Origin of the sequence: Noviherbaspirillum humi, assembly GCF_900188095.1 — a bacterium.
GTDB lineage: Bacteria > Pseudomonadota > Gammaproteobacteria > Burkholderiales > Burkholderiaceae_D > Noviherbaspirillum > Noviherbaspirillum humi.
In genome coordinates this window covers 1-113859 of the sequence record NZ_FZOT01000016.1, presented here as the reverse complement: position 1 = coordinate 113859, position 113859 = coordinate 1, and the positions used below count along the sequence as shown (strand labels likewise).

Genomic DNA, 113859 nt, shown 5'->3' with positions numbered 1-113859 from the left:
CGCTTCCACCGGGCCCCAGGATTTCTCCAGCTGCTTCAATCCGACCTTCACCACCGCCACGCCGAGCGTGCCATGCTCGTCGGACAGCGCCGAGGACAGGTAGTAGCCCGGTTCGCCGCGGGTGGTGCCGATGCCGAAGAAGCGACCGCTGCCGCCATCCATGGCTTGCCGGAAATAAGGACGGAAGGCGAGTTCCTCGCCGAGGAAACTGTCGGCGCGGCGCCAGTTGCTGGTGGCGACCACCCGGCCGGCGCGGTCGAGGATGTAGATCGACAGGCTGCCGGCGCGCTCGTTGAGCTGCTCCAGATAAAGGCTGACCTGTTCGCCGCGCTCCGGCGTCGGCGCGGAAAGCAGCTGCAGCACGTCCCGCTCCAAGCCCAGGGTGGTGGGGAAATAGGCGTACTTGTCGATTTCGCGTTCGAGGCTGGCGGCGTACAGGTCCAGCCGGTGGCGGCCGGTCGCCTGCAGTTCGGCCATGCCGACGGCGAGGCTGTAGCGGAAGGCGAGCAGGCCGGCTCCGCCCGCCAGCGCCGCGAAGCCCAGCACCAGCAGGATCAGGCGCGGCAGTTGACGGTGTTGAAACATGCAGGATGGGTCCATTCGGAATGCCGAATTATGCCGCGCTCCGGCCATTGATGCCCGCCCCAGGGTGACCGCGCGTGGATTTGCCAAGGCGGTCCGGTAACACGGACCGGCGTGGCGGCCGGCGTCGTGAAGCGGGAAACCGCAAACCGGCTCAGCCGGCCAGCATGACGCGCTGCCAGAACAGCAGCAGCGCTGCTGCCGCCGCAGCCCACGCCAGCGAAGCGGCCGCCAGCGTCGCGGCGAGCGTCAGGCGGGTACTCAGTGCGTAGACCGCCAGCAGATAGGCGGCGTAGGGCAGGAGAGCGCCCAGCCCGAACAGCGCGGTGGCGCGCAGTTCGGCCGGTCCGCGTTCGCTGCCGACGATCGCATGGGCGATCAGGGCGAAGGTCGGAAACAGCGGAACCAGCCCGGCGAGGTAATAGCTGCGGCTGCTCGACAGAAGCGCGATGAGCAGCACCGCAAGCGCGCCGAGCAGGCTTCAGAGCCTGATCAGTATCTATTTGGCATGTGCGTTCAAGCAGGAAGGTATGCAGTGCAAGGGCGAAGCAGGGGTTTCGAGCGGCATGCCGCTTGCCTGCGGAGCGGTACCGGCTTATCAGCCGGTACGCGCCCTGCAAGGGCGGCGCGCCGCAACGCCGCAATGCGCCCTTCCTGCTTGAACCCTTCGGGCAGCCACGGGAACCGGCCGCCTGCGTCGTTGCGGCTCCTTGCCGTAGCACCGGCTACGTCGCGTCGCCGCGCCTAGCATTCGACCGGTTCCCGTGGCTGCGCACATGTCAAATAGATACTGATCAGGCTCTCAGCGCCAGGCCGAACATGGCCGACTCGCCCCGATCAGGCCGGCCGCGCCGACTGCCTTTCCTCCGGCAGCGGCAGCACGTCCTCCGATTCGGCCAGTTCCGGGCTGACCGGATCGATCGCGTTTTCCCACTTGGCGACGACGGCGGTGGCAATCGCGTTGCCCAGCACGTTGGTGACGGTGCGGCCCATGTCCAGGAAGTGATCCACGCCCATCACCAGCAGCAGGCCGGCCTCCGGCAGGCCGAACATCGGCAGCACCGCGGCCACCACCACCAGCGAGGCGCGCGGCACGCCGGCGATGCCCTTGGACGACACCATCAGCACCAGCAGCATGGTGATCTGCTGTCCGAGCGTCAGCGGGATGTTGTAGGCCTGGGAGATGAACAGCGCGGCGAAGGCGGTGTACATCATGGAGCCGTCGAGGTTGAAGGAATAGCCGAGCGGCAGGATGAAGCCGGTGATGCGGTCCTTGATGCCGAACTTCTCCAGCTGCTCCATCAGCTTGGGATAAGCGGATTCGCTGCTGGCGGTGGAGAAGCCGAGCAGCATCGGACCGCGGATCAAATGGATCAATCGGAACACTTCCTTGCCCAGCACCAGATAGCCGGCAAAGATCAGCACCAGCCACAGCGCCGCCAGGGCGGCGAAGAAGCTCCCCATGTACTTGCCGTACACCAGCAGGATGCCGAGGCCCTGGGTGGTGATCACCGACGCCACCGCGGCGAACACGCCGATCGGCGCGAAGCGCATCACATAGTCGGTGACCTGCAGCATCACGTGGGCGATGTCCTCGATGGTGCGCACCAGGCTCCTGGCGGTGCTGTCGCGCAGCTTGCTCAGCGCCACGCCGAAGAACAGCGCGAAGATGAGGATCTGCAGCACTTCATTGTTGGCCATGGATTCGAAGATGCTCTTCGGGAACACATGGGCGACGAAGTCCTTCAGGTTCAGCGCCGCCGTCTTCAGGTTGGTCGCGGTGCCCGCCGCCGGCAGCGGCACGTTGACCGCATCGCCCGGGCGCAGCAGGTTTGCCATCACCAGGCCGATCAGCAGGGAACAGAGCGAGGCGGAGATGAACCAGCCGAGGGCCTTGGCGCCGATGCGGCCGACCACCTTCGCGTCACCCATGCCGGCCAGGCCGGCCACCAGGGTGGTCAGCACCAGCGGCGCGATGATCATCTTGATCAGGCGGAGGAAGATGTCGGTGACGAGCGAGAAATAGCTGGCGATTTCCTTGGCCGCTTCGGGCGTGGGCGCGATGCTGTTGCAGAAATAGCCGACGGCGATGCCGGCCGCCAGGGCGATGCCGATCCAGACGGTGAGCTGGTTGCGTTTCATGGAAGAAGTCCTTTGCCGCTAATGCGTGACGAAGTCGATCAGAGAGCAGGAAACGCCAGGCTGCTGCAAGCCCGCTGCGGATCTGCCGAATCGTCTTCCATTTGCATGCTTCATGCCACCTGATGCACTGGCGGGCGCCGAAGCTAAGTGGTTGATAGTTCTAGCATTGAACTCGCGTCGGGCGAGGCGGTGCGTCGGCTTTCCGAATGGAGGAAGGAAAAACGTACGGAAAACCGAATGCGCCGGGCGGTACGGAGTGTGGACTAACGCATGCCTGTCGCATGCGTGGGCTCTCAGGCGCTGGAAGTGATGCGGTAATCAGGCGGCCGGTTCGACGAGATAGGGTTCCACCTTGTCCTGCTCCGCCGGATCGTTGCGCGCCACCACGGCGCGCGCCGGCTCCGTGGCGCTGAGGTTGATCGCCTCGTGCGGCACGCCCGGCGGCACGAAGAGGAAGTCGCCAGCCTCGCTGACGATCTCGTGCTCCAGCGATTCGCCCCAGCGGGTGCAGACCCTGCCTTCGAGCACGTAGATGCCGGTTTCGTAGCCGATGTGGCGATGCGGCGCCGCCCGCGCACCCGGCGGAATCACGACGAGATGCATCGACAGGCCGAGAGAGCCAACGGTGCTGCCGGAGATGCCGATGAAATACGGCAGGCGCTGGCGCGTCATCACTTCGGCCTCGGGACGCACGGCCTGCAAGCCGGGCTGGCGATTTTCCATGGCAACTCCTTTCCGAGATGGGGCGGCAACGCCATGCCGAAAATTTACCAGCTTCCGTCACAACTGAGCGCCGGTGACCATTTCATAGCCCTTGCTGAACCAGCGGTTGGTGAGCGTCATCATGCGTTCGTACAAGGGCAGCCGCACCCGACGCGCCGGCGCCGTGTTGACGGTGGCATGGTCCCATTCATCAAGATGCACCAGCAGATCGGGATAGTTCAGCCCCGCATTCATCGCGTACAGCAGCGACGCCCAGAAGCGCGGGTTCAGTTCCAGCAGCTGGTAGTGGTCGCGCTGCGGATCGTAGCGGGTATCGATGTGGCCGACGCCGGAGTAGTCGGTGGCCGCGACGAAGGCGGCGAGGTAATCCCGCAGGCGCGGGTCCTCGAAGAACACCCGCTCGCCGTCGACCTTGTGATGGAACAGCGAATAGGCCACCAGCCGGCCATGGTTGGCGAGGAACGAGGCGCCTACATCCCAGCCGGGAATGTAGCGCTGCGCGATCAGCGGGAAGTCCGACTTCAGCCGCTGATGCCGAAGGGTTTCCGCCAGCGCCTCCCGCGATTGATGCAGCTCGAAGCCGACGCTGGCCCACTTGTCCAGCGGCTTGGTAATGATCGGAAAGGGAAGCCGCGTGGCCAGCAGCTGCTGCTCCGATTCGATGCGTTCGCTTTCCGGATACGGCAGGCCCAGCCGTTCCAGGAAGCGGGTGAAGGTCCACTTGTCGTTCATCTCGCTGATGACGCCGGCGCTCGGCACCGGCACGCAGGGAAGGCGCGAGTCCTGCGGCCGGCGCGCCAGCAGCAGCGCGGAATCATAGTCGGCCGGCACCACGATGTCGATGCTGCGCGTTTCGCAGATCCTTTCGACCAGGCCGAGCGCCGACAGGTCCAGCATGCCGTCGGTCTTGCGGATGTTGTTCCACATGATGTATCCGCTGCAGTCGCTGCTCATGCGCATCGGCGACAGGCCATGCCATGCAAGGATGGTCGGCGAGCCGCCGGCCCGCTTCAGGCACCGCGCCACCGGCCAGATCAGCGACGGCACCACGCCGACCACCAGGACCGATGGATAAACTTTTCTTGTCATTTCTGCTTGTCCCCTCATTGATTGCGGCCGCGCCTCCGGGCATCGATCAGCCTGCGCAGGCGGGCAGCATGCCGCCCGAATTCGCTGCTCCGCCCTGACATTCGAGCGCTTGCCGTGGCTGCGAAATCCTTGTTTGAATCCATGACACGCCCTCTAGGAGGCGGCTTCCGCCGATAAAGTTCGTGCATGCATGCGCCCGTCCTCCATGGCCTCATGCCAGGGCCCGCCGTGTCCGCCGCGCCGCACTCATGAGCAGCTTCGCCCAGTGCGATCCGTTTCGTTCGCCGCTCTTGAGCAGCGTGGCCAATCGATGGTAGGTCGAGGAGAGCGCGCCCTGAAAGGCGGTCCTGCCTACCACCAGGCCGTCGAGCATGAACGCGGGCCAGGAGCGGTAGAGAACCAGGCGATAGATATCCCGATTGACGGCGCCGAACTGGAACTTGTATTCCTGGCTGCCCCAGCCCAGGTGCACCCGCTTCGCGCCCTGCCGGATGCATTCGCAGATCGTCAGGAAGAAGACCACCGAGCCGAGGCTGAATTCATCGTAAGCCGCTTCATGCGCTATCGAGCGGAAGCAGAAGGTCTCGCCGAGGTGGTAGGCGATCTGGCCGCCGCACAGCTCGCCGCGTATGGTGGCAATGCAAACGAAGCCGCAGGCCTTGACCATCTCGCCGATGCGCCGGGTTTCCCGCGCATCGATATTCGGCGCCTTGCCCAGTCTCGATAGACGCGCCTCGCTGATCCTGATGAGCGAGCGGATGTCCTCCTCGCGGACTTGCGATCCGCCCAGGAAGCGGTAGTCGAAGTCGGGAAAGGTGCGCTTGAGCTTGCTGATGCGGCGCTTGATGTTGTGCCGGGTGCTTTTGCCGAGGCTGGCGACATAGCGCTCGACGCTCTCCGGCAGCGGCAGGACCATGTCTTGCGCGCAGTGGGCGCGCAGAACGGGACGGGCTGGCTTTTTTCCGCCGTCCGGCTCAACCGCGTTGAAGGTCAGGGAAATCGCTTCGGGATAGCGTTCAAACGCCCAGTCGGCGAAGCGGTCGATGTAACGGGTTTCCACCCGCATGCCTTCGTTGAGGATGCGTATGCGCTGCTGCCGGGCTTCGAAGAGGAAGATCGCGACCGGGATGCCATTTCTCTTTAGCACATAGGCGTTCGCCTCGGCCAGGCGGCGATGGATGCGCAGGTGGTGAAGCGAACAGAATCGTGATCCGTACAACCGGTCCAGCTCCGGTCCGATGAAATCCGGCAGATCGCCTTCGTAATGCGAAACAACATACTCGTCAGACACATGCACACCTGATGCAGAAGACTGCTGCCTTGTCGTGGAAAGAAAACATGCTTGCCAAATGAGTCTATTGAGGTGCCGTCCGCGGGCGCCTGATGTATCGCAAAGGCAGCATGGTCAAGCAGGGAAATGTGGTGTCGATGCCAAAGGGTCGGAGGATATGTGAATAGAGAGTAATGCCGTGCTGCATGACAGTTGCAGGAGGCGCTTCCGGCGAGTGAAACAATTCGACATAGGGCGGAAATACGCCGCTTACATCGCATGCGTATGATGCTGCCGTGTTCAACAGGAAAAGCAGCCATGTCTCAAGCCACTCGCGCCATTCAAACCAGCAAGCCCGCCCGCTTCATCGATCAGATCCTGCCGCGCTATGCGACCCAGGCCACCGCCGCGCTGTTCGTGGTGGTCGCCGTCACCGGCGTGATGATGTTCTTCAAGTTCTACAAGGGCGAAGTGGAGGGGGTGCATGAGTGGCTGGGGCTGGGCTTTGCCGCCGTGGTCGCACTGCACCTGGTGCGCAACCGGCGTTCCTTCGCCCAGATGCTGAAGCAGGGACGCATGCGGGTGCTGTTCCTGCTCGCGCTTGCCGGCAGCGCCGGCTTCATCCTGCTTTCGCCGCCGAAGCAGCCGAACCCGACGCGGCAGGCGACCCAGCGCATGCTGTCGGCGCCACTGGCGAACGTGTCGCCGGTGCTGGGCATGTCCGCGGAGCAGGCGGTGGATGAGCTGCAGCGTGCCGGCGTCGGCGATGCGACGCCGGACGCCTCGCTGAACAAGCTGGCGCGGGCGCACGGCAAGGAGCCGGCGGCGCTGCTTAGCGAGCTGATGGCTGCGCCGGCGAGGCAGTAGGCACGGCGATCGCGGTGTTACATCGTGTGCAGGCAGATCAGCAAGTCGTCGCCAACCTCGATTGATAAGCTCGCCCAATGCGCGCCGATCTGTACTGGAATGAACTGCAAACCCCGCCTGTTCATGGTTTGGCGGTGGCGATTGCGAACAGGCAGAGAAGAAGAAAATCAAAACCAAGGATAGATGGCGCATGGCTGATTTCTTTCGCGGTGCATCAGTTTTTACTTCAAGCCTGCGATGCTACCGATCTAACGCGCGTAGAAGATGGTCATTTTTTCCTCGCTAGCATTTCAGCGCGCCAAGCGAAGAACCGGAATTGCGCTTTACAATGGACCGTGCGTGCAACGCCGTCACCAGACAAATAGCGTCGGCGTGCCGTTTCTTTCGAATGAATGTAAGGCCCCGGCCAAACCACTTTATGAGGCGGTGGACGGTTCGGCAACCATGATGCCCGTGATCGATTCGGACGGAGCGCCATGCAAACGAAGACAGCAGCCAAGAAAGTAACAAGGCGCCAGCACAGCAATGCGTCGAAGGCAGAGGTGGTTGCTGCCTGCCGGCAGCCGGGCGCAACCATTGCCAGCTCGGCGCGGCAGCACGACATCAATCCCAGTCTTGTGCGCTGTTGGCTGCAGGAGTGGCTGCGGTGGTCCGGATTGACGCTATCTGGCTGGTGACAGAATCACTGGACATGCGCGCCGGTTGATGAAGATTCGCACCTCTTTCAAACCTCGTAACCCCGCCTTTTGGCAAGGTCTTCCTGTCAGATCCTGTCGGAACTACTACAGCTAAGCGCTTACTAGGACATGTCACCCGGAGGAGGGGTTAGTTGGCTGCGTTCAAAGCCTCAATAAACGCTTTGTAGTCCTCTTGCGCACCAACTGCATGCTTCAGAAACGCGCGTATCGCAGCCGCCTGCCTATTTATCGAATCAGTCGTGGAGTTTCCCGGTCCGACAACCCAGACCGCGAGCGCCCTCTGACCGATAGGCATTGCAACGCTACACAGACCTCGAGCATCTGGACCGCAATCTACGCTTGGATCATCCCTTTTAAAGTTCATTCTTTGCACCGCTACGTTGACAGATTCCCTCTGTCCCGTAATGAAACCCAAACTGTGCCCTGCGAGCGCACTTGCCTCAATGAGGGTGAAGCCGCGAAGGTTGTCTTTGAAGTGGTTTTGATCTGCACACTGCCGCCTCGCCCAACTCTGGGTTAACTTACCGCATAGATGCGGAATCTCGAACCACCTGTCGAGCTTCGTATTTTTAAAACTGCTGTAGCCCTCTAACTCTATCGCAATGCGCGACACGGAGATTGGCGACCTTTGCGTGCTTGAAATTGCTGCGAGATCCCTCAACGGGATAGCGCAAAGCCTCGCAGGCCCCTCCCCCCCGCATAGCCTCTCTACGCGGGAAAACCCTGCCCGTGTCACTGCCACCAATGGGAAGTGATAGGAGTGCCCTCCAAGTTCTACCGCAACCACTTTTGCAAGAGTTTCTACAGGCGGTCGGAAACTCTTTCCGCTGTCGTGTAAGCCGTCTGGGCTACAGGCGATTAGGAGCAAGGTGGCTAGCGTAGCGATAATTACCTTCATTCTCATTGCATCTCTACTTCAAACAGGGTAAGAAATGGGTCTACTGATCTTACCTTGATCTCACCTACATTAGATATTTGTTACTTTATGACTGTAGCCAGGCTGGGGTTGACTGCATAATGCCGTGCCGGCAATGGTGGCGTTCGGTTGCCGGTAGGTAGCATCTGCTTCCGCCATCAATCCATCAATGTGGCGGCGCCGATTCGTTGCTTTCGTTACGGTCTTCGTATCCATGGTGCTCCTTTCAATCCGATCACGGCCATCATGGTTATCCAACGCCTACCGCTGTGCAAGGTGGTTTGGGCGGGGGCTTACGAATGAATCATCCGACGCGGTCTTTCTCAAACATGCAATAAAAAGGGCTTCCCGAAGGAAGCCCTTTGTCGCTTTCCGATGTAGCCCGCGCCCTTCGGCGCGGACGTCAAGCGGCTTAGACCTTGACTGCGTCAGCCACCGAGCGGAACTCGTCCAGCTGGTCGAAGTTCATATAGCGGTAGATGTCGTCGGCGTTCTTGTCGATCACGCCGATGTTCGCCATGTACTCTTCCCTGGTCGGGATCTTGCCGAGGGTGGAGCAGACCGCGGCCAGTTCGGCGGAGCCGAGGTAGACGCGGGTATCCAGGCCGAGGCGGTTCGGGAAGTTCCGGGTCGAGGTCGACATCACGGTCGCGCCCTTGCGCACCTGCGCCTGGTTGCCCATGCACAGCGAGCAGCCCGGCATTTCCATGCGGGCGCCGGTGCGGCCGAGGTTGCCGTAGTGGCCTTCGGCGGTCAGCACCTGCTGGTCCATCTTGGTGGGCGGCGCGATCCACAGGCGGACCGGGATGTCGGTCTTGCCTTCCAGGAGCTTGGAGGCGGCGCGGAAGTGGCCAATGTTGGTCATGCAGGAACCGACGAACACTTCATCGATCTTGTCGCCGGCGACTTCGGACAGGGTCTTGACGTCGTCCGGGTCGTTCGGGCAGGCCACGATGGGCTCGTGGATGTCGGCCAGGTCGATCTCGATGACGGCGGCGTACTCGGCGTCGGCATCGCGCGCCAGCAGCTCGGGCTTGGCGAGCCAGGCTTCCATCGCCTTGATGCGGCGCTCCAGCGTGCGCTTGTCCTGGTAGCCGTTGGCGATCATCCACTTCATCAGGGTGATGTTCGAGGTCATGTACTCGGCGATCGGCTCCTTGTCGAGGTGCACGGTGCAGCCGGCGGCGGAACGCTCGGCGGAGGCGTCCGACAGCTCGAATGCCTGCTCCACCTTCAGCTTCGGCAGGCCTTCGATCTCGAGGATGCGGCCGGAGAAGATGTTCTTCTTGCCCTTCTTCTCGACCGTCAGCAGGCCCTGCTTGATGGCGTACAGCGGAATGGCGTTGACCAGGTCGCGCAGGGTGACGCCGGGCTTCATTTCACCCTTGAAGCGCACCAGCACCGATTCCGGCATGTCGAGCGGCATGACGCCGGTGGCGGCGGCGAAGGCCACCAGGCCGGAGCCGGCCGGGAAGGAGATGCCGATGGGGAAGCGGGTGTGGGAGTCGCCGCCGGTGCCGACGGTATCCGGCATCAGCAGGCGGTTCAGCCAGGAGTGGATCACGCCGTCGCCCGGGCGCAGCGAGACGCCGCCGCGGTTCTCGATAAAGGACGGCAGTTCACGATGCGTCATGACGTCGACAACCTTCGGATAGGCGGCGGTGTGGCAGAAGGACTGCATCACCAGGTCGGCGGAGAAGCCGAGGCAGGCGAGGTCCTTCAGTTCGTCGCGGGTCATCGGGCCGGTGGTGTCCTGGGAACCGACGGTGGTCATCTTCGGCTCGCAGTAGGTGCCCGGGCGCACGCCCTGGCCTTCCGGCAGGCCGCAGGCACGGCCGACCATCTTCTGCGCCAGGGTAAAGCCCTTGCCGGAATCCGACGGGCTCTGCGGCAGGCGGAACAGGGTGGACGGCGGCAGGCCGAGCGCTTCGCGGGCGCGGCGGGTCAGGCCGCGGCCGATGATCAGCTGGATGCGGCCGCCGGCGCGCACTTCGTCGAACAGCACCTCGGACTTGACTTCGAATTCGGCGATGACTTCGCCGTTCTTCAAAGCCTTGCCTTCGAACGGGCGCAGCTCGACCACGTCGCCCATCTCCATCCTGGAGACGTCGAGTTCGATCGGCAGCGCGCCCGAGTCTTCCATGGTGTTGTAGAAGATCGGGGCGATCTTGGTGCCGAGGCAGACGCCGCCGAAGCGCTTGTTCGGAACATAGGGGATGTCCTCGCCGGTGAACCACAGCACCGAATTGGTGGCGGACTTGCGGGAGGAGCCGGTGCCGACCACGTCGCCGACGTAGGCGACCAGGTTGCCCTTGGCTTTCAGCGCCTCGATCTGCTTGATCGGGCCGATCTTGCCGGGCTCGTCCGGGTTGATGCCGGGGCGGGCGTTCTTCAGCATCGCCAGCGCGTGCATCGGGATGTCGGGACGGGTGGTGGCGTCCGGCGCCGGGGACAGGTCGTCGGTATTGGTTTCGCCCGAGACCTTGAACACGGTCACGGTCAGGCTCTGCGGCACTTCCGGACGGGAGGTGAACCACTCGGCGTCGGCCCAGGACTGCAGCACCGCCTTGGCGTTGGCGCTGCCCTTGTCGGCCAGTTCCTTGACGTCGTGGAAGTAGTCGAACATCAGCAGGGTCTTCTTCAGGCCCTCGGCGGCGACGGCGCCGACCACGGCGTCATCCAGCAGCTCGATCATCGGCTTGATGTTGAAGCCGCCGAGCATGGTGCCGAGCAGCTGGGTGGCGAGTTCGCGCGAGATCAGCGGGCTGGTCTCGGTGCCCTTGGCGACCTTCTCCAGGAAGGCGGCCTTGACCTTGGCGGCATCGTCCACGCCGGCGGGCACGCGGTGGGTGATCAGATCGACGAGGAACCGTTCCTCGCCGGCCGGCGGGTTCTTCAGCAGTTCGACCAGGTCCTGGGTCTGGGCCGCGGACAGGGGCAGCGGGGGAATGCCGAGGGACGCGCGTTCGGCGACATGGTTGCGGTACGCAGCTAGCATGACGAAGCTCTTCAAGTGATGGTGAAAAAATAAGCCAGGGTGCTGACTTGCCAATGAGTGGCGTTATTGTACCCGAACAACTCTTATATAAGATATAGGACTAACAATAAAAACCGGGATTTTTTGCTCTGGTGAAGGAAGTCGCTTGCCGGTTTGGCAAGGCCGGGCGGGAAACCCGGGCGGGAAACGGTAAGCGCGGGTGCCGCAGCCGCAGCGCGGCGGCGGATCGGCCGCCGCAAGCGTTCCGGTTTCTCTTCGCCGCGGCTTGCGGCGTTCGGCCTGCGCGGACGCCCTTAATCCGCCACGGCGTCCGTGCGTGACTTCAGGAACGCCGTGGCGACCGCTCGCCGCCGCTGTTACCGCAGCGAGAATTCCGCCTTGGCAAGCGCGGCGCCAGCCGCCTTGTCGCTGCCCGCCGTGCGCGGCGCGACGAGGAAGATGCGATCGCCTGCAACGCCGTGGCGGATCAGCCAGTCGCGCGCCGCCTGGGCGCGCCGATTGGCGAGCGTTTCCAGGTCGTCCTCATCGACCGCCGCATGCTCCAGCATCAGCTGCTCCATCTGCGGCACCGGCAAGCCCTTGGCCAGACCGATCAGATTGCGCGGCTTCTCGAATTTCTCTTCCTTGTAGGCCCGCGCCAGCAACTCCGGATACTCGGCCGGACTCACCGTGACGGCGGCGAAATCCACCGCCTGGCCGCGCGCCTGCATGTCCTTCACCTTCAGCGCGCGCACCTTGCGCTCGATCGATGCCCGCTTCAGCCCGGGCACATCGGCTTCCGGATCGGCCCAGCCGGTGATCTCCAGCTGCAGCTTGGGCCGGTCGTTGAGCGCCTTGGCCAGCGTCTCCATCGACGATTCGCCGGCTGCCGGGACGGCGGACCGGCCGGGCTCGAAGGTCAGGGCCGACATTTCCGGCGCGCCCTTGCCGCCGAACAGGGAACCGAGCATGGCGAACGGCTGGGTAACGGCGCGGGCGATGGCATTGCCGATCACCTTCAGCACGATGCCGCCCACCGAGAATTGCGGATCGTCCAGCGTGCCGTCGACCGGCACGTTGATGTCGATGACGCCGTCCCGGTCCTGCAGCAGGGCGATCGCCAGCTTCACCGGCAGGCGGGTGGCGGCGGAGGAGGCGGCTTTTTCGTTGAGCGTCAACTGATTGAGGATGAGCCGGTTGGAGGCGCTCAGCTGGCGCTGCTCGATGCGGTACGCGACTTCGAACGACAGCTTGCCCTTCTCGATGCCGTAGCCGATGTAGCGGTCGGCATAGGGCGACAGCGCCGCCAGTTCCATCCCGCGCACCTTGGCCTGCAGGTCGAGGAAGAGGTTGCCGGCGAGCGGATTGACGCGGCCCGCCACCGACAGCGGCGCGCCGTTGACTTCGCCGGCGAGCTCGACGCTGGCGCGCGAGGCCGGGTCGGAGGACAGGCCGGTGATGCTGCCGCCGAGCTTCATCAGGCTGGCCGAGTAGCTCGGCTTGATGAAGTTGTCGGTGAAGCGCACCCGTCCGCCTTCCAGCGTCATGCGGCGCACGCGGATCGGCGGCAGCTTTGACTGCGCTTCCTTCCCGGATGCGGCGGTGCGAACGGCTTGCGGCGCCGGGGCAGCCGGCTTCCCGCCGGCGTCGGCAACCGGCGGCCTGGCCGGCTCCGCCGGCGTCGTCTCGGGGCGGCCGCGCAGGAGGTTCTGCAGGTTCAGGCGGCCGCTGGCGTCGATGGCGACGCGGGCGAAGAAATCGCGCAGCGCGACGTTGTCCAGCGCCAGGCCGAAGGGCTGGAATTGCATGTCCATGCCGCCCAGGGCGAGCGATTGCCAGCGCAGGAATTCGCTGCCGCCGGCGGCATCGACGGCGGAGAAGTTGTCCACGCCGACATCGCCGCGGAATCCGCCCTTGATCGCGCCGTCGGCGCTGCTTGCGAACTGCAGCCGGCCCTTGCCCGAAAGCGTGGCGCGTGCCAGCTTGATGTTGCCCAGATTGCCGAAGAAGGGTTGCAGCGGCAGCAGGTCCAGGCCCTTCAGGTCGGTGGCGAGGTCCGCGCGCAGCGGCGACAGGCCGACATCGCCCGTCAGCTTCAGCCGGCCGGCCTTGTTCACGCCGGCGTCCAGCTCCACCGGAAAGACGCCCGTCGCGCCGGGCGTGAAATCCTTCATCGCCACCCGCAGCGGCGCGATGGTGGTCGTTACCGGCTGCGCCTGGCGCTGGTCCTCGACGCGGGCGGACCAGCCGTCGATGGCGATGCGGCCGATGTGTACCGCATAGGGGGATTGTGCATCGGCGCTGGCGGAAGGCGCCTTGCCCGGCTGGGCCGGAGAAGGCGCGGAAGACGCCGCGCCACGCGCATCGCTAGCCTTCAGCTGCTGCACCAGTACATCTGCGCGGGCGGAAGCGATCTCGCCGATGCCGATGCTGCGCTTGCCGGTATCCAGCGCCAGCTCGCGCAACGCGAGATTGAGCTTGCCCGCATCGAGCTTGATAGGTTGCGCCGCCTGCCGGTCGGCATAGCGCAGCGCCGCGTCGCGCAATTCCAGCTTGCCGAGCGCCAGCCGCAGCGGCGCGCCGGACTTGGCGGACGACGCTTTCTCCGGCTTGCCGTGGACCTCGGCCGGCGGCAGCAGGCGCTGCAGGTTGACGCCGCCATCGCGCTCGCGGATCACATCCGCTTCCAGCCCGGTCAGAACGATCTCCGGCAGCGAGATGCGGCCGCCCAGGATGTCGCTCTCGCCCAGCGTCAGCGCCAGTTCCGGCAGCTTGAGCAGCGGCGCGCCGTCGCGCTCGGTGAGGCGCAGCGACTTCAGGCTGGCCTTGCCGCTCAACTTGAGCAGCGGCGCCTGGTCCTTCGCCTGGCTGAAGCTGGCGACGAGGCGGGTATCGAGCCGGCCGCCGGGCATCTTGAAGCGCGCCTGGAACGGCAGGTAATCCACGAAGCGGGTCAGGTCCAGGCCGTCGAGATCCAGTTCCAGCAAGGCTTCCTTGGTATCGGCGAAGGGGCGGGCGCGGCCCTTGAGCTCCAGCGGCGTGCCATCCACCCGGGCGCGCAGCAGCGGCTCGACGAAAATGTTCACCTGCGCGGGCAGCGAGGAAACGAAGGGGATGCCGAGCGCCAGCTCGGTGACGCTGTGGCGCGCCTGTTTCGGCTGGTCGTGGAAGTCGATGCGGCCGCCGTCGATGCGGATGTTGTTGACCGAGAAGCGCGCCGGCTTGTCGGAAGGCGGCGCGGCGAGCGCCATCTCGATCAGGTCGTCGATGTTGTAGCGATGCGCATCCCGGCGCACCAGGCTCACCAGCGGCTTCTCCAGGCGCACCTCCTGCACCACCGGCGCCAGCTTCAGCACGGATTCCGCCGCCAGGTCCACCGCCAGCGTATCGAAGGATGCGAACACCGCCTTGCCATCCGGCTCCATCAGCCTGAAGTCGCGTACGGTGAGCGCCAGCGCGAAGGGCCGGATCTCCACGTTGCCGATGCTCGCCGGCCGATGCAGTTTCTCCGCCAGCAGCTTTTCCGCCTGCCATTTCACCAGCGGCGGCAGGGCCAGGTAGAGGGCAGCCAGCAGAAGGGCGATCACGCCGGCGCTGATCAGCAGGATGCGGGCGAGTCGGGATTGGAACAGGGCGGCAGTTCGCCGTTCGGAGGAAGTGGCCATGGCGCTTCGGTCGGTAACGTCGGAAGCCGGTCTCCGGAGGGAAAGCCGGCGCATGCGCAGGGCGCATGTTCGCAAAGGAACGGCGTTATGTTACGTCAACCGCGGCGTGGCCGGGAGAAAGTGCGGTGTTTGTTACGGTTGGTCCGCTGGGCGCGGCAATAGGCGCCACGCCGCCTTCGGCAGCGGACGGCGTGGCTGTCAGCGGCGTTGCCTGTCTGCCTAGTGGAGCTTGATCTGGTCGCGCAGCTGCTCGGGCCCGAAGCTGGTGTAGTCCTTGTCGATCTCCACGCTGATGGTGGAGCCTACCGGTCCATCGAGTTCCGACCGCAGCGCGCCCAGGAACTTGGGCGAAGCGACGACGGCAAGATGCTTGAAGCGGCCTTCCCGATAACATTCCTGCAGATATTTCGCCACGTCCTTGGCGAAGATTTCCGCCGCCTTCTTGTCCGGCGTGGTGTCGGGTTCATAGGTCTTGTTCGGCAGCGCGCCCCCGGTATTGTGCATGCTCTGGCCTGCGGATGTCGGGCCGAGGCGGTCGGTCTCGCTCTCGTTGGCGTCCAGGCGCGCCGCCTCGTTCACCATGTCGTGAACCTCCTGCAAGGGCGCTGCGTCATTGTCCTGGGAAAAGAACCTTGCCCGGCTTGCATTGGCTGAAACGATCCAAGTTGCGTCCATGTTGTCCTCGTTAATGCATTGGCAAGCAACTTCGATGCGCGAAGCGGATGAACGTTCCACATGGCGGCGGGAAACGCCTGGCCTCGGCAACGCACCGTCTCCAGGCGCCGCCGGAAGAACAGGCTCGTCCTTCAGAAGGTGGCGATTTGGCCGTTCACCAGGTACTTCTCATACTCGGCGGGTTCCGCCGGCGCGCCCGGTGTCGGGTAGACCAGCGGCGGCACTTCGCGCAGCACCGGCCTCGGTTCCGGCACGCTGTAGACGAAGCCGGCTTCCGGCGGCGGCGCTTTCGCGAATTCGGCGCTCGGCGGCAGGTTGGCCGACAGCACGGCCTGCAGCATGCCGTCCGGCACGGCGCCGTTGTATTGCGCGTGCTCCCATCCATAACCGGTGGCCGCGGCTGCGCCCACCAGTCCGGTTGCAATGATGGCTTTCGTGGTGATGATCACGGCGAACTCCTTGTGCTCCGCGACGGGCGCTCGGCGGAATGCGGGCGCATGAAGGCATGCTGGCGTGCCGCTTCTTCACATGAATCAGGCCGGCAACCCGTTGATCGAGCATCCATTCTAGGTGCGGCGACGGGATGCGCCATCATGCAGATGCGCGAGGAAAGGAATTGCCACTGCATAAATTCCTGAATGCATCTCCCCTGTGCCAGATAAGGGCGAGCGCCTGCCAAAGCCGTTCGAAGGCGACGATCCGACTGCCTACCTACGCAGCGGCAGCCGGGTCGGCAGCGCCGGCGCGTTCTCCACTGTCTGGAAGACGGCGGTGCAAAGCGCCGGCTTCGACCGGAGTTCGCCGATGCTGCTCGACGTGTCGACGAATCGAATGCTGATGGTGTCACTGCCAGCCATCCATGCCCGCCAGCTTGGGTTCGAACGGCGCTGCTTCATCTACAGTTCGGCCCTGGTGGTGGCATGTCGGCGCGGCGTCGCAATGGTGCGCAAGCCCGGCAGGCTGCCGACCACAGTCATTTCCGATTCTTGCGGGCTCGAATACGGCACCGACCGGCTAGAGATCGAAGAAAGCCTGCTACCGACAGGCGCGTTGCCGATTCTGGTTTCAACGGCGGCTGCAATCGTACCAAGCGAAGCGGTGGAACGCATGATGTTTCTTGCCCTTTCTTTTCTTGTTCATGCATTCACTTAAACCGCCCTGTCTACGTGGATCGGTTACCTATTTGGTGCGCGACATTGGCACAATGATATATCGGCAGAACACATCATTGCAGTTCGCCAGTAACGTCCCAAAAAGATAAATTGAAGGTGCGTCGGCGGGAACACCCGACAGAGAACATGCCAGCATATATTCGGCGGTCGGGTAATTCAGGTCCCAGCAATTATGGACACTTGGATTGGCCGAAAGTATTGGCCGCAACTGGTTCATGGCTTCAATGGCGTCGGGAGAACGCGGTGTTTGATTTTGGTGGTCGATGGCGTACTTGAGCGCATTCGATGCGAACTGCAAATTCTCGACATTTCGTACCTTATTAAGGTCTTGTCTGTCCGTAAGCACCCTGTCGCCTGATTTCAATACCGACGCAAGTGTGCATTTGGTTTCTTCTTCGCACACCAAGGAGATCTCAACAGTGTTTCCCGGTTTTCCCATTTCCGCTTTATGTGTGCCAATGATACTGTCGGTCGCCGGCGCCCCGTTTGCCGAGGTAAAGGTCACCAAGAAAGCAAAGGCCAGATACATTCGATTCATTTAACCCTCGTGTCTAAAGTTACGTCGAGTTTGCCGGAGCAAGCCTCTGTGTTCATGGATGCAGAAAACGCAAATCGCAATCGCTAACTACGGTGTCTTGATGGGTCTCGATTTCAATCCTCATATCTTGCAGACCTGACGGTCTATGAAGCATGCGGCTGTAAGGGTGAGTCCGAACGAATGAATTGAGCTGGCGGCCTTGAGGGTTTCCTCCGGCTCTTCGGAGGAGAGCGGGCTGCGACGGTTCTCAATTATGTGTTTTTAGCGGCGGCGATTGTACGCGTCGTCGTTAATTGACTTGATGCTGTGGCGGTCCGGCCACGATCAATGCGAGCCATGCGCTCTGAACACCTAACTGTACCGTCAAGGAAGTCGGCGACGGGCTAGCCCGTCACGACAGGAAAACGGAACGATCATTTTCCGTTTCTTTGAAATCTAAATTCGCTTTGACTCGCGAGATTGTAATTTCGCTTTGATGGAGCGTCAGCGTGGCCGACTTATAGATTTTCCTTAATGTCCCTATGGCTCCATGCAGCCGCTTCCAATAAAATCGCGTCCCTCATAAGTTTTCTCCGAGAACCAAAGCGTCGATGGTTCTCTCAAAACCAAGAGACACCCACAACTCAACGAATCCCATGACCAACTTCCTCGACCACCTCACCAGCGTCCCCGACTTCCCCGTGCCGGGCGTCACCTTCCGCGACATCAGTCCGCTGCTGGCCAGCGCGCAAGCCTTCGCCGACGCCATCGGCGCGATGAAGGAACTGTGCAGTCAGCATGCATTCAGCCATCTCGCCGGCATCGAGTCGCGCGGCTTCATCTTCGGCTCGGCCCTGGCGGTGGCATGCGAGCGCGGCTTCGTCATGGTGCGCAAGCCCGGCAAGCTGCCGACCAAAACCATTTCCGAATCCTACGGGCTCGAATATGGTTCCGACCGGCTCGAAATCGAGGAAGGCCTGCTGCCGGCGGGCGCGTCAGTGATTCTGGTGGACGACGTGCTGGCCACCGGTGGCACGCTGATCGCCACCGCCCGCCTCATGGCGCGGGCCGGGGCGACGGTGGCGGGCGCGGTGTGCCTGCTGGACATCGGCGCGCTGGACGGCAAGCGGCGGCTGCAGGAAGCGGGCATCGGGGTGAAGACCCTGCTTACCGTATAGCGGCAATTCGCGCTGGCGGGGGCTCTCCGGCACCGAGGCAACCCTCCGGGGCGGAGACGTCAAGGCGGATTACCTTTCCAATCGAGGCGAAGCAAAGCAGCAGGCTCCGACACACGGCGCCGACCGCTCAGGCAATCAACTTCAGTCCCGGCGGCAGCGAATCCCCGACGAAGCTCTGCCGGCTGGCCTCGTCCAGCTCCTGGGTCTCCGCCACCATTGCCGCCCACGCAGAAGGCGCGCCGCTGGCCTTGAGGCGGACGATGACGCGTTGCCGCAGCGGCTCCGGCAGGTCGCGCGAGCGGTCGCCGGTGAGGCGCGACAGGTGGGCCGCCGCCAGCGACGCGTTGGCCGAGCGCTTCCAGTCGAGGGCCAGGATCTTCTCCACCCAGGCTGCGGCGGTTTCAGGCGGCACCACGTCGTGGGCGCTGCCGTAGAAGGGCTGGCGCGCGCCGAGGCGGGCCAGCGCCCAGAGTACGAGGCCATCTGCCGGTCTCGACGTTCGCCCGCCGGCCGGCTGGTCGAGCAGGCCGAGCAGCCAGTCGCCGATTTCCGCCTTGTAGCTGGCAGGAATGCGCTCCAGCGCGCCGATCAGGCGCAGCATGTCGTCTTGATTGCCCGGCACCAGCTGCGCCGGGCGTTCGATGCCAGCGTCGGCGCCCTGGACGTTGTAGGCGAAGTCATCAAGCACGCGCAGCTGCGCCTCCGACGCCAGGCCGCCGGCCACGCGCCGCCATAAGGTCCACCATTCGGCGCTCACCTGCGCATCGTTGCGGTATTGGGTGCCTTTCTCGAACAGCGGCCAGAGCTGGGCCATGCGCCAGTCGTCGAGTGGATCGCCGAAGCCGGGACGCAGGCACCAGCCGGCCAGGTTGAGCCAGGCCCGTTCATGCTCGGCCGAGCGGCGCCGGCCGCGGGCGCGCTGCCACAGCGCGTCGAACAGGCGGCGCAGCAGCGGCGTGGCCCATTGTTCGCGCACGCCGATGAGCCGCTCCAGCTGGGCACGCAGCTGCCGCACTTCCTTGGGCATCACCTTCTGCGCGCGGGCGCCGAAGATGCGCTCGATCTGGGCGATGGCGTCATCGAAGCGCGGCGGCATCGCGGCCGCTTCCTCCGCCGGCGCAGCCTCGGCATCGCCGCGCAGCTGGAATTCGAGCGACCAGCGCCGTGCCACGTCCTCGGTGCTGACGCATTGCATCTGCAGCGTGCCGACCTCGGTCAGGCTGGCGGCCAGCCGCACCGGCACTTCCTGGCGGGCGGCGCCGGCATCGGCCGGCAGCACGGCGGCGATCGGCGGCAGCGGCGCGAAGCGTGATTCATCGATGTCCACCAGCTCGCCGGGACGGGGCGGGGCATTGCCGTCATCGGCGGTGGCGGAGACGAGATGGAAGCGCACCGGCTGGCCCAGGCGCAGCGCGAAAACGCGGTCCTGCAGCAGCAGTTCCCGTCCTTCCTCGCTGCCGCGCGGCAGTACGCATACCGCCCGCGTCGCCGTCCTGCCCGGCTCGTCCAGCCGCAGGAAATAGCTGCGCGCCGAGCCGCCGCCTATCTTCGGCGCCAGGCCTGCGCCGGCCAGCGCGAAGGCGACCGCGCCGCGTGCCACCGCCACGTCCGGGTTCTCGTTGTGCAGCAAGGTGAGCGGCGTGCCGCGCCAGGCATCCAGCGTGGCGCGCAGACGGCCGGCCAGCGCCGGCGAGCGGAACACGCCGCCGTTGAGCAGAAGGGTATCGGGGATGGCGGGCGTGTCGGTTGCTTGCTGGCCGAGGGCGGTGCGCGAGGCGGCCGCGTGCAGCATCAGGAACCCAGCTAAGTGGCGGGTAATGGCCGGGTCGCTCGCATAAGGCAGGCCGAATTCGACGATGCCGCTGCGCCGCTGCTGCGGTCCGTCCTGGGGGCCGACCTGTGGGAAAAAGCCGTCCACCACCAGGCGCTCCACCTCGCCGCGTTCCAGTTCCACCGATCGGCTGCCGCCGATCAGACGCGCGCCGGCGCCGAGCAGGGTGACGACCGTACGCGCCGGCGCGTCGGTGGCCAGCAGCTGTTCCTTGGCGGCGCGGCAGCGGTCGATCAGTTGCGACAGCTCCGTGGCGCCGAGCTTCCGGTTGCCGCCTTCGCCCGGCGGTGCCAGGCGCGATTCAGCGAGGTGCGCCAGCACCAGGTCCATGTTGTCGCCGCCCAGCATCAGGTGCTTGCCGACGCCGATGCGGGTCAGGCGCGGCTCGCCCTCCTGCAGCTCCACCTGGATCAGGCTGAGGTCGGTGGTGCCGCCGCCGACGTCCACCACCAGGATGAGCCGGCTCTGCGCCAGTTCCGCCTGCAGATTCTCCCGGTGGCGGAACAGCCAGTCGTACAGCGCCGCCTGCGGTTCCTCCAGCAGGCGCAGGCGCGGCAGGCCGGCCAGATGCGCCGCCTGCACGGTGAGGGCGCGGGCGGCTTCGTCGAAGGACGCCGGCACCGTCAGCACGATGTCCTGCCGCTCCAGCGGCTGATCGGGATGGCGCCAGTTCCAGGCGGCCCGCACGTAGGCGAGGTAGCTGGCGCTGGCTTCCATGGGCGAGACCTTCGGCACCTCTGCCGGCGCGCCCCAGGGCAGGATCGGCGCCAGCCGGTCCACTGCCGCATGCGACAGCCAGCTCTTGGCGCTGGCCACCAGCCGGCCCGGCACCTGGGCACCGAGGCGGCGGCCGAGGGCGCCGAACACCACCGGCGCATCGCCCTCGGCCAGCGGTTCGCTCCAGGGCAGCTGCAACTCCGCCGGCGGCAGCGCGCCCGGCGCGGCATGGAAGCGCAGCGACGGCAGCAAAGGCAGCGCCTTCGCCTCGCCCGGCGCCACCAGCTGCTCGACGTCGAACAGGCGGATGTCACTGCCGCCGGCCTCGGCATAGGCCACCACCGTATGGGTGGTGCCGAGGTCGATGCCGACGGTGTAGCGCGTCATCGCTGCATCATTGGCCTTGGCCACGCACGTTGAACTCCACCTTCCAATGCTCGCTGCCGTTGCGCGGCACGGCCGACAACTCCAGCGTGCCGGCCTCGGTCACCCGCGCATGCAGCCTGACCTGCACCACCTCGCCCGGCTGCCGGCCCTCTGCCGGCAGGGTGGACTGGATCTCTTCCAGTTCCTGCAGTTCGTCCGGCGCCCAGTAGTCGAGCAGGGTGCCGATCTGATCCTGGCGCCGGGTGGAGGAGCCGAAGAAGCGGAAGTGCACCGGCTCGCCCACCACCAGGCCGAACTCCTGGGTCTGCAGCTCCGCCTCGGTCCCTTCTTCCATGCCGAAGGGGGCCACGCACAGCGCCTGGATCGGCGGCTCCATGCCGGGGATGGCGGGCATCGACGACTCCACGCCGACGTAGAAGGCGCGCGCCGTGCCGCCGCGGATGCGCACGCCGCGCCCGCGCCGCACATAGCCGTAGTAGGCAGCGCCGCGCGCCACGGCGAGGTCGAGGTCGGCGCCGGTGAGTTGCCGTGCCGGCTCGCCGTTCTCGGCGGCGAGCCAGGCATTGAGCGTGGCCAGGGTGCGCTCGGCCAGGATGCCGGACTTGAACACGCCGCCGTTGAACAGCACCGCCGTCGGATGCAGGAAGCTGGCGTTCGGATCGACGCGTCCCTGGAAGCCTTCCAGTTCCGACAGCGCGGCCACCTGGCGCCCGAGGAAGGCGGCGAGGTGGCGTGTCACCGCCGCATCCTGGGCGAAGGGCAGGCCGAGCTGGGTCAGCGCCGCGCGGGTGCGCACCGCCGGCCGCGCCGCGGCATCCACCTGCGGGAAGAAGCCTTCGAGAATGACGCCGCTCACTTCCTCGCGCGTGAGCTCGGTGCGGATCGAGCCGCCGATCAGCTTCGAGCCGCGGCTCGGCACCACGATCGGCATGCTCGGCACGCCGGAATCCGACAGCAGCGCTTCCTTGGCCGCGCGGCAGGCATAGGTCAGCGCCCGCATCTGCCACGGGTCGAGCTGGGTGCCGCCCGCAGCCAGCTTGCGCGCCACCACGTGGGCCAGCGTCAGGTCCATGTTGTCGCCGCCGAGCAGGATGTGCTCGCCGACCGCGACGCGGTGCAATTCCAGGTTGCCTTCGCGCTCCACCACCGCGATCAGCGAGAAGTCGCTGGTGCCGCCGCCGACGTCCACCACCAGGATGATGTCGCCCGGCTTGACTTCCTTGCGCCAGCGTCCGCCGCTGGCCTGGATCCAGTTGTACAGCGCCGACTGCGGTTCCTCCAGCAGGGTCAGCGATTCATAGCCGGCGGCGCGCGCCGCTTCCGCCGTCAGTTCCCGTGCCGCCGGATCGAAGGAGGCGGGAATGGTGACGGTGATCTCCTGCTGGTTGAAGGGCGCTTCCGGATGCGCATGGTTCCAGGCATCGCGCAGATGCTCCAGGTAACGGATCGAGGCATCGAGCGGCGACACCCGCTGCACCTCCGGCGGCGCATCGGCCGGCAGGATGGCGGCGCGGCGGTCGACGCCGGGATGGCACAGCCAGCTCTTGGCGCTCGACACCAGGCGGATCGGCGTGGTGGCGCCGCGGCTGCGGGCGAACTCGCCGACCACGTAAGGCACGTCGGCGCGCCAGGGCAGCACGCGGTCGCCGGGCGTCAGCTCGTCGGCATGCGGCAGGTAGAGGAAGGAGGGCAGCAGCGGCTGCGCCTCCACCGCGCCCGGCGCGGTCAGCTGCGGCACCGGCAGCACGCCATGGCTGACCTCTTCGCCGTCACTGGCGGCGGTATCGGTGTACGCCAGGGCCGAATGGGTGGTGCCGAGGTCGATGCCGATGGAGTAGCGCGCGCTCATAGCTCCACCTCCGCCGGCGCCAGCACCGTGGCGTCGTGGCTTTCGGCCAGCTTCGGCAGGCGCACCTCGGTCACGCGCCAGCCGCGATGGGTGAGGCTGCCGGAGAAGGGCGGCTTGCCGATGACGTTGCCGGTCAGCCGCACGGCAGCGGCGTCGAAGCCTTCCTGCAGCGTCACCCGGCTGCCTTCGTTCTCGCTGCGCACCGGGGCGACGGTGAAGTGCTCGCTCAATACCTTGCGGCAGCCTTCATGCACCACGCGGGCGGCCGCGCCGATTTCGGCGTCGGAGTACTGTCCCAAGTTTTCCTGGGTGAAATCGATCAGGCGGGCCTCGCGCTGCAGCAGCGCGAGCAGCAGCAGCGCAGCGTCTGCCGGTGCTTCCTTCAGCGGCGGTGGGGCAGCCGGCTGGGATGGTGGGACGGGCTCCGCAGTCTGCACCGGGCTCTCCGGCTCTTGCTGCAGGTTATCGATGCGGGCAGCGAAATTGCTGTCGGAGAAGGTGCGGAAAAAGGTGCCAAACGCAAGGGAAATCCTGCGCAGGAAAGATGGCTTCGACGGGTTCGCCGGGGTCGGTTGGTGATTGCTCATTGAGGCTCCTGCTGTGTTGAGTGTAATGCTGGATCGCGGCGTGCCTGCTTGCCCGAATTGGTCGCGAGTTACCTTGTTGGATTCTGCCCGCGACGCAAAGCATGTTGCAAAAACGGGAATTATGTCAGATGCGATGCAAAAACATTTGGTTCACGATAGTAGGAGATCGAAGTTACCCGAATGAAATTAAGGAGACTTCTAGCAGAAAAACCACAGAATTACGTTGCATTACTGGAAGTGAAAGTGGCCGACATCCAATACATCATGGATGTCACCCAAAAGGGGTAAGAAATGAAGTGGTCAATCACTAGGAAACTTGCCGGTAAGTTTTAAAACGCAGGTCTAGCAATGGTCCATGGCCGTAAGCCAATTGCGGACATCAATTCATATACAAAAATGTCGATCTCGGCGGTGCGACAACGCTAGAACTGTAAAGGCAATTAGAGATGGGCATATAAATTGCTGCATACCAGATTGGTTCTCAGATCGGTTCCAAACGAAAGGAGAACGCTTCACATCGATGCGACCGCAATTTCAATAGGTTCAATTTGAACCAACGGACCATTTCCATTATTAAGAGGTAATAATGAGTAATATAAATTCAGTCAATACTGAACATCACACCTTGTTTGAAACGGCAAGCCAAACTCCCAACATACCCGTATCTCGAGAAATAGCCACAGCGAAGCAAATAGCTTTGACTGATGACCAGAGATCAGATTTAGCTAATAACCCGCCGGAACGCGTTCAAAATGCCATAAAAGCGATCGGTGGAAAAATCGTTGATGTGACGGTTTATAAAGGTGAATTCTATTGGATATTTCAATACCCACCCTCAGTTGATCCGCATTCAAGAAAACCAGCAGCGGATACATACGGTTGCGTTGATAGAAATGGACGATTGCCAACAACCATAAAATTCAAGCAGCGTAGCGCAATCCCGCTGTTTCTTTATCTTTATGAGAAAAATCCGGGTCAATTCCTTGGTAAGCCAATAGAGCTTATTTGAAGCGAACCCTACCTATCAAAACTGAACGCTACTTATTCATCGCGCTGGACTAAATCTAAGGTGTAGTAAACGCGATCTGACCTGACAATTGCCCAGTTTGACAGGGCGATTGTCAGGTCAAGTTCAGCAATTCGATGCGGTAAATTTATCGTGTCACGCCTGCTTTCCGGCCAATAGGGTTTGCATCGGCGTGTGCCCGCAGCACATCTTGCCCTGATACGTGCGCTCGCTGTTGTAATAGACTAGTCATGCATTCAAGTCGGACTGCAACTCCTCGATGCTCCGGTAGATCTTGCGCTGGAATGCGACTTGGTAAGGTAATCCACCTAGAATTAAGGGGTTTGAGAAGTAGAGTTACGCGGCCATGGCCAGCCGCTGTTTTGGCGTTATCCCACCCAAGTTCATATTAGGGCGGTGATGAATGTAATCGATCATCCATTGAGTGGCGTACTGCTGTACTTCTTCCAAGTCTTTCCAGAGGTATTGCGATAGCCATTCGTAGCGCACGGTTCGGTTGGAGCGCTCGACATAGGCGTTCTGCTGCGGCTTGCCCGACTCGATGTGTTCCACGCAAATTGACTTCTTTGCCGCTCAGGCTTGCAGTAATCCGCTGACATTCTCCGGCCCGTTGTCACATCGAATTGCGCTCGGCTTGATGCGCATGTTTTGCTCCAATTATCGGTAGATCCGATACACCCGCTTATGATTCCAGCCAAAGCCCTTGACGTTACGCAGGTACAGAAAGCACAACCCAAAGCCCCAACTGTGATGGTTGTCTGTCAGGCGCAGCAACCAGTTGGCAATCTGGTCATTCTCGGAATCTCGCTTTGCAGCATCGTGGTAGCAGGTCTGACTGACGCTGAAAATCTCGCGCGCCAGTCGGATGAATATGGCGGTCTTTGATGCCGTTTCCCTGATCATCTATCGCCGCTGAGATGCCTGAGCTACTTTTTTCCCAATACTTCCTTCAGGATATCGGCCTTCAGCCGCTCTTCAGCATACATCTTCTTGAGCCCCGCGTTTTCCGCTTCCAACTTCTTCATGCGTGCCATGAGCGAGGCATCCATGCCGCCGTATTTCGAGCCATTTAGAGAATGTCGCTGAACTAATACCCAACTTCGGCACAACCCCGGCACCGCCATGCCGTTCTCTGCCCACTTGAGCGTGTCCATGATCTGGTTGCCGGAAAACTTCGCTATCTTCATGCAGCACCTCCCTTAACGAGAAATCCCACTTCTCATCGCCACTCTCGGCCAGAGGATTACCGCTTGCCGTTCACTCCTTCTCTAGCGGGATTGCAGGTCTCTGCAGCATCCATCAAAGGGTAACAATCCAACCTCAGGTGCGGCTCGTGCCCAACCCGCAAGATTCTTGTGTGGAGAAACCGATTCCGGGGGCAGCATGAGTCAATTCGTTACCTCATGACTTTTGCCATGTATCAAAAGCCGGTGCATGGGGGTAACGTCGGACGGTACATATTTGAGTGTTTATAGTGGCGAGACTTTCCGGACAGGGAGTAAGGCGATGGAAGCATTGGGTGCTGCAGGTGACTGGTTCAGGCAGGCACGCATTGGCGTGTGCTTGGTGTTCTTCATGTGGCTCACCGCTTGTGGAGGCGGCGGTGGAGGAAGTGCGAGCAGCGCTGCCAGTGAACCTCCGCCAGCTGCTCCGTCGCCCACCTTGACCTTGGGCATGAAGGAAGTGCGCCTATCCTGGCCTGCAGTAAGCGGAGCCACGAGCTATCAGCTGCTGGAAAGCCCGGACGGCACATCGCCATTCGTGCCGGTGGGAGAGGCATTCACCGACACCAGCGTGAAGCATTCGATCGCGCTGTACCAGCGCGTGAATGCGAGCTACAAGGTCCAGGCATGCAATGCAGGCGGTTGCACCGAGTCGGCAGTAAAAGGGCTGACCAGCTCTTTGGCCGAAGCGATTGGCTATTTCAAGGGTTCCAACAGCAAAGTAGGTAGGTTTGGAGAGTCAGCCGCTCTATCGGCTGATGGCACGACCCTAGCTGTAGGTGCATCTAGCGAATTCAGTTCGGCGATCGGTATAAATGGCGACCCAACGGGGTCGACGACAGTTTCTAGCAGCGGTGCCGTGTATGTATTTTTGAAAAATAATGGAACATGGAGCCAGCAGGCTTTCATCAAAGCTAGCAATCCAGGGGATTCCGATGCGTTTGGTAGCGCTATTGCGTTGTCTGCCGACGGCAACACGCTCGCAGTTGGCGCAAATAAAGAAGATAGCGTGGCCACAGGCATCAATGGTAACCAGGCAGATAACAGTGCTTCTGATAGTGGTGCGGTCTATGTTTTCAGTCGTCAGAATGGAAATTGGATCCAACAGGCGTATGTAAAGGCTTCGAACACTCCAATGGGTGCGGACCAACTCTTCGGCAATTCAGTAGCTTTGTCGTCCGATGGAGATATCCTCGCTGTCGGCGCTCCAAGAGAATCCAGTCTGGCCACCGGCGTCAATGGTAATCAAAACAATTCCGGCGCCACATTCAGCGGCGCCGTCTATGTCTTCGTTCGTTCTGGTAGCGCTTGGAGCCAGCAAGCCTATATCAAGGCGTCCAACACCCAGGCGAGTGATAGCTTTGGCTATTCAGTCGCACTTTCATCGGATGGCAGTACCTTGGCTGTTGGCGCCAACGGGGAAGATAGCTCTTCAACCGGTATCAATGGAGACCAGGCCAACAATGGTGCTTCCGACAGCGGCGCAGTTTATGTTTTTGTTCGAGCCGGCAGTGCCTGGAGTCAGCAAGCCTATTTGAAAGCATCGAATACGAGCGCCGATGCCCGCTTTGGCGACTCTGTGGCGCTCTCCGCTGACGGCAGCACCTTGGCGGTTGGCGCCAGTCTGGAAAACAGCTCGGCCACCGGCATCAATGGCGACTCCTCCAACAACACTTCGACCTACAGTGGTGCGGTGTACGTCTTCACTCGCAGTGGCGGCGTCTGGAGCCAGCAGGCTTACATCAAAGCCTCTAACACAGGAGCAGGCGACGAATTTGGTGCGTCCATCTCGCTTTCTTCTGACGGAAACACTTTGGCCGTCAGCGCTTATGGCGAGGATAGCTCGGCTACAACACTCAACGGGGAACAATCAAGCAACGCAGCAAGCGCAAGCGGCGCTGCATACGTCTTTACCCGTAGCGGCGTCAACTGGACTCAGCAGGCGTATGTAAAAGCCACCAATACCCAAGCATCTGACGCGTTCGGCTCTTCCGTGGCAATGTCAGGAGATGGCAAGACACTGGCGGTGGGTGCTGTGGGTGAAGATAGTTATTCGACTGGCATCGGCGGCGACCAGAACGATGACCAATCCAATTCGCAAAAAGGTGCAGTGTATCTGTACTGATTTAGTGCTTTGTCGTTGAAGTGCGGCTGATATCAACATTTAAACTACTATGCCATGAACCGAAGAAAACGCTATGCAGGAAGATGAAGTCCTAATTCAACCTGAGATAACCGAATTCGCTTCCGGTCCTCTCGAAGAGGTGACCAATGTGCCAGGCTGGGTGAAGGCACTCGTCGGCGGCGGTTTTGTGTTGTTCGCGATTCAGATGCCCAGTTTTAAAACATCCTTAGCGGATGCCGTAGAGAAAAACCGGGCGGTCAAGGCGTTCCATGGCGAGGATTATGACCGGGCGGCGACGCTATTCAAAGGTCTTCATGCGCGCTTCCCCGATGACCATGACCTAGTGAAGCGCCTCGGCTTCACCTACTATCGGACAGGCAGGTATGCCGAAGCATTGGATGCATTCAACGAGCTTGACGGCGTAAAGATGCGGAAGCGGGACATCAGGGAAATTGAAGAGGCGATTGTCGATATCGAGTCCAAGCTCAGCCATAAAACCAAATAGCGGGAGCGATCATGCTCTTCATCCCAGGCAAAGTCATCGCAGCAGCGACGTTTCCAGGTGTCGTTGTCCACGAGCTCGCTCATCAGCTGTTCTGCCGCCTTTTCAAAGTCCCCGTCTTTGAGGTGTGCTATTTCCAGTTCGGCGATCCCGCCGGCTTCGTCGTTCATGGGGAGCCGAAGAAGTGGCCCCACCATGTCCTGATCGGCGCCGGGCCGTTTTTCATCAACTCTCTCCTTGGCGCGTTCCTCTCCTTCCCTTCGGCGCTGCGCATCGTCGAATTCAATGGCGCGGCATCGGTGCTTGACATCGCTCTCATGTGGTTCGGTGTTTCGATCGCCATGCATGCCATCCCGAGCAAGAGCGACGCGAAGTCCATGTGGCAGTCAGTGTCAGGGAAAAGGGCGTCGTTTCTGGCAAAGATGATCGTTGCCCCGATTGTCGGCCTTATCTATTTGCTCGCTGCCGGTTCGGTGATCTGGCTCGACGCAATCTACGGCATTGGCGTATGCGTTCTGGTTCCGGAAATACTTGTCGCGATGCTTACCTAAGGAATTTTCATCAGAGCGTTTCTCTTCTCCATAGCAGATCGTTTGTGTCAGGGGTATGGAATGCCTTGATCTTAATTCGGCTTGATGAATGTTGAGAAAATCATCCAGATGAAGCTCAATAGCATACGAAAACGAAGACGCTACCTGCGCGTGTCTCATTTCATCTTGTCACTTGCTTTCGTTTTCCCTTTCGGTACGCTAGCAGCAAAAGAAACTGATCTCGATCAGTGGCTCGGCACCGAATTGACTGGGCGTCTCGAGCCTGATCTGCAGAAAATTGATTGGCTTTTCGGTGATGTCGTATCAGCGAGCAAAAAACCCGTCATGCCGGGCAAACTGTTCGGGGTATTTCTGTTCGTAAATTCAAACTTACTGGGACTCCAACAAGGCGTGGAAGGAGATTGCGCCACCGGAGGACGGGGTATCGTCACGATGAACGAGAGTCAGGGTGCCGATGTACTGATTGGAAGATTTGAGCGCTGTACAGCTTCCGACCGGGAGAGGTTGCGCCTGCAGCTTGATGGGACATTGAGTGCGACAAGTTATCGACGTGTGCCGACGGTTCAAGACCCGATAAGGATTCGCGCGACGCTTACCGAGTTTTCACTGCATGTGAGCGAAAGCGGCAATTCCGTCCCTGGCTTTGGATTCACTTCCCTGAGCGGCCAGCTCGTTTGCGGCCCGGAAAAGAACGAAGAGGGAAGCTGACAAGCCATGATACATGCCGATTTTGGGATGGTGAGCGCTTTTGGCTGCAAAATCCGGCTGAAGAGCCTATATACAAATACCGCACCGATATAGCGGGCATCGGTTTGGTCGAAATAGCTTTTGGCAGCGCGGCTGCGCGAGTCGTTGGCCGTGACGGGAACTTTGTCTTGCTGCGGCCCTGCAAAATCCCTGGCACATACCAGGCGCAATGGCGGTCGGGCATTCGGGTGAAAAACGTCACCAAGGGAGAATGCGTTGGAACGCCTGGTTTTGAGGCGCAGTAGGAATCGTAAGAAGCGCCGAGAGCGAAGTTCATTTGAATTGCTTCGGTAACCCAATCGACGGTTTCGCTTCATTTGAAACGCGTTGGGTGGCCGACTGGATGCCTTTACCGCTTGGTGTCTCGCCGCGCAAATATCATTTGCTTGCGATGTTACAGGTTGGAGCGGGGGCGGAACCTGTTTCGACGTCGCGCGAATCTACCGCACGATTTAATGCGAAGCCTTTAGCGACTCCACCTGGATGCGTCGGTAATCTCCGGTAGTGAAATCCAGATACTTTTTCAAAGACACTCTGCCTGCATGACCTTGGCCATATGTTAAGAGTTGGCGCCTATCTATATCCTCGTAAATCTGGCCCTCAGCCGAGCGTGTTTCGGCTCGCCGAAATTCTTCTGGCATAAGGAGTTAAAGATGATCAGGTTGAGCAGTCAAAATATATGGTACGGGCGAGTACGCTTCTGGCTGTGTGCACTCACGATGGCGGTGCTGACCGCTTGCGGCGGTGGCGGAGGAGGGAGCTCAAACTCCGTTGAAAGTGCTTCTCCTCCTGCAGCGGCGCCGGTGCCTACCTTAACACTGGGCCTCAAAGAAGTGCATCTTGCATGGCCGACCGTCAGTGGCGCTACGAGTTACCAACTCCTTGAAAGCCCGGACGGTACGTCTCAGTTTATGCCGGTGGGCGGGGCTATTGCTGAAACAAGCGTAAGCCATTCGATCGCGCTATACCAGCGTATCAATGCGAAATACAAGGTGCAAGCATGCAATTCGGGCGGATGCACCGATTCAGCCGTGCTTGCCCTGGGCGGTTCACTTGCGGAAGGCGTAGGCTACTTCAAGGCATCCAACTCAAGAGCACATGCGATGTTCGGTTATTCCGTGGCGTTGTCAGCTGACGGCACGACGCTAGCGGTCGGGGCAATCGATGAGAGCAGTGCTGCTACTGGTATCAATGGGGACCAAACCAATACTGCTGCGCCTAATAGCGGCGCGGTTTATGTGTTTACCAAAACAAACGGTTCCTGGATCCAGCAAGCTTATCTTAAGGCTTCAAACACGGGCGCCTACGACCAATTCGGGTTTCCCATTGCCTTGTCTGCCGATGGCAATACTTTGGCCGTTGGGGCCTTTTTTGAAGCCAGTGCAGCCACTGGAATAAACGGTGACGAAAGCAGCAATAGTGCCACCGTTAGCGGAGCGGTGTATGTTTTCACCCGAACTGGCGGCACTTGGAGCCAGCAGGCCTACATCAAGGCTTCCAACAGCGAAGCGAACGATGGATTCGGATCGTCCGTCGCGCTTTCGGCCGATGGAAGCACCATGGCAGTTGGCGCAAGTCGGGAAGATGGTGGCACGAATGGGATCAATGGTGATCAAAGCAATAACAGTGCAAGCGGTAGTGGTGCCGTGTACGTTTTTACCCGAACTGGCGGCACTTGGAGTCAACATGCTTACATCAAGGCTTCCAACGGTGAAGCAAATGATGGATTCGGATCGTCCGTCGCGCTTTCGGCCGATGGAAACATCATGGCGGTAGGCGCGACCGGGGAAGACAGCAGCGCCACAGGAGTCAACAGTGATCAAACCAGCAACGGTGAAAGCAGCAGCGGCGCGGTCTATATCTTCACCCGAACTGGCAGCACCTGGAGTCAACAATCTTACATAAAGGCTTCAAATACAGAAACGATGGATAAATTCGGATATTCCCTCGCCCTTTCTGATGACGGGGCCACATTGGCAGTGTCTGCAAGACAGGAGGATAGCGCTGCCACCGGGATCAACGGTGATGAGTTCGATAATAGTGCTAGTGATAGCGGCGCGGTGTATGTTTTCATTCGAACCGGCAGTATCTGGAGCCAGCAAGCGTATATCAAGCCCTCCAACACGCGAACCCAATGGGATTTTGGTTATGCCATTTCCTTGTCAGCCGATGGCAATACATTGGCCGTGAGTGCCGATCGGGAAGGCAGTTCAGCGAGTGCATTGAACGGCGCTCAGGACGACAATTCGTTGACTTCGAGTGGCGCTGTGTATGTCTTTGTCCGAGATGGCGCCATCTGGACACAGCAGGCCTATGTGAAGGCGACCAATCCGGGCCCGTCGAATTATTTTGGTCAATCAGTAGCGCTTTCGGGCGACGGGAAAACATTGGCGGTGGGGGCTTACACTGAAAATAGCGATGCCACCGGCATCGGCGGCGCCCAAAACAATAACAATGCCACGCATAGCGGCGCTGTATACCTTTACTAGATTGCAGCGTGTTCTTCTTTGCTTCCTGCTCCATATGACGCGGGAAGTCAACTTTTCCGAGGCTCTCCGTCTTTGTTGGAGAGCCTCTTTTCCTATTGCTGGAAAGTTGAATATCAAGCAGCGCGAGCAATTTACGTTGAGCTTTCTCGAACGGTGGTGCAAAGCTTTCAGTATCGTCAATCCACCTTGATGTTCCCCGCCTTCACCACCTTCTCCCACTTCACCATCTGCTGATCAAGGAACGCGGCGGTTTCCTGCGGCGTCTTGGCGGCGACTTCACCGCCTAAAGCAGCGATGCGATCGCGGACATCCTTGGCGTTGAGCACCTTGGTCAGCTCTGCGGAAAGCTTGTTCACGATCTCGACTGGCGTGCCGGCCGGCGCGAACAGCACATTCCACTCGTAGACCTCATAGCCGGGCACGCCGGACTCCGACACCGTCGGCAGGTTGGGCATGGCTTGCGCGCGCTTGGCGCCGGTAGCGGCCAGGGGCTTGAGCTTGCCGCCCTTGATGTGACCCATGCTGGAGGCCATGTTGGCGAAGAACACCGGCACCTGGCCAGCCATCACGTCGGTCATCGCCGGGCCGCCGCCCTTGTAGGGAACGTGCTGCATGTCGATGCCGGCCTGCTGCTTGAACAGTTCGGCCGCCAGGTGCTGGGCGGAGCCGTTGCCGGACGAGGCATAGTTGATCTCGCCCGGCTTGGCCTTGGCCATGGCCACCAGCTCCTTCACCGAGTTGGCAGGGAAGGAGGGATGAACCACCAGCACGTTGGGGAACAGCGCCAGCAGCGAAATCGGGGCGAAGGCCTTGCGCGGGTTGTAGGGCAGCTTCGGAAACAGCGCCGGGTTCACCGCATAGGAGGAAGCATCCACCATCAGGGTGTAGCCGTCGGCCGGCGCTTGCAGCACGCTCTGGGCGCCGATCTGGCCGCTGGCCCCGGGCTTGTTCTCGACGACGAAGGTCTGGCCCAGCGAGGCGGTGAGCTTTTCCGCGATGAGGCGCGCCATGACGTCGGCGCCGCCGCCGGGCGGATAGGTGACCACGATGCGCACCGGCTTGGCCGGGTAGGACTGGGCCGACGCGCCGAGGCTGAGGGCGGCCAGCAGGGTGGCGCCGGCGGCGCGGATGAACATGCTCCTCATCGGATTTCCTTTATTTGATCTCGACGTTGTAATAAAACTTTGCCGCATCGCCCTGGGTGATGCGGAATTCGACCGGTTCTCCGGTCAGGCTGAAAGCGGTGCGCTCGATCACGGCCACCGGCGCGCCTTTCGCCATGCCCATCAGCGCCGCGTCGTCCCGGCCGAGGGTGGCGAAGCGTATGGTCTCGCTGGCGCGGGCGATGACCACCCCGCAGCGGCTGCGGTAGAACGGGTACAGCAGGTCAGGCATGTCCTTCGGCTGCAGCTTCAGCAGTTCGCGGAAGGGCGGATAGGGCAGCCAGATACGCTCCAGCAGGCCCGAGCCTTCGGGCAGTTCGCGTGAGCGAAGAATGAAAATGCCGCGCCGCGCGCGGCCCAGCGACAGCCGCTCCGCTACCCTGTCATCCAGCGTGGCTTCCTGCAGGGCGTGGATCACGGTATGCGGCACCACCGGACTGGCGTCGTCTGCATCCCGGCGGAAACGGAAGAAGCGGAACATCGACGCCTGCTGCAGCTCGCCGCGCACGAAGGTGCCCTTGCCATGCAGACGCTCGATCAGGCCGTCGTCCACCATCAGCTCGATCGCCTTGCGCATGGTGCCGAGCGCCACTTCATATTCCTTTGCCAGCTCGGTTTCCGCCGGCAACGCCGCGCCGGGCGCCCACTCGCCGGCGAAGATGCGGCGGCGCAGGTGTTCCCGGATCTGCTCATAGCGCGGCAGGCGTGGATCGGCTGCGGCTTGCATGGTTCTCAATGGTTCATCCCGTGAAGTTTTGCTTTTCGGTCTTATTGAGGTTTAGTCCTCTATAGGACTATAATAGCCGCCGGATCAGTTCGAGGTCAACCGCTGTCATGCCCATTGTCGACACCCACGCCCATGTTTTCCTGAGCAATCTTGCCATGGTCGATGGTGCCCGCTACCGCCCGGATTACGATGCCCGCCTGGAAGAATGGATGGCTGCCTGGTCAGGCGCCGGCGTAACGCATGGCGTCCTGGTGCAGCCGAGCTTCCTGGGCACCGACAACAGCTACATGCTGGCGCAGATGCGGCTGCATTCGCAGCGCCTGCGCGGGGTGATCGTGGTCGATGCCGGTGTGCCCGAGGCGCTGCTGGCGCAGGCCCATGCCGCCGGTGTGCGCGGCATCCGCCTGAACCTGATCGGTGTGCAGTCGTTCTCGCCCTACGCTCAGCCGGCGTGGCAGGGATTGTTCTTCCGGCTGCACGAAATGGGCTGGCACCTGGAAGTGCAGTGCCTGGGCGAGCACTGGCCGCGGCTGCTGGCATCGCTGGGTTCATTGCCGCTGGCGCTGGTGGTCGACCATTTCGGCCTGCCGGACCCCGGTGCCGCCGAGGTCTGTCCCGGTGCCAGAGCCATCGTCGCTGCGGCGGATCGGCGTGCGGTCTACGTCAAGCTCTCGGCGTCGTACCGCTTGCGCGGCGCAGATGCGGCACGCTATGCACGTTACTACCTCGCTCATCTCGGCGCCGAGCGGCTGCTGTGGGGCAGCGACTGGCCCTGGACCAACCATGAGGCGGGAAGGAATTATCCGGCCTGCCTCGAAACGCTGCGACAGCACCTGCCGGAGGCGTCGCCGTCTCAGGTCGACGCCATGCTGCACGAGGCGCCATTCCGGCTGTATGGCTTCGAAGGTTGAAGCCCCGTTTCAAGCTTTCACGCGGCATGCGGTCCAGCTTTGCTCGCATGCGGCATCGCCGCCGGAGTCTGTCCGGCAACATCACAACGCAACACGAATGGAAAGCCCATGAATCACGCTAACTTTACCCGCCGCCGTTTCCTCACCGCTGCCGGTGCCGCCGCCCTGGCCGGACATCCGTTGGCTTCGTTCGCCGACGCCGCCTGGCCGAGCCGCCCGCTGCGCCTGGTGGTGCCGTTCGCTCCCGGCGGCAGCTCCGAAATCGTGGCCCGCTCGGTGGCCGCCGAGCTGGCCAAGACCATCGGCCAGAACGTCTACGTCGAAAACAAGCCCGGCGGCGCTGGCAACATCGCCATGCAGGAAGTGGCCAACAGCACGGACGAACACACTTTCATCCTCGGCCATACCGGCACGCTGGCGGTGAACCCCTTCATCTTCCCGAAGCTGTCGTATGACGCCAACCGCGACTTCGTGCCGGTCACGCTGCTGTCGAAGGTGCCCAGCCTGTACGTGGTGCATCCGGACCTGCCGGTGAAGAACATCAAGGATTGGGTGGCGTATGCAAAGAGCAAGCCGGGCCAGCTCAACTACGGCTCGGCCGGCAATGGCAGCTCGGGCCACCTTGCCTTCGAATACCTGAAGATGGTCAGCGGCACCTTCGTGCTGCACGTGCCTTACCGCGGCACCGGCCCGATGCTCACCGACCTGATGGCCGGCCGGCTGCAGGCGGCGGCAGTGGGCGCGCCTGCCATTCTGCAGTTCATCAAGACCGGCAAGCTGCGCTGCATCGGGACCGGCACCCTGCAGCGCTTGCCGCAGTTGCCCGACGTGCCGACCGTGGCGGAGCAGGGCTTCCCCGGTTTCGAGATGACCCAGTGGTACGGCCTGCTGGCGCCGAGCAAGTGGAACAAGGCCCACGTGGCCAAGCTGGAAGCCGACGCCATCAAGGCGGTGAAGTCGCCGGCGGTGACGGAGCGCCTCGCAGCCGATACAGCGATCCCGGTGGGGAACAGCGCATCGGACTTCGACAAGTTCATCAAGATGGAACAGGCGCGGTGGAAGCCGGTGATCGCGCGCGCGCAGATCAAGCCGGAAGGCGCGTAACGGGATTCGCGACGCCGTTCAGTCTTGCAAGCCTGTCCGTGGGGGCGCAGCAGGGGTTTCGCACCGCATGCGGTGCGCCTGCGAAGCCGGGTGCGCTTGCGAGCGCACCCGTGGGTGAGGTCGCGCCAAAAAGGAAGCTCCCTCCCCTTTCAAGGGGGAGGTTAGGAGGGGGATGGGTTTCTTCCGCACTAAAGGGAAATTCATTAATTGCAAAGAGGTCCCATCTTCGGCTACGAAGGCGCGGTCGCGGCAACCTAGAGTGAAGTCGCGGATGGGTTTCTGATGCGTGTGAAGAACGCCCATTGAATGCAGAAGAAACCCATCCCCCTCCCGGCCTCCCCCTTGAAGGGGGAGGAGTGTCCTTTACTGCGCGACCTCACCGCACGGGTGCGCTTGCAAGCGCACCCGGCTCCGCAGGCGCGACGCATGCGTCGCGAATTCCCTGCTGCACCCCACGGGCAGGCTTGCAAGCCTGCCCGGCTTCGCGAGCGCAGAGCAGTGCTCTGCGAAACCCTCGCTACGCCCCACTGAAAGCAAACTGAAAGCATCACACCGACTGAAAGCGCTACCATCGACCCCGGTCGAATCCTGTTCTCCCGGACGAGTTCGATTCAGAAGAGACCCGTGCACCGCCCAAGTCGCGAACCAGCTCCGATGACGGCTGGTGAACCTGTTGGTGCCGCACAGACAAGAACCATTGAACACGAATGCCCGCCATGTCAAAGACCGTCATCGAAGGCACCGCATCCCTCGACAAGGCGCTCGATATCCTGGATGCCATTTCCGCCGCCCCGGGCGGCGTGAGCCAGGTGGAGCTGTCGGAGCGGCTGTGCCTGCCGCGCACCACGCTGCACCGGATGATGTCGGCGCTGATGGCGCGCGGCATGATCCGGCGCGACTCCCAGCGCCGTGTCTACGAGCTCGGCTTTCGCTGCTTCGAGCTGGGGCGACAGACCTATGACGTCTCCGATCTCGCCCGCGCGGCCGGCGCCGAACTGCGGGCGCTGCGCGACCTCACCGGGGAAAGCGCCTATCTCGCGGTGCTCAAGGGCGCCGAGGTGCTGGCCCTGGAACGCTGCGACGGCGCTCACCGCGACGTGGTTCATTTTCCGCTTGGCGAGCGCAAGCCCCTGCATTGCACCAGTCAGGGAAAGGCGATCCTGGCGGCGATGAATGCGTCGGCGCGGGACGCGCTGCTGCGCAAGCTGTCCCTGCAGGCGCTCACCGCCCGCACCACCACCGACATGCGCCGGCTGCGCGCCGAACTGGACCTCACACGCTGCCGCGGCTACGCCATCGACGACGAGGAAAGCGTCGGCGGCATCCGCTGCGTCGGTGCGCCCATCATCGACAGCGCCGGGCAGGTTCGCGGCGCCATCAGCATTTCCGGGCCGGCCTATCGTCTGCCGCGCGAGCGCCTCGGTCTGCTCGGGCCGGAGCTGGCGGAAGCCGCGGGCCGCATCGGCGCGCAGCTGACCGCTACGCGGGTCCTGCCGGCGGAAACGCCGCAGGCGCTCGACGGGGAGCAGGCCGCGCATGGCGCCTTCCCGCACTGGTGCGGCCGGCGCCGCACGCTGTACTGGGCCGACGCGCTGAAGCCGGCCGTCCGCTGCCGCGACGAGGACGGCGAGCGCGAACTCGCCACGCTGCCGGCGTCCATCCTCGGACTGGTGCCGCATGGCGCCGGCTTGCTGGCGTTGACCGCCGAAGGCTGCTGGCAGATCGATCCCGCCAGCGGCGCCTTGCATGCCGTGGCGACGGCGACCGCGTTGCCGCACAGCCTGTGCGCCGGCGACGCCGGGCTGCTGTGGGCCGCGCGCCGGGAGGAGAGCGGCCGCTGGACCATCGGCAAATGGGTGCCGGAGTCCGGGCTGCACCCGCAATGGCGTCCCGGCGAAGCCATCGGCGCCTTGTGCTGGGACGCGCGCCAGGGACTGTTGTATGCGGCCGCACCGGACAGCGGCGCCATCCTGGTCATGCGGCCGGGCGAAACGGTGGTGCGCAGGCTGACCAGCATTCCACGCGCCTCCGGGATCATCGCCGGCATTGCGGTGGATCCCGAGGGCGGCGTGTGGACCGCCATGCGCGATGGCTGGAGCGTGCTGCGCATCGCGCCGGACGGCAATATCGACAGGGTGGCCGGCCTCAGCGTGCCCCAGCCGACCGACCTCGCCTTCGGCGGCGATGACCTCGACACGCTCTACATCACCACAGCCCGCCACGGCCTGGGCGCCGATGTGCTGGCCAGCGCCATCCACTCTGGCAGCCTGTTCCGGCTTGCGCCCTCCGGCGATGCCGGCGACCCAGCCTGACCGGGCGCCTCATGCCGCCAGGATTGCCAGCGCCAGCAGCGCCAGGTAGACCGCAGCATAGGGCGCCATCCACAGCGACAGCCGGAACGACGGCACCCGGTTGATGGCCTGCACCAGGCCCAGCGTACCGCTGAAGGGGCCGAGCATGTAGGTGACGACCGCGCTGCCTATCATCGCCACGGCGAGCTGGCTAGCGCCGATGCCCAGCGCCTCGGGCCTGAGGGACTCGCCGAGCAGGGCGATGGCCACCAATGGATGCACGCCGACGAAGGAAGCCGCCAGCGCCATCAGCGGCAGCAACAGCAGGAAGGGCGTCGTGCCGACCAGGTCGTGCAGGCGCAGGAACATCAGGTTGGCCTCGTGGTCGGCGCCCGACAGCCGCATCGCGGCGGAAACGAAACCGGCGCCGAGGAAAATGGCGAATTGGTCGGCCATGCGCGGCAGCCGCTGCGCCATCTCCCGCCGCGTTTCATGGATGAATTCGCCCGGCTTGCCCAGCAAGGCGCTCCAGCCGAAGGCGAAGGGCAGCGCCAGCACCGTCACCACCGCCAGCAGGCCGATGCCGGTCCAGCGGTCGACCAGCACGATAGCCGTCACCAGCAGCAGGATCGCCACGCCCATCTGCACCAGCTTGCCCAGCGGCGCAGACGGGCCGTTCGGGGCTGCTTCAAAACCGGTTGCCCGATCCCCGCCGCCTTTCGCTTCGATCAGATGAAACGCCAGCCAATTCGCCGCCAGGCTGGCCAGGCTCAGGCCGAACAGGATGGGGAAGACGTCGAGCCAGTCCACCCGCAGGTTGTGCAGCACTACGCCCACCACGCCCGACACCGGCGTCCACAAAATGGGCAGCACATAGCCCGAGATGGCCGAGACGGCGATGAAGCGCTCGCGGTTCCTGATGGGGTAGGCGGCCACCGCCGGCGCCATGGCCGTCATCATGATCGGCACCGCGGCCAGGCTCATGAAGGAGCCGCAGATGAAGGCCAGCAGGGTGACCAGGCAGTTGAGCTGGAACACGCGGCGCACGCGGCGCTGCAGGGCCGCTTGTATCGCCTGGCTGTAGCCGCCGAGGCGAACCGGCACCGACAGCACCGGCAGCACGGCGAACAGCGCCAGCAGGTAGGCCATTTGCGCGTAGGCGCCGAGATACGCTTGCCAGCCGACGCTGGCCCGCAGCAGCATCCAGTTGCCGGCGACGAGGAAGACCAGACACAGCGCACGCGCCGAGCGGCCGGCTGCCGGCAGCGACACCAGGATGGCGAGTGCCGACAATACCCACAGCAGGGGCTGCAACGAATGCACTCCCAGGATGCCGGCCGCCACATGGCACAGCACCACGGCGGCATAGAGCGCGGTGCGCAGGCTGGCGAAGGCGGTCGGGCGGGAAGCGGGCGGCGCGGCGCGGGAGGAAGCGGTCATCGGAAGGAACACGCGACAGCGTGGTGTGCCTGTTTGGGACGGGCGCCAAGGTTACCGCAAAGCGGATGCCGCCGCCGCCGGCAAGAAACGAAAAGCGGCGCAATGGCCGCTTTCGCACATCAATACCGAAGAGAAGCTTACTGTGGCGGATACATGCGCACCCAAGCGGAACCGCTCACGCCGCCGCCGCTGACCGCCGGCTGGCTGTTGACGGTGATGGACTGGCCGACCAGGTTGCGCTGCGCGACGGTGGCGGTGGCCGGCCGCACCAGCGGCACGGAGGAAAGCGTTGCCTGCATCGAGAAGTGGCCGGCGATGTTTTCCAGGGCGGCCAGCTTCGAGCCTGCCTGCGAGAAGGCGTTTTCCAGATCGACCAGCAGCACGATGCTGGTGGTGTCGCCCTCATGGTCGAGCAGCTGCCACAGCGGCAGCAGACGCACCGATCCGGCTGGCACCGGCAGGGTTTCGCGCACCTCGACGCCGGCTGCGTTGCGGCCGTAGACGTAGAGCTGGGCGCCGTCCAGCGCGCGTGCCGACGTCAGCTCGCCATTGGCATCGCTTTGCAGCTCCACCTTGTCGATCACGAACTTCATGCTTTCCGCCACTTCTCCGGCGCCGATGCCCTGGGAACCGGGCAGCTCGGTCAGTTCGAAGGCAACGCGGCCGACCACCGTCTGGTTGGCTACCGCCTGGCTCGCCGATGTGCGCTGCACCACCTTTTCGACGCGGAACCCGAAAGCGGCCAACGGCGCCGCCGGCGCGATCGCCGATGCCGGCACCGGCGCGGTGGCATCGCCATCCTTGCTGCCGGAGGCGAAATCGTACATGCCGGTCGCGCCTTCGAAGTCGGTCAGGCCAACCGGAAAGTAAATGGAGCGGTCGCGCTTGATGTAAACCAATTGCTCGGCCACCAGCGCCAGGTAGCCGGCGAGCTGCTGGTCGGTGGCGGGGCTGGCAGCAGTGCCCGAGCCGGTGCTGCCGCCGGTGGAGGTGCCGCTGCCGGTTCCGGTGGTCGTAGTGCCGCTGCCGGTGGTATCGGTGGCAGTGCGGTTTCCGGTTGCCGAGGTATTGACGGCAGTCGTGCTTGAGCTGCCATCGCCGCCTCCGCCGCCGCATGCTGCAACCAGCATCGCGGCGGCAACCAGCACCGCGATTTTCTTTTTCTCGAGCATCTCGGGCTCCTTGAGTAATGAAGGTTGTCGGAAAACCGGACGAGCATCGCCGGTTGCAGACGACAGTATTTCGTCGGCGACCATGGCATGCATTGGCAAAAACCAATTGCACAGCCGTGCGGGACGCATCGGGATCAAAGGTTTTGCGTATGGATGGCGGGAGATTGCGATGGGTCAGAAGGTATGCCGCGATTCGCGACGCCGCTGTAACGCAGGGCGGCCTTGAGGAATTACCCCATGTCTTTTCTGCCGCGGCACCGTCTTAAGGCGGAATTTCCGCTCCTGATTTTTTGGGAAGTTTGTCCAGTAGCCTAAAGCGGACCGGCGAAAGACCCTTCTTTCGGATCGTTCATCACCTGTACTGCTTGCCATGAACGTGGAGTGTGCAAATGCGCGGGAGTCGAAAGCTGCTGAACCTATCATCGACTCATCGACAGGAGGATGGCTATGGGTGAGCGGGCAGCGTTATCGACGAGTGTCCAAAGGCGTTGAATCGGCCTTTATGAATCGGGAACGACACATCATCAAGCCGATGAAGTGTGTGTCATTCTCCATGCAAGGAGATGCCGCTTCTTTCGAGGCTTGCTGCCGGCCCGCTTCATCAGGCTGACAAGTATTGCCGGTATTGGCTGGCACGGTATTTCGGGCAGAGACGATTCCACAGTTCGAGCCCGGCAGCGGCGGCCAAGGCCAATACCCACGGCAAACAATGGCCGCCGCTTGCGCTGCGTCGCTCAACCGAAATGACGCAGCCGTGCTGCCAGCACCGGCGACATGACCATGAAGGCGATGCCGACCGCCAGGAAGCCGCCGCGAGCGGGATCGTAATCCGACAGGATGCGCGCCCGGTCGTAGCCGAGCGCCAGGCCAAGCCCGAACTCGAAGGCCAGCATCAAGCCCGCCCAGAGCAGGCCGGTGCCGATCTGCAAGGGAAGGGTGCGGGCGCCGATCCAGCGTATGCACAGGCAGGCGATGAGCAGGATGATGAGCGATCCGGTGGCCACGCTCAACTGGCGCGCCGGCAGGTCGCCCATCATCGGCTCCAGGAAGAGGCGGCGCAGCGTGCCATGCACCGACTCCGCGGCGGCGATCAACAGCCACGCCAGCACCGCCCGGCGCCATCTCATGGCATCAGTCCTCGGTGCCGGCAGGGGCGAGCGTGATCAGCGCCGGCTGCAGGGCGCGGATGCGGCGGTCGACGTAGTAGCCGCCGTATTCGGTATAGCGCAGATAGCAGCGGCTGCACTGGCGGCATTGCCAGATTTCGCTGCGGTTGGCCGGATAGTAGTTGAGGGCGATGGGCGCATCCGGCGACCAGAGGTTGGTGCCGTGCGGATGATGCTCGCGCACCGTCGGCTCTTCGTCGGCCTCGGAAGCCACCCGGCCGAGCGGCTGCAGCAGCTCCTCGGGGAAGCTGGTGGACTGGCTCTCCCAGCTGGCATGCGGCTGCCTCGCGCAGGCGCACGCCACGGAAACGACGGCAGACGCTTCGGCCAGCTGCATGATGGTTTCGGGGGATAGGGGTGGCAAGCTCATCGTCCTTCCTGTCGACTGTGATCGCGCCGGGATGGTACCGCGTCGGCGCCGATAGCGCGAGAAGAGGCTGGCGCAGCGCGTTCCGCCGTTACAGGATGCCGCGCTCCCGATAAGGCTCGTTTTTCATCACGCGCTCATAACCGAGGCGGCCGAGGTCGATGGTTTCGAAGCGTCCGGCATCGATCAGTTCGGCAATGGCGCGGCCGGCCGCCGGCGCATGCATCATGCCGTGGCCGGAGAACCCGGCGGCCACATAAAAGTTCTCATGATTTCCCGTCCACGTGCCGATGATGGGATTGCCGTCCAGCTCGCATTGCTCGTACAGGCCGGACCAGGTGCGGTGGCATTTCACGCCCCCGAAGGCCGTCGGGAAGCGGTGCGCCAGGGCCGGCCACACCACTTCGTCGAAATAGCGGTGGTCGACATCGAAGTTGAATCCGCGCGGCTCATTCGAATTGACCAGGCCGCCCGAGAAGCCGCGGCCCTCGGAGCGGAAGGCGAGGCGCTGCAGGTCCTTCACGTAGGGCAGCGGCTCTATTTGGCGATGGCCGGTGAAGTAATGCTCGAAGCGGCGCAGCGGCGACACCGGCAGCGCCATGCCGGCCATGGCACTCACCTGGGCCGACCAGGCGCCGGCGGCATTGACGAAATGATCGGCTTCGATGACGCCACCCCCGCCCAGGGCGGCGGCGCTGATGCGGCCGTTGTTCAGCACGAAGCCGCTGACGCGGTCCTGGATGAATTCGACGCCGAGCGACTTCACCTTGCGCCGGGTGCCCTGGAGGAAGCCGTTCGGGTCGCACCAGCCATCGCCGGGCGACCAGGCGCCGCCGTCGAGGTCGTCCACATGCATGGATGGCAGCAGGCTGCGCAGTCCGTCGCGGTCCAGCATGCGGACATCGGCGCCGAGCGACTGCTGCACCCGGGCATTTTCCTCGAGCATGCGCATCGCGGCATCGCCCGCCACGATGAAGAGATAGCCCTGTTCCACCCAGTCTATCGGCGCCGGCTCGTTGCCGACCGCCATCTCGGCGGCGAAATGGCGGATGCGCTCGATGCTGAAGTTGGACATCTCGATGTTCTCCGGGCAGGAGAACAGGCGCCGGGCGCCGCCGGAGGCGCGCACCGTGGAGGCGTATTCGTAGGTCGCGTCCGGCTCCACCACCGCGACTTCGATCGCCGGCGCGCGCTGCTTCAGGAAGTAGGCAACATAGCAGCCGACGATGCCGCCGCCGGCGATCAGAACATCGTATTTCCGGCGCTCGCTGCCCATGCCGTCCTCCCGAAACCATCGTCGATGAAGACGATCTTACCAGTCATCCGCCGTGTCGATTCTCCGGCAGGGGCGGCAGCGGGCTGCCTGTTCCAACAGCGCGGTCAGGAGCGTGCTGCCTGCTCCGTCAGCACCGCGCGGGTACGGCGGGCTGGCGTCGATGCCAGCCTGCGTTCGCCCAGCAGCAGCTCCTTCACCAGCGCGACGCAAGCCTGGTCGCGGCCCGCAGGCGTCAGGCTGTCGGCCGGCGCCGCCAGCAGCTCGCCGATGGCGGCAAAGCGTACGCCGGCGGTATGCATGGCCAGGTCGAGCGTGCGCTCGCGCGACACGATCACGTCGCCGATCCAGCCGCTGAAGATCTCGTACCAGTTGTCGTCCAGTGCCTTCTCCTGGGCCGCCGACTTGGCGACCTGGGCGAAGGAGATGCCGCCGTCGCGCGAGTGGCGCAGCAGGGTGGCGAACACGAAGACGAAGGCGTCCAGGGGCAGGAACACGGTCGCGCGCGTCACCGCATGCGCCAGCACCATGCCGTTGGCAATCGCCTGGCCGTTCCATTCGCCTTCCAGCGCCATGGCGGCATGCATCGGGAAGATGCGCAGCAATGAATGCACGTAGGCCCAGCAGGCGGCCTCGCTCTCACAGGCGCCGTTGAGTTCCGGCAGCGTCACCGGCTTGTTGGCGAAGAACTTGTCGACCAGCTTGTTGTAAGGCGTGTCGGGATGGGCTTTTTCCCGGGTCTTGCGGTAGCGCTCGATGTCGAGCGCGCTGCTTAGCATCTTGATATCCGTGGTGCTCAGCTTCATGGTCCTCTTTCGATAGAACCGTTAGTGAGTTACGGCGGGAAATAGTTCCAGTGGAAAAGTCGTTTATCGGAAATCAAATCAGGCGTAGAGCAAGAGGCGCGGACGCGCATGAGCGGGGTCATGCTTCTCGCCGCTCGCGTTGAAGGCGCAAGACCTTGACGATATAGTAAGCGGCATCCCACCTCGCGAGGAGAATGGCGCATGAATGCTGACACCAGGGCGTTGTTGAGCGAAGCCTTCGCCATCATCGATGGCATCCCGGACGACGCCATCCGCTTCGGCGCGCCGCGCAGCATCAAGGGCCCGACGCTGGATGACGGTACGGTCTGTTCACCGGAAGGCTGGCTGGCCCAGCATCCCCGCTTCATCGAACGCGGCCTGAGACTGACGGAGGACGGCAGCGCCATTCTTTACCGCGGCGAAGGCTCGGCCAGCGTGCCGGCCGCTCTGCCGATGGCGCGGGCCCTCGGTCTGCCGCTGGACGAAGCGCGCCGCCTGTTCGGGCAGCGCGAGGAATTCACCGCCAACCCCGACAATCCGCTCACCGACAAGCAGCTCTGGGAGCAACGCGTGCGCGAGGTGCTGGGCAAGGCGCACAGCCCGCGCGCCGAGGTGCAGGAACTGGCGGAGACGGGCAGCCTCGATCCGCATTTCGGACACGATGTGCCGTTGTAGCTCAATGAATCGTCACTTGTGACAAACCGGATTCGACCTGTTAACCGGTCTCGGATTCTGCCGCGATGCGAAGCTGGACATATTTCAGAGCGCGGCCAAAAGCGGCCAGTCCGGCATTCAGCAACCTCGGCAAAGCATCCTCGCTGGCGCTTGTGAGATTACGCGGATCAGCTTTTCCCTTTCAGTTTGCTTTTACTCCGGATCATCAATCCCTCACTCGGAAGTGCAGTTGTAACCCTATCAAGTAAATAAAATTAATCAATTTTCCCCATGCCGTAGAACTGGCTATGCTGGTCGTGTGTCTTAGACATCTTGTGTTTTAGCTAACCGTTTACCTTTTCAGGGGACCCGGGATGCCCAGGTTGACAGTCGGCAAGGAAGCGACCAGTCCAATCGAAATTCATTACGAAGACTATGGCCACGGAAAGGCCGTCGTCATTATTCACGGCTGGCCGTTGAGCGGCCGCTCGTGGGAGGCTCAGGTGCCGGCGCTGATTGCTGCCGGATACCGTGTGATTGCTTTTCCACGTTGATCAAATGTCCACTCAATCAAGGAGCAGAGCGTGAACAAAATCGATTTCAAAACTTTTGAACGGGAAGCACTTGCCAGTGGACACGACGAAGCGCTGGAACGGCGTTGGGAGCCGAATTCGCAGCAGGGTACTCACAGCCATCCTTTCGATGCGGAGGCCGTGGTCGTGCAGGGCGAAATGTGGTTGACATGCAAAGGGACGACACGTCACCTGCTTCCGGGGGACACGTTCACGCTTGAGCGGGGCGAACTCCATGAAGAGCGCTATGGACCCGTGGGGGCGACCTATTGGGTGGCACGCCGCAATGCCGTCAAGCGTGAGCAAGGCGCATCGACGCCAGATGAGAAATCGGTCCTCTGAAACGCGAAGCGCTCGAAGCTGTAAATTTCAAGCTGCAAGAACAAGTTTCGTTTTCCATGGCGCCGATAAGGGATACCGAACCGCGATCGGTTATTTCTGCGTTACAAGGCGTGGCCACCAGGCCTATCATCCGCGGATTTGAATTCGACTCGATGCCATATCGCGTCGGCCATACCGAAACACCCATCAGATTTGGATCTTTCGATCTCATTTTTCAGTGCAGATAATGGATTTCGACTTCGAAATCCATTATCGAACTTTATTCGTCAAAGGAACGCTCATGTCCGAAGAAGCAAAGTGCCCAGTCGCACACCAGAAAAAGCAAACCCGTACCAATGCACATTGGTGGCCCGATCAGCTGAACCTCAGCATGCTGCACCAGCACGGAAAACTGGGCGACCCCATGCTGGAGGATTTTGACTACAAAAAGGAATTTCAGAAGCTGGACCTGAAGGCCGTCGTCGCTGACCTGCATGCGCTGATGACCGATTCTCAGGACTGGTGGCCTGCCGACTATGGCCATTACGGTCCCTTCTTCATCCGCATGGCCTGGCACGCTGCCGGCACTTATCGCATCTTCGACGGCCGGGGCGGTGCTCGTTCCGGTGAGCAGCGCTTTGCGCCGCTTAACAGCTGGCCGGACAACGGCAATCTGGACAAAGCGCGCCGCCTGCTCTGGCCGATCAAGCAAAAGTACGGCAAACAGCTCTCCTGGGCCGACCTGATGATCTTGGCGGGCAACGTCGCGCTGGAATCCATGGGCTTCAAGACGTTCGGCTTCGGCGGTGGCCGCGAAGACGTGTGGGAACCGACCCCTGTGGACTGGGGCCCGGAATCGTCCTGGCTGGGTGACGAACGTTACAGCGGCGACCGTGAACTCGCCAAGCCGCTGGCCGCAGTGCAGATGGGCTTGATCTACGTGAATCCGGAAGGACCGAACGGCAATCCCGATCCCGCCAAATCGGCGCGAGACATCCGCGATACTTTCGGCCGCATGGCGATGGATGATTACGAGACGGTCGCCTTGGTCGCCGGCGGGCATACCTTCGGCAAATGCCACGGCGCTGGTCCGGCCCACCACGTCAGCCACGAACCGGAAGCCGCGAACGTCGAGGAACTGGGTTTCGGATGGAAGAACGCTTATGAAACCGGCATCGGCGCGCACACCATCACAAGTGGATTGGAGGGCGCCTGGACACCGACCCCAACCCGATGGGACATGAGCTATTTCGAAACCCTGTTCGGCCACGATTGGGAGCTGACCAAGAGTCCGGCCGGCGCGCACCAGTGGAAACCCAAGGGCGAGGCAGGACGCAACGTGCCGGACGCGCATATCCCCGGGAAGTTGCACCAGCCGATGATGAGCACGGCTGACATGGCGCTGCGTGTCGATCCGGCGTACGAAAAGATCTCGCGTCACTTCATGGCCAACCCGCAGGAGTTTGCGGATGCCTTCGCCCGCGCCTGGTTCAAGCTGACGCACCGCGACATGGGTCCCAAGGTCCGCTACCTCGGCCCCTTGGTGCCGCAGGAAGATCTGCTCTGGCAGGACCCGGTGCCGCCTGTCGATCATCCCCTGGTCGACGATGCGGACGTCGCGGCGCTGAAAAAGAAAGTGCTCGACTCGGGCTTGACGATTCCGCAGTTGGTCAAGACGGCATGGGCTTCCGCCTCCACCTTCCGGGGCAGCGACCTGCGCGGCGGCGCCAATGGCGCGCGCGTTCGACTGGCCCCGCAGAAAGACTGGGAAGCCAATGAGCCGGCCGAATTGGCAAAGGTGCTGTCCAAGCTGGAAGACATTCAGAAAGACTTCAATGGTTCGGCTGGCGGCGGCAAAAAGATTTCGCTGGCCGACCTGATCGTTCTGGGTGGCTGTGCTGCAGTGGAAGCCGCTGCGCAGAAAGCCGGGCACAAGATCAATGTGCCTTTCAGCCCTGGACGCACCGATGCCTCTCTGGAGCAGACGGACGTCAATTCATTTGAGGTGTTGGAGCCGGCAATCGATGGCTTCCGCAACTATGTGCGGAAAGGCGGAGAAGAGCATGTGGCCAACGGCATGATCGACAAGGCGAGCTTGCTGACCTTGACGGCGCCCGAGATGACCGTGCTCGTTGGCGGCATGCGGGCACTCGGCGCGAATGCCAACCATGTACAGCATGGCATGTTCACGAATCGCCCAGGTACGCTGACGCCGGATTTCTTTGTCAACCTGCTCGACATGCGTACGGCATGGAAGAAGGTGGAAGGCTCGCCCGGCGTGTTCGAAGGCACGGATCGGAAAACGGGAGAACGGCGCTGGACGGCCACCTTGGCTGACCTGATCTTCGGCTCCAACGCACAGCTGCGCGCCCTCTCTGAGGTGTATGCGGCGCGCGATGGTGAAGCCCACTTCGTGCAGGACTTCGTCGCGGCCTGGACCAAGGTGATGAACCTGGATCGCTTCGATTTGAAAAACGCCACGGCTGCTTGAACCGGCACTACGATGAAAAGGGGTTACCCATGCACTGGGCAGCCCCTTTTCAAATTCTTGAATGGATCCTGTGTCTTCGATGGCGCTCCGCATCGTGTCCCGAGGTCCGCTTCGCATTTGTCGATGAGCAGCTCGCTATTGCGAGCTTTCTTATGCTTCGGATTGAAAAGAAGTTTTCGGCGGCAGGCCCTGTCTCAATTGGGCTTCCCTTGTATTGATATCCGGAGCAAGCGAGTCAAGTTTTCCTGGCTTACCGGCTGAGGAAGCCAGTCGGCTCGTTGAGACGACGCATGGTACTTGCCCCTACTCGAACGCCATCAAGGCAAGCGTTGACGTCAAAACGACAACGAGATCTTGATGCTGCCAAGCGCGGGTTGGTGAATGATCGTCGCCTGCGCGACGTGTCGTTCCAATGCGGGCGCGCAGGAGGCAGGATGGTGATGTCGTCGACCAGGTTCAGACACCGAATGCGCATGCCATCGGCCAGAGCATCATGCACGAAGTCCATGCACCAGGCATGATTGGGGTGATCTGGCAGCAGCAAGGACAACCGTTCGTCTGCCAGAAGAGACTGGGCAGGTCACTTCCATAAGCTTGATAGTGCGCATCTGGCAGCCAAGGGGAAGCAACGGGCAATTCAGCACGGCATAAGAAAGCATCCCCGCACAGCCGGCTGCAACCGGCAACGAACCATAGATGCAAAGCAAAATGCCAGCATTCAAGCTGGCATTTCAGTGTTACCGCGGATGTCCGCGTCGAGCGCGGCGAGGCTTAGATGGCATCGGCGATCGCGCGAACCTTGTCGAGCTGCTCGCGGCTGACGCTGTGGCCAACGGAGACGGCATGCTTCATGGCTAAGGTGCTAGCCAGGACATCAACCAGGCCGCTCACAGACAGGCCGGTGGAACGCTTGGCGTTGGAGGTGGTGGTCATGGCACTTTCCTTTCCTTGAATTGTGCTGCTGTGTATTCAAGATATGCCTTGCCAGCCATGATTCCCAATTTCAATTGGTGTTATGAGTAATCATTCCTGTGAATGTCTACGACAGCCCTCATGAAAGACAGGACGTGATACAGACGCGTGCTGCTGGAGGATCAATTGGAGTCATTACGGATGAAGCCGTTGGTAAAAAATTATGCTTACGCTACGTACCTAATACATCGCCCCTAGCTACATGTTAAATTGCATTTGTTAAGGAAGTAAGGACCGTATCGGATCGCTGAAGAAAGCGATTGCAGAAAAGTAGAAGCGCCAACCTTGTACGAATATGAACCTGCCTGTCGAGCGGTTCAGCTGAGTGGCAAAACCCGTTTCGTTATTGCGTCCGCGCCTGCCATTATGACCACCCCCTACATCGCAATCATTGAGAGCAGCGGTCCGCATCCATCAGACCGGAAAGCCAAAGTCTTGGACCCGGAAATCAGTTACCCATCCTTGATTGAGGAAATCCTGCTCATGGCGCCGGGTTTCGCTGCCGACTGCGAGGTGGTCGTCAAGATATTCCCGGCCGAGGACTTTGCAAGGTACTTCGATCCAGAAATGAAGCAGATTTTGGATGAGGAAGTTTATCCGGACTATCAGTCGACTTGCTTGACCTATACCGGGGTCGATGAAGACATGCGTCATATGGTCAAGGAGCACGACATAGGCGGGTTCGAGATCAAGTCTTACCAGTTGGGCGGCAAGCTATACCTGTATCCTGAGGACATCCCGGAGGCGAAGCGCTCCAGCGCGAAAGAAGTCTGGGTCTATGCGCCTTATCGGAAAGGCGATCCGATGTTTGATACGGTCGATGAAATTCGATGACATCTAACCAGGCAGGATCTCAATGGCGATATTCAGGAAGTCTGGGCAATGCTACGGGAGTATGGTCTTTAAAACGCCGCTCCATAGGCAATCAGACGCCGACTAAGGCACCCGCCGATCCCCTTCCCGCAGGCTCCCCCGCTTCTCTCCCACGCGCCCCTGCCCATGCGGGCACATGTCGAGCAGCAGGCATTGCCTGCATTTCGGCTCGCGCCAGGTGCAGGTGTCTTTCCCGTGCCGCATCAGCACCTGGTGATTGTCATACACCTGCTGCGCATCCCAGTCCGGCGGCAATTGCGCTTCCAGCACGTCGTGCGACGCGCCGACCGGCAGGCTTTCCGGAATCAGGCCGAGCCGCGCCGCTACCCGGTGATGGTGGCTGTCCACCGGCAGGGCCTTGCCGCGCAGCGAGCTGAAGGAGATAACCGCCGCGCTGGTCTTGGGGCCGACGCCGGGAATCGTTTCCAGCCAGGCGCGCGCCTGTGCCACCGGCCAGTCGCGCAGGAAGTCGAGCGACAGCTCGCCGTTGAGGCGGCGGCCGACTTCCGTCAGCACCGACTGTATGCGCGGGGCCTTCTGTTCCGGCCAGGTGCAGGTGGAAATCGCCTCCTGTACTTCCTGCACCGGCGCATCGCGCACCGCCGCCCAGTCGGGGAAGCGCTCGCGCAGCGCGCGAAAGGCGGCGGCCGAATCCCGGTTGCGGGTGCGGTGCGACAGCAGGGCGGACACCAGCTCGCTCAAAGGGTCGATCGAGTGGAAGTAATGAAGCGGGCAGCCGTAGTGGGCGCACAACCGCTGGTGCGCCTCCAGCGCGCGCGACTTGAGGTCCGGCTCGGGCGCGCGCTCCCAGTCGGCGCTGAAGCCGGGAAACATCTGCTGCTGCATGGCTGCTCCTCGGGACGACGCCATGCCGGCGGCCGGCTGTCCCATCGTGTTGGCATGAAAGCCTTTAGAACCGGTGCAGGCTGCTTGGTTTCTGCAGCGTCATAAGGCTGCGTTTAACCCAGCGACGATCCATGGACAAGCCGCCTAACACGCTCTTTCAAAGCTGACAATTTGTTACCAGGCACGCCGGAACCGCGTGAGATGGCAAGTTGTCAATAAGCCACATCCTGCAAACAGGAGACGCAGCGGCTGCTTGAAGCCATCCGCAAAGCCGTCCCGGCAACGATGTATTTCTCGGTTACTTAAGGAGTACGGAATGAGACGCACAAAAGTTGGCCTTTCCCTTCTCGCCGCCGCCCTGATCGCGGCAGGTCCGATCGCCGCCCAGGCGCAATCCAGCAGCACGCTCGGCACCGGCGGCAGCTCGGCCGGCGGCGGTTCGACCAGTTCCACGCTTGGTACGGGCGGCAGCGCCGCGGGCAGCGACAAAAGCTCCGGCAGCTCCAGCACCCTGGGCACCGGCGGCAGCTCAGCAGGGTCGGGCAGCGGCTCCGGTTCTTCCAGCACACTGGGCACGGGCGGCAGTTCCGCCGGGGGCAGCTCGGGCAGCTCCAGTACGCTTGGCACCGGCGGCAGTTCGGCCGGATCCGGAAGCGGTTCGGGCTCGGCCAGCACGCTGGGTACGGGCGGCAGCTCCGCAGGCGGCGCCTCCGGCAGCTCCAGCACCTTGGGTACCGGCGGCAGTTCTGCGGGTTCTGGCAGCGGCTCCGGTTCTTCGAGCACGCTAGGCACGGGCGGAAGCTCTGCCGGCAGCGACAGGAGTTCCGGCAGCTCCAGCACATTAGGCACCGGCGGCAGCTCGGCCGGCTCGGGCACAGGCTCGGGTTCTTCCAGCTCGCTAGGCACCGGCGGCAGCGCCTCAGGCTCCGGCACTTCCTCCACCATGGGCGCAGGCGGCAGCAGCGCCGGCAGCAGCGCCAGCGGGGCGTCCTCCGGCATGTCCACCGGCGCAGCTGGCCGTGGCAGCGATGACAGCGCCGGCAAGCGCGGCGGCCATGGCGCCGGCAAGAGCGGGCATTGCCCGCCGGGCCTGGAGAAGCAGGGACGCTGCTAAGCAGGCGATGATCACCGGGCGCTGAAGCTTGGAATCGACGGCAGCATCCTCTGCCCGGGAACGCGGCTTTCCGGGCAGGCGCGCATTCGCGCTTCGATGAAACGAAGGAGATTTCCATGAAACGTACACGCATGTCGCGCCTGCTGATCGGCGCATTCATTCTTGGCGCCGCCATGACTGGCGCGGCCCAGGCCCAAACCTCCGGTACCAGCGGCACCAGCACCAGCGAGAGCCGCGCCATGGCGGCCGGCCGTCATGCCGACGGCAGCACCGGCGTGCGCAAGGCGCAGAGCTCCACCACCACTGGCACATCCGGCAGCAGCTCGGGCAGCTCGAGCGGGACCGGTAGCACGGGCAGCGCCAGCACGGTCGGCACCGGCGGCAGCGCCACCACGGGCAGCGGGGTCGGCGCCTCCACGCTGGGCACCGGCGGCTCCTCGGCCGGCACCCGGAACAGCAGCGGCGGCACCGCCACCAGCAGCAGCGGCCCGGGGGCCAGCGCCAGCGCCAGCGGACCGAGCGGATCGAGCAGCTCCGATGCCTCGGGCAGCAGCGCCAATCCCGCTCGCGGCGCGTCCGGCTATGCGCGTGGCCACACCGGCGGCGAATCGGCCGGCCACGGCGGCGCGAAGCCCGGCCAGGCGAAGAAACAGGACATCGACAAGTAAGCGTCTGTCACTGTCGGGCCAACGATTGCAGCGTCCCTCCGAAGGGGGACGCTGCCGCTGCGCACGCTCGCAGCCGGCGGACGCTCCATGCCGGCTGCGGATGCGCTCTGCTCAGCTCACCTGAATCTTGAAGTAATCGGGATTGGGCGGCGGGTAGGCGAGCTTCATGTCCTGCAGCACCTCCACCATGATGGCGGCGATGGCGAGGTTGCGGTGGGTCTTGCTGTCGGCCGGGATGACATACCAGGGCGCTTCATCGCTGTCGGTCTCGGCGATCGCCTTCTCGTACAGCCGCTGGTAATCGTCCCAGTACTTCCGCTCCTCCAGATCGCCCAGGTCCACCTTCCAGTGCTTGTCGCCCTCGATCAGGCGCGCCTGCAGGCGCTTCTGCTGTTCTTCCTTCGAGATATGCAGGAAGAACTTAACCATCACCGTGCCGGTCTCGCACAGCATGCGCTCGAATTCCCGGATGTGTCGGTAGCGGCGCTTGCATTCTTCCGCATCGATCTTCCCATGTACCGCCGGCACCAGCACGTCCTCGTAATGGCTGCGGTTGAAGATCACCGTCTGGCCTTGCGCCGGCACCTGCGCATGCACACGCCACAGGAAGTCGTGCTCGCGCTCGTCGATGCTCGGCGCGCGGAAGGCGATGCTGCGCACGCCGAGCGGATCCAGCTTGCCGAACACGCCGCGCACCGTGCCATCCTTGCCGCTGGTGTCCATGCCCTGCAAAAGGACCAGCAGCTTGCGCCCGTGCTCGGCGTAGAAGATGTCCTGGTAGGCGGCAATCTGCTCCGCCAGGTCGGCCACCCGCGCCTGGTCCTTGACCTTGTCGCCGGAAGACAGCGGCTTCTCGCCCGCGGCGTTTTCCTTGAGCTTCAATCCCTGCGGGGCGCGGAACTGTTTTCTCGCATTCATGGCGTGCCTTCCTCTGTGGCGGATGTCGAAGCGGTACGAGCGGCTGCAATGTCAGTATCGCCGCTTTGGCCGCGGCGGGTGGCGGCATAAATCAATAGCGGGCGGCGCACGCCGCATCAATCGTCGCGGCCCGGCTCCCGAGCCTGCGGCATGTGGCCCAGCATGCGCGACAACTGCGCCGCGCTCGCCATGACTGCCGCTTCGATGGCTTCGCGCCGCTTGCGGTCCCGGTCGAGATGATGCTCGGGGCCGGCGGCACTGAGCGCCGCCACCGCCATGCCGCTGGCATCGAACACCGGCGCGGCGCAGGCAGCAATGCCGGACTCGTAACCGGAGAAATTCCAGGCGCAGCCTTGCTTGCGGTCCTGCTTCAGTTGCCGCTCCAGCGTCGCGTAGCCAAGCTTCCTGCGGGCATGCTGCTGCGTCGCCTCGAAGGCTTCGCGCCACCGTTCCCGCGGCTGGTGCGCCAGCAGGATGCGGCCGGGCGCCACTTCCCAGGCCGGAATCCGGCTGCCGGGCTGAATGTTGCTCACCAGCGGCGTGGCCGGCATCTCGCGCAGCACGTACAGCACCCAGGCGCCGTCCGGCACCACCATATAAGCAGACCATTGCAGCCTGGCGCTGAGCTGGGCCAGCAGGTAGCGGCCATGGCCGAACATGTCGCCGCTGGCAAGCGCGGCGGCGGCCACCGACAGGAAGCCGATGCCGATGCGGTGGCCGCCCTGCGGCAGGCGCTCCAGGATGGCTTCCTGCTCCAGCGCCGCCAGCAGCCGCGTCGCGGTGATGCGATTGAGGCCGGTCTGGCGCGCCACTTCGCTCAAATTGGCGGTGCTGCCGCCGTCGGCGATATGGCGCACCAGGCGCAGCGCGCGGCCGATCTGGCCTTCCTTGCCGCTGTCCTGTGCGATGTCGGTCTTGCGGCTGGAAGAAGTCAATCGACGTTCCTTTCCGGATGGTTGCATTAACTCGATGCCGCGCAGCCATGCTGCATCGGCAACGTGGTTTCCCTGCGGCAGGAGACGCTGCGCCAAACTGTTCATATTTGAACATACAGTTCATATTTTATACAAAGCTGAAAAATCGCTGCTATATTTTTTCCATCTCCCTGCACAAACCGTTGCCGCTCCAGGCGCGGCATTTCTCAGACGAAAAGGAAGGTGGACCATGCACAAGCTCAAGATCGGCATCGTCGGCGCCGGCATCGGCGGACTCACCGCAGCCATCGCGCTGCGCCGCTTCGGCCACGACGTGGTGGTGTTCGAACACGCGAAGAAATTCATGCGCGTCGGCGCCGACATCAATCTCACCCCGAACGCGGTGCGGGCGCTCGACGGCCTCGGCATCGGCGAGGCAATCCGCCGCACGGCAGCGCGGCCCACGCATCGCATCAGCCGCACCTGGGACAGCGGCGAGGAAACCTCGCGCCTGGAAATGGCCGACAGCGCCGAGCAGAAGTATGGCGCGCCTCAGCTCACCATCCACCGCGCCGACCTGCTGGCGGCGCTGGCGGAGCAGTTCCCGCTGGAACAGGTGCTGTTCGACAAGCATGCCTCGGCCGTGCGCGAAGATGACGCCGGCGTCACTGTCGATTTCACCGATGGCAGGACCCATCGGGTCGATGTGCTGATCGGCGCCGACGGCATCCATTCCGCCGTGCGCACCGCCATCTTCGGCGCGGAAAAGCCGCGTTTCACCGGCATCGTCGCCTTCCGCGCGGTGGTGCCGGCGGCCAGGGTGGCGGGCGTGCCCAATCTCGGCGCCTTCACCAAATGGTGGGGGCCGAATCCTTCCAGCCAGATCGTCACCTTCCCGCTCAACCGCGGCGAGGATGTGTTCATCTTCGCCACCACGCCGCAGGATACCTGGCATCTCGAATCCTGGACCACCCAGGGCAGCGTGGAGGAACTGCGCGACAGCTATGCCGCTTTTCATCCGGAAGCGCGGGCGCTGCTCGCGGCCTGCGACGAAGTGCTGAAGACGGCGCTGTATGAGCGCGACCCGATGCCCTCATGGATCCGGGGCAGCGTGGCGCTGATGGGCGACGCCTGCCACCCGATGCTGCCTTTCATGGCGCAGGGCGCCGGCATGGCGATCGAGGATGCGGTGGTGCTGGCGCGCGAGCTGGAAAAGGTGGGCTGCCGCGAGGAGGTGTCGGCCGCGCTGCAGCATTACGAGGCGCAGCGCCTGGAGCGCGCGTCCCGCATCCAGCTCGGCTCGCGCGGCAACAACTGGCTGCGCGAAGGCGGCAACGCCGACTGGGTATACGGCTACGATGCCTGGCAGGTGCCGACCCGGCAGCCGGCGCCGGCGCAGGCCGCCTGAGTCTTGACGAGCGGCACCGCACATGGAGGAGACATCATGATGCGCATCCTGAGAACGATGGCGGCCTTGCTGCTGACCGGCGCTTTGGTTGCCGCCGGCGCGCAGACGTCGGCCCAATCCCAGCCGCCTGCGCCGATGCGGGTGCGTCTGCTCGGCACCGGCAGCCCCTTGCCGCAGACCTTCCGCTTCGGCCCCTCCATCCTGGTGGAAGCCGGCGCGCAGAAATTCCTGTTCGACGCGGGACGCGGACCGATGCAGCGGCTGCACACGCTCGGCATTCCCTTCGCCGACGTGGACAAGCTGTTCCTGACGCATCTGCATTCCGACCATACCATCGGCATTCCCGATCTCTACCTCACCGGCTGGCTGCGCGGCCGCCGCCAGCCGCTGCGGGTATGGGGACCGGCGGGCACGCGCCGCATGATGGAGCACCTGGTCCAGGCCTACGACTACGACATCAACATCCGCCTCGACAAGAATCCCGGCTCCCAGGTGCAGGTGACGGAATTCACCGCCGGCGTGGTGTACGAGAAGGACGGCGTCACCATCACCGCCTTCAAGGTGGACCATGGCCCGGTGGAACCGGCGGTCGGCTTCCGCATCGATTACCAGGGCCGCAGCGTGGTGCTTTCCGGGGATACGAAATATTCGGAAACGCTGGTCAGGCAAGCCAGGGGCGTTGACCTGCTCGTGCACGAAGTGGCGGCGGCATCGGACCAAGTCATGAAGAGCAATCCGGCGGTGCGCAATATCGTCGGCATCCATACCGAGCCGGAAATGGCGGGCCAGGTCTTCACCGAAACTGCGCCGCGCCTGGCGGTGTATTCGCACATCGTGCTCTTCGGCGTGAACGAGGCGGAGCTGGAGCAGCGTACGCGCAAGACCTACGACGGTCCGCTGGTGGTGGGGCAGGACCTGATGACCTTCACTATCGGCGAGCAGATCACCGTCGCCACAAGCAAGCCAACGGAATGAGATCGCTGCCGCCGGAGCCGCTTGGTCCGGCGCCCGTTCTCCGGCCTTGCATGCGCGGCGCTATCCGCCCAGCTTGCTGAGCATGAAGGCGGCAAGGAAGCCGGCCACGGTGAGGAGGCCGGCGAAAGTATGCGCCACCTCGAACGCTTCCGGAATCATGGTATCCACCAGCATCGCCAGGATGGCGCCGGCGGCGATGGCGGTGGTGGCCGCGACCACGTTCGCGGAGAAGTCGCGGAACACCGAATAGCCGATCAGCGCCGCGATGCCGGAGACGACCGCTATCCCGCCCCACACGCCGAAGATGTAGCCTGGCCCGCGCCCCGCCTTCTTCATGCCGGCCGCGCTGGACAGGCCCTCCGGGATGTTGGACAGGAAGATCGCGATCACCGCGACGAAGCTCACGGCGCCGCCCTTCAGCAGGCTGAGGCCGATGACGATGGATTCCGGGATGCCGTCAAGCAGGGCGCCGACGGCGATCGCCATGCCGCTGCCTTCGTTGTCCTGCTCGGTCGACTGCTGCTCTCCCGAGCGCTTCCTGTGCTTGGCGCCCTGCTGATCGAGGAACCAGTTGGCCGCGGTATAGACCAGGGCGCCGCCGAGGAAGCCGATGGCGGTGGCATCGAAGCCGCCGGTCCGGTAGGCTTCATCCATGAGCTCGAAGGACAGCGCCGAGATCAGCACCCCGCTGCCGAAGGCCATGATGGCGGCGATTGCCCGCTGCGAGACATGGAAGAAGTAACCGAAGCCGGCGCCGATCAGCAGCGCGGCACCGGCAACGAAGCCCCAGAAGGCGGCTTGCAGCCAAAGCGGAAAATGACCCATGGAATCATCCTGTCATGGCACGATATCGGGAAGATCGATGCGCCAGGAAAAAGTGCCCGGCGCCTGATGCTCGCTCGGCGCACCCGCAGCATGGATGATGCCCGGGCCGATGCGCGGCCCGCGGCCCAGACCAGACAACAAGGCAACTAGGAGACTACCGGCATGGAAAGCACACCCATTGAAATCCGCATGACGCCCATCGGCTTCGTCCGCGGCGGACGCCGCGAAGCCACCAAGGATGGATGGGGAAGCAACCGCTCGCGTCTGGAGCTTGATGCAGCGCGCTTCGCGCCGGATAGCCTGGCGGGCATCGAGGACCTGTCCCATGTGGAGGTCGTCTTTTATTTTCACGTCGATGCCGACGAGCCGATGGAGACCGGTGCGCGCCATCCGCGCAATCGCAGCGACTGGCCCAGCGTCGGCATCTTCGCCCAGCGCGGGCGCATGCGGCCCAATCGCATCGGCGTGTCGGTCTGCCGCGTGCTTGGGGTGCATGGGCTTGCCATCGAAGTCGAAGGGCTGGACGCTGTGGATGGCACGCCCCTGCTCGACATCAAGCCGGTATGGGAAGGCTACCTGCCGCGCGGCGAACTGCGGCAGCCGGCGTGGAGCCGCGAGCTGATGGCGAATTACTGGTGAAGCTGAGCGCGAGGCGCCGCCAGCCTGACGCCTGCCTGCCTCAAGCCAGCAGCCCTTGTCCGGTTTCCGATTCGAGAAGGATGCCAATGAACTTGCAAAAAACGCTTGCCGCCAGCTTGCTGGCGATTGCCGCAGCAGCCTGGGCCGATGCGCCTTTCCCAGGCGCGGAAAAGGTGATGGTGCCGCATGCCGCCGATGGCGCGTCGCCGCCGGCCATCACCGGCTGGTGGATAAGCGCTGGCGACGGACAGCAGCCCAAGCCCGCGGTGCTCGCCTTGCATGGCTGCGGCGGCATTTACAGCGCGCGTGGCGACCGGCAGGTCTTTTCCGCCCGGCATGCGGATATCACCCGCCAGTTGCACCGGGCCGGCTATCACGTGCTCTGGGTGGACAGCTTCAGCGACCGCGGCAAGACGCAGATCTGCACGGAAAAAATCGGCGCCCGGGGCATCACTGCACGGGTGCGTGCCGGCGATGTGAGGGCGGCGATGCGCTGGCTGGGCGGGCGCAGCGAGGTCGATGTAGGCCGCATCGTCTGGCTGGGCTGGTCGCATGGCGGTTCGACGGTGCTGCAGGCGCTCGATGCCAGGGACGAGCACTGGCGCGAACTGGATCCCAAACCGCGGGCCGCCGCCGCCTACTATCCGGGCTGCAAGGCGTACGACAAGCCGGGCTACGCGGTGGCGGTGCCGACGCTGGTGATGATCGGCGAGAAGGATGACTGGACGCCCGCTCCACCCTGCGTCTCGATGGCGCAGCGCTTGAGCGCCGCCGGCGCGCACCTCACGCTTGAGCTGTATGACGACAGCTACCATGGCTTCGATGCGCCTGGTCCCGGACGGCTTCAAGTGCGCAGCGATGTGCCGAACGGCGCCATGCCCGGCCAAGGCGTCACCAGCGGCCCGAACCCGGCGGCGCGGGAAGCGTCGCGCAAGACGCTGCTTGAATTTCTGGAGAGGGCGCTGGACTAGGTCGGATTCAGCGCGGGCGCACGGCGAGGAATTCGCCCTTGCCGACCGGCACCACGCTGGTGGCGAAATCCGAATCGCTCTCCATGGCATCGAGAAACGCCGCCATCTGGTCGCGATGGGACACCGCATTATCAACGACCAGCAGCCCGCCCATGCGCAGCACCCGCTTCAGGTCCGCATCCAAGTCGCTTTGCAGTCCTCGATCCAGTGCATCAACACAGCGGCACGCTTGCTGCCGCCTGCAGCCTGCCGCTTGGCGTGGTAGAACTGACGCATCGCATCCACTTTCAGGAGCTTGCCATGTTGAAGGCCATCCTCACCGGCCACAGCCGCGGCCTCGGCGCCGCCATCTGCCATGAGTTGCTGAGCCGGGACATCCCGGTGCTGGGCCTGGCGCGTCACGCCCTGGCTCGCCCCGGGCGCAATGCGGAACTGTTGGAGCAGGTTGCCATCGACCTCGCCGACGGCGCCACGCTCGCCGGCTGGCTGGCAGCGGGCGAACTGGCGCGACGCCTTGCCGGCTGCACCCGTCTCCTGCTGATCAACAACGCCGGGCTGGTGCAACCGGTGGGGCCGCTCGGCGTGCAGGATCCGGCGGCGGTGGCGCGGGCGGTCAGTGTGAACGTGGCTGCGCCCTTGATGCTGGCCGACGCCGTCTGCGCCCAGTCGGGGGTGCAGGAGGTGCGGGTGCTGCATGTGTCGAGCGGGGCGGGGCGCAATGCTTATCCAGGGTGGAGCATCTACTGCGCCACCAAGGCGGCGCTCGACCACCATGCGCGCGCGGCGGCGCTGGACGGCTCTCCGGCGCTGCGCATCTGCAGCCTGGCGCCGGGCGTGATCGATACCGACATGCAGGCAGAGATACGCGCCACGCCGGCGCAGCGCTTTCCGCTGCGGGAGCGCTTCGAAAACCTGAAGCGTGATGGCGCCTTGACTTCGCCGCAGCAGTGCGCGGGCGCGCTGGTGAACTTCCTGCTGGATGACCGCTTCGGCGCCGAGCCTGTGGCGGATCTGCGCGACAGGAGATAGCCAGCAGCGCTTGTCTGGCCAGGTGGCGCAGCATCTCCATGAAGTGGCATGGGCCGGCATGCGCGTCGCACGCTCTCTTCAAGCAAGCATGAAAACAAGCCATCGCGCGCGCGGTGGCTTGCGCCGAATGCAGGCGAGGAAATGACGTGCTTGGTTCATCGGCATGACCTTTCCGGTGTCTTGGAAACATCCCGGAAACAATTTGACGCCGCTTGCCCAGATGGAAGCGCTGCGCTTGGGCACGTCAGAGACTGATATATCCGACCGTGGACATTTCATGGAGAAGCGGCCTGGGGACACATGATAATAGAAAAAACCGATCGAAACGCTAAAAACTATTTTCTTTTGCTATTGAATGAGAGTCGCTATCATCCTTCCATCAAGAAGAAAGCAAATACTTAGGAAGGAACCCAATCATGGCAGTTGCAGCGAAGAAAATCAGCCAGGTGGCAAGCTACATCGTCATCGGTTTCGCCATTGCCTACGTGATGACCGGCTCGGTGGTGCTGGGCGGCCTGGCGGTCCTGCTCGAGCCGGTGCTCAATGTGATCCTGCTTCCTTTCCATGAGCATGCCTGGGCCGGCATGCGCGCCCGCGCCGCGTCGGAAAAGGCGCGTTATGCCGTCATTGCTGCCGAAAAGGTCAGCCAGACCGGGCTGCACATGGTGATCGCCTTCGGCGTCATGTTCTGGGCCACCGGTTCGGCCGCCGTCGGCGGGTTGGCTGCAGTGCTGGAGCCGATTTGCAATGTCGTGCTCATGCCCCTGCATGACCGCGCCTGGGACAGATTCCTTGCACGCGGCTTTGGCACCGGCGCCGGCCGCCTGAACGCCGCCTGACCGGCGCCAGGCTTTTCCCGGCACCTCTCCCCGCCGGCGAATTCATTTCTTCCCCATCGGTCAAACCGGCGCGGCGGAACTGCGCCCCGTGCCAGCGCGCCGCCGGCGAACTGCTGACGGGCCGCCAACAGGGAGATGCCGTCATGTCCAGCACCGAAGGTCGACCCGCAGCATCGCCGCCGCAAGCGCCGCGCGCCAGCCAGCTCGACGCCGTGCGCGGCATGGCGCTGTTCGGCATTCTGCTGGTCAATGTCTGGTCCTTCCTTTGGGGTTTCGGCTACCTGCGATTCGGCTTGATGCCGGAGTCGCCCTCTCTCGCCGACCGCGGGGCGGTGTTCCTGGTGGCGCTGCTGGCGGAGCAGAAGTTCTATCCCGTCTTTGCCTTCTTGTTCGGCGCCGGCTTCGCCCTGCAGACGCGGTCGATGCGGCGTCGCTTTCCCGCCTGGCAGACGGTGCGGCAGCAATACAGCCGGCGCCTGCGCTGGCTGCTTGGCTGCGGCATCCTGCACGGCACGCTGATCTGGGCGGGCGACATTCTGACCATCTATGGGCTGGTCGGCTTTCTGGTGCTGGGCATGGCTGGCGCGAAGCTGAAGACCATCGCCATCAACCTCTGGAACTGGAGCGTGGTGTGGCTGGCGGCGATCGCCGTCAACCTGGCGCTCGCCCTCACGCCTTATCCGGAGCAGGACGTGCGCCATCAGGCGCAGGAGATGGTGCAGGACATCGCCGCCACGCACGACATCTATACCGCCGGCACCCTGGCCGAGCAGGCGCTGCAGCGGCTGGCCGACTATGCCGACGTCACCTCCCGCTCGATCTTCCTGGTGCCGCATCTGCTGGTGCTGTTCCTGCTCGGGATGCTGGCGGCCCGGCTGGGCTGGCTGACCCGGCCCCGGCGTCATGCGGCGCTGTGGAGAAGGATGCGCGCGGTCGGCTTCGGCGTCGGCATTCCCTTCAACCTGCTGTGGGCGGCAGCGGCGCTGGCCGAGGCGATGGACCCGCTTGCCCCGCCGCATGTGGTGCTGGCGCTCTACGCGCTGCTGCCGGCGGGAGGCAGCTTCCTGGCCGCCGGCTATGTCGCCTCGCTGATGCTGGCCGGCGACCGGGCTTCGTCCCGTTTATCCGCATGGCTGTCCCCGGCCGGCCGCATGTCGCTCACCAACTATCTGATGCAATCGCTGCTCGGCGTGCTGCTGTTCCAGGGCGTCGGCCTCGGGCTGGGGCGCAGCGCGACGTCCCCGGCGGTAGTGCTGGCGCAGGCGTTTGCCATCATCGCCTTCCAGATCGCCTTCAGCCGCTGGTGGCTCGGGCATCATTCACGCGGTCCGATGGAAGCCCTGGACCGTCGCCGCCGCGCCACGATTTGGCCGCGACCGCCTGGCGGATGACCTCGCCATCTGGTCAATCATGTCCACATGATGGGAAGCACCATGCGATGTTGAAAAAATGAAAGCGGATTGACAGCTTCATTTCGCATCCTCCGGACCGGCAGCGCAAAGGCTGCCAGCCAGGGCCGCGCACCAAGCCAATAACAAGCGCGCCCCGGTTCTCAATAATCCTAGAGGAGAGATTCCCATGAAGAAGCAAGTCATCGCGTTGGCGGCCCTGGCCGCCGGCGCCGCGCACGCCCAGACCAGCGTTCAGTTCTACGGCCTGGTGGACGCCGGCGTCGAATACGTCAACCACGCCAACGCAGCCGGGGACAAGGTGTTGCGCCTTACTTCCGGCGGCCAGAACACCTCGCGCTTCGGCTTTCGCGGCGTGGAAGACCTGGGCGGCGGCCTGAAGGGCGTGTTCAACCTGGAAGGCGGCTTCTTCGTCGACAACGGCACCATCGACGGCGCGCTGTTCCGCCGCCAGGCCAACGTCGGCCTCGAAGGCGCTTTCGGCCGCCTCATCGCCGGCCGTTCCTACACCACCGTGTACGACTTCATCCTGCCCTTCGACCCGATGGGCTACGCGCCCCAGTACTCCTGGGCCACCACCGGCAACGGCACCGGCGCCAGCAAGTACGGCATGACCACTGCCTTCGACAACATCCTGAAGTACCAGGGCCAGTTCGGCGGCGTCAAGGTCGGCGCTTCCTACGGCTTCGGCGAAGTCGCCGGCAGCGTGTCGGATGCGGCCAAGTCCGCCCTCGGCCTCGGCTACACGGCCGGTCCCCTGAGCCTGGCCGCCACCGCCGAGCAGGTCAACGGCACGCCCGCCACCGGCGCCACCACCCGCAGCAAGACCAACGTCTACCATCTCGGCGCCGGCTATCAGGTTTCCGACGTGCTGGCGGTCAAGGCCGGCTACCGCAACTATCGCCAGGCGCCCGCCACCGGCGCCGGCGTGCGCGCCGACACCTACTGGGCCGGCGTGAATTACCAGGCCACGCCGGTGATTGGCCTGACCGGCGCCGTGTACTACCAGAACGTGAAGGCTGGCGCGAGCGCGGCCGACACCCTGGCCGACCCGATGATGTTTGTGCTGCGCGCCAAGTACGCGCTTTCCAAGCGCACCGACCTGTATGCCGTCACCGCCTACGCCAAGGCCAAGAACGGCCAGGCAGTCGGCCTGACCCGCGACAGCACCGCCGACGGCGGCGTGACCGGCTTTGCCGACCGCCAGACCGGCGTCATGGTCGGCGTGCAGCACCGCTTCTGATGGCGCATACTGCCGGTATCGCAGCCAGCCGCTGAAAGCAGATTGACAGCTTGGCCGACTAAGATGCGCAGATGTGATTGAGGTCTCCAGATCTCAGCGCTTGCCCGCCGTGCCGCCTGGCCGGCGGGCATTTTTCCCGACAACAAACGAGCCGCCGCAAAGGCGTTCACCCTCACAGAAGAGACGAGCCATGATTTCCACCCTTTCCAAGACCCTGGGCGCGCTGCTGATCGCCGCCTCCGCCTTGCCGCTGTCAGCCATGGCACAGGCCAACGACTATCCCAACAAGCCGATCAGCTTCATCGTGCCTTACGGCGCCGGCGGCGGCGCCGACTCGCGCAGCCGCCAGATCGGCCAGCGCCTGTCCGAGAAGCTGGGCAAGCCGGTGATCGTGGAAAACAAGCCGGGCGCCGGCGGCAACATCGGCACCGAATTCATTGCTCGCGCCAAGGCGGATGGATACACCATCGGCATGGGCAACTTCGCGCCGCTGGCGGTGAACAAGGCGCTGTTCGGCAAGCTGAACTATGACCCCGCCACCGACCTGGTGCCGGTGGTCGCCATCGAGCAGGGCCCGCTGGTGCTGTGCGTGCCGACCAACTCCCCGTACAAGACCGTGGCCGACGTGGTCAAGGCGGCCAAGGCCCAGCCCGGCTCGCTCACCTTCGGTTCCGGCGGCATCGGCGGCACCCACCACCTCTCCGGCGAGCTGTTCAAGCAAGTGGCCGGCATCGACATGATTCACGTGCCGTACAAGAGCGGCTCCGCCGCCACCACCGACCTGCTAGGCGGCCAGGTCAACATGATGTTCGAGCAGATGTACTCCGCCATGCCCAACATCAAGGCCGGCAAGGTGCGCCCGCTGGCGATCACTTCCGCCAAGCGTTCCGCTCAGCTTCCCGACGTGCCGACCTTCGGCGAAGTCGGCTTCGGCAAGGTGGTGGTCAACAACTGGCAGGGCATCGTGGCGCCGAAGGGCACGCCGCGTCCCATCGTCGACAAGCTGAACAAGGCCGTCAACGAGATCCTGCAAGAGCCGAAGATCCGCGAATTCATCGTCGAGCAATCCAACGATCCGCTGGGCGGCACCCCGGAAGACTTCGCCAAGCTGATCGCCGCCGAGTCGGCCAAGTGGTCGCAGGTGGTCAAGCAGGGCAACATCACGCCTTGATCCGCGGCTGAACAGCAACCCGGAATCTGCTTAAAACGAACGGACCTTCGGGTCCGTTCTGCTTTTTTGTCCAGCGCGTCCGGCGACCTGACGACAGCCCGGCTTGCACCGCAAACCTTGATTATTTTCCAATGCGCAATGCCGCCTTGCATGAATTTTGTCATCAGGCAAGCGTTTGGCAGAACGAATTCATTCCTTTGACCGCGTATAACGGTTAGACTTGACCGTTTAACGCATTAGCGGTTTTTCAGTTTTATGAGCGACAACAAAAGGAACTCCTTACAGGATCCTTATCTCAATGATCTGCGCAAGCGCCACATGACCGTCCTGATCTATCTGGTCAACGGCGTGCGGCAGTACGGGCATATCGAATCCTTCGACCAGCACACCATCCTGCTCAAGAACGGCACCAACCGCCTGATCATCTACAAGCACACCGTCGCCAGCCTGATGCCGGCGCCGAAGGCGATCCCGGAAGCCAAGGCCAAGCCGGCCGCCGCGCCGATGGCCAACCGCGCGCCCGCCGGTGCTTCCTCCGGTGCGCCCGCTTCCACGCCGGTCATCATCCGCAAGCCGGCAACCCGGCGCATCATTACCCGACCGGACAACAACGACAACTAGGCCTCACTCAGGCCGATCCGGCGGTTTGACGCCTCAGCCGCCGTCCGTCCCCGGTTCCACCATCTGCTTCAGCTGCAGCGCCACCTCCTCCGCGAATCGTTCGCGGGCGGCATTGCCGCGTCCCCTGCCACCCATGCCGATCGCCCATTCGGGATGGCTGCGCGCCGGCTGCAGTGCCTGGGCCAGGCGATTGAGGTGATCGTCGGCAGCGCGGCTGTCTGTACGCTGCTCCGGCAACTTGTCCATGGCGGCATGGCCGCGCCGCTCCAGGGCCCGCAGCAAGCCCAGCATCTGCTGCGCCGCCGCCAGCAGCAGTTCATTCTCCAGGGTCAGATCCTGCATGCCGCGCGCCATGCCGGCCAGCTTGCGGCCGAACTGGCCCCAGCCCTGGCTGGCGAGGCCGCCCAGGGTGGCGCCGATGGCCGACGCCGCGCCAAGCGACAGCCCGGCGGTGGCCAGGTCCGCCACCAGGCCGATGGCGGCGCCGACCGCCGCCCCGGTGCCGAGCCGGCGACCGGCGTCGCGCAGGGTCTCGGGATTGAAGATGTCGGTCTCCCAGCGGCCGTCCAGCCAGGGCAGCACGGCGACGTCGGCATCGTCCTGGCGGAAGCCGTAGACCTGCAGCAGATCCTCGATGCCGCGCCGCATGCGCCGCACCACCCGCTCGCGGAAGCCGCGCATGATCTCCGCCTTGCGCTGGGCATCGGCGATCTCCTCGCGCGGCACCTCCAGCCGCAGCGCCGCCATGTCCACCAGCATGTCGGCGATCAGACGGCAGCCGGCGGCGCGGCGCTCGTCGAACTGCTGCCCGAGATGGCGCACCACTTCCAGCAGCAGTTCGCGCCGGTGGCGCAGCAGGATGGCGAGGTCGTGGTACAACTCGCGTTCCGAGCCGACGAAGGGCGCCACCGCGTCGAACTCCACATGGGCATGCAGGTTGTAGGCGGACAGCGTCTCCAGCCAGTCGCCCTTGCGGCTGGCCGGGTGGCGCACGAAATTCAGCACCGGCAGGATCGGGCGGGCGCAAAAGGTCAATATCTCGATCTCGGCGCGGAATTTCGGCAGCACCGGCTCGCGGGTGTCGATGACGTAGATCGCCGCCTCGGTCTCCAACATCTGGCGCAGCACCTTGGCTTCCTGCTCGAAGCTGCGCCGGGCTTCCGGCCCATCGAGCAGCACGCGCACCCGGTCCGGCGGCGTCGGACAGTTTTCCAGCGCCTTCAGGTAATCCAGCAGCGCCACCGAATCTTCCAGGCCGGGGGTGTCGAAGAAGCGCACCGCGCTCACGCCTCCCATGCGCAGCTCGATGGCTTCGACGTGACGCGTGGTGCCCGGGCGGTCGGATACCTCGCCGAAATGCACGTTGCGGGTGAGGGTGCGCAGCAGCGAGGTCTTGCCGGCATTGGTATGGCCCACCACCGCGACGGAAATGGCTTGCAGTGCCTCAGGCATGGGCTGCTCCCAGCCAGCCGGCGGCTTCGTCGGCGCCAGCGAACAGCGCAATCTCCGGCAGATCGATTTGGCGCAGCCAGTCGCGCCAGCGCTGCAACTGCGCGGCCGCGCCGGCATCATGGACCGATGCCGGCAGCAGCAGCGCGCAGGCGCCGGCCTGGGCTGCCGCTTCGCGCAGGAAGCGCTCGGTGCCGCGGTCCGGGGTGGAGGGCGCATGGCAGGCCAGCAGCAGCCGCGCCGGCCGGGCGGCGGCAAGCATGGCCAGCGCCGTGCGCCGCTCCTCGCTGCTGCCGGCGATGCGCTGCGTCAGCGCCGGGTCGACGGCGATGCCGGGTGGCGGCCAGGCCGCGTCCTCCGGCAGTTCGAAGCCGATCAGCGCCGTGCCGCCGGCAGACGGCATCGCGGCCCGGGCCGGCATCGCCGCTTTTTCCGGCCGCTGTTCCCGGTCCACCACTTCGCTCGGCGCCATCGCCTCGAAGCGGGACAGCAGCTTGCGGTAATAGGGATCGGCGGTGTCGAGCCGCAGCCGGCGCCGGCCACGCCGCCAGACCAGCGCGCAGAGGGCGGCCAGCAGCAGGCGCGGCACCAGACCGTAGACGAAGACGCAGCCGATCAGCCACCAGGCCCAGGCGCGCTGGTCGCCGCCGGGCGCGTCGGGATGGAGCAGGGTGGCGGTGTCCGGCAGCGGGAAGCCGATCAGGTGCGGCAGCCAGCCGGTGGCGCGCACGAAGGCGGCGAAGAAGGCGGGATCGAGAATGGTGGTTTCCCAGCCGAGGCGATAGGCGCGGAAGGAGAAGCCGGCGATCAGCGCCAGCAGCACCAGCACGAAGGCCAGCGCCCAGACCCCATGGCTCACGAGGCCGAAGGCCCAGGGCAGCAGCCGGCCGCGGCGCAGCAAGTCATGCGCGGCGCGCAGCAGGGTGAGCGACTGCGGTCCACGCGCCGGCGGCAGCCAGGCCACCAGCCGCAGCGCCAGGTTGCCCAGCGACAGCCGGTTGAACAGGTTCATGCTGCTTCGGGAAAAGATCAGCGCCAGCAGCCATGCCAGCAGCGTCAGGCCATGCATGCCGAGCGCCAGGATGAAGGCCAGCACCGCATTGATCGTGCGCTCGGCGCCGATGACGGCGGCGGTGATGCTCCAGGCAAGGGAAAACACCAGCAGCGGCAAGGCCAGCAGCACCAGCCCGGCAAGGCCGCGCCAGCGCGCCAGTTCGCCGTCCAGTCCGAGGCGCAGACCGAGCAGCCGCGCCCGCTCCAGCAGTCGCGCTTCCGACGTGTCGGCCGCGGCGAAGGCTTGCCGCATCTCTGCGCTGTCTTCCAGCGGCCCGTCGGCCTCGACGAGTTGCACCGTGCGGGCGACGAGCAGGGCGGACAGGGAGGAGTGGACGGATTGGTGAGCGGGGCTGGGCAAGTCGCATCCTCAGGCTGACGATAGTCAAGACTCTACCACCCCGGCGCGAGTCGGCGGCGAGGCGGCGCAAGACCCGAAGCGGCTGACGGCGCTCTTCAGATCTTCGAACTCGGTCAAACCGTCAATACGACTGCAGCGACTCCGTCACCTCCGGCGCCACCGGATGCAGCGGCATCAGCGTGCGCATCGCATCGTCCACCGTGTCGAGAAAGACGAAGGTCAGCTGCCGGCGCGCGTCTTCCGGCACGTCCTCCACGTCCTTGCGGTTACGCGCGGGCAGCAGCACGGTGGTGATGCCCGCGCGCAGCGCCGCCAGTACCTTTTCCTTGATGCCGCCGACCGGCAGCACCAGGCCGCGCAGGCTGATCTCGCCGGTCATGGCGCAGTCGTGGCGCAGCGCGCGGTTGCTCATCAGCGAGGCCAGCGCGCTGAACATCGCCACGCCGGCGCTCGGCCCATCCTTGGGCGTGGCGCCGGCCGGCACGTGGATGTGGATATCGCTCTTCTCGAACAGCGCCGGGTCGATGCGCAGGCTTTCGGCGCGGGTCTTCAGCAGGCTCAGCGCCGCCTGCGCGCTTTCCTTCATCACGTCGCCGAGCTGGCCGGTCAGCACCAGGCGCCCGCCGCCCGGCGTGCGGGTGGCTTCGATGAACAGGATGTCGCCGCCGACCGGCGTCCAGGCCAGGCCGGTGGCCACGCCCGGCATGCTGGCGCGCATCGCCACCTCGTTCTCGAAGCGGGCCGGGCCGAGGATGGCTTCCAGGTCCGGCTCGTCGATCTTCACCTGCTGTGCGCTGCCCTCGGCGATGCGCATCGCCGCCGAGCGCAGCACGCCGCCGACCTCGCGCTCCAGGCCGCGCACGCCGGCCTCGCGGGTATAGCGCTGGATCAGCGCATGCAGCGCCGCGTCGGTGATCTCGCACTGTTCCGGCTTCAGGCCGTTGGCTTCCATCTGCCGTCCGATCAGGTAGCGGCGCGCGATCTGCGCCTTCTCCATCTCGGTATAGCCGGGCAGCTGGATGATCTCCATGCGGTCGCGCAGCGGACCGGAGATGGTTTCCAGCATGTTGGCGGTGCAGATGAACATCACCTTCGACAGGTCGAACGGCACGCCGAGATAATTGTCGCGGAAGGTGGCGTTCTGCTCCGGGTCGAGCACTTCGAGCAGCGCCGCCGCCGGGTCGCCGTGCACGCCGCTGCCAAGCTTGTCGACCTCGTCCAGCATCATCACGCAGTTGGATGAGCCGGCCTTGCGCATGCCCTGGATGATGTTGCCGGGCAGGGCGCCGACATAGGTGCGGCGATGGCCGCGGATCTCGGATTCGTCGTGCACCCCGCCCAGGCTCACTCGCACGAACTTGCGCCCGGTGGCCTTGGCGATGCTCTGTCCGAGCGACGTCTTGCCCACGCCCGGCGGGCCGGCGAAGCACAGGATGGGGCTCTTGCCGTTGGGATTGAGCTTGCGCACCGCGAGGTATTCGAGGATGCGCCTTTTGATCTTCTCCAGGCCGTAGTGGTCTTCGTCGAGGATGCGGCGCGCCTCGCCGATGTCGATGCGGTCCTCGGTGGCGGCGGACCAGGGCAGTTCGGTCAGCCACTCCATGTAGGTCAGCAGCATCGAGTATTCGCCCGCCGCCTCCGGCATGCGCGCCAGGCGCTTGAGCTCCTTGCGGGCATGCGTTTCCACCTCGGCTGGCATGGCGGCCTTGTCGATCGCTTCTTCCAGCTGCGCCACCTCGGCCGGCGCTTCCTCGTCGTCGCCGAGCTGCTGCTGGATGGTCTTGAGCTGCTCGCGCAGCACCGCTTCGCGCTGGCGCTCGGCGAAGCGCGATTTCGTGCGCTCATCGATATCCTGGCTGATGCGCAGCACCTCCAGGCGATGCGACAGCAGGCTCAGCGCCTTTTCCATCCGGGCGCGCAGCTCGAAGGTCTCCAGCACCTCCTGCTTCTCCGCCGGCTTGGCATCCATCATGCCGACGATCCAGTCGGCCAGCGCGTCCGGCGCGGTGATGTTCTGCAGCGACACGCCCAGTTCCGCCGGCGCCTGCGGCAGCAGGGTCAGCACCTCGGCGGCGCGCGCCTTGAGCTGCAGCATCAGCGCCTCGATCTCGGCATCGATCACCGGCGCGGACTCCATGCGCTCGACGCGGCCGACGTAGTACGGATAGCCCGACAGCAGCTCGTTCAGGCGAAAACGCTGCTCGCCCTGGCAGATGACATGGTGCGAGCCGTCCGGCGTGGTCATGTAGCGCAGGATGCTGGCGGTGGTGCCGACCGGGTACAGATCGTCCTTGCCCGGCTCGGTGACGCTCGGGTCGCGCTGCAGCACGATGCCGACCTGGCGGCCGGTGCGGGCCGCTTCCTGCACGGCGGCCACCGTGGTTTCGCGGCCGATGGTGATGGGCATGACGAGGCCGGGGAACATCACCAGGTTGCGTACCGGGATGATGATGAGCGCATCGTCGGGCAGCGGCGCGGCGCCCTGGCTGGGCGGGCGGGCGCCCGCGATGGGCTGGCTTTCAACGGTGTTCGGTTCGGTGGTCATGGAGGTGTCCGGTGAAATGGCGTTGAATGGACAGGCGGACTCAGCGCAGCTTTCGCAGCGACAGCAGCAGGCAGCCGTCCGACAGTTCGCGGCGCTGGATCTCGAACAGGCCGGGCGGCAGGTCGATGCGGCGCTCGAAGCGGCCGTAGGGAATCTCCATGCGGCGCACCACCGCCGACGCCGGCACCGGAATTCGCCGCTCGCCGACGATGGCGATGGTGCCGCCGTCGATCAGCACGTTCACCGTCTCCGCCGGCACGCCGGGCAGGGCCAGCACCAGGATCAGCTCGCGCTCGGTCTCGAACACATCCACCGGGGGCTCCCAGGTCGGGCCGCGGCTGCTTGAAATGGAAAGCTGGAAACAGTGGCGGTGCAGCTTGTCGATGCGCTCCAGCATCGCCAGGCTGTCGGCCCACATGGATCGGGTGGGGTCGTGGGAACTCATGTCGTGTCTCTCGCTGCTATTCGAATGCCTGCCGCAATAAGCGTCTCTCGGGCTCATGCCGACTTTTTGAAGCCGAATGCGGGCCGAAGTTCTTTCCTTTCAAAACGATGAAAGCGGTTAACGGTGATCTGAGGGCGCATGCGCTTTAATCAAGCGCAATCCCGGCCGGCCATGATGCTGCACCATGAGCGCAGCCGCTTCCCATGACCGCCCATCGTCGAGCTTGCCATGCCGAAATCCCGCCTTCCGCAACTTCTTGTCGTTGCCATGCTGGTCGCCGCCTTCGGCGCCGGCTGTTCCCGTTCCACGTCGGACCAGCCGGGCAACAAGCCGCCACCCGCTTCCCAAACGCCGGCAACTTCCGCCGCGCCGGCGACGCCCGCCGCAGCCGGCGCGAATCCGTCGCTGCCGAACTTCGTGAGCCTGGTCAAGCAGGAAGGCCAGGCGGTGGTGAACGTGAGCGCGGTGCGCACTGCCGCCGGCGGATCTTCCCGCAGCGACCCGATGCAGGAATTCTTCCGCCGCTTCGGCGTGCCGCCGCCGGATGCCGGCGAAGCACCGAGCGGCAGCCTCGGCTCCGGCTTCATCATCAGCCAGGACGGCTTCATCCTGACGAATGCCCATGTCATCGCCGACACCAGCGAGGTCAGGGTGAAGCTGACCAACAAGCGCGAATTCAAGGCGCGCGTCATCGGCGCCGATCCGTACACCGACGTGGCGCTGCTGAAGATCGATGCTGCCAACCTGCCGGTCGTGAAGATCGGCGATCCCAACCGGCTGGAACCGGGCGAGTGGGTCGCCGCCATCGGCGCGCCGTTCGGCTTCGAGAACAGCGTCACCGTCGGCGTGGTCAGCGCCAAGGGACGGCTGCTGCCGGGCGGCAGCTATGTGCCCTTCATCCAGACCGATGTCGCCGTCAACCCGGGCAACTCCGGCGGGCCGCTGTTCAGCACCAATGGCGACGTGATTGGGATCAACTCCCAGATCTACAGCGAGACCGGCGGCTACATGGGCATCTCCTTCGCCATTCCGATCGACATTGCCATCGGCATTTCCAAGCAGCTGCGTGAAACCGGCAAGGTCACGCGCGGCCGCATCGGCGTGCAGCTGCAGGAGCTGACCTTCGACCTCGCCAACTCGCTTGGCCTGAAGGAAGCGCAGGGCGCGCTGGTCGCGGCGGTGCAGCGCGGCGGCCCGGCCGACCGCGCCGGCCTGCGCCCCGGCGACGTGATTCAATCGGTCAATGGCCAGCCGGTGCAGAGCACCGCCGACCTGGCGCGCATCATCGGCGGCACCCGGCCGGGCACGGCGGTAAGCGCGCAGGTATGGCGCGAGGGCAAGACAGTGGCGTCGCAGATCACGGTCGACGCCATGTCCTGATGCAGGTTTGAACCGGATTCTCCTGCGCGACTGGAACTTTCGCCGGAATGGCCGCAGCTTGAAATCGCTTGGCCGTTTCCTAAACTGCAGGCTTCACTAGCTTGTGTTGAGGAGTGGCAAATGGAAATGGACGTCAACATGAACGAGCATCGCGGCTCGGGCGGCTTTCCGGTCGATAGCCCGCTGGAAGCGCTGAAGAAGGACCATCACTTCGTCAAGATGCTGTTCGAGCGCTATCTTGGCAGCCAGGACATGAAGGTCAAGCAGGAAGCCGGCCCGCGCATCCTGCAGCTGCTGGAGATGCACGACATGCTGGAGGAACGGGTGTTCTATCCGCGCGTGCATGAATGCGATCCCTCGCTGGTGGACCATTGCGAGGAAGAGCATGCGCAAGCGCGGCAGATGATGGACCAGCTCAAGGGCATGACCCCGGGCGACGCGCAATTCGACCAGCTGCTGGCACAGCTTCAGAAGGCCATCCTGCATCATGTGCAGCAGGAAGAGCAGCAGCTGTTCCCGAAGGTGGAGCAGTCGAAGATGGACATGACCAAGCTTGGCTTGGAGATGCAGGCTTTCGAGTCCAATATGGTCAGCACGCAGGCGCGCATGTCGGGGCAGCAGCCGGGGATGCGGAAGTAGTGTTAGTGCGGTGGTGAAGTAAGCGCAGGCATCTTCCTTCACCACCGCTGTACGTTACTGACCGGTCTATTAAAGCTGGCTTGAAGAGCGAATGGCTTCGTTAAGGCACTTCGTCTCGGTAATTAACGTCTCGGCGGTGTGCGTGCCGGCGCTGAGTCAAGCCTTAATTTGAACGGCGCCAGCCTCCGGTGAGATCGCAAATCTCGGACCGAATCCAAGCATTATTGAACGGGAGGAACGCTTGATTTGAATGGATAAAGGCTTGTTGAACGAAACAACGAAAACCGCGAGCGAGCATGCCCACAAGATGATCAAGAGCCAGGCAATGACTTTCGTGAAGACGTTCACTGCGCTGGGAAAATTTTCCTTTTTCCTGTCGTAGAAAAGCAGCGCGCATATGACTGCAATACAAATGACAAGTAGCGTGGTGTTTTCACTCGATTCTACGGTGCAGAATTCTTCGATAGCGCATTGGTAGACGATGAGACGCCATAAGAGCGCCAAGGATGACCATCCAAACCCAAGGATCGCCACGGTACGTCTGCCTGCAGCGCCTGCCAAGTAGCACAGGAAGATACCTGTAAGGCCGAACACCCAGACAAGGAAAAACGCACCATCTCCCATGCCATTCATAGGCGGGCCATCACCTAACCCCGCGCTGAAGAATGAGAGGGAACCCAGAATCGTTACTGCTAGTGCGACGACCATCAGAAAGCTGCAAGCAACTCGCCAGTGCATGGACCCCTTTTCGACTAAATTTATGATTGTGCAACCTGTTGTGATTTCAAACCGTTCCCCAGGAGGTGCTTGCAGATTGATTACTTCCACCTATTTTCGCAGTATATTTAAATATCCAAAGGGTGAATGAATCGGTTTTGCAGCAGGTTGAATCATTTCAAACAAGTCATGCTACTAATAGAGGTGATCTTTCAAGGGGAGTTCTGATGGCATCGATTCTACAAGATGTGGTCGACACCGCTGCGCGTGCAGTCGAAACGTTCTCAGATCGCACGGAAGGCAATCTTGATTTCTCGGAAAGCAGTCTCTCGATTATCGAAGAATTGCTTGAGGAGGCTTCTGCCTATGTTACGGAGATGCCTGAGTCCAGAGTGACAGACCTGATACAGCTATTCGGCTGCTATGTTCTTGAAGTTGCGCGCAAAAATTATGGTGGCGATTATGCATGGCTCGACGATAACCGAGGTCCCGTACTTGTCGTGGGCGAGCCTGCGACCCACATTGCCATTTCTACCTGGGCTAAAGTACGGGGCCGCTTGAACGGAGATCGAGCCGATGACATCCCATTTTTCTATAAAGGCTTTTCCAATATGGCTAGGGAGCGTCCAACTGCAAGAAGAATCTTATTCATTTGATTGAGCGGAAAATTTTATTCTTCTTGAAAATTAAAATGCACGAGCGCGTAAAAGATTGTTCTGACTACGATTCTCTTTCGTCTCCGGAGAGGACTTTGAAAATCCATACGTTCGATACTCCGCAATTGATCTGTATTAAATTCGAAGGCGAATAGCACGTTTGTTCAATACAGGAAAACCAATTCGTTGCTAAATCCAGGATCAAGGAAAGTGAAGCACGATGAGTGCTAAGACGATCTGGCTTTCAGTGGCAGTGAATTTAATACTGCTCATCGTGTGGTTCATTCGTAGGGATATCCGATGTATCGCATGTCATGCGAGGCTGCACGAACCGGATACTTATTGCATTCAATGCGGTGAGCCACCAGAGGGAAAGAACCGGTGTAACGAAGTAAGCGATATAGATCGGTTCATGATCTTGCAGCACTTAAGGCGTTGCCTTGCATTTTGTGTCATCTGCATCACTTGCCTGTTTTTCGCCGTCCTATCTACGCCAATACAATCAGTGATAAAAGTAATTATTCTTGGCGGCATCTGCCTTTTGGCTTTTTCAGTTTTTTTGCTTCGCTTTATGAGAGATTGCCGATGCACTAATTGCGGGAAATATATCCCTATTGCAGAGGTAAAGGTGTCCCATAGTTGCTACTGTCCAAATTGCGGAGCACATGTGCTGAGCACACGTCATTGAAGATAGAAATGAACAATGCGGCTTGCAAGGCTCTGGCTGTTCCGTGCAAAAAAGTAGTGTAGGTCCGCACATCCGCAAGCCGACACGCCAGCGCCGAGGAGTTGGACTTTAATTCTTTATAGGCCAGGTCCTATACATAGGAAAAGGCCTTAAGTAAGCCGCTTCGGCGCTGGCATTAGGGCTAGATGGATCCACGGCTTATTGCACACACAGCCGCATAGCTTTCAATCGAAGCACGTTCCCCTTTAAGTAGGTGTTATTACATCTGGTTCGCTTCAACAACTCATGATGCCCCATCCCACGAACCCAACTTACCGAAACTGGCACTTCTTCTTGGCTCTAATTCCAAGGGATAGGAACGTAGGAAAAATATTGAGAAGGCTCCGCCGAGCGTAATGGCAAACGCAAGTTAACTAAGCTCGGCGCCAATCCAACCTACGCATCCGCCACTTCCAGCCTGCCAATCGTATGCGCCTGCACCAGCGGAGAAAGATCATCGACGATGCGGCAATGCAGGTGCCGCCTCACCGTTTCCGGCAGATTGGCGTAAAAAGAACGTGTCACCTGCAGATCATGCTTTTCCGAATTGCGGGCATCGGGCGCGTCGGCGCCGAGCACCAGCACCGGCCTTGCCTTGTTCGACAGGTTGGCCGTGCCGCGGTGGATGGCCAAGGCCGAGCGGGCGGAGATGTCGCCCATCTTCGGCAGCTTGCGCTGCATGCGCGCTTCATAGCGCGGGTAGAGCGATTTCGGCGGGAACATCGGGTCGTCGAAGGCTGACAGGTCGTCCCACTGCGTTCCCGGCGCGATCTCGAACGGGCCCATGTCTTCCTCCACGTCGACCGTGGTGACATTGAATGCCAGCGAATTCAGCCGGCGGCCGGCAGTCGTCGCCAAGGGGGACGGGAAATCGCGATGCCAGGGCTGGTTCAGGGCGCCGGGATTCGGGACGTCGAATCCGATTTCGACGATCTTGTAATCCGGACCGAGCACGGCGCGACACACTTCGATCACCCACGGATGCGACACGAGGTCGACGAAACCCCGGATCGATTGCGGGGCGATCTCCACGTAGTGGCGATTCGGTCCGCGGTTTAGCGCGCCGCCCGGCCGCTGCAGCGCTTCCCGATACAGGATGTCGACGTCTTCCCGCAGCGCCTGCACCCATTCGCGGCTGAAAGCGCCCTTGCATCCGATGATGCCGTCTCCGTAAAGACCTCGCATGATGTCGGCGGTGTCGAACTGCTGCGTCGGCATGGAGGAGGTCGGTTTGTGTGTGGTCATGCTGTGTCCCGGTTGCGCGGCGTGGCGGGGCGATCAGCCCTCTGGTCCTGTCCAGCCGCATTGTGTTATCGATCATGTGGCTTCGGTCTGCTTGCTGCAGGAAACCAGCGGATTGCGTGTGACAGAGTGCCGGGCCCGCGAAAAGTGCCATGCCGGGACAAGAAAAATTGCAGCGTTATTTTTTTTGATTGGCGGCCTTTCAAGAAAAGGCCGCACTCTCTTTGAATGGGTTGTCGATGAAAGCGCTTCGAGCCTTGTTGGTTCGGTAGCAAAAGCGCAAAGGCCCGATTGACCCGGGGAGCCGGCGTCGAGCAACGGCTCCCCGAACGCCGGTTTCAGCTGGCGTTGCGCCGCTCCTTGTGGGCCGCAACCGCTGCATATACGGCATCGATATCGGCAGGCTTGAGCAGATGATCGTCGAATCCCGCGTCCCGGCTGCGCTCGCGATCGCTGGCCTGCCCATATCCCGAAAGCGCAATCACCAGTGCGCCGGCGGTGGCGGGGTCCGCGCGAAGCCGGCGGGCGACTTCCCAGCCATCGAGCTTGGGAAGCCCGAGATCGAGCAATACCACCCGCGGGGCGAAACGGCGGGCGACGGTCAGCGCTTCCTCGCCGTCACGGGCGCGGCCGACGCGGTGTCCATCCGCTTCGAGCAGCATCACCAGCATTTCCAGGGCATCGGGGTTGTCGTCCACCACCAGGAAACTGGTTGGCGCGATGGCGCGCGCTGGCAGTCCCACCGCCAGGTTGCGCGGCACCTGCCGCCGATCGACTCGGGGCAGACGCAAGGTAAAGACGGCTCCCATATTCGGGCCGGCGCTCTCGGCTCGCACCGTGCCGCCATGAAGTTCGACCAGGCGCTTGACCAGGGCGAGGCCCAGGCCCAATCCGCCGCGCGACCGGTCCAGCGTCACCGTCCCCTGCGAGAAGAGGTCGAACACCCGAGGCAGCAGTTCGCCATCGATGCCCGGACCGTTGTCGGCCACCACGATTTCCACCCATTCCTCGTCATCGCCGGCGGCGCGTACCCGCACCGAGATATGGCCGCCTTGCTGGGTGTACTTCGAGGCGTTGTTCAAAAGATTGGCAACGACCTGAATCAGCCGCGCCTGGTCCGCAACCAGATCCACGTCCGTCGGCACGTCGAGATCCAGCGTCTGTTCGCGCTGCCGCACCAGCGGACGCACCGTCTCGGCAGCGGAAAACACGGCGGAGGCAGCGAGGATGTTTTCCTTGCGAAGCTCGATCCGGCCCTGCGTAACCCGCGATACCTCCAGCAGATCGTCGACCAGCCGCGCCATGTGCTCCGCCTGCCGGCGGATGATCTGCAGCGCGGCATGCCTGCGTTCCGGCTGGTCGCCGACGAGTTCCAGCAGCTGGACCGCGGTGGTGATGGGCGCCAGCGGATTGCGTAGTTCATGGCCGAGCATCGCGAGGAACTCGTTGCGCCGCCGGTCGGCGTCGAGCAGGGCCTGTTCCGCTTCCTTGCGTTCGGTGATGTCGACGGTGACGCCGACGACGCGCTCCGGCCGGCCCGGTATTTGAGATACGACGTTGCCGCGGATGAGCAGCCAGCGGATGCGGCTGTCGGTATCGATGATGCGCGTCTCGGCCTCGAAATCGCTGCCGCTGTTCAATGCACGCGCCAGCGCCGCGTCGACTTTGCCGCGGTCCTCGGGATGGACCATGGCAAGGAAGAGTTCCCCCCGGGTTCGGCCGTCATCGCTGGCGGGCAGTCCGAGGATTTCGAACATCTGCGAACTCCAGGTAGCTTCGCCGGTGGCGGGCGACCATTCCCAGACACCCATGCGGCCGGCGGTGAGCGCCATCTGCAGGCGCAGCTGGGCGTGCGCGACCTCGTCGGTGCGCTCGTGCAGGGCCGCTTCGGCCTGCTTGCGCGCCGTAATGTCAACCGAAGAGCCGATGAGGCCAATGACCTGTCCCTTGGCATCCCGGAAGGGCGCCTTGATCGAATGCCATATCGCCTTGCGCCCGTCCGAGAAGCTAATCTCTTCGTCAACGGTCTCCGGTCGGCCGCTCTCCATGATGCGGCGGTCCGTTGCCATCACGATCGCCGCCTGCTCCTTGTTGTCCAGGAACTCGATGTCCGTCTTGCCGAGATAGGCCTCGGGCGGCTTGCCGACCAGGTCGGTCACGCCCTGGTTTGCAACCAGCAGGCGCCCGTCGCGGTCCTTGGCATAGACGACGCCAGGCACCGCATCGACGAACGCCCGCAGCAGCTGCGCCGCGCGGTCGCGTTCCGCTTCGACGGCGCGCCGCCGCTCGAGATCGATCAGCACGCCGGGGAAGCGCAGGGGCGTGCCATCGACCCCATGATCGACGCGGCCATTGGCCTCGATCCAGCGGTAGAGGCCATCTGTTCCGCGCACCCGATATTCGCGGCTGTAGGGTCCGCCGCGGCTGATCGCTTCCGCTATGGCTACCCGCAAGTCTGGCAAATCTTCCGGATGAACCGTCGCGATCACTTGCTCCTGGCTGAGGCCGGTGCGGCCAAGAGAGGGATCAATGCCGAAGCTCTCTGCAAAGCGTTCATCGACGGTGATGCGGCCGGTCTGCAAATTCCAATCCCAGGTACCCACGATGGCGCCGGCCGCCAGCGCGAGCTGCACCCGTTCAGCGGCGGCTCGGGCCTCTTCCTTGCTCTGCATGAGCGCCGCCTGCGCCTGATCCAGCGCGACGCTGACCTCATGCGCTTCCTTCAGCGGCAAATCCGGAACACTGACTGAGCTGCCGGTTCCCAAGGCGGCTGCAGGCCCGGTCAATGCGGTGATGGGAGCAGCGATTTTCCGGCCGACATAGGCTGCCAGCAGCAAGCTCATGCAGAACAGAATCGCGGCGCCCAGCGCAATCATGGTCAGCGTGCGCGCGAGCGCCCCGGCCACGCTGGTGCGCGAGATCCCGATCGCAACGCCCCAGTCTGTCGCTTTGGAGCGGCTGAACACCACGATCGAGGGAATGCCTTCCTTGGTTCGCCCGTCGATCACTCCCTCGCTTTTGCGCCCGAGCGCTTCCATCAATTCCGGGGTCAGCTTCTGGCCGACGAATTTATCGGGGAGATGAGAGCGGCCAACGATCGTGCCGGCTTTGTCGAATACCCCGACGATCCAGTCCGACGGCAATGCTTGATTGTTCAAGATGGTGTTGAAATGCTCGGGCAGGATGCCGATCCCGAGCGCATAGACCGTGTTGCCGCCCAGCCTGACCGGTACATCGACGCTCATGATCGGACGCTTCAAGACCGGGCCGGTAAAAACATCCGAGACGGTTGGCTTGTCCGTGGCGAATACGCCCTGGGTTTGTTCGGGCGCATGCGAGGCAGGCAATGGCTTGCCGTAATCAATCGCCGTATTCAGGATTTGCCTGCCCTGCAGGTTGCGAAGCACTACGTTGGTACCCAGTCCGGACAAGGCGATCACCTGCCGCGCTCGTTCGTGGAACCCGGCCAGGTCGCCTCGTGCGAGAGCTTCGTCCGTCGACAGGGTTTGGGCAAGGGCTTTTGCCAGGAGGAGGTGGTTATCGATCGCCTGGATCAAGGCGCGGGCGGTCTGGGTCGTGTCCTTGGCGAGTTGCTCCCGCCCCTTTTGGTATTCGAAGTAAAAAAGCCCGGTCGCCCCGATTGCGCAGGGCAACAGGCATGCCACCACCAGCCAGGCGAGATAGGTGCGAACCGGCCGACGTTTCGGAGATGGCTGGCCTTCCGATTTCAAGGTGCCAATCGATTGCGTATCCTGATGTCTGTGCGCAGCCTTCATTGCCCGGTCCAGAAATTGATTGTCCTCGGTTTTCGGAAATCGTCTGGCTGATATTCCAGCGGCCTGCCTGGTCAGCTTATGTCACGCACCCTTCCATGCTCCCCACAGCAAGCAAATCCAGCCCGCGAGCAGGGCCAGTCCGCCGAGCGGCGTGACGGCGCCCAGCCAGCGCATGCCGCTGATGCTGAGGATATAAAGGCTGCCGGAGAACACCAGGATGCCGGCAATGAAGAGCCAGCCGGCCGCGGTGGTCGCAGCGCCGGGCCAGCGGGTGCAGGCCCAAGCCACCGCCAGCAGCGCCAGCGCATGGTACATCTGGTAGCGCACGCCGGTTTCGAAGACGGCCAGCATGTCGGCGCCGAGGCGGTTGCGCAGTCCGTGCGCGCCGAAGGCGCCGGCACCGACGCCGATGAAGGCGAACAGGGCGCCTATCGAGAAGAAAAGTTTGTCCATGCGCCGATTATAGGGTTTGCGGCAAAAGGCGCGCCATGCGGATCGGCGCATGGCGCGCCCGCTCCTCAATCCACCGTCGCGCCGGTGTCCTTGACGATCTTCCCGAGGCGCACGCTCTCGCTGCGGATCAGGTTGCCGAAGGCCTCCGGCGTGCCGCCGACGATCGGCGTGCCGAGTTCTTCCCAGCGCTTCTTGAAGGCAGGGTCGGCGAAGATCTCGTTGAGGGTCTTGTTCAGCTTCGTCACGATGGGCTTGGGCGTGTTCGCCGCCACCACGATGCCGTGCCAGCCGGAGAAGTCGAAGCCGGGCAGGCCGGCTTCGGCCAGGGTGGGCACGTCGGGCAGGGCGGAACTGCGGGCGGCGGTGGTGACCGCCAGCGGCGTCAGCTTGCCGGTCTTGATGTACTGCACCGAGCTGCCGAGGATGTCGAACATCACCTTTACATGCCCGCCAAGCACATCGTTCAAGGCCGGGCCGGCGCCCTTGTAGGGAACATGCTGGAGTTTGGCGCCAGCGGCGACGTTGAACAGCTCGCCGGCGAGGTGCTGCGGGGTGCCGCTGCCGGCCGAGGCGAAGTTGTAGTTCTCCGGCTTTTCCTTGGCCTGGGCGATGAATTGCTTCAGGCTGGTGATCTGCGTCGAGGGATGCACTTCCAGCACCAGCGGGAAGGCGGAGATCTGGACCACCGGCGCGAAATCCTTCACCGGATCGAAGGGCAGGTTCTTGTACAGCGTCTTGTTCACCGCCATCGGGCCGCTCGCCGCCAGCAGCAGGGTGTAGCCGTCGGCCGGTCCCTTCGCCACCGCGTCGGAACCGACGTTGCCGCCGGCGCCGGCGCGGTTCTCGATCACCACCGACGTGCCGAGCTTGGCCTGCAGCGGCGCCTGGATCAGGCGCGCCATCAGGTCGGTCGGCCCGCCGGGCGGGTAAGGCACGATGAACTTGATCGGCTTGCTCGGCCAGTTTTCCTGGGCGGCGGCGCCCAAGGCGGTCGCGGCGAGCATCGAGGCGAGCAGCAGCTTTTTCATGAACATGTCTTCTCCTGAATTGTCGTGGGTCGTTATGGTCTTGCAGCGCTGCGTTCAGCCGTGCCTGAACATGGCGCGGATCTGCGCTGCCGTGGCCAGCGGCCGGCCCAGCACGCGGGCGCCATCGGCCACCTGGCGCACCAGAGCGGCGTTGTCCGGCGCCTGGCTGCCATCCTTGAGCAGCAGGTTGTTCTCGAAGCCGATGCGGGCATGGCCGCCGAGCGCGGCGGCGGCGATGGCGCAGGCATGCTCCTGCGCGCCGAAGGCGCACATCGCCCAGGGATAGGCATCGTCGTGGGCGTTGAGGAAGGGGATCAGGTCGGTCGGCGCCGAGGTCTGGCCGGCGCTGTAGCGGCCGAGCACGAACAGCAGGAACCACTTGGCGTCCGGGATCACGCCGCGCGCGCGCAGGTCCTGCCAGTCGCGCACATCGGCCTCGTCGTACAGGATCACCTGGGTCATGATGTCGGCTGCTGCCAGCCAGTGGAAAAATTCGGACAGCGTTTTCTCGCCCACCTCCGGCAGGCGCAGTTCGCGCAGGCCGACCGATACCGCTTCCGGCTTCACCTCGCGCACCACCGCCATCTGCGCCGGCGGCGCGTAGACCTTGGCGGCTTCGGTGGTGATCTGGATCACCATCTCGTCGCCCACCGCCTTGCGCACCGCCTCGATGCCGGCGAGGTAATCCGCCGCTTCCAGGCTGTGCGAGCCGTCGGCCTTACGCACATGCATGTGCAGCATCGCCGCGCCGGCGTCGAGGCAGGTGCGGGCGGTGTCGGCCAGCATGGCGGGCGTCACCGGCAGCGCCGGATGCTGGGCGGCGGTCTTGTAGGCGCCGTTGGGCGCGACCGCCAGGATGAGGGGAGAGGTCATTGCTGTTTTCCTTGTGGGTCGAGGCCGTCGATGGGCGGCAGTTCATCGGCCAGCAGTTTCAGGCCGGCCAGCAGCTTGTCGTTGTAGCGGGCGCGTTCGGCGGCGATGGCTTCCGGCGTCCAGGTGTAGAAGCCTTCTCCCGTCTTCATGCCGAACTTGCCGGCGGCGACGCGCTCCGACAGCGCCCTTGCCGGCACTGTATTGGCGGCCAGCGAGGGATACATGGTGGCGGCGGCCGCGCAGTGCACGTCGATGCCCGCATGGTCACGCTGCAGCACCGGGCCGGCGGCAAGGAAGCGGAAGCCGAAGCCGAAGCGCACCGCCGCATCCACGTCTTCCGGCGAGGCGATGCCAGCGTCGATCAGGGCGAAGGCTTCGCGCGCCAATGCATGCTGCAGGCGGTTGGCGAGAAAGCCCGGCAAGTCCTTGCGCACCAGGACCGGCACCATGCCGCAGCGATGCATGAACTCGTGCAGCGCCTGGCCACGGGCGGGATCGGAGTGCGCGCCGAGCACCACCTCCACCAGCGGCGTCAGGTGCGCCGGCATGAAGAAGTGCAGGCCGAGCATGCGTTCCCGCGTTGCCAGCCCTTCGCCGATGGCGGAGATCGGGAAGCTGGAGCTGTTGCTGCACAAGAGGGTTTCAGGCTTGGCGCGGCGGACCAGGTCGGCGAAAAGCCGCTGCTTGATCGGCAGCTGTTCCGGCACGCATTCGATGACGAGATCGGTGGCTGCCCAATCGATGTCGTCGAGGCTGGCGCAGGCAGAAAGGCAGTCGCGCCGCGCCGCAGCGCCGAGCGTTGCCAGGCCGTCGCCGAAGTAGGCATCGAGCTTGCCGCGCCGCGCCGCGTCGGGTTCGACCACGACGGTGCGGCAGCCGGCACGCCCCAGCACCAGCGCGACATCGGCGCCCATGGTGCCGCCGCCGACGATTACGGCATGGGCGAGGGATGGCTTCGGCAGCAGAGCCGAGGAAGAGGAGGCGGAAGCGTCCACGTGTCTCCTTGTTTTGTCTTGGTCAAAGCCAGGAGTGTGAGGCTTCGTTCCTGTTTTGTAAATCGGCGTTGACCGCGATCCGGCCTTCAATTCCACTGGGCGGGATTCACATGGGGCGACGGCGGATGGAAAAAATCCACGCGCGTATTTCTCATGGGTTATAGTCGGTCTTCAACCAAAATGAAAAGCCGCGAGACGCTGCGAGCGACGCGGCCGAGTCCGTCAACCGGAGGAGATTCCATGCCACGCTACGCCTTGAAGGTGAATGGCGCGACCAAAGCCGTCGACGCCGATGCCGATACCCCCCTGCTTTATGTCCTGCGCGATGATCTTGAACTGCGCGGCCCGCGCTTCGGCTGCGGACTGGGCCAATGCGGTTCCTGTACTGTCCATGTCAACGGCGCCGCGGTGCGCTCCTGCGTGACGCCGGTGTCGGCCGTCGGCCGGGGCGCCATCACCACGCTGGAAGGCTTGGGTTCTTCGGCCAGGCCGTCCAAGCTGCAGCAAGCCTTCATCGACGAGCAGGCGGCGCAGTGCGGCTACTGCATCAACGGCATGATCATGCAGGCGGCCGATCTGCTGAAGAAGAACCCGAAGCCGAGCGAGCAGCAGATCCGCGAAGGCCTGGCGATGAACCTGTGCCGCTGCGGCACCCACAAGCGCATCATCCGCGCGGTGCAGCGCGCCAGCGATCAGCCCGTCACCGCCTGAGGAGAACGCCATGACCAAGAACACAGACCTGCATGACGCTTCCCTCGACCTCGCCCGCCGCGGCTTCCTGAAAGGCGGCGGGGCGCTCGTCGTGAGCTTTGCGCTGGCGCCGGCCGCCTTCCTGAAGCCGTCCGAGGCCGCCGCCGCGAATGCGCCGGGCAAGCCGAAATCGGTGGCGGCCGACGAGGTGCCCGGCTTCCTCGCCATCGACGAGAAAGGCATGGTGACGGTTTATTCCGGCAAGGTCGACCTCGGCACCGGCGTGCGCACCGCGCTGATGCAGATCGTCGCTGAAGAACTGGACACGCCGTTCGACCGCATCCGCCTGATCGAAGGCGACACGATGCTCACGCCCGACCAGGGCACGTCCTCCGGCAGCCTGTCGATCCAGATCGGCGGGATGCAGATACGGCAGGCCGCTGCGACGGCGCGGGAAGCGCTGAAGGCGCGCGGCGCGCAGGCGCTGGGCGTGGCGCCCGAGGCGGTGCGCACGGCGGACGGCAAGGTCGTTGCCGCCGAGGGCGGCAGGTCGCTCGGCTACGGCGAGCTGGTGGCAGCCGCGCCGCTGGCGATGAAGGTGGATGCGAAGGCGCCGCTGAAGGACCCGGCCACATACACCGTGGTCGGCAAGCCGGTGCGGCGGGTCGATATCCCGGCCAAGGTCACCGGCGAGTTCACCTACATGCATGACTTCCGCCTGCCCGGCATGCTGCACGCGCGGGTGATCCGGCCCGCCGGCATCAAGTCGGAACTGCTGTCCTTCGACGACGGCGCGGCGCGCAAGGTGAAGGGCTTCGTGCAAACCGTCCGCAAGGGCAATTTCCTGGCGGTGGTGGCCAAGTCCGAATGGGCGGCGGTGAAGGCATCGCGCCTGGTCGAGGCGCGTTGGAGCGACTGGAAGGGCTTGCCGGACAAGGCCAAGGTCTTCGAGCACATGCGCCAGACCCGCATCGTCAACGACGAGCAGTTGCAGAAGGCCGGCGACGCAGACGCCGCGCTCGCCTCGGCCGGCAAGACGCTGTCCGCGGACTACCATTTCGCCGTGCACACCCACGGTTCCATCGGCCCGTCCTGCTCGGTGGCGGACTACCGCGATGGCAAGATGACGGTATGGACCGCCTCCCAGGGCGCGCACAACCTGCGGCGCCAGGTCGCCGCCATGCTGAGCATGAAGCCGGACGACGTGCGCTGCATCTACCTCGACGGCTCCGGCTGCTATGGCCGCAACGGCCACGAGGATGCCTCCGGCGACGCGGCCCTGATCGCGCGCGAGATCGGCAAGCCGGTGCGGGTGCAGTGGATGCGCCACGAGGAACACGGCTGGGACCCGAAGGCGGTGCCGACCTCGCTGGCGGTCGCGGGCGGCCTCGATGCCGAGGGCAGGCTGGTGGCATGGAAAGTCGAGAGCTGGCTGCCGGTCAAGCCGAAGGAATCGCTGGTGCCGCTGGTGGCGGCCGACCATGCGGGACTGCCGATGGATCCGGCCAGCCCGGGCAACATCCATCAGGGCATGGCGATTCCCTATGCCGTTCCCAACATCCGCGCCACCGCCCACTGGGTGGAGAGCACGCCGTTCCGCCCGAGCTGGATCCGCACGCCGGGCCGCATGCAGAACAACTTCGCGGTCGAATCCTTCTTTGACGAAATGGCCCATGCGGCCGGCGTCGATCCTTTCGAGGCGCGCATGCGCAACCTGACCGACCCGCGCGGGCTCGAGCTGCTGCAGCGCTTGAAGGAAGCGGTCGGCTGGCAGCCTTCCGCGCCGCGCGCGAAGATGCAGGGCAATATCGCGCGCGGCCGCGGCGTCGCCTATGTCAAGTACGAGATGGTGCGCACCTATGTCGGCGCGGTGGCGGACGTCGAAGTAAATCTCGATACCGGCGCCATCCGCGTGGCCAAGTTCACAGTCGCCCACGACTGCGGCCAGGTGATCAACCCGGACGGCCTGAAGAGCCAGATCGACGGCAACGTGATCCAGACGGTGTCGCGCACCCTCGTGGAAGATCTGCAGTGGGATGCGTCCAATGTCACCAGCCTGGACTGGGGCAGCTATCCCATCCTGCGCATGCCCGAAGTGCCGAAGATCGATTATGTGATCATCGACCGCCCGAACGAAAAGCCCTGGGGCGCGGGCGAGCCGAGCGCGGCGGTGATTCCGGCAGCCATCGGCAATGCGGTGTTCGACGCCATCGGCGTCCGGTTGCGCGAAGTGCCGTTCACGCCGGAGCGGGTGAAGGCGGCGCTGCGGGCGGCCGGCATGGCGGGAGTCAAGGCGGCGTAAGCGGCTTGATTGGCGTCAAGCATGGCGCGGGGCGGGCGGCCGTCTGCGGCGCGCCGTTTTTCCTCACGAAACGATTGCGCGCGGCGGCATGCCGGAAAACGCAGAAAACCTGCGTTTAGCCGCCGGTCCCCCTTGCGAAGCGCCGCCATTCGGGCGACACTCAGCGAACGGACGCCGCCGCCCGAGGAAAACGGCGAGCAACCAAAACAAAAATCAGGAGACAAGCATGACCAGACAGGAAGCCTTCGCGCGCTCGCGCGCGACTTCACGTTCCATTTCCCGCCGGCTGGTGCTGGCTGCCGTCGGCGCGCTGATCGCCGCCACGGCCATCCTGCCCGGCAGCGCCGGCGCCCAGGAATATCCGAGCAAGCCGGTGCGCATCATCGTTCCCTTCGCCGCCGGCGGACCGGCCGACGTCTACGCCCGCTTCATCGCCCAGCGCCTGCAGGACGCGCTCAAGCAATCCTTCGTGGTCGAGGATCGCCCCGGCGGCGGTTCGCTGATCGGCACCGAGGCGGTGGCCAAGAGCGCGCCGGACGGCTATACCCTGCTGATGATGTCCAACACCCATACGGTGAACGAGTCGCTGTTCGCCGCCAGCGCCAAGCCCTACCAGCTGATGCGAGACTTCGCGCCGGTGGCGCCGATCAACTACTCCGACCTAGTGCTGGTGGCCCGCCCCGGCCTGCAGGTGAACAACCTGGGCGACCTGGTGAAGCTGGCCAAGGCCAAGCCCGGCACGCTCACCTATGCCTCCTCCGGACCCGGCACGCCTTACCACATGGCCGGCGAACTGTTCAAGGCGATGACCGGCACCAGCATCCTGCACGTGCCGTACAAGGGCAGCTCCGGCGCACGCACCGATGTGCTCGGCGGCCAGGTCGACATGATGTTCGATGCCGTGCCGACCATGGTGGATTTCATCCGCAGCGGCAAGGTGAAGGCCCTGGGCACCAGCGGCAAGGCGAAGTCCACCGTGATGCCGGAACTGCCGACCATCGCCGAAGCCGGCGTGCCGAATTATGAAGCGGTGATCTGGCTCGGCATCATGGCGCCGGCCAATACGCCGCCCGCCATCGTCAACAAGCTCAATGCCGAGATCAACAAGATCGCCGTCGATCCGGAAGTGGTGTCGGCCTGGGGCAAGAAGGGCGCGATCGCGATGAAGATGACGCCGGCGGAATTTGGCAAGTTCATGAATGACGACATTGCCAAGTGGGCCCAGATCGTGAAGATTTCCGGCGCCAAGCCGGACCAGTAAGCGATGCGGTTCGTCCTGCAGATCAACGGCGACCCGCGTGAGGTCGAAGCGGAGGAAGACGTGCGTCTGCTCGACCTGCTGCGCGACACCCTCAAGCTCAAGGGCGCGCGCTTCGGCTGCGGCAGCAATGCCTGCGGCGCCTGCTATGTCTTGATCGACGGCCAGGCGGTGGCCTCCTGCGACACGCCGCTGTGGGCGGCGGCCGGCAAGGACATCGTCACGGTGGAGGGGCTGGGCAGCGAGACGGCGCCGCATCCGCTGCAGCAAGCCTTCATCGATCAGCAGGCGGCCCAATGCGGCTACTGCACCTCTGGCATGCTGGTCTCGGCGGCGGCGCTCCTGCGGCGCAATCCGCATCCCGATGAGCAGGAAGTGCGCGAAGCGCTGGACCGCAACCTGTGCCGCTGCGGCAGCCACAACCGCATCGTGCGCGCCGTGATGCAGGCGGCGGAGCAGGGGAACGCATCGTGAACATGGCCTACGTCATCGCCACGCAGGGAGCGGATGCCGGCAAGGCGGCGCTGCCCGGCAGCCTGCAGGTCAACCGCCGGCTCGATCAATGGCTGCGCTTCCGTCCCGGGGGATATGTCGACGTTACATCGGGCAAGGTGGAACTGGGCCAGGGCATCCTGACGGCGCTGGCGCAAATCGTGGCGGAAGAACTCGACCTGCGCCTGGACCAGGTGCGCATGCTGCCCGCCAGCACCGACCGCAGCCCGAACGAGGCGGTGACCTCCGGCAGCCTGTCGGTGCAGGAGTCGGGCATGGCGCTGCGCCAGGCATGCGCCGAGGCGCGCCGGATCATGCTGGAAGCGGCCGCGGCGAGACTGGGGGCCGATCCGCCGTCGCTGCAGATTCGCGAAGGCGTGGTCGACGATGGCAGCGGCCGCTCGCTCAGCTACTGGGAACTGGCGGACGACGCCCTGCTGGCCCGCGAAGCCGATGGCCGGGCAAGTCCGAAGGCGGGCGCGGATTACCGCATGGTGGGCGCGCCGGCATCGCGCCTCGACCTGCCCGACAAGGTGTTCGGCAACCCGCGCTTCATCCATGACATCGAATTGCCCGGCCTGCTGCATGCGGCCATGGTGCGGGCGCCTTCCGTCTCCGCGCGCTTGGCCAGCCTCGGCGACCTGCCGGAAAAATTCGCCGGGGCCAGCGTGGTGCGGGACGGCTCGCTGCTGGCCGTGCTGGCGCCGACGCGTCGGCTGGCGGAGCAGGCGGCCAGCGCGCTGGCGGAGCGGGCCGAATGGCGTGTGCCGGAAGACACGCCGCCCATGCCGGCGGAGAACGATCTGGAGGCGTGGCTGAAGTCGCAGCCGGCCGACACCAAGGTGGTGGACAGCCGCCGGCCGGCGGACGGCCGAACGCATGCCGCCCATAGAAGTTTCCACGCCGCCTACGTCAAGCCCTTCATCGCCCATGCCTCGATCGGACCGTCCTGCGCGCTGGCGCTGTTCGAAGAGGGCGTGCTCACGGTCTGGAGCCACAGCCAGGGCATCTACAACCTGCGCAAGGACCTGGCGCTGGCGCTGCGCATGGACGAGCAGGACATCGTGGTGCGGCATGCGGAAGGCGCCGGCTGCTACGGCCACAACGGCGCCGACGATGTCGCCTTCGATGCCGCCTGGCTGGCGCTGGCGCGGCCCGGCACGCCGATCCGGGTGGTGTGGTCGCGCGCCGACGAGCTGTCGGCCGCGCCCTTCGGCCCGGCGATGGCGGTGGAACTCCGGGCGGATGTCGATGCGCATGGCCGCATCGTCGCCTGGCGCCAGGAAGTCTGGAGCAACGGCCACAGCACCCGGCCCGGGCGCGCCGCCACGCCGGCGCTGCTCGGCAGCTGGCAGCTGGCCCAGCCCTTCGCGCCGCCGGCGCCGATCAATGCGCCGCTGGCGGCCGGCGGGGGCTCCGAGCGCAACGCCGTTCCCTCGTATGACTTCCCGAGCTGGGACGTGATCAACCACCGCGTGTTGACCACGCCCATTCGGACCTCGGCCCTCCGGGCGCTGGGTGCGGTAGCGAACGTCTTCGCCGCCGAAAGCTTCATCGACGAGATGGCGCGCGAACTCGACGTCGATGCGATCGCGTTCCGGCTGCGGCATGTGAGCGACGAGCGCGCGCGGGCAGTGATAAAGGCGGCTGCGGAAGCCGCCGGCCTCGGTATCGACTCGCCGCGCGCCGAAGGCGAGGGTTGGGGCTTCGCCTGGGCGCGCTACAAGAACACCAGCGCCTATTGCGCGGTGGCGGCCCAGGTCGTTGTGGCGGAAGCAGTGCGGGTGCGGCGGCTGTTCATCGCCGCCGACATCGGCACTGTCATCAATCCGGACGGCGCCGTGAACCAGCTGGAAGGGGGAGCGATCCAGGCCGCCAGCATGGCGCTCAAGGAAGCGGTGCGTTTCGAGGGGGGGCGCATCGCCAGCGACAGCTGGGACAACTATCCCATCCTGCGCTTTTCTGAGGTGCCGCAGGTCACGACGCTGCTCATGCCATCGCAGCAGCCACCGCTCGGCGCCGGCGAAGCCTCCCTCGGTCCGACCGTGGCGGCGATCGCCAACGCGGTGCGGGATGCGATCGGGTTGCGCCCGACATCGCTGCCGCTGACGGCGGAACGGCTGGCGGCCATGGCGCTGGCCGCAGACTGATGCGTCGCTAAGGCAATCGGCTGCGGGCGGACGCCCAGCCGCTGCCTGCTCGCAGCCCGCCGCCTGCTTCTGGCGGGCACTGCCGGCGAACCGAGATGCAACCAGGCATCGCCCGGTTTGAGCCGTCTCAATCTTCCTGTCGCCGCAGCCTGATGCAATTCATCGACGGGCATTGATCGCGGGGGAAAAGCGCCGAACTGTCGATTTATTAACAGCGGTCAAAACAGTTAACCCGACGCACTGCACCATACGTCCTGTCAGGCATCGGTCGGACGCGACCAGCATTGCATGGGAGGACTATGGCTTCATACACGCTTCAAGTTTCAAGGATGGCGCGCCGCTTCGCCTGCGGCGCGCTGCTGTGCTGCCTGCTGCCGGCAGCCTTCGCCTTCACCTTCGAGGACGTCGCCGCACGGGCCAAAAAATTGGCGGCTTCGCCTTACGCGCCGCCGGAAAAGAATCTGCCGCGCTCGCTGGCCAACCTCGACTACGACCAGCTGCGCGACATCCGCTTCGATCCGGCCAAGGCCCTGTGGCGCAACAACCGGCTGCCGTTCGAGATCGCCTTCTTCCACCAGGGCCGGTCCTTCGACACGCCGGTGCGCATCAACGAGATCGTTGGCAAGACGGCGCACGAGATCCGCTTCGATCCGAAGCTGTTCAACTACGGCGCCAACAACCTTCCGGCCAAGGATCTGGCCGAGCTTGGCTATGCCGGCTTCCGGGTGCATTATCCGATCAACACGCTGGCCTACAAGGACGAAGTGCTGACCTTCCAGGGCGCCAGCTATTTCCGGGCGCTCGGCAAGGGCCAGTTGTACGGCCTCTCGGCGCGCGGGCTGGCGGTGGATACGGCCCTGTCGTCGGGCGAGGAATTTCCCCAGTTCACCGAGTTTTGGGTCGAGCGCCCGGGGCCGACGGAAAAGCAGCTGACCATTTACGCATTGCTCGATTCGCGCCGCGTGGCCGGCGCCTACCGCTTCGTCCTGCGGCCCGGCATCGACACCGTGATCGACGTCAAGGCCCAGCTCTACCTGCGCGAAAACGTGACCAAGCTCGGCATCGCGCCGCTTACCAGCATGTACTTCTTTGGGGAAAACCAGCGCTCCCAGGTCGAGGACTACCGGCCGGAAGTGCATGACTCCGACGGATTGTCGATCCATTCGGGAACCGGCGAGTGGATCTGGCGTCCATTGGTCAACCCGAAGCGGCTGCTGGTGACGTCGTACGCATTGACGAACCCGGCCGGCTTCGGCCTGATGCAGCGCGACCGGCGCTTCGCCGACTACGAGGATCTGGAAGCGCGCTACGAAATGCGGCCCAGCGTCTGGATCGAGCCGAAGGGCCAGTGGGGCGCCGGACGGGTGGAGCTGGTGCAGATCCCGACCCCGGACGAAACCAACGACAACATCGTTGCCTACTGGGTGCCGGATGCGCCGCCCAAGCCGGGCGCGCCGCTCGACATCGAGTATCGCCTGCTGTGGCAGAAGGAAGTCGAGCGGCGTCCGCCGTCGTCCTGGACCACGCAGACCCGGCGCGGCCACGGCTGGGTACGCAAGCCGGACGACACCATCGCGCTGATGGTGGACTTCGAGGGCCCGGCGCTGAAGAAGCTGCCGGTCGATGCCACGCTGCTGCCGGTGGTGAGCGCCGATCCCAACGGCAAGATTCTGGAAACCAATGTCATCCGCAACGAGGTCAATGGCGGGTGGCGCATGACGGTGAAGCTGAAGCGCGTCGACGAGAAAAAGCCGGTCGAACTGCGCGGTTATCTCAGCACCGACAACACAACCTTATCGGAAACGTGGAGCTACATACTTTCACCGGAATGAACGCGCAGCCGGCATCGTCCGAGAAGGTGGTCCAGCAGGCGCGACTGATGTGCCGGCGCTACCTGGATCGCCTGCCGCTGGCGCAAGCGCAGCGCGCCGAGTTCGAGGCGCGCCTGCACGGCGCCGAGCCGGAACAGGCGCTGGCCGACCTGCACAATCTGCTGGCCGGCGGCGATGCGACGCCGTCGAATCCCGCCTACGGCTCCATCATGAAGCGGCTGCAGCTGGCTTACGGCCGGCGCGCGCCGGATCGGCGGGAGCCGGGCAACGTGCGCCACCTGGATATCGAGCGGCGCAAGCAGGCGCGCATGCAGTTCACGCCGCCGATCAATCGCAGTTCCATGGTGCCGGTGCCGTGGGGCACCTTGAATCCGCTGCAGCGCTGGATGGAACAGCGCCGGCGCAGCAAGACCGACTGGGTGCCGCGCAAGCCCCAGCCTCAGCGCCAGGCCTGGCCGGCGGATGCGCCGGTGACGGCCGACCGGGAACGCGACGACGCGCCGCATCCGCGCGGTCAGTGGCGCCTGATCGGCACCATCCGTCGCTTCATGCTGCTGGCGCTGATGCTGGCGCAGACAGTGGTGGCGACCTGGTTCATGAGCCAGGTGCTGCCTTACCAGGGCAAGGCGTTCAGCGAGATGGCGCTGCTGGCGCTGTTCGCGCTGCTGTTCTGCTGGGTATCGGCCGGCTTCTGGACGGCGCTGGCCGGCTTTCTCGTGCTGGCGCGCGGCAAGGACCGCTTCGCCATCGCCAGCCATGTCGATCCGGCGGCGGCCATCCCGCCGGAGGCCCGCACCGCGATCGTCATGCCGATCTGCAACGAGGATGTGGCGCGGGTGATGGCCGGCCTGCGCGCCACCTATGAATCGCTGGCCCGCACCGGCGACCTGAAGAGATTCGACTTCTTCCTCCTGAGCGACAGCAGCGGCGGCGACGTGCGGGCCGCCGAGCTGTCGGCCTGGGCCGAGCTGTGCAAGGCCGTGGATGGCTTCGGCCGCATCTTCTACCGGCACCGCAAGCGCCGCGTCAAGCGCAAGAGCGGCAACATCGATGACTTCTGCCGCCGCTGGGGCAGCGACTACCGCTACATGATCGTGCTCGATGCCGACAGCGTGATGAGCGGCGACTGCCTCACCCGCCTGGTGCGGCTGATGGAAGCCCATCCCGGCGCCGGCATCATCCAGACGCTGCCGGTGGCGGCCGGGCGCGACACGCTCTACGCCCGCATCCAGCAGTTCGCCTCGCGCGTCTACGGGCCGCTGTTCACCGCCGGGCTGCACTACTGGCAGCTGGGCGAATCGCACTACTGGGGCCACAATGCCATCCTGCGCCTGGAGCCCTTGATGCGACATTGCGCGCTGTCGCCGCTGCCGGGGCGGGGCTCGCTCGCCGGGGAGATCCTCTCGCACGACTTCGTCGAGGCCGCCCTGATGCGGCGCGCCGGCTGGGGCGTGTGGATCGCCTACGACCTGCCGGGCAGCTACGAGGAGATGCCGCCCAACCTGCTGGACGAGTTGAAGCGGGACCGGCGCTGGTGCCATGGCAACCTGATGAACTTTCGCCTGCTCACCGCGCGCGGCATGCATCCGGTGCACCGGGCGGTGTTCATCACCGGCGTCATGGCTTACCTGTCGGCGCCGCTGTGGGCGCTGTTCCTGGCGCTGTCGACCGGCATGCTGGCGCTGCACACCCTGACGGTGCCCGAGTACTTCGTCGAGCCGCGCCAGCTGTTCCCGATCTGGCCGCAATGGCATCCGGAAAAGGCCCTGGCGCTGTTCTCCGCCACCGCCACGCTGCTGTTCCTGCCCAAGCTGCTGTCGGTGCTGCTGATCTGCGCGCGCGGCGCGCGCGAGTTCGGCGGCGCGCTGCGGCTGTGCGCCGGCATGCTGCTCGAAATGCTGTTCTCCATGCTGCTGGCGCCGGTGCGCATGCTGTTCCATACCCGCTTCGTCATCGGCGCTTTCCTCGGATGGGCTCTCCACTGGAAGTCGCCGCCGCGCGCCGACTCCGAGACCGGCTGGCGCGAAGCGCTGGAAAAGCACGGCTGGATGATGCTGCTCGGTCTGGCCTGGGGTGCCGGCGTCTACTGGCTCAATCCGTCCTTCGTCTGGTGGCTGCTGCCGATCGCCGGCGGATTGTTCCTGTCGGCGCCGGTGTCGGTGCTGTCGAGCCGCGTCTCGCTCGGACGCTGGTTCCGTCGCGGCAGGCTGTTCACCATTCCGGAGGAGCTGACGCCGCCGCCGGAACTGCAGGCCAGCGCCGCCCACCATGCGCAGACGCCGGAGCCGCCCGGCTTCAGCGGCGCGGTGGCCGACCCGGTCCTCAATGCGCTCGCCTGCGCCGCCGGCCATGCCGCCGATCCGGCGCGCGCCCAGCGCGGCTTCGCCCGGGCGCTGGCGCTGGGCGGGCCAGACGAACTCGACGACCAGCACAAGAACGCGCTGCTGGACGACCCGGTGACCCTGTCGCAGCTGCACCTGCATGCCTGGGCCACGCCGCAGACGCTGGCGCGCTGGGAAGCGGACAAACCGGGGCCGGCTTCCTGCCAGGCGGGCTAAGGTCCAAGCCGGTCCATGGCATCATGGCGCAAGGAGGACTCCATGACGGACAACAAGACCAGGGCAGCGCCCTTGACCGCCATCGTCGCGGCCGACGCCGCGCCTCGCACGAAACCATCCAACTATCCCGAGCCCTTCGCCTCGCGCATGGCCGGCCGCGAGAAGCGGCCGCTCGGCGACCTGTTCGGCCTGACCAACTTCGGCGTCAACCTGACCCGGCTCGCGCCCGGCGCGGTGTCGGCGCTGCGCCACGCCCATACCCGCCAGGACGAGTTCGTCTACATCCTCGAAGGCACGCCGATGCTGGTGACGGACGAAGGCGAAACGCCGCTGCGGCCGGGCATGTGCGCCGGCTTTCGCGCCGGCAGCGGCAACGGGCATCAGCTGGTGAATCGTTCCGGCGCCGACGTGCTGTATCTGGAGGTCGGCGACAGAACGCCGGGCGATGCCGCCACCTATCCCGACGACGATCTCCAGGCGCAGCTGGTGGAAGGCAAGTGGCGCTTCCTGCGCAAGGACGGCACGCCGTATTGATTTCCAGTGTCGCCTAGTGCAGCACCCGGCGCGCGTCGTGGTCGCGGCACCATGTCGCGAATTGCGCGCCGGTGAGCGGCCGGCTGAACAGGTAGCCCTGGCCATGGTCGCACTCGCGCTGCCGCAGCAGGTCGAGCGCCTGCTCGCTCTCGATGCCTTCCGCCACCACTTCCGTGCCCAGCCTCTTGCCGAGGGTAATCACGGCATCGGCGATGGCCAGCGAATGCGGATCGTCGCTGATGCGGCGCACGAAGGACTGGTCCACCTTCAGTTTGTCGATCGGGATTTGCGACAGGTAACCGAGGCATGAATAGCCGGTGCCGAAGTCGTCGAGCGTGATCCGCACGCCAAGCTCTTTCAGGCCGGCCAGCGTGCGCGCCGCCTGCTCCACCTGCTTCATCACTGTCGCCTCGGTGACCTCCAGTTCGACGCAGGCCGGATCGATGCCCGCTCCCGCCAGCATTTCCGCCACCCGCCTGCGGAAATGCTTGGCCCGGAACTGAACCGGCGACACATTGACGGCGATGCGCAGCGGCGGCAGGCCCTGCCGCCGCCATGCGTCATGCTGGCGGCAGGCTTCGGCGAGCACCCAGTCGCCGATCTGGTGGATCAGGCCGCTGGTCTCGGCGGCGGCGATGAATTCGGCCGGCGGCAGCGATGGCGCGTCCTCCTGCTTCCAGCGCACCAGCGCCTCGGCGCCGACGACGCGCATGCTGCGCGTATCCAGCACCGGCTGGTAGGCCAGTTCGAATTCGCCGCGCCGCAGCGCCTCGCGCAGGCGCTGCTCCAGCATGAATGCATGCTCGGCGTGGTCGTTGATTTCCGCCGTGAAGAACTGGAAGTTGTTCCGTCCGGCGCCCTTGGCGTGGTACATGGCGGCATCCGCATGCCGGATCAGGGTGTCGATGTCGCGGCCGTCGGCCGGATACAGGCTGATGCCGATGCTGGGCGAGGTTGCCAGTTCCAGCTCGCCGATGCGGCAGGGCTGGCCGAGGGACTGCAGAAGGTGCGCGGCCGTGTGGGTGACGTCGGCCTCGGTCTGCATGTCGGTAAGGATGGCGATGAATTCATCGCCGCCGAGGCGGCCCACCACGTCGCTGGCCCGCACCGCCGCTTTCAGCCGCCGCGCCACTTCCTGCAGCATGCGGTCTCCGGTTTCATGGCCATAGGTGTCGTTGATCGGCTTGAAGCGGTCGAGGTCGAAGAACAGCATTGCCACCTTGCGGTCGGCGCGGCTGGCCGCCACCAGGGCGTGCGCGCCCAGTTCGTAGATCAGCGCGCGGTTCGGCAGGCCGGTGAGCGGATCGTGGCGCGCCGCATGGATGATCCTCTCCTCCGCTTCCTTGCGCCGGGTGATGTCGGCGACGAAGGTCACGGCAAGCGGACCGGAGGGCGTGTCCGCCATGCCGAGGCTGGCCTCCGCCGCGATCAGGCGGCCATGCTTGTCCCGCGCCTTCACTTCCCGGACCTGCGATGTGTAGCCGGTGCGCGACGCGGCAAAGAAGGCTTCCAGGTCCTGCGGCTGCAGTTCCGGCAAGCCTTCCGGCACGAGCACCCAGACCGGCCTGCCGATCAACTCTTCCGGCGCATATCCGAAGAGGCGGCGCACCGCTTCGTTGGCAAAGCGTATCAGGCCGTCCTGGCCGACACCGAGCGCAGCCTGGGTCGTTGCCTGCAGCAGGGCCCGCATGGTCTGCTCGCTCTCCTGCAGCGAGCGCATCAGGCAACCGGCCTTGCGCTCGGCGCGCTCGAGCATGCCGCCCATCAGGCTCATGAAGGAACAGATGAAGGAAAACACCACCAGCACGGCCCTGTCCTCGGTCGATGCCACCGCGAATGAATAGCGTGGCTCCATGAGGAAGAAGGCGCCGATGCCGAGCGAGGTCACGGTGGCCAGCACCGCCGGCCGCCAGCCGCCAAAGACGACGCAGATCATGACCGGCGGAATCAGCAGGCCGAGCGGCGCCCGGAACCCGAGGTAGGTGCGCGCCGCATACTGGGCGAAGGCGAAGGGCAGGACGATCAGCACCGCCATGGCGAAGCTCCGGAGCGGGCTGTCGCCGGTGCCGCGAAACCAGTTGGATGAATGCATGGAGGGCCGAGTCCGATCTATCGATTAACAGATCACAATCTCGACTTCCGGTTCCAGGGATGGCGTCGCGGTTGCAAAAGTCCTGCGAGCCCGCAAATCCGGGCTTCCATGAAATCAGTCATGTTCCGGCGGGTTGTGCAATATGTCATCGTGCCAGCGTGTTCACCCCTGGAGATGCGCCATGTCCGACGACCAGCCCCAATTGATCCCGACAGATGCGGAAATCGAGCGGCTTCGCGCCGAGAACGCCATGCTGAGAGCGCGTTTGGAAGAAAGCGATAAGGTGGCCTAGGCCAGCCAAGTGGCTGATCTGCTGGTGCTGACCAGCCTTCGCGAAGAGGTTGAAACGCTGCGTCGGGTGCTTCGGCCTGAACGCCGGCTGCCGGCCTTCGGCAAATGAAGCGGATGCTGGCAGCAGAAAATATGGGCGAAAAAAAGCCCGCTGGCCTTTCGGTTCGCGGGCTGAATCCAATTCAAGAGATTGGAGGAGACAGTTCTTAATATACTGCATCGCAGCATTCCGTGCAATATGTTTTTGCGTTGACGTCATGATTTTTCTGTAAAGCGCAAAAAAGCCACGTTTTCAGCCGGCGCACCGAGCGGACCGGAAGTAAGTCCTTGAAATCGCAACAAAAGCCGCGGAAATCAGTATGGCTCGGCCTGCTGATGCGGAACGGCGATTCACTCGCAGTGCGCTTGCGGCATGGGTTTCGCGCCCGCGCCGGTAACGGATACTTCCTACTCAGAGCAGTGTTTTGACGCCGTCGTTGTGCGCCGCATCAGCTCTTCCGGAACAGGGGAGCGTCGATTCCGCTGCCGTTCTCGATAAACCCCGCAGGGGCCGGTACACCAGGACGGCGGCGGCCGCCGAAGCGAACAGGTGCTTCAGCGTATGTCCGCTCACCATGCCGGTCGCCTGCAGCAGTTCGTGGTCATGCATTTCCGTCAGCTTGGCCAGGGCATAGAGCAGCAGGGCGGCGCCGGCGAGCCATCTATCGCCGCGCGGCGCCCGGTAGATTCCCTGCCAGAGAGAAATCAGCAGCATCGGCGCCGCCTGCAGCAGCAGATAGGGCCGGAGATCGCCGGCGCCAAAGCCTTCGGTCACCTGCCACCAGCCGACGCTGGCTGCCGCCGCGAGCGACAGCCAGAGGCAATCGCGGCCGGCATCCGCGCCCGGCACGCATTCGGCCCGGACCGCGGCCAGCAGCCCGGCACAGGCCAGCGCGATCGGCAGTCTGTCCCACACCAGCCGGCTATTGTCGGGCGCGAGATGATAGAAGGCCGAGCCGCAGGCGGTCAGCAGCAGGGCGGCAAGGAAAAGCCGATACCCCGGCCAGGCTGGCGCAAGCTCGGCTTCGCGGCGGCGCGGCGAGAGCCGGCGCCAGCCCCATAGAGCGATCAGGGCGAACCCGGCATTCGACAGCACATCGGCGGCATGCGGCATACCGAGGAACCGGGAGACGTCGGCGAAGCGATGATAATCCGGCCATTGTGAAATCGGCCCATGCGCCAGCATCGCCAGGATAACGCTCGCGAGGAGGAGCGACGGCAGCCAGGCCAGCGGCCGCCGGGCGGGATGGAAAGGGTCCATGCTGAAACTCCGTGTCGGATGAAGGAGCTTCCAGCATGCCGGGGTGCCGGCGCACGGTCGACGCCTTCCGGCGAGGTGGCCGTATTGCCCACCGCCGGTACTTCGCCGCGATACCAACCGCGGGCGCGACAGGCTTGCGGGCGAACCAAAGCGCGGCGGCACAGCCTAACCTGTTCGAGTCGCTGCCACATCCACGATGCATTCCCTCTTTCCCGCACAGCGCTTCCTGCCCGATCTTCGTCCGGATGGGCGGCCCGCCACCGAATGGGTGATGCCGGCGCCCCAGCTTGCCCGGCGCGATTACTGCCGTACCTTCAAGCGGCTGCCGCCCGGGATGCCGGACTGCCTGGAAGTCAGCGTCGCGCATTCGCCCGAGGGAACGGAGCGCAGCACCGCCGCCATCTACGACCGCAAGGCCTATCTCATCCACTATGAATTCCTGCCCAGCCGAAGGAGCGTGAAAACGCAGGGCTGAGCGCAAGGCGCGGTGCTTCAAACGCTTAACCAGCATCAACATATGCATGGAATCCATACCTATACTGAGTCCAGCGGTCGGCATCGAATGCCGGCTTTCCGGTCCCAGATTGGATGTGAATACATGACGCGATACCTGATGCTCCCGGTTTCCCTTTTTCTGCTCGCCGGCTGCGGCACGCCCGGCATCTATGCCTGGCAAAAGGAAGGCGCCGCCAAGGAAGAACTGAGGGCGGATGCCACCAATTGCCGCGAGATGGCATTCGCCGCGTATGGCGCCAACCTGCCGAAGATGGTCGACCACTACAAGAGCTGCATGGTCAGCCGCGGCTGGCGCAAGGATGGCGCTGCCAAACCGGCGCAGGGCTGAGGCGGCCGGGCAGGCCGGCTGAACAAAAGGCCCGGTCCTCCGCTCCAATGAAGACAACCTCAATGGCTTCATGGAGGACATCATGCGTCGTCTCCTAGCCGCAGCCGTCGTGCTGCTCTGCCTTGCTCCCGCCGCACAGGCACAAGCCTGGTCTGCCGGTTCAACGTCATCTTCCTTGGTCGAGGTCCGGCACCGGCCGGGCCATATCAACGTCAAGCCGCCATTGCGCCGCTGTCCCGACGGCACGGTGCACAGTAACACCGCCCGGGGCTGCAAGGGCCATATGCGACGGGTGCGGCGGCACTGACACTGAGATCCAACCTTCGCTGTTTCAGCCGAGTGCCATGGCCTCCGGCCTTGGCCTGACGGCATGCCGGCCCTTGCGCGCCGAAGGCGGGAATTGGACAAGCCGGGACGCGGCCCGTATAATTTGTTTAGGTACCTAAGCAAATTGCCGGCGCCCGTCGCCATGCGGGACGCCCGGCCGCCCGCATCCTGTTCCGATACAGGATGCGCGAGCCAAGACGTCAATAAATCAAGAGGAGACAAGCAATGGCCAAGCTTCAGCTTTCGGTCGCCATGGGCGACTACGACCGCACGCGCGCGCTGCTCGACGGCAGCGTGCAGATCGACGGCGTCGATCCGGTCTACATGACCGCCTCGCCGGAAGAGATCTTCTTCCGCGCCTTCCGCAACGTCGAGTTCGACATCAGCGAGATGTCTTTCTCCAGCTACCTCGTCAAGCACTCGAAGGGCGAGAGCCCCTACATCGCGGTGCCGGTCTTTCTCTCGCGCGCCTTCCGCCACACCTCGATTTACGTGCGCAAGGATCGCATCAAGCGGCCGGAAGACCTCAAGGGCTGCCGCATCGGCGTGCCGGAGTATCAGCTCACCGCCATCGTCTGGGCCCGGTCCATCCTGCAGGACGATTACGGCGTGCGGCCGGAAGACGTGACCTGGGTGCGCGGCGGCATCGACGAGCCGGGCCGTCCGGAAAAGATCAAGCTGCAGCTGCCGGCCGACGTGCGCCTGGAAAGCGCGCCGGAAGGCGACACGATTTCCGCCATGCTCGACCGCGGCGACATCGACGGCTTCATCGCCCCGCGCCCGCCGGGCGGCGCCGCGGCGAAGAATCCGAATGTCGGCTGGCTGTTCGACGACCCGACGGCGGTGGCGAAGGATTACTACAAGCGCACCGGCGTGTTCCCCATCATGCATGTGGTCGGCGTGCGCAAGGAATTGGCGGCCCAGCATCCGTGGCTGCCGGGCGCGGTGCTGAAGGCCTTCGAGCAGTCCAAGGCGGCCGCGCTGGAGAAGCTGAGCGACACGTCCGCCACCAAGGTGACCCTGCCCTTCGTCGAGGAGCAGCTCAAGGCCGCGCGCGAGACCATGGGCAGCGACTTCTGGTCCTACGGCGTGGCGGCCAACCGCAAGACCCTGGAAACCTTCGTGCGCCATCATCATTCGCAGGGCTTGTCGGCGCGGCTGATGAACGTGGAGGAGCTGTTCCATCCCGCTACCTACGAATCATTCAAGATTTGAGCGTGAAATCTTCCCGGCCTGGCCGGGAAGGAATCTAGATGCCGCCTTTTGACTGCGCCGGAGCCAGCCGGCGGCTATTTCAAAGAAGGCGGACGGACATCAATGGCAACTCTCGACTCGGTATCATTCGCGCTGCTGAGCGCTTTCATCGCTGCCTTTCTGGCGGGCGGCATCGTCAAGGGCACGCTTGGCGTCGGCCTGCCACTGGTCACCGTGCCGCTGCTGTCGCTGGTGATGCCAAGCCCTATTGCGATCAGCCTGGTGTCCATACCGGTGCTCGCTTCCAACCTTTGGCAGGCCTATGACAGCGGCGTTTCGCTTGCCAGTTTGCGCCGCTTCGCGCCGCTGATGCTGGCGCTGGCGACCGCCACCTTGATCACCGTGCCGATGACGCTGGCCATGCCGGTCGCCACCCTCAACGCCATGCTGGCTGGCGCGGTGCTGCTGGCGGTGGCGCTGATGGCCTTGAAGCCGCGCTTCGACGTCGCGCCGCGCTGGGAACGGGTGGCAAGCTTCTTCGTTGGCGGCATCTCCGGCATCCTCGGCGGCATCTCGTCGCTGACCGGCCCGATCATCATCAGCTACCTGACGGCGCTGCGCCTGCAGCGGGAAGAATTCGTGGCGGTGGTCAGCGCCATCTACCTTTGCAGCGCCATTCCGCTGTACGGCTCGATGGCGTTGTACGGGCGGCTCGGTGCAGGCGAGATCGGCTGGTCGCTGGCCAGCCTGATTCCGATGGCGCTCGGCCTGAGCATCGGCAAATGGCTGCGCGGCCGCCTGAGCGAGGAATGGTTCCGCCGCAGCCTGCTGCTGTTCCTGAGCGCGGTGGCGATCACCCTGCTGTTCAAGGGCATGACGGCGCCGGCGTCTGCTTGAGCAAATGATGGGCGAAGCGACCGCCCGCATCCCGTTGTGCGAACGGGAGCACCGAGGCTTTATTGAACGCCGGGGGCCGCCGCATGCCCGGCTGTGCGGCGAACCTATTCAGGCATGAGGGTGGACTGCGCCAGCCGGCGCAGGGAATTCAGCGCCGGAAACCGCCTTCCGCCCAGGTGATGGCGCTCTGGCGCGTCAGCTTGAAATTCGGCGCGACGCGCATCTGTGCTATCTGCTCGCCGTTGCCGTCGAGCGCCGTGAGCAGGGCGTAGGGATCGTCCTCGTCCGGCACGATGTCGAGGTTGACCGTCAGGTAATCATCGCCGTGCGAGATGTTGATGCTCTTGTGCAGGCTGGCGTGCAGTTGCTGCTCGTGGCGGCGCAGCACCTCGCTGGCGGTCTTCACCAGGGTGGAGAATGCCGCCGCGTCCAGCGGCTTCGGGTTCTTCTTGTCCCGGCCCATGGTCCAGGGACCGACCAGCGCCGGCTCCGCTTCGCCATCCTTGATCATCGCCACCGCCCAACCCTCATCGTCTTCGTTCTTGATCACGCGCGCGGTCCAGCCGTCGTCATGCCAGAGGCGGTCTTCCTGTATGCGCGGATTGGCTTCGTCTTCATGAACTTCCGTCGTCGCTTGGTCTTCCTGCATGGCTTGGCTTTCCTCGGTATGTGTCGCTTCCTCGGCGGCCTGGGCATCCTGCTGCTCCAGGTCGGCGAAAAGATCTGGCGTGTACTGGTCCATCATGGGGTGTGCTGTGGGTGGATGGGCGAGCGGTCCCGTCCGGAGGGAAGGGTTGGTGGGATTATACTGGATGGATGTACAGTTTTTGAAGAGGCTTTTGCCTACGGAGCGCGTGGTAATGCGCGGAGGCCGAAAAGGCGTTGTCTTGAAGGTCCGCGCAGCGGACCTTGGGGTGCCCGGAAGAGGAGCTCGGCCACGTTCCGCGGCCCCGGCCGGGCTGGCAGGCCCGGCCTTTCGAGTCCTCGCGCGAAGCCCGCAGGGGCTTCGCTTTCTGGGCACAAATAGAAAAAGGTCCGCGATCGCGGACCTTTTTTGTATGACTGGTGCCCAGAAGAGGACTCGAACCTCCACGCCTCGCGGCACAGCGACCTCAACGCTGCGCGTCTACCAATTCCGCCATCTGGGCTTGCGTCGTCGCTTGCAATGTCGTGGTGCCCAGGAGAGGACTCGAACCTCCACAGTGTTGCCACCGCTAGGACCTGAACCTAGTGCGTCTACCAATTCCGCCACCTGGGCAGAACACCGCGCATTGCTGTTTGCGAGAGGCGCGAATCATAACTGATACCGACCCATGCGGCAAGCGGAAACGGAAATTAAATTGGTGCCAGGCAGTTTTGCGGAGAAATTCTTCGCCGCGCCGCACGGGTGCCGGAGCCGCCGCTCCAGCGGCAAGGACGGCAGGTTTATCGATATTGCGACTCAATCTAACAAGATCACGGGGAAACTTGATAAGCTTGCGCCCGTTTTCGGCACGGCAGCGGCAGTCCCCTTGACCGTGTCCGTTCCGCTCATCACCTTCGATAGGACTCCCATCATGTTCAGCAAGCTGCTCACCACGCTGGCCGTCTGCGCCTCGACGCTGCTCGCCGCCGGCCACGCCGCCGCGGCCGACCGCCCGCTCGAGATCGGTTACCTGCCCATCCTGCCAATGTCCCAGCTGTTCGTCGCGCTGGAATCGGACACTTTGCAGAAGAAGGGCGCGCCCGCGCCCAAGCTGGTGCCGTTCCAGAGCGGGCCGGCGCTGACCCAGGCGCTGGTCTCCGGGCAGCTCGACGTGGCCTATGTCGGCATCGGCCCGGCGCTGGTGGCGAGATCCAAGGGCGCCGACATCAAGGTGCTGGCATCCAACATCGTCGAACAGGTGAACGTGATCGCGCTCGGCCCGCTGGCTTCCTATTTCGCCTCAGGCGATCCGGCCACCGCCTTTGCCCGCTTCGCCAAGGACCACAACCGCAAGCCGACCATCGCCAGCTATCCGAAAGGCGCCGTACCCGAGACCGCCTTCCAGTACTGGATCCGCGAAAGGCTGAAGGTGGACCCGGGCGCCATCAACCTGATCTACCAGGGCGAAGCGCAGATCCAGCAATCGCTGACCACCGGCGCCATCGACGGCGCGGTGGCGCTGGAGCCGACGGTGAGCGTGGTGCTGAGCAAGCTGCCGGATGCGCGCGTGGTGGCGCAGGGCAGCGCCATGTTTCCGCGCCAGCCGGGGGCGGTGCTGCTGGCGCGCGAGAAGCTGATCAAGGAACAGCCGGAGGCGGTGCAGCAGATCGTGAACGCCCATGTCGATGCCACCCGCCTGCTGCGCGACAACCCGGCCAAGGCGGCCGGCTACGTCCAGAAATACGTTGCCGGCGGCCGCCTCGACAAGGCGCTGGTGGAGAAGGCCATCCGCCGCTCGCATGACCAGTTCGTCGCCAACCCCTATGTCATCATCGGACCGACGCGCGATCTGCAGAAGTACCAGGCCGAGCTCGGCACGTTGGACAGCGCCGCGGTGACGGTCGAGCAATTGTTCGACATGCGCTTCTTCGACAAGGCGCCGAAATAATGTCTGCTGCCACCGGCTCCACCGGCACGGCTTCGCCGGCCGCCGCGCCGGCCTGGCATCGCCGCGGCAGCCGTTTCAGCCCGGCGCGCATGGTTTACGGCGCGGCCGGCATCGCCCTGTTCGTGGCGCTGTGGAAGGCTGCCATCGCCTGGAACTGGGTGCCGCCCAATACCTTGCCGGATCCCTTCCTGCTGCCCGCCTCGGCCTTGCAGGAGTGGACCTCCGGCCGCATGCTGCCGGCCATCGCATCCAGCCTGCTGCATTACTTCTGGGGGCTGGGCATGGGCACCGCCTGCGGCGTCGCCATCGGTCTGGCCGCAGCCACCGTGCGCCGCTTCGACATGCTGCAGGCTTACCTGGCCCGCATCCTGCGCCCGATTCCGCCATTGGCCTGGGTGGTGTTCGCCATCGCCTGGTTCAAGGTCAGCCACGCCGGCGCCGCTTTCGTCATTGCCATCGGCGTGTTCTGGATCAATTACTTCGCTACCTACAGCGCCGTGCGCAACATCGATCCGCGTTTCTATGAACTGGCGCGCGCTTTCGGCCATGGCCGCTACGCCGCGCAGATGCTGAGCGTGACGCTGCCGGCGATGGCGCCCGGCGCGCTGGCCGGCATGCGCGCCGGCCTCGGCCAGGCCTGGATGACGCTGATCGCGGCCGAACTGCTCGGCGTGCCGGGCATGGGCCAGGAGATGAATGCCGCCGCCGGCGTCGGCGCCTATGATGCGGTGGTGGTGTACATGCTGGCGATCTCGCTGCTGTACAGCGTTACCGACGTGATCTACATGCTGCTGGAAAAGAAGGTGCTGCGTTGGCGTCCATAGTTGAGTTCACCGGCCTGTCTTATACCCATCCCGGTGCGCCGGCGCCGGTCATCGATGATCTCTCCCTCGCCATCGAGGCAGGCAGCTTCGTGGCCATCGTCGGCGGCTCCGGCGTCGGCAAGACCACGCTGCTGCGCATGGCGGCCGGCCTGGTGCAGCCGGGCGGCGGCAGCGTCAGCCTGCGCGGCGCCCACCGGCCCGACGCGCGCAAGAGCGCGGTGGTGTTCCAGGACAGCCGGCTGATGCCGTGGCGCACCGTCGACGACAACGTCGGCTACGGCCTGGAGGGCCTGCCGCTGTCGAAGCAGGAGAAGCGCCGCCGAATCGGCGAGGCGCTGGAGCAGACCGGCCTGGCCCACCTCGGCCGGCGCTGGCCGCATGAACTCTCGGGCGGCCAGGCGCAGCGCGTCGGCATCGCGCGGGCGCTGGCGGTCAAGCCCGACCTGCTGCTGATGGACGAGCCCTTCAGCGCGGTGGATGCCGTCACCCGGCGCAAGCTGCAGGCGGAGCTGGTGCAGGTGTGGCAGCGCTCCGGCGCGGCGGTGCTGTTCGTCACCCATGACATCGAAGAAGCGGTGTTCCTCGCCGATGAAGTCATCGTCCTCGGCGGGCATCCGGCCAACATCGCCGGCCGGCACCCGATCGATTTTCCGCGGCCGCGCGACTGGACCGATCCCGCCTTCATGAAAACCGTCGCGGCCATTGCCCATCAACTCGAACATGGCTGACACCCTCAAACTCCTGATCCATGCGCCAACCGAAGGCGCCCTGCAGCGCGCCCGGCGCAATGCCGCCAACCTGCTCAAGGCCGCGCCCGACGCCGAGGTGGAAATCGTCATCAACGCCGGCGCCGTGGCCGCCGCGCTGAGCCAGTCCGATCCTGCCGATGCCTGGCTGGTGGTATGCGGCAATACCCTCACCGCGACGCAGGCACAAGCGCGTCCGGGCATGCGGGTCGTGCCGGCAGCGGTGCTGCACATCGCCCGGCGCCAAGCCGAGGGCTGGGCTTACATGCGCGCCTGAGGCGCCGCATCGCCAGCGCCTTGCTTCCCCGGCGGAAAGCCGCGGCGGGACGGTAGAATCAAGCCAGCCTCGTCTTGCTTTACCTGACATTCCCATGGAAGACCGCCCCGACTACCGCCCCTGGCAGCCGCCGCCCTTCGCTGTCGCCGTTCTCGACAGCGACGAAACCCTGGCCGATTCGCTCTGCCAGGCGCTGCGGGACCAGGGCTTCGCCGCCACTGCCTTTTACGATATCGATGTTCTGGCCCAGGCAATTTCGGAAAGTCGCTTCGACGCCTATGTGCTGGATTATCTGGCCGACTGGCAGCCGAATTCGCCCCGGCTGGAGGAGATCGTTGCCGCCATCCTTGCAGGCACGCCCGACGCGCCGGTCTTCGTCCTTGGCAACCAGACTCGTCCGGAGAACGTCGAGCCGCTGGCCGGCATTCTCATGCGCCACCGGGTGCGCTACCTGGTGCGGCCGCTCGCAACGCCTTACCTGGTGAAGCGGATCGGCGAGGCAATCGCGAAGCGGGCAGGGCTGTAGCGAGCCGGGAATGCAATGGCCGGGCAGGCAGCATCCCGTGGAGGGTTCAGGGTTCAGGCCGCCTGCTCATCTTCGACAACGGCAGCGGTCCGGCGTTGGCGCAAGGCCGTTAAAATCGTGCTTCCGCGTGAAGCGCCATTTGCTGAACAGTCCAAGCCATGCCGATCAACTACCTTGCCCGTCTCACGGCCCAGCAAAGAACGGCGGCCGCCAACCTGCATCTGGGCGTCATGCTCGCCTTTGTCGCCGGCGCACTCAACGCCGGCGGCTTCCTCGCCATCGGCCAATACACCTCGCACATGACAGGCATCGTCTCGGCGGCGGCGGATAATCTCGTGCTTGGCCATGCCGGACTAACGATCGCGGCCGGACTGTCCCTGTTTTCCTTCATGGCGGGGGCGGGCGCCACGGCTTGGCTGGTCAACTTCGCCCGGCGCAGCGCGGCGAAGAACATCTATTCGGTGCCGTTGCGGCTGGAAGCCGGCCTGCTTTTGCTGTTCGGCTTGTTCGGCGCCAGGCTACCGGTGCGCGAGATGGGCGGCGTTTCCCTGATCGCCGTCCTGCTGTGCTTCACCATGGGGTTGCAAAATGCGCTGGTGACGAAGATATCCAATGCCGAAATACGGACGACACACGTCACCGGCCTGATCACCGATATCGGCATCGAGCTTGGCAAGCTGGTGTACTGGAACCGGGATCGCAGCGTTGCCGCCAGCGTGGTGCTGGCCAATCGCACCCGCCTTCGGGTCCATGGCGCATTGGCGCTGTCTTTTTTCGTTGGCGGGGTCGCGGGCGCCTTCGGTTTCAAGACCCTGGGCTTTGCCTCTGCCATCCTGCTGGCCGTCCCCCTGATCGCCATGTCGCTGGCACCCGTGCTTCAGGCGTCGGCACGGAGCTGATGCGTCAGATATCGCTGCTTTTCATCGGCACTTGAATCGTTGCAGATGCCCTGTCGTGCAGCTAAATTGGTTCAGGCCTGGCCTAGCTGGCCGGTACAGCGGCATGGGTCCGCCGGCTTGGGTGTCATAGCGCCGCCAGTCTGGCACTGCAGACAAAAGCGCCAGGTCGCGGTGCTGCTTTTTGACGGAATGCCAATGAATCTGTAACGAGAAGTAAATTACCGTATGGAAATATTACTCGGAGGAACTTAGGAACTAAAACTTTCTCATAGGAATCCTTGCCTGGAAGAATTACAGGCGCTTCAAAGGATTTCAATGCAAAAGCTTCATCGTCTTTCGATCCCGTCGACCCTGAGCTCACTATGCGCCGCCATGCTGCTGGCTGCTTGTGGAGGAGGTTCCTCCAGTCCGACCGCTTCCAGCGCCTCCACCGCCGATTCGGCACAGGCTGGCGCCGTTGCTGCCAGCGAGGGTAACGCCGCAGCGTCTTCCCCCGATACTTCCAGCATGCCGAGCGCGCAACCAGCGCCGATCGCCGTGGCGCCTGCGCCGGTTGGCGGTCAAGCCACGCCTTCCCCGTCTGCACCAGCGCCAGCCCCTGCACCAGCACAGGCCCCCGCACCTGCACCTGCACCTGCACCTGCGCCGAGCACGCAGCCTTCCGCCAAGACGATCTTCGGCGCCAGCAGCTTCTGGTACCAGCAGATTCCCGCCAATGCGCCGCTGCATGCCAACTCGGCCGGCTTCGCCGCCGACTTCCAGCGCCAGATACAGTCGTACTACGGCAATGTGACGATCAACACCGATTCCTACGCCAGCCCCGTCTATGTGGCCGACGCCAGCACGCCGACGGTCAAGGTGTCGTTCTGGGATTGCCAGGGCAAGGGCTATGTCGACCAGGCGCTGCAAGCGCAGTGGGCGCAGGTGCCGATTCCGTCGTATGCGCAGCCGTCGGACGGCACCGATGGCGAGATGACGGTCTATCAACCCTCCACCGACACGGTCTGGGAGTTCTGGCAGACCCGCAAGGTGAATGGCCAGTGGCAGGCCTGCTGGGGTGGCCGGATGACGAATGCGTCGAAGAGCGATGGCCGCTTCGCCAATTCCTACGGCACCACCGCCACCGGCTTGCCTTTCCTCGGCGGCCAGATCAGCGCCGAGGAATTGCAGGCCGGCGAAATCGGCCATGCGATCGGCATCGCGCTGGTGGAACCGAAGGCCTACCCCGCGCTCTCGTGGCCGGCCAGCCGCACCGACGGCTTCTACACCGGCGCCAACGCCATCGCCGAAGGGCAGCGCTTCTTCCTCGACAAGTCGGTGAACGTGGATGCGCTCAATATCCACCCGGTGGCGAAAACCATCGCCAGGGCGGCGCAGAAATACGGCTTCGTGGTGTGGGACAAGGCGGGGGCGCTCTCGCTTCGCGTGAACAATCCGAAGGGCTACACCGCCATGGGCAAGGCCGATCCGTACGACGCCCTGTTCAACGGCACCCAGCCCTACGCCATTCTGAACGGCTTCCCCTGGGACAAGCTGCGCTTCCTGCCGATGGATTACGGCAAGCCCTAAGCGCCTCGACACGCGCCGCACGCATGCGGCGCGGTCGCGGTCTCCTGTTGCCGCATGGGCGCGGGAGACCGCTTCAGCAGAGGCATGAGCGAGGCGCCGTGGCGCGCCTCGCTTTCATGTCGCTCCTCATCACTTCGGATAAAGCTGGTAGATCGCTCCGGCAAAATCGTCGGAGATCAGCAGATTGCCTTTTGCGTCGGCAATCACATCCACCGGACGGCCCCAGACATCGCGCTCCTCCGGGTCGGTGACGAAGCCGCTGACCAGGTCCATCTCCGCGCCGGTATTGCCCGCTGCATCGAAGGGAAAGTAGGTCACTTTGTAGCCTGCGTTCAGGCTGGTGCAGTTCCAGCAGCCATGCTGCGCCACTGCCGCCCCGGCACGATATGCGGCAGGCACCGAGCTCGACTGCAGAAAGCTGAAGCCGAGCGGCGCCGAATGGGCGCGCATCCCCTTGGCGGACCGTTCCACCACGGCGCAATTCAATGCGGCGCCGGCGCGATTGAGCTGGTAATCCGGTTCCAGCGCGAGCCCGCTCATGGCGGGATTCGCGATCGCATTGCAGAACGGCCAGCCGTAGTTGGCCCCATCGCGTACCGAAGTGAACAGCTCGGGCGGATTGTTGTCGACATAGGCCGGCAGCAATTCGCCAATGTCGCTGGCGCCATCGCCGTCGATGTCCACATCCGTCGGCACCAGGACATTGTCCCGATTGTTGACTGTCACCCACAGCGTGCCGGTGCCCGGAATGAAGTCCAGCCCTTCGGCATTGCGCAAGCCCCGGGCGAACAGTCTGCGCTGCGTGCCGTCCGCCGCATGCTGGTAGATTGCCCCTCGCACCGGATCGCTGACGGTATCTTCCGTACATGCATTGCAGGTCGATGCCACCGAAACGTATAGCTTGTGGTCGGGGGACAAGGCGATGTTCTTGAGTTCGTGTCCGTAATTGCCTTGCAACTCGGGCGAAGAATTGTCGGGAAGGTTGTCGACGACGGTTACCCGCTCGCCGCTAAGGGTCTCCGCGCTTCGATAGACGGATCGCGTGACGCGGTTCGATTCGGCCACGTACAGATAAGTGACTCCGTCGATGGCGTGAAACACCATGTCATGGGGATTGCGCAGCCCCGTTGCATAGTCGAAAGCTTGTGGCGGCTCATCGGCGCGTTCGCGCAGCAATACGATTTTTCCCTCGCCTGGCACCGATACCAGCACGTCGCCGTTTGGCGCGAGCGCCATGAAGCGCGCGCCCGCCACGCGCGCCCAGACGCGAATACCGAAACCCGGCGGCACGGTCAGATCTTTCGCTTCATTGAAGGGTGCTTCTGCGAGCGCATCCCGCACTTCGAGCGGCACGACCACTGACGCCGGGGCAGCTTGTTGCCGCGATGTCGCGGCATTCGGTTCAGCGGATGACGCTCCAGTATTGGCGGAGCCACCGCCACCGCCTCCGCCGCAATTGACGAGCAGCGCTGCGCCCAGCATGAGCGACAGCAGTCTCAAAGAGATGCTGCACCCGATGAATCCAAGGAAGTGTTTCACATCATGCTTATGAAGTTCGCAATACCCAATGGAGTCCGGCCCAAAAGTTTGGTTCAACCCGATCCGCGCGGTGTACGGATCGACAACGAGCAACGATGGGCCTAGAGCATCGTCGCCTCCAGTTCGCCGGCATCGGCCACTTCCTTGATGATGTCGATCAGCGCCTGCATTTCCGGCGCCGGCAGGTCGTCGGTGCGGGTCAGCAGGCCGATGGAGCGCATGCGCTGCGCGGACGCCGGGCCGCCCGGACGCGCGGCCAGCGGCAGCTTGACCAGGAAGCCGCTGCGAAGATCGTTGACGACCGCGCTCCACGGCACGAACCAGATGGCGTCGCTGTCGTGGGTATAGGTGCGCCCGAAGGAGACCGAGAGCGTCTCTATCGATTGCGCCGCCGTGGCGATGCCTTCCTCCACCGCGAAGGTGTCCGCCACATGACGGATGAAGGTGCCGCGGCTGGGCAGTACCGCCGGATAGTCGCCGACTTGTTTCGGATCGACGGCGGCGGCGCCGAGCAAGGGATGACCCGGCCTTACCACCACGATCAGCGGGTCGGCGTACAGGTGCTCGAAGGAGATGCCGACCATGCGCTTCGGATCGAGATGGCGGCCGAGCATGATGTCGAGCTTGCGGTCGCGCAGATCGCTCAGCAGGTCGGCATTGCGGCCGGTCTGCAGGTTCACCTGTATGTCGCCGGTGTGCGCAACGAAGCGCTGCAGCACAGCCGGCAGGAAGGAAGGGGCCAAGGTGGGCGGGGCGCCGAGCGAGATGACCGAACGGGCATGGCTGCGAACCCGCGTCATCGACTCCACCCCCTGCTGCATGGCGCTCACGCTTGCCGCGGCGTAGCGGAAGAAGGTCTGCGCCTCGGGCGTGAGCGTCGCATTCTTGCGGCCGCGCTCGAACAGCCGTACCTGCAGCAGTTCCTCAAGTTCCTTGAGCGTCTTGGAGACCGCCGGCTGAGTGATCGATAGGGAAGCGGCTGCCTTCTGCAGGCTGCGCTGCTGTGCCACCGCCAGAAAGCACTGCAGGTGCCGGAATTTCACGCCGCTGTTAACCATGTTTCCCTCTTTGCATAACCATTTGTGCCGTCAAGGCATAAAAAATATCACTTTACGTAATTTTCATCATCGATTAACTTTGTTCCGTTTCGCAGAACCACGTTCCGGAATCCGGCAGCCGGCGAATGAAGTCGTTGCTCCGTTCGCCTTTGCCGCCCGGGCGGAGCGTGCTGCGTTGCAAAGCACGGCTGGCACCGATCTGGCCATCCTTCGGCCGCCAGCCCGAAGACAGGCAGCAGACCCGTACAAGAAGGAGACACCATGGGTAAAGAGTCGCACTACAACAGCAAGAAGGACCGCGTGTTCCTGCGCGCCATCGCCGGCCCCTACAACCTGAAGGCCGAGCTCG

General features: G+C 64.2%; 100 protein-coding genes, 2 tRNA genes and 2 pseudogenes (1 of these 104 only partly in view). 53 read left to right on the top strand and 51 right to left on the bottom strand.

Annotated features, from left to right (window positions below; genetic code table 11):
* The 6 genes from CHB88_RS19315 to CHB88_RS19290 form a co-directional block, all read right to left on the bottom strand.
* Positions 1–585: the start of a sensor histidine kinase gene (locus tag CHB88_RS19315; protein ID WP_089401004.1), read on the bottom strand. It extends 1284 nt beyond the left edge of the window; the window shows 585 of its 1869 coding nt (coding positions 1–585); the start codon lies at positions 583–585; the stop codon falls past the left edge of the window.
* A 151-nt stretch (positions 586–736) separates the two neighbouring features.
* A complete protein-coding gene (locus CHB88_RS19310; RefSeq protein ID WP_089400973.1) occupies positions 737–1060 on the bottom strand; it encodes a GlpM family protein in 324 nt (107 codons plus the stop codon).
* 359 nt (positions 1061–1419) lie between these two features.
* Positions 1420–2724 carry a dicarboxylate/amino acid:cation symporter gene (locus tag CHB88_RS19305; protein WP_089400972.1) on the bottom strand — a complete coding sequence of 435 codons (1305 nt, stop codon included), beginning with the start codon at positions 2722–2724 and terminating at the stop codon, positions 1420–1422.
* Positions 2725–3042: 318 nt separating this feature from the next.
* The gene (locus CHB88_RS19300) at positions 3043–3447 is read right to left on the bottom strand and encodes a cupin domain-containing protein (RefSeq protein ID WP_089400971.1); all 405 of its coding nucleotides are present in this window, start codon (positions 3445–3447) and stop codon (positions 3043–3045) included.
* A 57-nt stretch (positions 3448–3504) separates the two neighbouring features.
* The gene (locus CHB88_RS19295) at positions 3505–4536 is read right to left on the bottom strand and encodes an ATP-grasp domain-containing protein (protein ID WP_143131374.1); all 1032 of its coding nucleotides are present in this window, start codon (positions 4534–4536) and stop codon (positions 3505–3507) included.
* A gap of 211 nt (positions 4537–4747) precedes the next feature.
* Positions 4748–5827, bottom strand: a complete 1080-nt coding sequence (locus CHB88_RS19290; RefSeq protein WP_143131373.1) for a GNAT family N-acetyltransferase — start codon at positions 5825–5827, stop codon at positions 4748–4750.
* A gap of 297 nt (positions 5828–6124) precedes the next feature.
* Here CHB88_RS19290 and CHB88_RS19285 point away from each other — a divergent pair, with 297 nt between their 5' ends.
* The 3 genes from CHB88_RS19285 (at position 6125) to CHB88_RS26030 (ending at position 7350) form a co-directional block, all read left to right on the top strand.
* A complete protein-coding gene (locus CHB88_RS19285) occupies positions 6125–6673 on the top strand; it encodes a DUF4405 domain-containing protein (RefSeq protein ID WP_176442560.1) in 549 nt (182 codons plus the stop codon).
* Positions 6674–6750: 77 nt separating this feature from the next.
* Complete coding sequence (locus tag CHB88_RS24785; RefSeq protein WP_143131372.1) at positions 6751–7038, top strand: hypothetical protein; 288 nt, start codon at positions 6751–6753, stop codon at positions 7036–7038.
* 111 nt (positions 7039–7149) lie between these two features.
* A complete protein-coding gene (locus CHB88_RS26030) occupies positions 7150–7350 on the top strand; it encodes a transposase (RefSeq protein WP_089400967.1) in 201 nt (66 codons plus the stop codon).
* Between the two features lie 988 nt (positions 7351–8338).
* Here the strand turns inward: CHB88_RS26030 and CHB88_RS25255 are convergent.
* The 5 genes from CHB88_RS25255 to CHB88_RS19255 form a co-directional block, all read right to left on the bottom strand.
* Positions 8339–8503, bottom strand: coding sequence for a hypothetical protein (locus CHB88_RS25255; protein ID WP_176442559.1), 165 nt, complete (start codon positions 8501–8503; stop codon positions 8339–8341).
* A gap of 196 nt (positions 8504–8699) precedes the next feature.
* Positions 8700–11285 carry a bifunctional aconitate hydratase 2/2-methylisocitrate dehydratase gene (locus CHB88_RS19270; RefSeq protein WP_089401003.1) on the bottom strand — a complete coding sequence of 862 codons (2586 nt, stop codon included), beginning with the start codon at positions 11283–11285 and terminating at the stop codon, positions 8700–8702.
* A 356-nt stretch (positions 11286–11641) separates the two neighbouring features.
* Entirely contained in the window at positions 11642–14929 is a 3288-nt protein-coding gene (locus CHB88_RS19265; protein WP_089400965.1) for a DUF748 domain-containing protein, read from the bottom strand.
* Between the two features lie 219 nt (positions 14930–15148).
* Positions 15149–15604 (bottom strand): host attachment protein, encoded by a 456-nt coding sequence (locus CHB88_RS19260; protein ID WP_089400964.1) that lies wholly within the window; start codon positions 15602–15604, stop codon positions 15149–15151.
* A 131-nt stretch (positions 15605–15735) separates the two neighbouring features.
* Positions 15736–16053, bottom strand: a complete 318-nt coding sequence (locus CHB88_RS19255; protein ID WP_089400963.1) for a hypothetical protein — start codon at positions 16051–16053, stop codon at positions 15736–15738.
* 202 nt (positions 16054–16255) lie between these two features.
* Here CHB88_RS19255 and CHB88_RS19250 point away from each other — a divergent pair, with 202 nt between their 5' ends.
* Entirely contained in the window at positions 16256–16756 is a 501-nt protein-coding gene (locus tag CHB88_RS19250; RefSeq protein ID WP_089400962.1) for a type I phosphoribosyltransferase, read from the top strand.
* 27 nt (positions 16757–16783) lie between these two features.
* On the opposite strand, the gene CHB88_RS19245 is transcribed toward CHB88_RS19250, so the two are convergent.
* Positions 16784–17314 (bottom strand): hypothetical protein, encoded by a 531-nt coding sequence (locus tag CHB88_RS19245; RefSeq protein ID WP_143131371.1) that lies wholly within the window; start codon positions 17312–17314, stop codon positions 16784–16786.
* 635 nt (positions 17315–17949) lie between these two features.
* On the opposite strand from CHB88_RS19245, the gene CHB88_RS19240 reads away from it, so the two are divergent.
* Positions 17950–18471 (top strand): adenine phosphoribosyltransferase, encoded by a 522-nt coding sequence (locus CHB88_RS19240; protein ID WP_089400960.1) that lies wholly within the window; start codon positions 17950–17952, stop codon positions 18469–18471.
* 127 nt (positions 18472–18598) lie between these two features.
* Here CHB88_RS19240 and CHB88_RS19235 read toward each other — a convergent pair whose 3' ends face one another.
* From CHB88_RS19235 to CHB88_RS19225, 3 genes are read right to left on the bottom strand one after another with little or no spacing between them, the layout of a single operon-like run.
* Positions 18599–21406: an Hsp70 family protein gene (locus tag CHB88_RS19235; RefSeq protein WP_089401002.1), complete on the bottom strand. Its 2808-nt coding sequence runs from the start codon at positions 21404–21406 to the stop codon at positions 18599–18601.
* Positions 21407–21413: 7 nt separating this feature from the next.
* On the bottom strand, positions 21414–23255 hold the full coding sequence (locus tag CHB88_RS19230; RefSeq protein ID WP_089400959.1) for an Hsp70 family protein: 1842 nt from the start codon (positions 23253–23255) through the stop codon (positions 21414–21416).
* Positions 23252–23842 carry a DUF2760 domain-containing protein gene (locus tag CHB88_RS19225; RefSeq protein ID WP_089400958.1) on the bottom strand — a complete coding sequence of 197 codons (591 nt, stop codon included), beginning with the start codon at positions 23840–23842 and terminating at the stop codon, positions 23252–23254. Before CHB88_RS19225 ends, CHB88_RS19230 begins: the two co-directional genes overlap by 4 nt.
* Before the next feature lie 586 nt (positions 23843–24428).
* On the opposite strand from CHB88_RS19225, the gene CHB88_RS24780 reads away from it, so the two are divergent.
* Positions 24429–24851, top strand: a complete 423-nt coding sequence (locus tag CHB88_RS24780; protein ID WP_143131370.1) for a hypothetical protein — start codon at positions 24429–24431, stop codon at positions 24849–24851.
* A gap of 153 nt (positions 24852–25004) precedes the next feature.
* Here the strand turns inward: CHB88_RS24780 and CHB88_RS25710 are convergent.
* Together CHB88_RS25710 and CHB88_RS19220 are read right to left on the bottom strand one after the other, a co-directional pair.
* Positions 25005–25166, bottom strand: a pseudogene (locus CHB88_RS25710) (IS481 family transposase); the annotation flags it as partial.
* A 39-nt stretch (positions 25167–25205) separates the two neighbouring features.
* A pseudogene (locus CHB88_RS19220) lies at positions 25206–26056 on the bottom strand (integrase core domain-containing protein).
* Between the two features lie 487 nt (positions 26057–26543).
* Between CHB88_RS19220 and CHB88_RS19215 the strand changes: the two are divergent.
* From CHB88_RS19215 to CHB88_RS19195, 5 genes are all read left to right on the top strand, one after another.
* Positions 26544–28217, top strand: a complete 1674-nt coding sequence (locus CHB88_RS19215) for an FG-GAP repeat protein (protein ID WP_245845080.1) — start codon at positions 26544–26546, stop codon at positions 28215–28217.
* Between the two features lie 73 nt (positions 28218–28290).
* The gene (locus tag CHB88_RS19210; RefSeq protein ID WP_089400956.1) at positions 28291–28722 is read left to right on the top strand and encodes a tetratricopeptide repeat protein; all 432 of its coding nucleotides are present in this window, start codon (positions 28291–28293) and stop codon (positions 28720–28722) included.
* A gap of 11 nt (positions 28723–28733) precedes the next feature.
* The gene (locus CHB88_RS19205; RefSeq protein WP_089400955.1) at positions 28734–29270 is read left to right on the top strand and encodes a metalloprotease family protein; all 537 of its coding nucleotides are present in this window, start codon (positions 28734–28736) and stop codon (positions 29268–29270) included.
* Between the two features lie 108 nt (positions 29271–29378).
* Entirely contained in the window at positions 29379–29978 is a 600-nt protein-coding gene (locus CHB88_RS19200; RefSeq protein ID WP_143131369.1) for a hypothetical protein, read from the top strand.
* Positions 29979–30670: 692 nt separating this feature from the next.
* Complete coding sequence (locus tag CHB88_RS19195; RefSeq protein ID WP_245845078.1) at positions 30671–32506, top strand: FG-GAP repeat protein; 1836 nt, start codon at positions 30671–30673, stop codon at positions 32504–32506.
* Positions 32507–32682: 176 nt separating this feature from the next.
* Here CHB88_RS19195 and CHB88_RS19190 read toward each other — a convergent pair whose 3' ends face one another.
* Positions 32683–33651 carry a tripartite tricarboxylate transporter substrate binding protein gene (locus tag CHB88_RS19190; RefSeq protein ID WP_089400953.1) on the bottom strand — a complete coding sequence of 323 codons (969 nt, stop codon included), beginning with the start codon at positions 33649–33651 and terminating at the stop codon, positions 32683–32685.
* Positions 33652–33661: 10 nt separating this feature from the next.
* Complete coding sequence (locus CHB88_RS19185; RefSeq protein WP_089400952.1) at positions 33662–34396, bottom strand: GntR family transcriptional regulator; 735 nt, start codon at positions 34394–34396, stop codon at positions 33662–33664.
* Between the two features lie 107 nt (positions 34397–34503).
* On the opposite strand from CHB88_RS19185, the gene CHB88_RS19180 reads away from it, so the two are divergent.
* From CHB88_RS19180 to CHB88_RS19170, 3 genes are all read left to right on the top strand, one after another.
* Positions 34504–35307, top strand: a complete 804-nt coding sequence (locus tag CHB88_RS19180) for an amidohydrolase family protein (protein ID WP_089400951.1) — start codon at positions 34504–34506, stop codon at positions 35305–35307.
* Between the two features lie 108 nt (positions 35308–35415).
* Positions 35416–36411, top strand: a complete 996-nt coding sequence (locus CHB88_RS19175) for a Bug family tripartite tricarboxylate transporter substrate binding protein (protein WP_089400950.1) — start codon at positions 35416–35418, stop codon at positions 36409–36411.
* Positions 36412–37127: 716 nt separating this feature from the next.
* Positions 37128–38723: an IclR family transcriptional regulator domain-containing protein gene (locus tag CHB88_RS19170; protein ID WP_089401000.1), complete on the top strand. Its 1596-nt coding sequence runs from the start codon at positions 37128–37130 to the stop codon at positions 38721–38723.
* A gap of 9 nt (positions 38724–38732) precedes the next feature.
* Here CHB88_RS19170 and CHB88_RS19165 read toward each other — a convergent pair whose 3' ends face one another.
* From CHB88_RS19165 to CHB88_RS19140, 6 genes are all read right to left on the bottom strand, one after another.
* Positions 38733–40142 carry a hypothetical protein gene (locus tag CHB88_RS19165; RefSeq protein WP_089400949.1) on the bottom strand — a complete coding sequence of 470 codons (1410 nt, stop codon included), beginning with the start codon at positions 40140–40142 and terminating at the stop codon, positions 38733–38735.
* A gap of 137 nt (positions 40143–40279) precedes the next feature.
* Positions 40280–41314, bottom strand: a complete 1035-nt coding sequence (locus tag CHB88_RS19160; RefSeq protein WP_089400948.1) for a hypothetical protein — start codon at positions 41312–41314, stop codon at positions 40280–40282.
* A gap of 734 nt (positions 41315–42048) precedes the next feature.
* Positions 42049–42441 carry a hypothetical protein gene (locus CHB88_RS19155; protein WP_143131367.1) on the bottom strand — a complete coding sequence of 131 codons (393 nt, stop codon included), beginning with the start codon at positions 42439–42441 and terminating at the stop codon, positions 42049–42051.
* A 4-nt stretch (positions 42442–42445) separates the two neighbouring features.
* Positions 42446–42850 carry a hypothetical protein gene (locus tag CHB88_RS19150; RefSeq protein WP_089400946.1) on the bottom strand — a complete coding sequence of 135 codons (405 nt, stop codon included), beginning with the start codon at positions 42848–42850 and terminating at the stop codon, positions 42446–42448.
* 88 nt (positions 42851–42938) lie between these two features.
* Positions 42939–44123 (bottom strand): NAD(P)/FAD-dependent oxidoreductase, encoded by a 1185-nt coding sequence (locus CHB88_RS19145; protein ID WP_089400945.1) that lies wholly within the window; start codon positions 44121–44123, stop codon positions 42939–42941.
* A gap of 104 nt (positions 44124–44227) precedes the next feature.
* Positions 44228–44926 carry a hypothetical protein gene (locus CHB88_RS19140; protein WP_089400944.1) on the bottom strand — a complete coding sequence of 233 codons (699 nt, stop codon included), beginning with the start codon at positions 44924–44926 and terminating at the stop codon, positions 44228–44230.
* 201 nt (positions 44927–45127) lie between these two features.
* Between CHB88_RS19140 and CHB88_RS19135 the strand changes: the two genes are divergently transcribed.
* From CHB88_RS19135 to katG, 4 genes are all read left to right on the top strand, one after another.
* Positions 45128–45601 (top strand): hypothetical protein, encoded by a 474-nt coding sequence (locus tag CHB88_RS19135; RefSeq protein WP_089400943.1) that lies wholly within the window; start codon positions 45128–45130, stop codon positions 45599–45601.
* Between the two features lie 353 nt (positions 45602–45954).
* Complete coding sequence (locus tag CHB88_RS19130; RefSeq protein ID WP_217900199.1) at positions 45955–46134, top strand: alpha/beta fold hydrolase; 180 nt, start codon at positions 45955–45957, stop codon at positions 46132–46134.
* Positions 46135–46164: 30 nt separating this feature from the next.
* Positions 46165–46494 carry a cupin domain-containing protein gene (locus tag CHB88_RS19125; RefSeq protein ID WP_089400942.1) on the top strand — a complete coding sequence of 110 codons (330 nt, stop codon included), beginning with the start codon at positions 46165–46167 and terminating at the stop codon, positions 46492–46494.
* Between the two features lie 280 nt (positions 46495–46774).
* Entirely contained in the window at positions 46775–48964 is a 2190-nt protein-coding gene (katG, locus tag CHB88_RS19120; protein ID WP_089400999.1) for a catalase/peroxidase HPI, read from the top strand.
* Positions 48965–49735: 771 nt separating this feature from the next.
* On the opposite strand, the gene CHB88_RS25250 is transcribed toward katG, so the two are convergent.
* Positions 49736–49897, bottom strand: a complete 162-nt coding sequence (locus CHB88_RS25250) for a hypothetical protein (RefSeq protein WP_176442557.1) — start codon at positions 49895–49897, stop codon at positions 49736–49738.
* A gap of 405 nt (positions 49898–50302) precedes the next feature.
* Here CHB88_RS25250 and CHB88_RS19105 point away from each other — a divergent pair, with 405 nt between their 5' ends.
* Positions 50303–50770 carry a hypothetical protein gene (locus tag CHB88_RS19105; RefSeq protein WP_089400940.1) on the top strand — a complete coding sequence of 156 codons (468 nt, stop codon included), beginning with the start codon at positions 50303–50305 and terminating at the stop codon, positions 50768–50770.
* A 102-nt stretch (positions 50771–50872) separates the two neighbouring features.
* On the opposite strand, the gene CHB88_RS19100 is transcribed toward CHB88_RS19105, so the two are convergent.
* Both CHB88_RS19100 and CHB88_RS25245 read right to left on the bottom strand, forming a co-directional pair.
* Positions 50873–51655, bottom strand: coding sequence for an endonuclease III domain-containing protein (locus CHB88_RS19100; protein ID WP_217900198.1), 783 nt, complete (start codon positions 51653–51655; stop codon positions 50873–50875).
* Between the two features lie 174 nt (positions 51656–51829).
* Positions 51830–52654 carry a hypothetical protein gene (locus tag CHB88_RS25245; RefSeq protein ID WP_176442556.1) on the bottom strand — a complete coding sequence of 275 codons (825 nt, stop codon included), beginning with the start codon at positions 52652–52654 and terminating at the stop codon, positions 51830–51832.
* Between the two features lie 231 nt (positions 52655–52885).
* On the opposite strand from CHB88_RS25245, the gene CHB88_RS24760 reads away from it, so the two are divergent.
* Positions 52886–53437 (top strand): hypothetical protein, encoded by a 552-nt coding sequence (locus CHB88_RS24760; protein WP_143131366.1) that lies wholly within the window; start codon positions 52886–52888, stop codon positions 53435–53437.
* A 111-nt stretch (positions 53438–53548) separates the two neighbouring features.
* On the opposite strand, the gene CHB88_RS19085 is transcribed toward CHB88_RS24760, so the two are convergent.
* Positions 53549–54355: a PPK2 family polyphosphate kinase gene (locus CHB88_RS19085; RefSeq protein ID WP_089400938.1), complete on the bottom strand. Its 807-nt coding sequence runs from the start codon at positions 54353–54355 to the stop codon at positions 53549–53551.
* A gap of 116 nt (positions 54356–54471) precedes the next feature.
* Positions 54472–55290, bottom strand: coding sequence for an IclR family transcriptional regulator (locus CHB88_RS19080; RefSeq protein WP_176442555.1), 819 nt, complete (start codon positions 55288–55290; stop codon positions 54472–54474).
* Between the two features lie 229 nt (positions 55291–55519).
* Here CHB88_RS19080 and CHB88_RS19075 point away from each other — a divergent pair, with 229 nt between their 5' ends.
* Together CHB88_RS19075 and CHB88_RS19070 are read left to right on the top strand one after the other, a co-directional pair.
* The gene (locus CHB88_RS19075; RefSeq protein ID WP_089400936.1) at positions 55520–56677 is read left to right on the top strand and encodes an FAD-dependent monooxygenase; all 1158 of its coding nucleotides are present in this window, start codon (positions 55520–55522) and stop codon (positions 56675–56677) included.
* A gap of 36 nt (positions 56678–56713) precedes the next feature.
* Complete coding sequence (locus CHB88_RS19070) at positions 56714–57652, top strand: MBL fold metallo-hydrolase (RefSeq protein WP_089400935.1); 939 nt, start codon at positions 56714–56716, stop codon at positions 57650–57652.
* 60 nt (positions 57653–57712) lie between these two features.
* Here the strand turns inward: CHB88_RS19070 and CHB88_RS19065 are convergent, their stop codons facing one another.
* Positions 57713–58477 (bottom strand): ZIP family metal transporter, encoded by a 765-nt coding sequence (locus CHB88_RS19065; RefSeq protein ID WP_089400934.1) that lies wholly within the window; start codon positions 58475–58477, stop codon positions 57713–57715.
* A gap of 162 nt (positions 58478–58639) precedes the next feature.
* On the opposite strand from CHB88_RS19065, the gene CHB88_RS19060 reads away from it, so the two are divergent.
* Together CHB88_RS19060 and CHB88_RS19055 are read left to right on the top strand one after the other, a co-directional pair.
* On the top strand, positions 58640–59116 hold the full coding sequence (locus CHB88_RS19060; protein WP_089400933.1) for an SAM-dependent methyltransferase: 477 nt from the start codon (positions 58640–58642) through the stop codon (positions 59114–59116).
* Between the two features lie 86 nt (positions 59117–59202).
* Positions 59203–60087, top strand: coding sequence for a dienelactone hydrolase family protein (locus CHB88_RS19055; RefSeq protein WP_176442554.1), 885 nt, complete (start codon positions 59203–59205; stop codon positions 60085–60087).
* A 7-nt stretch (positions 60088–60094) separates the two neighbouring features.
* On the opposite strand, the gene CHB88_RS19050 is transcribed toward CHB88_RS19055, so the two are convergent.
* On the bottom strand, positions 60095–60271 hold the full coding sequence (locus tag CHB88_RS19050; protein ID WP_176442553.1) for an O-methyltransferase: 177 nt from the start codon (positions 60269–60271) through the stop codon (positions 60095–60097).
* Between the two features lie 116 nt (positions 60272–60387).
* Between CHB88_RS19050 and CHB88_RS19045 the strand changes: the two genes are divergently transcribed.
* The 6 genes from CHB88_RS19045 (at position 60388) to hfq (ending at position 66399) form a co-directional block, all read left to right on the top strand.
* The gene (locus CHB88_RS19045; protein ID WP_089400997.1) at positions 60388–61116 is read left to right on the top strand and encodes an SDR family oxidoreductase; all 729 of its coding nucleotides are present in this window, start codon (positions 60388–60390) and stop codon (positions 61114–61116) included.
* Between the two features lie 416 nt (positions 61117–61532).
* The gene (locus CHB88_RS19040; RefSeq protein WP_089400931.1) at positions 61533–61955 is read left to right on the top strand and encodes a DUF2061 domain-containing protein; all 423 of its coding nucleotides are present in this window, start codon (positions 61533–61535) and stop codon (positions 61953–61955) included.
* A 143-nt stretch (positions 61956–62098) separates the two neighbouring features.
* Positions 62099–63346, top strand: a complete 1248-nt coding sequence (locus tag CHB88_RS19035) for a DUF418 domain-containing protein (RefSeq protein ID WP_089400930.1) — start codon at positions 62099–62101, stop codon at positions 63344–63346.
* 187 nt (positions 63347–63533) lie between these two features.
* Positions 63534–64607 (top strand): porin, encoded by a 1074-nt coding sequence (locus CHB88_RS19030; RefSeq protein WP_089400929.1) that lies wholly within the window; start codon positions 63534–63536, stop codon positions 64605–64607.
* A gap of 190 nt (positions 64608–64797) precedes the next feature.
* A complete protein-coding gene (locus CHB88_RS19025) occupies positions 64798–65778 on the top strand; it encodes a Bug family tripartite tricarboxylate transporter substrate binding protein (RefSeq protein WP_089400928.1) in 981 nt (326 codons plus the stop codon).
* 255 nt (positions 65779–66033) lie between these two features.
* Positions 66034–66399 carry an RNA chaperone Hfq gene (hfq, locus tag CHB88_RS26025; RefSeq protein ID WP_089400927.1) on the top strand — a complete coding sequence of 122 codons (366 nt, stop codon included), beginning with the start codon at positions 66034–66036 and terminating at the stop codon, positions 66397–66399.
* Between the two features lie 33 nt (positions 66400–66432).
* Here the strand turns inward: hfq and CHB88_RS19015 are convergent, their stop codons facing one another.
* The 4 genes from CHB88_RS19015 to CHB88_RS19000 all read right to left on the bottom strand — a co-directional run bounded on the left by CHB88_RS19015 (position 66433) and on the right by CHB88_RS19000 (position 72252).
* Entirely contained in the window at positions 66433–67851 is a 1419-nt protein-coding gene (locus CHB88_RS19015; protein ID WP_089400996.1) for a GTPase/DUF3482 domain-containing protein, read from the bottom strand.
* Positions 67844–69262, bottom strand: coding sequence for a DUF2868 domain-containing protein (locus CHB88_RS19010; RefSeq protein WP_089400926.1), 1419 nt, complete (start codon positions 69260–69262; stop codon positions 67844–67846). Before CHB88_RS19010 ends, CHB88_RS19015 begins: the two co-directional genes overlap by 8 nt.
* 121 nt (positions 69263–69383) lie before the next feature.
* Positions 69384–71807, bottom strand: coding sequence for an endopeptidase La (lon, locus tag CHB88_RS19005; RefSeq protein WP_089400925.1), 2424 nt, complete (start codon positions 71805–71807; stop codon positions 69384–69386).
* Positions 71808–71847: 40 nt separating this feature from the next.
* On the bottom strand, positions 71848–72252 hold the full coding sequence (locus tag CHB88_RS19000) for an Hsp20/alpha crystallin family protein (RefSeq protein WP_089400924.1): 405 nt from the start codon (positions 72250–72252) through the stop codon (positions 71848–71850).
* Positions 72253–72480: 228 nt separating this feature from the next.
* Here CHB88_RS19000 and CHB88_RS18995 point away from each other — a divergent pair, with 228 nt between their 5' ends.
* On the top strand, positions 72481–73632 hold the full coding sequence (locus tag CHB88_RS18995; protein WP_245845075.1) for a trypsin-like peptidase domain-containing protein: 1152 nt from the start codon (positions 72481–72483) through the stop codon (positions 73630–73632).
* Positions 73633–73752: 120 nt separating this feature from the next.
* Positions 73753–74271, top strand: coding sequence for a hemerythrin domain-containing protein (locus CHB88_RS18990; RefSeq protein WP_089400922.1), 519 nt, complete (start codon positions 73753–73755; stop codon positions 74269–74271).
* Positions 74272–74427: 156 nt separating this feature from the next.
* Here CHB88_RS18990 and CHB88_RS18985 read toward each other — a convergent pair whose 3' ends face one another.
* Positions 74428–75099: a hypothetical protein gene (locus CHB88_RS18985; protein WP_143131365.1), complete on the bottom strand. Its 672-nt coding sequence runs from the start codon at positions 75097–75099 to the stop codon at positions 74428–74430.
* Positions 75100–75215: 116 nt separating this feature from the next.
* Between CHB88_RS18985 and CHB88_RS18980 the strand changes: the two genes are divergently transcribed.
* Complete coding sequence (locus tag CHB88_RS18980) at positions 75216–75644, top strand: hypothetical protein (RefSeq protein ID WP_089400920.1); 429 nt, start codon at positions 75216–75218, stop codon at positions 75642–75644.
* Positions 75645–76767: 1123 nt separating this feature from the next.
* On the opposite strand, the gene CHB88_RS18975 is transcribed toward CHB88_RS18980, so the two are convergent.
* Positions 76768–77616, bottom strand: a complete 849-nt coding sequence (locus CHB88_RS18975) for a phytanoyl-CoA dioxygenase family protein (RefSeq protein ID WP_089400919.1) — start codon at positions 77614–77616, stop codon at positions 76768–76770.
* A gap of 91 nt (positions 77617–77707) precedes the next feature.
* Between CHB88_RS18975 and CHB88_RS24755 the strand changes: the two genes are divergently transcribed.
* Positions 77708–77908, top strand: coding sequence for a hypothetical protein (locus CHB88_RS24755; RefSeq protein WP_143131364.1), 201 nt, complete (start codon positions 77708–77710; stop codon positions 77906–77908).
* A 43-nt stretch (positions 77909–77951) separates the two neighbouring features.
* Here CHB88_RS24755 and CHB88_RS24750 read toward each other — a convergent pair whose 3' ends face one another.
* The 5 genes from CHB88_RS24750 to CHB88_RS18935 form a co-directional block, all read right to left on the bottom strand.
* On the bottom strand, positions 77952–81389 hold the full coding sequence (locus tag CHB88_RS24750) for a PAS domain-containing protein (protein ID WP_143131363.1): 3438 nt from the start codon (positions 81387–81389) through the stop codon (positions 77952–77954).
* An 81-nt stretch (positions 81390–81470) separates the two neighbouring features.
* Positions 81471–81842, bottom strand: a complete 372-nt coding sequence (locus CHB88_RS18950; RefSeq protein WP_089400918.1) for a DUF423 domain-containing protein — start codon at positions 81840–81842, stop codon at positions 81471–81473.
* A 65-nt stretch (positions 81843–81907) separates the two neighbouring features.
* Entirely contained in the window at positions 81908–82876 is a 969-nt protein-coding gene (locus CHB88_RS18945; protein WP_425436131.1) for a Bug family tripartite tricarboxylate transporter substrate binding protein, read from the bottom strand.
* Between the two features lie 48 nt (positions 82877–82924).
* On the bottom strand, positions 82925–83743 hold the full coding sequence (locus CHB88_RS18940) for a beta-keto acid cleavage family enzyme (RefSeq protein WP_089400917.1): 819 nt from the start codon (positions 83741–83743) through the stop codon (positions 82925–82927).
* On the bottom strand, positions 83740–84657 hold the full coding sequence (locus tag CHB88_RS18935; RefSeq protein WP_089400993.1) for a 3-hydroxyacyl-CoA dehydrogenase family protein: 918 nt from the start codon (positions 84655–84657) through the stop codon (positions 83740–83742). Before CHB88_RS18935 ends, CHB88_RS18940 begins: the two co-directional genes overlap by 4 nt.
* Before the next feature lie 321 nt (positions 84658–84978).
* Here CHB88_RS18935 and CHB88_RS18930 point away from each other — a divergent pair, with 321 nt between their 5' ends.
* From CHB88_RS18930 to CHB88_RS18895, 8 genes are all read left to right on the top strand, one after another.
* The gene (locus CHB88_RS18930) at positions 84979–85449 is read left to right on the top strand and encodes a (2Fe-2S)-binding protein (protein ID WP_089400916.1); all 471 of its coding nucleotides are present in this window, start codon (positions 84979–84981) and stop codon (positions 85447–85449) included.
* 10 nt (positions 85450–85459) lie between these two features.
* Positions 85460–87730 (top strand): xanthine dehydrogenase family protein molybdopterin-binding subunit, encoded by a 2271-nt coding sequence (locus CHB88_RS18925; RefSeq protein ID WP_089400915.1) that lies wholly within the window; start codon positions 85460–85462, stop codon positions 87728–87730.
* Between the two features lie 226 nt (positions 87731–87956).
* Positions 87957–88991 (top strand): tripartite tricarboxylate transporter substrate binding protein, encoded by a 1035-nt coding sequence (locus CHB88_RS18920; RefSeq protein ID WP_089400914.1) that lies wholly within the window; start codon positions 87957–87959, stop codon positions 88989–88991.
* A gap of 3 nt (positions 88992–88994) precedes the next feature.
* Positions 88995–89462 carry a (2Fe-2S)-binding protein gene (locus CHB88_RS18915; RefSeq protein ID WP_089400913.1) on the top strand — a complete coding sequence of 156 codons (468 nt, stop codon included), beginning with the start codon at positions 88995–88997 and terminating at the stop codon, positions 89460–89462.
* 2 nt (positions 89463–89464) lie between these two features.
* Positions 89465–91630: a xanthine dehydrogenase family protein molybdopterin-binding subunit gene (locus tag CHB88_RS18910; protein ID WP_089400912.1), complete on the top strand. Its 2166-nt coding sequence runs from the start codon at positions 89465–89467 to the stop codon at positions 91628–91630.
* A gap of 299 nt (positions 91631–91929) precedes the next feature.
* Entirely contained in the window at positions 91930–93462 is a 1533-nt protein-coding gene (locus CHB88_RS18905) for a glucan biosynthesis protein G (protein ID WP_425436130.1), read from the top strand.
* Positions 93435–96020, top strand: a complete 2586-nt coding sequence (mdoH, locus tag CHB88_RS18900; protein WP_089400910.1) for a glucans biosynthesis glucosyltransferase MdoH — start codon at positions 93435–93437, stop codon at positions 96018–96020. Before CHB88_RS18905 ends, mdoH begins: the two co-directional genes overlap by 28 nt.
* Positions 96021–96062: 42 nt before the next feature.
* On the top strand, positions 96063–96554 hold the full coding sequence (locus tag CHB88_RS18895; protein ID WP_089400909.1) for a cupin domain-containing protein: 492 nt from the start codon (positions 96063–96065) through the stop codon (positions 96552–96554).
* 13 nt (positions 96555–96567) lie between these two features.
* Here the strand turns inward: CHB88_RS18895 and CHB88_RS18890 are convergent, their stop codons facing one another.
* The 3 genes from CHB88_RS18890 to CHB88_RS18885 form a co-directional block, all read right to left on the bottom strand.
* Positions 96568–98646, bottom strand: coding sequence for a putative bifunctional diguanylate cyclase/phosphodiesterase (locus CHB88_RS18890; RefSeq protein ID WP_089400908.1), 2079 nt, complete (start codon positions 98644–98646; stop codon positions 96568–96570).
* 145 nt (positions 98647–98791) lie between these two features.
* Complete coding sequence (locus CHB88_RS24745) at positions 98792–99196, bottom strand: hypothetical protein (RefSeq protein ID WP_143131362.1); 405 nt, start codon at positions 99194–99196, stop codon at positions 98792–98794.
* Between the two features lie 192 nt (positions 99197–99388).
* Positions 99389–100237 carry a hypothetical protein gene (locus CHB88_RS18885; protein ID WP_089400907.1) on the bottom strand — a complete coding sequence of 283 codons (849 nt, stop codon included), beginning with the start codon at positions 100235–100237 and terminating at the stop codon, positions 99389–99391.
* Between the two features lie 196 nt (positions 100238–100433).
* Between CHB88_RS18885 and CHB88_RS18880 the strand changes: the two genes are divergently transcribed.
* From CHB88_RS18880 to CHB88_RS18865, 4 genes are all read left to right on the top strand, one after another.
* A complete protein-coding gene (locus CHB88_RS18880; RefSeq protein ID WP_089400906.1) occupies positions 100434–100712 on the top strand; it encodes a hypothetical protein in 279 nt (92 codons plus the stop codon).
* Positions 100713–100835: 123 nt separating this feature from the next.
* The gene (locus CHB88_RS18875) at positions 100836–101081 is read left to right on the top strand and encodes a hypothetical protein (RefSeq protein WP_089400905.1); all 246 of its coding nucleotides are present in this window, start codon (positions 100836–100838) and stop codon (positions 101079–101081) included.
* 552 nt (positions 101082–101633) lie between these two features.
* Complete coding sequence (locus CHB88_RS18870; protein WP_089400904.1) at positions 101634–102623, top strand: substrate-binding domain-containing protein; 990 nt, start codon at positions 101634–101636, stop codon at positions 102621–102623.
* 102 nt (positions 102624–102725) lie between these two features.
* Entirely contained in the window at positions 102726–103499 is a 774-nt protein-coding gene (locus tag CHB88_RS18865; protein ID WP_089400903.1) for a sulfite exporter TauE/SafE family protein, read from the top strand.
* A 148-nt stretch (positions 103500–103647) separates the two neighbouring features.
* Here CHB88_RS18865 and CHB88_RS18860 read toward each other — a convergent pair whose 3' ends face one another.
* The 3 genes from CHB88_RS18860 to CHB88_RS18850 form a co-directional block, all read right to left on the bottom strand.
* On the bottom strand, positions 103648–104148 hold the full coding sequence (locus tag CHB88_RS18860) for an SH3 domain-containing protein (RefSeq protein WP_089400992.1): 501 nt from the start codon (positions 104146–104148) through the stop codon (positions 103648–103650).
* 414 nt (positions 104149–104562) lie between these two features.
* Positions 104563–104647: transfer RNA gene (locus CHB88_RS18855), tRNA-Leu, on the bottom strand.
* 23 nt (positions 104648–104670) lie between these two features.
* Positions 104671–104757: transfer RNA gene (locus CHB88_RS18850), tRNA-Leu, on the bottom strand.
* A gap of 298 nt (positions 104758–105055) precedes the next feature.
* On the opposite strand from CHB88_RS18850, the gene CHB88_RS18845 reads away from it, so the two are divergent.
* From CHB88_RS18845 to CHB88_RS25240, 7 genes are all read left to right on the top strand, one after another.
* Entirely contained in the window at positions 105056–106072 is a 1017-nt protein-coding gene (locus tag CHB88_RS18845) for an ABC transporter substrate-binding protein (RefSeq protein ID WP_089400991.1), read from the top strand.
* 89 nt (positions 106073–106161) lie between these two features.
* Entirely contained in the window at positions 106162–106896 is a 735-nt protein-coding gene (locus CHB88_RS18840; RefSeq protein ID WP_089400990.1) for an ABC transporter permease, read from the top strand.
* Positions 106884–107624, top strand: coding sequence for an ABC transporter ATP-binding protein (locus CHB88_RS18835; RefSeq protein WP_089400902.1), 741 nt, complete (start codon positions 106884–106886; stop codon positions 107622–107624). The genes CHB88_RS18840 and CHB88_RS18835 overlap by 13 nt, the downstream gene beginning before the upstream one ends.
* Complete coding sequence (locus CHB88_RS18830) at positions 107617–107919, top strand: DsrE family protein (RefSeq protein WP_089400901.1); 303 nt, start codon at positions 107617–107619, stop codon at positions 107917–107919. The genes CHB88_RS18835 and CHB88_RS18830 overlap by 8 nt, the downstream gene beginning before the upstream one ends.
* 94 nt (positions 107920–108013) lie before the next feature.
* Positions 108014–108445 (top strand): DNA-binding transcriptional response regulator, encoded by a 432-nt coding sequence (locus CHB88_RS18825; protein WP_089400900.1) that lies wholly within the window; start codon positions 108014–108016, stop codon positions 108443–108445.
* A 158-nt stretch (positions 108446–108603) separates the two neighbouring features.
* On the top strand, positions 108604–109344 hold the full coding sequence (locus CHB88_RS18820; protein WP_089400899.1) for a YoaK family protein: 741 nt from the start codon (positions 108604–108606) through the stop codon (positions 109342–109344).
* A 315-nt stretch (positions 109345–109659) separates the two neighbouring features.
* Entirely contained in the window at positions 109660–110913 is a 1254-nt protein-coding gene (locus tag CHB88_RS25240; protein WP_176442551.1) for a DUF4124 domain-containing protein, read from the top strand.
* Between the two features lie 129 nt (positions 110914–111042).
* Here the strand turns inward: CHB88_RS25240 and CHB88_RS18810 are convergent, their stop codons facing one another.
* Both CHB88_RS18810 and pcaQ read right to left on the bottom strand, forming a co-directional pair.
* A complete protein-coding gene (locus CHB88_RS18810) occupies positions 111043–112545 on the bottom strand; it encodes a PQQ-dependent sugar dehydrogenase (RefSeq protein ID WP_143131360.1) in 1503 nt (500 codons plus the stop codon).
* A gap of 8 nt (positions 112546–112553) precedes the next feature.
* A complete protein-coding gene (pcaQ, locus tag CHB88_RS18805; RefSeq protein ID WP_089400896.1) occupies positions 112554–113510 on the bottom strand; it encodes a pca operon transcription factor PcaQ in 957 nt (318 codons plus the stop codon).
* Between the last annotated feature and the right edge of the window lie 349 nt (positions 113511–113859).

Bases quoted from the DNA above. Each gene is read 5' to 3' on its own strand.
- CHB88_RS19305 (WP_089400972.1), bottom strand. From the start codon at position 2,724: ATGAAACGCAACCAGCTCACCGTCTGGATCGGCATCGCCCTGGCGGCC.
- CHB88_RS19300 (WP_089400971.1), bottom strand. From the start codon at position 3,447: ATGGAAAATCGCCAGCCCGGCTTGCAGGCCGTGCGTCCCGAGGCCGAA.
- CHB88_RS19295 (WP_143131374.1), bottom strand. From the start codon at position 4,536: ATGACAAGAAAAGTTTATCCATCGGTCCTGGTGGTCGGCGTGGTGCCG.
- CHB88_RS19285 (WP_176442560.1), top strand. From the start codon at position 6,125: ATGTCTCAAGCCACTCGCGCCATTCAAACCAGCAAGCCCGCCCGCTTC.
- CHB88_RS24785 (WP_143131372.1), top strand. From the start codon at position 6,751: ATGCGCGCCGATCTGTACTGGAATGAACTGCAAACCCCGCCTGTTCAT.
- CHB88_RS26030 (WP_089400967.1), top strand. From the start codon at position 7,150: ATGCAAACGAAGACAGCAGCCAAGAAAGTAACAAGGCGCCAGCACAGC.
- CHB88_RS25255 (WP_176442559.1), bottom strand. From the start codon at position 8,503: ATGGATACGAAGACCGTAACGAAAGCAACGAATCGGCGCCGCCACATT.
- CHB88_RS19270 (WP_089401003.1), bottom strand. From the start codon at position 11,285: ATGCTAGCTGCGTACCGCAACCATGTCGCCGAACGCGCGTCCCTCGGC.
- CHB88_RS19265 (WP_089400965.1), bottom strand. From the start codon at position 14,929: ATGGCCACTTCCTCCGAACGGCGAACTGCCGCCCTGTTCCAATCCCGA.
- CHB88_RS19260 (WP_089400964.1), bottom strand. From the start codon at position 15,604: ATGGACGCAACTTGGATCGTTTCAGCCAATGCAAGCCGGGCAAGGTTC.
- CHB88_RS19245 (WP_143131371.1), bottom strand. From the start codon at position 17,314: ATGAATCGAATGTATCTGGCCTTTGCTTTCTTGGTGACCTTTACCTCG.
- CHB88_RS19240 (WP_089400960.1), top strand. From the start codon at position 17,950: ATGACCAACTTCCTCGACCACCTCACCAGCGTCCCCGACTTCCCCGTG.
- CHB88_RS19235 (WP_089401002.1), bottom strand. From the start codon at position 21,406: ATGACGCGCTACACCGTCGGCATCGACCTCGGCACCACCCATACGGTG.
- CHB88_RS19230 (WP_089400959.1), bottom strand. From the start codon at position 23,255: ATGAGCGCGCGCTACTCCATCGGCATCGACCTCGGCACCACCCATTCG.
- CHB88_RS19225 (WP_089400958.1), bottom strand. From the start codon at position 23,842: ATGAGCAATCACCAACCGACCCCGGCGAACCCGTCGAAGCCATCTTTC.
- CHB88_RS24780 (WP_143131370.1), top strand. From the start codon at position 24,429: ATGAGTAATATAAATTCAGTCAATACTGAACATCACACCTTGTTTGAA.
- CHB88_RS19215 (WP_245845080.1), top strand. From the start codon at position 26,544: ATGAAGGAAGTGCGCCTATCCTGGCCTGCAGTAAGCGGAGCCACGAGC.
- CHB88_RS19210 (WP_089400956.1), top strand. From the start codon at position 28,291: ATGCAGGAAGATGAAGTCCTAATTCAACCTGAGATAACCGAATTCGCT.
- CHB88_RS19205 (WP_089400955.1), top strand. From the start codon at position 28,734: ATGCTCTTCATCCCAGGCAAAGTCATCGCAGCAGCGACGTTTCCAGGT.
- CHB88_RS19200 (WP_143131369.1), top strand. From the start codon at position 29,379: ATGAAGCTCAATAGCATACGAAAACGAAGACGCTACCTGCGCGTGTCT.
- CHB88_RS19195 (WP_245845078.1), top strand. From the start codon at position 30,671: ATGATCAGGTTGAGCAGTCAAAATATATGGTACGGGCGAGTACGCTTC.
- CHB88_RS19190 (WP_089400953.1), bottom strand. From the start codon at position 33,651: ATGAGGAGCATGTTCATCCGCGCCGCCGGCGCCACCCTGCTGGCCGCC.
- CHB88_RS19185 (WP_089400952.1), bottom strand. From the start codon at position 34,396: ATGCAAGCCGCAGCCGATCCACGCCTGCCGCGCTATGAGCAGATCCGG.
- CHB88_RS19180 (WP_089400951.1), top strand. From the start codon at position 34,504: ATGCCCATTGTCGACACCCACGCCCATGTTTTCCTGAGCAATCTTGCC.
- CHB88_RS19175 (WP_089400950.1), top strand. From the start codon at position 35,416: ATGAATCACGCTAACTTTACCCGCCGCCGTTTCCTCACCGCTGCCGGT.
- CHB88_RS19170 (WP_089401000.1), top strand. From the start codon at position 37,128: ATGTCAAAGACCGTCATCGAAGGCACCGCATCCCTCGACAAGGCGCTC.
- CHB88_RS19165 (WP_089400949.1), bottom strand. From the start codon at position 40,142: ATGACCGCTTCCTCCCGCGCCGCGCCGCCCGCTTCCCGCCCGACCGCC.
- CHB88_RS19160 (WP_089400948.1), bottom strand. From the start codon at position 41,314: ATGCTCGAGAAAAAGAAAATCGCGGTGCTGGTTGCCGCCGCGATGCTG.
- CHB88_RS19155 (WP_143131367.1), bottom strand. From the start codon at position 42,441: ATGAGATGGCGCCGGGCGGTGCTGGCGTGGCTGTTGATCGCCGCCGCG.
- CHB88_RS19150 (WP_089400946.1), bottom strand. From the start codon at position 42,850: ATGAGCTTGCCACCCCTATCCCCCGAAACCATCATGCAGCTGGCCGAA.
- CHB88_RS19145 (WP_089400945.1), bottom strand. From the start codon at position 44,123: ATGGGCAGCGAGCGCCGGAAATACGATGTTCTGATCGCCGGCGGCGGC.
- CHB88_RS19140 (WP_089400944.1), bottom strand. From the start codon at position 44,926: ATGAAGCTGAGCACCACGGATATCAAGATGCTAAGCAGCGCGCTCGAC.
- CHB88_RS19135 (WP_089400943.1), top strand. From the start codon at position 45,128: ATGAATGCTGACACCAGGGCGTTGTTGAGCGAAGCCTTCGCCATCATC.
- CHB88_RS19130 (WP_217900199.1), top strand. From the start codon at position 45,955: ATGCCCAGGTTGACAGTCGGCAAGGAAGCGACCAGTCCAATCGAAATT.
- katG (WP_089400999.1), top strand. From the start codon at position 46,775: ATGTCCGAAGAAGCAAAGTGCCCAGTCGCACACCAGAAAAAGCAAACC.
- CHB88_RS25250 (WP_176442557.1), bottom strand. From the start codon at position 49,897: ATGACCACCACCTCCAACGCCAAGCGTTCCACCGGCCTGTCTGTGAGC.
- CHB88_RS19105 (WP_089400940.1), top strand. From the start codon at position 50,303: ATGACCACCCCCTACATCGCAATCATTGAGAGCAGCGGTCCGCATCCA.
- CHB88_RS19100 (WP_217900198.1), bottom strand. From the start codon at position 51,655: ATGCAGCAGCAGATGTTTCCCGGCTTCAGCGCCGACTGGGAGCGCGCG.
- CHB88_RS25245 (WP_176442556.1), bottom strand. From the start codon at position 52,654: ATGCCGGAGGACGCCCCGCTGGCGCTGCTGCCGGCGCTGCTGCCGCCT.
- CHB88_RS24760 (WP_143131366.1), top strand. From the start codon at position 52,886: ATGAAACGTACACGCATGTCGCGCCTGCTGATCGGCGCATTCATTCTT.
- CHB88_RS19085 (WP_089400938.1), bottom strand. From the start codon at position 54,355: ATGAATGCGAGAAAACAGTTCCGCGCCCCGCAGGGATTGAAGCTCAAG.
- CHB88_RS19075 (WP_089400936.1), top strand. From the start codon at position 55,520: ATGCACAAGCTCAAGATCGGCATCGTCGGCGCCGGCATCGGCGGACTC.
- CHB88_RS19070 (WP_089400935.1), top strand. From the start codon at position 56,714: ATGATGCGCATCCTGAGAACGATGGCGGCCTTGCTGCTGACCGGCGCT.
- CHB88_RS19065 (WP_089400934.1), bottom strand. From the start codon at position 58,477: ATGGGTCATTTTCCGCTTTGGCTGCAAGCCGCCTTCTGGGGCTTCGTT.
- CHB88_RS19060 (WP_089400933.1), top strand. From the start codon at position 58,640: ATGGAAAGCACACCCATTGAAATCCGCATGACGCCCATCGGCTTCGTC.
- CHB88_RS19055 (WP_176442554.1), top strand. From the start codon at position 59,203: ATGAACTTGCAAAAAACGCTTGCCGCCAGCTTGCTGGCGATTGCCGCA.
- CHB88_RS19045 (WP_089400997.1), top strand. From the start codon at position 60,388: ATGTTGAAGGCCATCCTCACCGGCCACAGCCGCGGCCTCGGCGCCGCC.
- CHB88_RS19040 (WP_089400931.1), top strand. From the start codon at position 61,533: ATGGCAGTTGCAGCGAAGAAAATCAGCCAGGTGGCAAGCTACATCGTC.
- CHB88_RS19035 (WP_089400930.1), top strand. From the start codon at position 62,099: ATGTCCAGCACCGAAGGTCGACCCGCAGCATCGCCGCCGCAAGCGCCG.
- CHB88_RS19030 (WP_089400929.1), top strand. From the start codon at position 63,534: ATGAAGAAGCAAGTCATCGCGTTGGCGGCCCTGGCCGCCGGCGCCGCG.
- CHB88_RS19025 (WP_089400928.1), top strand. From the start codon at position 64,798: ATGATTTCCACCCTTTCCAAGACCCTGGGCGCGCTGCTGATCGCCGCC.
- hfq (WP_089400927.1), top strand. From the start codon at position 66,034: ATGAGCGACAACAAAAGGAACTCCTTACAGGATCCTTATCTCAATGAT.
- CHB88_RS19015 (WP_089400996.1), bottom strand. From the start codon at position 67,851: ATGCCTGAGGCACTGCAAGCCATTTCCGTCGCGGTGGTGGGCCATACC.
- lon (WP_089400925.1), bottom strand. From the start codon at position 71,807: ATGACCACCGAACCGAACACCGTTGAAAGCCAGCCCATCGCGGGCGCC.
- CHB88_RS19000 (WP_089400924.1), bottom strand. From the start codon at position 72,252: ATGAGTTCCCACGACCCCACCCGATCCATGTGGGCCGACAGCCTGGCG.
- CHB88_RS18995 (WP_245845075.1), top strand. From the start codon at position 72,481: ATGCCGAAATCCCGCCTTCCGCAACTTCTTGTCGTTGCCATGCTGGTC.
- CHB88_RS18990 (WP_089400922.1), top strand. From the start codon at position 73,753: ATGGAAATGGACGTCAACATGAACGAGCATCGCGGCTCGGGCGGCTTT.
- CHB88_RS18980 (WP_089400920.1), top strand. From the start codon at position 75,216: ATGGCATCGATTCTACAAGATGTGGTCGACACCGCTGCGCGTGCAGTC.
- CHB88_RS18975 (WP_089400919.1), bottom strand. From the start codon at position 77,616: ATGACCACACACAAACCGACCTCCTCCATGCCGACGCAGCAGTTCGAC.
- CHB88_RS24750 (WP_143131363.1), bottom strand. From the start codon at position 81,389: ATGAAGGCTGCGCACAGACATCAGGATACGCAATCGATTGGCACCTTG.
- CHB88_RS18950 (WP_089400918.1), bottom strand. From the start codon at position 81,842: ATGGACAAACTTTTCTTCTCGATAGGCGCCCTGTTCGCCTTCATCGGC.
- CHB88_RS18945 (WP_425436131.1), bottom strand. From the start codon at position 82,876: ATGTTCATGAAAAAGCTGCTGCTCGCCTCGATGCTCGCCGCGACCGCC.
- CHB88_RS18940 (WP_089400917.1), bottom strand. From the start codon at position 83,743: ATGACCTCTCCCCTCATCCTGGCGGTCGCGCCCAACGGCGCCTACAAG.
- CHB88_RS18935 (WP_089400993.1), bottom strand. From the start codon at position 84,657: ATGGGCGCCGATGTCGCGCTGGTGCTGGGGCGTGCCGGCTGCCGCACC.
- CHB88_RS18930 (WP_089400916.1), top strand. From the start codon at position 84,979: ATGCCACGCTACGCCTTGAAGGTGAATGGCGCGACCAAAGCCGTCGAC.
- CHB88_RS18925 (WP_089400915.1), top strand. From the start codon at position 85,460: ATGACCAAGAACACAGACCTGCATGACGCTTCCCTCGACCTCGCCCGC.
- CHB88_RS18920 (WP_089400914.1), top strand. From the start codon at position 87,957: ATGACCAGACAGGAAGCCTTCGCGCGCTCGCGCGCGACTTCACGTTCC.
- CHB88_RS18915 (WP_089400913.1), top strand. From the start codon at position 88,995: ATGCGGTTCGTCCTGCAGATCAACGGCGACCCGCGTGAGGTCGAAGCG.
- CHB88_RS18910 (WP_089400912.1), top strand. From the start codon at position 89,465: ATGGCCTACGTCATCGCCACGCAGGGAGCGGATGCCGGCAAGGCGGCG.
- CHB88_RS18905 (WP_425436130.1), top strand. From the start codon at position 91,930: ATGGCTTCATACACGCTTCAAGTTTCAAGGATGGCGCGCCGCTTCGCC.
- CHB88_RS18895 (WP_089400909.1), top strand. From the start codon at position 96,063: ATGACGGACAACAAGACCAGGGCAGCGCCCTTGACCGCCATCGTCGCG.
- CHB88_RS18890 (WP_089400908.1), bottom strand. From the start codon at position 98,646: ATGCATTCATCCAACTGGTTTCGCGGCACCGGCGACAGCCCGCTCCGG.
- CHB88_RS24745 (WP_143131362.1), bottom strand. From the start codon at position 99,196: ATGACGTCAACGCAAAAACATATTGCACGGAATGCTGCGATGCAGTAT.
- CHB88_RS18885 (WP_089400907.1), bottom strand. From the start codon at position 100,237: ATGGACCCTTTCCATCCCGCCCGGCGGCCGCTGGCCTGGCTGCCGTCG.
- CHB88_RS18880 (WP_089400906.1), top strand. From the start codon at position 100,434: ATGCATTCCCTCTTTCCCGCACAGCGCTTCCTGCCCGATCTTCGTCCG.
- CHB88_RS18875 (WP_089400905.1), top strand. From the start codon at position 100,836: ATGACGCGATACCTGATGCTCCCGGTTTCCCTTTTTCTGCTCGCCGGC.
- CHB88_RS18870 (WP_089400904.1), top strand. From the start codon at position 101,634: ATGGCCAAGCTTCAGCTTTCGGTCGCCATGGGCGACTACGACCGCACG.
- CHB88_RS18865 (WP_089400903.1), top strand. From the start codon at position 102,726: ATGGCAACTCTCGACTCGGTATCATTCGCGCTGCTGAGCGCTTTCATC.
- CHB88_RS18860 (WP_089400992.1), bottom strand. From the start codon at position 104,148: ATGCAGGAAGACCAAGCGACGACGGAAGTTCATGAAGACGAAGCCAAT.
- CHB88_RS18845 (WP_089400991.1), top strand. From the start codon at position 105,056: ATGTTCAGCAAGCTGCTCACCACGCTGGCCGTCTGCGCCTCGACGCTG.
- CHB88_RS18840 (WP_089400990.1), top strand. From the start codon at position 106,162: ATGGTTTACGGCGCGGCCGGCATCGCCCTGTTCGTGGCGCTGTGGAAG.
- CHB88_RS18830 (WP_089400901.1), top strand. From the start codon at position 107,617: ATGGCTGACACCCTCAAACTCCTGATCCATGCGCCAACCGAAGGCGCC.
- CHB88_RS18825 (WP_089400900.1), top strand. From the start codon at position 108,014: ATGGAAGACCGCCCCGACTACCGCCCCTGGCAGCCGCCGCCCTTCGCT.
- CHB88_RS18820 (WP_089400899.1), top strand. From the start codon at position 108,604: ATGCCGATCAACTACCTTGCCCGTCTCACGGCCCAGCAAAGAACGGCG.
- CHB88_RS25240 (WP_176442551.1), top strand. From the start codon at position 109,660: ATGCAAAAGCTTCATCGTCTTTCGATCCCGTCGACCCTGAGCTCACTA.
- pcaQ (WP_089400896.1), bottom strand. From the start codon at position 113,510: ATGGTTAACAGCGGCGTGAAATTCCGGCACCTGCAGTGCTTTCTGGCG.